A 115,343-nucleotide genomic window follows, 5' to 3' on the forward strand; every position below is an offset into this window, starting at 1 on the left:
TGCAGCTCGCCAAGGAAGCGATCCAGGAATTCGCGGAAGCACTGCCTGAAGATGCGAGAATCTCGTTGCGCGTGTATGGTCATAAGGGGAGCAATGCTGATGAACATAAGCAGCTTTCCTGTGGCAGCAGTGAGATGGTCTATCCATTGCAAGCCTACGATGCGAAAAGACTTGAGCAAGCACTCGACATGTTTGAGCCGACGGGCTGGACATCCATTGCGCACTCCTTGCGTCTCGCCCAGGAGGATTTGGCGGGATTCGAAGCGGATAAAAACACGAATGTCATCTACCTGGTCAGTGATGGTATCGAGACTTGTGATGGCAATCCAGTGGCAGTAGCCAAGGAATTGTCCCAATCCAAAATAATGCCGTTGTTGAACGTCATTGGCTTTGACGTGAATGCAGAAGGGCAGAAGCAATTGAAAGAGATTGCCCACGCGTCAGAAGGTCTGTATGCAAATGTGACGAACCGTGAGCAGTTCAAGCAAGAGTTGGAACGTGCGAAAGAAATCGCCCAGAAGTGGGAGCAGTGGAAACGGGATGCATTGACAGAAGCTGACGCTGTCTTGATCGACCGCAAGAAATGGGTGGATGCTTATGACCAGGACTGGTACGAGAAAAACTGGCGGGAGAGCCTGAACATCGGAATGGCGATCGAGTATTTATCTGCGAGCGGCAAGATTGGCAATGAGGCGAGGGAGTACCTTACTGGGAAAAGGCAAGAAAGAGAAGCGTTGGCTACACAGTCCAAGGAGGAGCTTACCAATTACTTGGTGAGTCTCACAACCGAGACCTATCAGGAAATGAGAGAGGAAATTGAGGATAAATACAGCGGAAACTAACAGCAATGGGTTCTCGCAACGGAGAACCCACTGTAAATGGAAAGGGTAAGGTTTAGGGTGCGTCAATCATACGTGAACGTAACGACCTGTTTCAGGCCTGGGTCCACTCCGATTGCCACGTCATTTAGGCCATCTGTGTAATAAAAGTAACGCTTGGCGTCATTGGAATGAGCGTCAGAAGCTTTCACCAATTGGAAGCTGTTTGCCACAAGCAGGTTTTTCGAGCGAATGAAATCAGATGCCGTCTTTTCCAAATCTGCTTCTGTCATCGTTTTTGTCGCTATTTCTCCGTTTATTCCAATAACGTCAATCGACAGGGAAAGGATTTGCTTTGACCTCGGTTCGATTATCGCGTGAAAGCCATGGACATCGCCGTTCACAGGCTCGCGTTTTAGTATGGCGTGAACAGGTACACCTCTGTATACCGAATTGGCTGGGTCCTCCAGCGTGATTTCCCGATCAGTCGTATTAACATCCACCTGGTAATATTGTCTAACAGCGGCGGCAGCGATCTGCCCCGCTTCTTCTTTTCCGAGCCCTTGCACTGTATCTGGTGAGCTGGAGGAGCATCCCACTAACAGAAAGACGAGAAGCACCGTGCCCAGCCATGCCAACTTTTTCATTGTGAACCCTCCAGCCATCCCAAGTAATACGTGTGTCTTCTTTTATCCTAACAGGGATCGTTTCGACTCCCTATCGATAAACCTTTCCATTACCTTACGATGTTGTAAGCTTGGAAAAAATGCAGGGAGTGACAGGACTTTGGGTGAAAAAGACGAAAGATTCCGAGTATAAGCGGTGAATGTTAAAAACGAGGGGGAGAATGGAATGAACGCCATCGAGCTGAATCAAGCGCTTCAAATGTATGTGAGGACCGAGACCTTTCCTGTGGGAGTTAGCATCCAAAAAGAAGAAGCCGCCCTGCCGTCAAAGGCAAAGCGACCTGTCCGTGATCTGGGTTATCCGATTACTATTTGCCAAGCTGTCGGTTTTTCCCGGCGTTATGGCTGGAGTATCGCGATGAATGGAGCCGATCTGTCCTGTCCGATCGCGCAGGTGGCTTTTGGGTATGAAGAGCAGCCGGCGTTTTATACAGAGGGTCATCTCGCCTGTGGGATGTATACAGATTCATTGGAAAATGGGGCGAAAAGCGAGCTGGATGTCCCGAAATTTTCAGCAGAAGAAAGCGGCTACTACGTATCGTTTCCGCTGGAGCGGGCACAGATTGAGCCAGATGTCGTCGTGATTTACGGCAATGCGGCACAGGTCATGCGATTGGTGGCGGGGATGCTGTACAAGCGCGGTGGATCGATTCCTTCTACCTTTTCCAGTCGGGCCGACTGTGCGGATATTGCGATCAAGCCGATCCAGACGGGACAGCCGCAAGTGATCGTACCGTGTTATGGCGACAGATTGTTTGCCCAGACACAGGATCATGAGATGGCCTTCAGCTTTCATTTTCGTGATGCCGCCGAGCTGGTGGAGGGATTAGTGGGAACGCAAAAAGGCGGAATCCGCTATCCGATCCCGTCCTTCTTGCGCTATCAAGCAGAGTTTCCGACGACCTATCAAAAGCTTGCGGGGATGTTTGGAGAAAAAAACTAACCCTTCAGTCGGTTGAGCTGGAGCAGGTGATGGCGATAGTGCATTTCTACCACGGCAAACCATTCCTTTGCGGTAAGCGAACCGAAGGCTGGGTGAGCCACCGTGTGATGCACAGGAATTTCGTCCAGAGTTGGTTCCAGTTCCTTCATTTGTGCGAGCACGCTGATGAGTCCATCACGCAATTGCTCCTTACTCTCTGGTTGTGCAGGTGTGTACTCAGGAGAGGCAGGGACTTTCACGCGAACAGGAAGAAAGGAACCTTGAGCAAATATCGTCTGGCCGATCTCGGATTTTTGGGCACCTGCTTCTGTGACAGCAGGACCTCCTTGTCTACACTTCTCGACATTTCCCAGATGAAAATACCGCGCAGATTGGATCAAGTGAAGGTACATTTGACCGATCGACCATTCCTCTTCACTTGGCTTTTGCAAGAGTTGTTCCATGGTGAAGCCCTCTAATTCATGCAGATAGTGGTTTGTCACGTCTTCGAATTTGGTTACGATTTCTTTTGTATTCATGGGCGAATCAGCTCCTCTTGGTTTCTTGCTCTTATCATATTCGAACGCTACTGACAGCAGTATGTCAGTAGCGTTCGAATAATTTTTGGGCATCCTCGCGTATTCGGCTACGCAAGGATTCAGGCGTAAGAACAACCGCATCTGCCCCTAACCCAAGTACCCAAGACAATATTTCTTCGATTTGTCTGACGCGCAATCTAACGAGAAAGCCGTCCGGATGCTCCGTAATCTCTTCGATAAAAAAATTGCCCGATTCTTTTACCCGATCAGCGATAGTTGGGCTGATGACGATCTGCACCTCCAAGTACCGATCGTCGAGAGGCTTGTAATCAGCAAAATGGAAATCGTCAGGGAGGATAAAGCGCTCTTCCAAAACGATCAGGCCGCTCATGCGGGACAGGCGGAATCGACGAATATCCTGTCGCAGATCGCAATGAGCGAGCAGTGTCCAAGAACCACGAACCAGCACGAGACCATATGGAGCAACATCACGAACTGTTTCACGATCGTCCCCCTCCCCAGGCGTGCCCCTCCGATAGCGGAACCGCACCTTCCGCTCACTAATGATCGCATCGTGGAGGAGTTGCGCATGCGCTTTTTCCTGTTCGCGCAGATTGTTTGCTCTGGGGCTTACGAGGCGAAAGGTTGAACGGATACGTCTGGCTTGTTCGCCTACATCCGCAGACAGGATCGCTTCGACTTTGCGTTGTACGGCTCTTGCGCTATTTCCAAAGTTTTGGTCAAATGCTTGCTCGACCAAGTCTGCTCCGATCAAAAGTGCAACGGCTTCTTCTACCGAAAAGCTGACGGGTGGAAGAAAATACCCTTCCATTAACGAGTAGCCCTGACCCGGTGCCCCAACGATGGGGACGCCTGCTTCGCTCAATGCCTGCATATCACGATAAATCGTCCGGACGCTCGTCTCGAAAGTCGCGGCCAAATCTTCTGCGCGCAACGTTCCTTTTCGCTGTAGCTCCAGAACGATTGCCAACAGACGGTCTGTTTTGTTCATACTAGGCTACTGACCTCCTCTCTATCCAGCTAAGCAACTTTATAAAAATGATTGGACATCTTTAAAATTATTTTAGATTTACCCTACTTTTTATTTTAACAGTTTTCCCTATCCTAGTTGTGTAAGTGAAGGAGGAAGCTGTGAATGAAAAAGAGGGTTTTTTGGCTTGTCATTTTATCGCTGTTTGGATATATTGTTTTCCAAAAAATAACAGAAGGCCCACCTAATGTTGGAGGACATATGGAAACAGTGAGCGAGGCTACCGGTGTGGAGTACCAATCGATACAAATAACAAAAGATCAAATTTATCAGGGAGACCTTCTCTTGGTCAATAAAGACTATCCGGTTCATGAGGCAGGGGTAAAAAACGATGTGATTCGGTTGTCTAAGCATGAAGAGCTGTTACAAGGCTATACTTTGCTCGATCATAGACTCGAAGTGTCGGAGCGTGTAGCCAAAGTATTCTTGGAGATGGTCAAAGCTGCACAACAAGATAACGTGAGCCACTTTATCCTGAACAGCGGTTATCGAGGGAAGGAAGAACAAGAGAAGCTGTATGAAGAAATGGGGCCAGCGATCGCGATGCCAAGCGGTTATAGCGAACACAATGTAGGTTCCGCGCTGGATATTGGATCGACGCAAATGAAAATGGAGCACGCCCCTGAAGGTAAGTGGCTGGAAGATCATTCGTGGAAATACGGTTTTATTTTGCGCTACCCGAAAGACAAGGTAGCCATTACAGGAACGGTATTTGAGCCTTGGCATTTCCGATATGTCGGCTTGCCGCATAGCGCGGTCATGAAGGAGAATAACTTTTCGCTGGAAGAATACTTGGACTATCTAAAAGACAAAAGAAGTATCTCCGTAACAAACGAAGGGAAGATCTACGAAATTAACTACTACCCTGTCGATGAAGAGATGATGATCAAAGTACCGATTTCGAGCAACTACGAGATTTCGGGTGACAACATAGGCGGCGTGATTGTAACAAGCTACGTGAACTAAAGAAAAGAAGGAGTGAATCTAATGAAGAAATTGACTGTCGCGATATTGTTTGGGGGATGTTCCTCTGAGTATGAAGTATCGCTAAAATCTACGAGTTCTGTGCTGGAGAGCTTGTGTCTGGAAAAGTACGAGGTGATTTTGCTAGGAATTACGAGAGAAGGGCAATGGCTGCGATATACCGGCAACATCGAAAGCATTCGGAATGACAGTTGGCATCAAAGTGAGAAGTGTGTGCCTGCCTTTCTCTCTCCTTGCAGACAGGTGCGGGGAATTGTTACACAGGAGAACGGTGCCATGACGGTCACGAAGGTTGATGTGGTATTCCCGATTTTGCATGGCAAAAACGGAGAGGATGGAACAGTGCAAGGGCTATTGGAGCTCGCCGGAATTCCTTTTGTCGGTTGTCACACGCTATCCTCTGCGATTTGTATGGATAAGGATATCGCCCACACGTTGGCGGAGGGCTCCGGTATCAAAACGCCAAGATCCGTTGCCGTTTATCCAAATACGGATCTGGCAACTGTTCAAGCTGCCACCGAACCACTGGGATTTCCTTTGTATGTCAAACCGGCAAAGGCAGGGTCCTCCATTGGGATTACGAAAGCATACAGCCTATCAGAATTGTTTTTCGGGATAGAAAACGCCCTCCAGCATGATGACAAGGTAGTCATCGAGGAAAACATCACAGGATTTGAGGTGGGCTGCGCGGTACTGGGAAATCGTGAGGTCATTGTGGGGGAAGTGGATGAGATCGAATTGCTCCAAGGTTTCTTCGATTATACTGAAAAGTATTCATTGGAGACTGCCCATATCCATGTCCCAGCAAGAATTGACGAAGAGCTCGCTCATAAAATCAAGCAAACAGCGACCCATCTTTATCAGGTTTTTGGCTGTCGTGGATTCGCTCGCGTGGATATGTTTGTCACACCAGACGGGGATATCGTGTTTAACGAAGTGAATACAATCCCCGGCTTTACCTCGAAGAGCAGGTATCCAAGCATGCTGCGTGCTGCGGGGATTTCCTATAAGGAGCTTCTTGATACGTTGATCATGCTAGCGTTGGAGGAGGACTAACCGATGACACAACCTCACGTCTTTACGGTTACGTTGAACAGCGACAATCTGCATCACGGTCATCTGATCTTGGTGAATCGCCAGTACCCAATCCGCTGGCAAACAGACGACGGTATTCTGCTGAACCGCATGCGGCTGATTGACGGAGCACACAACAATATGATGCTGGAAAACACGGCTGCGAAGATGTTTGCCAAGCTGCTGAAAGCCTGCAACGCAGAGAATGCAATCGTGCCTGTCAGTGGATTTCGCAGTAAGGCGGAACAAACGGATATTTATGATCAATCCTTTCTCGAAAATGGACAGGTGTTTACCAGTAAATTTGTAGCGCGTCCGAATGAAAGCGAGCATCAGACAGGGCTTGCGATAGATGTAGGGGAGAAAAAGGAAGTAATCGATTTTATTTGCCCTTCTTTTCCCGATCACGGCGTATGCCGAATGTTTCGACAGCGCGCTAGTCAATATGGGTTTATCAAACGCTACGACAAAGACAAAGAACAGCTAACAGGGATTTCGGATGAGCCCTGGCATTTTCGGTATGTGGGCTATCCGCATGCTGTGTTGATGGAAAAGCTTCAGCTTTGTCTGGAAGAGTATATCGAGTATGTGAAAAACTACGAATTCCATCAGGAGCATTTGCTAGTAGATGAGGAGAACATGGAAATCTACTATGTAAAAGCTACCGATACAGTTACGCACATCCCGGTTGTAGCTGGTGAGCGCTACGAAATATCGGGCAACAACGTGGATGGATTTATCATTACGGTATTTCATCAGGAGGCACGTAATGAACGTGGGTAGTGAAAAGCAGTATGGCGGGCTGGATCGATTCGGAATCATTGCAGCGATTCTTGTTATCGCCATCCATACTTTTCCACTGCTATCCATAAGTGAATGGGCGGACTTCACACTGAGACAAACAATAGCCAGGGTGGCAGTTCCGTTTTTCTTTATGTGCACAGGATTTTTCTTCATGCAAAAGCTTGGTTCAGATCGCAACAGAAATGCGTCTATGCTAAAGCAGCTTTTATGGAAAGTAGGAAAGCTATATTTGCTTTCGATCCTTCTCTATTTTCCTGTGAATGTGTATGAGGGGTATTTTACGGATGGATTTACTTTATTAACAGCAGTGAAAGACCTCTTGTTTAACGGGACCTTGTATCATCTATGGTATTTCCCTGGCATCATGCTGGGGGTGTGTATCAATACTTTTTTATATACGAGACTATCGACATGGAATGCGTTTTGGGTGACTTTGCTGCTGTATGGCATCGGGTTATTGGGAGACAGCTACTTTGGCTTGGTGCATTTTACGCTGGTCACAGTGCTGTCGTTTGTTCTTTCAGTGCTGGCGATGAAGGCGATCCAGCGCTTTCGAGGTGGGAAACCGGATCAAACTGGGCGAGCATGGGCTGATATCCATCTCCCGCATCTCCAACATAATGTCAGGGAAATCCAGCAGGTTCTCCCCAAGGATTGTGCGATGATGGCAGTCGTTAAGGCGCAGGCATATGGCCACGGCGGATGGCAAATTGCGAGGTTCTTAAACAAGCTCGGGATTGATCACTTCGCCGTTGCCACAATCGATGAAGGAATCGAGCTAAGGAAGAAGGGCGTAAAAGGGGAGATTCTGGTGCTTGGCTATACCGATGAGCGTCGGATACGCCAGATCGCCCGTTTCAAACTGACACAAACCGTAGTAGATGACGAATATGCCCAGACACTGAATGGCTACAACGTGAAAATCCCTGTTCATATCAAGATCGACACGGGGATGGGGAGACTCGGGGAGTCTTGGGAATACACGGAAAAAATCGCGGCTATGTATCGATATAAGCATTTGCAGGTTTGCGGTACCTTTACGCATCTGAGTGTGGCTGACAGTTTGGAAGCTTCGGATATCGCATACACGAAAAATCAAATCGACCGTTTCCAAAACGTGATCGAACAGCTGAAAGAAAAGGGGATCAATCCACAGAAGCTGCACGTTCAAAGCAGTTACGGCGTACTGAATTACGGGGAGCTGCAATACGATTATGCTCGAATGGGGATCGCTCTCTACGGGATGTTGAGCAAGCAGGGAGACAAGGTAAAAACAAGCATCGACCTACGACCTGTGTTATCACTAAAGGCAAGAGTTGTGCAGGTGAAACAGGTGGAAAAGGGAGCACCCGTGGGCTATGGACGCGCCCACACAGCGCAGAAGGACAGTAAGATTGCCATCGTATCCATCGGATATGCAGATGGGGTTCCGCGCATGCTGTCACAAGTGGGGGCTACCTGCTTGATTAGAGGAAAAAGGCGACCGATTATTGGCTTTGTCTGCATGGATCAGCTCATTGTAGATATTTCAGATATAGAAGAGGTGCAAAGAGGGGAGGTTGTGACCTTTATTGGTAGAGATCAAGAGGAGGAGATCACTGCCGAGGAAATGGCCCAATCGTGTAAAACCATTACGAACGAGCTGGTAAGCCGTTTGGGAGAACGGGTTAAAAGAGTCTATCATGATTGATCGTTGGACGAAAACGAGTATAGGGAGTGATTCATTTTTTCCATGGCGAAGGGGAGACATAGCTTTCGTTTCAAAATGCTTGGGCTTCTTGGGTTTGGCATGCTTCTGGCTGGTATCGTAACCTATCTGCTCTATAAAGTGCTCCAGTTTTACTATCGGGTGGGGGTTAAGTACGAAGATCCAATCACCCAGGTGCGCTATTTCATCAGGGAGATGGGGGATATCAATTTCTTTTTGATTGTCTTTGCTCCCATTGCGATCTTGTTTTTCTATCTCCTGACCAAACGGTATGCTGGCTACTTTCGGGAGATTTCTACGGGCATTCATTATCTCGCGAGTGGAGACTTTACACGGCATGTCCATATCCCATCTAATGATGAGTTTGCAGAAATCGCCAAGGATATCAATCTAGCAAGCGAAATGCTACAAAAGGCGGTAGAAAGAGGGGATTTTGCCGAAAGCAGCAAGGATCAGCTTGTTTTGAACCTGGCGCATGATTTGCGTACACCACTGACATCTGTTCTGGGTTATCTGGATCTCATTTTGCAAGATGAGCAGATGACACAAGAACAAATGCGGCATTATGCGACGATTGCTCTTACCAAGTCGCATCGATTGGAAAAACTGATTGATGAGCTATTCGAAATTACGAGAATGAATTACGGCATGGTTACCATCGAGCAAAAGGTCATTGATTTGAGCGAATTGCTTGTTCAGTTAAATGAGGAGATGTATCCTTCCTTTGAGAAAAATGAGCTCGTCGCGCGGTGTACGGTTGCTGCCCAATTAGTGATCGTGGGAGATGGGGAGCTGCTGGCACGCGTATTTGAGAATATCCTGACCAACGCGATACGCTACGGGGGCGATGGCCAGTTTATCGATTTGAACGCTTATCGCGAGGGCGATGAAGTAGTTGTGCAAATCATGAATTACGGCGACCAGATACCTGAGGAGGCGCTGCCGCATATTTTTGAAATGTTTTTTACAGGCGACAAAGCGCGAACGCATCAAGGGGGAGGAACAGGACTTGGCCTGTTTATTGCCAAAAATATCGTCGAGAAGCATCGGGGAACGATTTCTGTCCAAAGTGATTTGATTCGTACGTGTTTTGAGGTCAGGCTGCCGTATGGATGAAATGATGGCAAAATAAAAAATGGAGACGCTTCAATGTCTTCATTTTTTTATTGCATAATTCATAGGGATTTCAAAATATGGTAGAATATTCCTATATCGAAGTGAATTAACTTTGGGGGAGTTATGAATAAATACACATGGACATTGATAGGTGCGCTAATTGTTGCTGGAATATCATCAGCTACTTGGGCTGAGGCTATTAACCAAGGGGATAAGGAAGCACTACAGGCATATAAAAAGATGGAACAGGCACGTAACCAAGAGAACCAACCCTTAAGCAAATCGAGTAGGAATGCAACCCTGTCAGACTTTTCAATTCAGGGAGCTGTTTTACCAGAAGCGGATAAAATACGTAACTACAACGATACGAATATGCAAGGACTGCTATCTTCAACAGACGAAAAACTTTCGTTCATTATGGAAGAGGATGAAGTAAAAGGTATCGTTATAGCAACAGATACAGAGCCAATCATGGCTGGTGGTGAAAAAACTGGCCCTGAATTGTTTGACCTTTACGAGAACATGAAAAATACACTCGGGGAAGATGTAAACATTACGTACTTTAGTTATTCAGGTGGGTTTATCTTCGTTGCAACTGATAGGGAAGGTGAGGAAAGCTTGTGGCTCGATCGACGTGCTTCTACATTTTTAGATCTCCCTTCGCACAAGCAACTCAAATCTGAAGAAGTTGTAGAAAAAGTTCGAGAAAGTGCGGAATCGGTGGATGAAGAAAAGACATGACAATATCTGTGAAAAAATAAGAAAGCCGGGTCCCCGCTAGAGGACTCGGCATTTATATCTAATTTCATTATCCGATGAATTCTTGTACCCAGTATCCATTCACAAAGCCTACACCGATTTTGGTGAAGGAAGGATTCATGATGTTTTGACGGTGTCCTTCACTGTTCATCCATTGGTTCATGACTTCCTCAGCGGTGCGTTGACCCATGGCGATGTTCTCACCCGCGGTCATAGAAGATACACCGAATTGTTTCATCATGTCAAATGGAGAGCCATACGTAGGGCTTGTATGGTCAAAGTAGTTGTTTTTGGACATATCAGCAGCTTTTGCTTGTGCAACTTTGTTCAGGGAAGCATCCAGTTCCACTGGCTTCAGACCTGCTTTTGCACGCTCTTGGTTTACCAAATCAGTTACTTGCTTCCCAACCGAGGAAGAATCCATTTGTTGGTTAGCTTGTTTTACTGGCTGTTGAGCTGGCTGCTGTTGATTCGCTGGTGCTGCGTAAGGTGCTTGCATTTGCGGTTGGACAGGTTGCATATATGGTTGATACCCGTATTGCGGACATGTGGTAGCGGCAGAAGCTGTGTTAGAAAAGCCGGAAAGAACAAATCCCAATCCCAATGTCGCGATTGCAATAGTACCAAGGCGTTTCATATTCACATCGTCTCCTTTTTTTGGCCTACGAGGTTAGTTGACGGATTCGGATTGAGGAAACAACCCTACGCACTTTGGCGATTCACCCCATGCAGATCTCTCATCTGCAAGTAAAAAAGCTCCCCCGCACTTCCATTCGAGAGGAAGTTTCGGCTGTTTTGTTTGGCATGACCTAGAATAACAGAGATTCACCGGTGAAAGAAACCCGTAAAATTTGGTAGGATTAATAAGAATATCTCTTGTTTTATTGAGAGGGTGGAGTCCGACACTCACCAATCCCGCTTACAGTGTCGCCTGTAAAATAGGCCAGTCTAACGCTTTATTTTCTCTGAACAATAGAAAATGGGCTAGGGAACTCATTCCCTAACCCATTTTTTCATTCATTTCGTTTAAATCAAATTCTCCGGATTCAAGCCTTCCAGCTCTGGCAACACAAAGCGCCCATCTTTTCTGATCAGCACATCGTCAAACCAGATTTCGCCGCCGCCGTATTCAGGGCGTTGGATTTGGACCAAGTCCCAGTGAACGGAGGAGCGGTTGCCGTTGTCTGCTACTGTGTAAGCATTCCCTGGCGTGAAGTGGAAGCTGCCCGCGATTTTTTCGTCAAACAGGATGTCCAGCATCGGGTGGAGGATGTGCGGGTTGAAGCCGATCGCGAATTCTCCGATATAACGTGCGCCCTCGTCCGTGTCGAGGATGTCGTTCAATGCTTTAGTATTGGAGCTGGTCGCTTCCACGATTTTGCCTTCTTTGAAAGTGAACTGAACATCATTGAAGGTAATGCCGTTGTAGATCGATGCCGCGTTGTAGAAAATCGTCCCTTCCACGGAATCGCGTACAGGAGCGGTGTATACTTCGCCATCCGGGATATTGCGTTTGCCGTCACACTTGATGGCATTGATTCCTTTAATGGAGAAGCGCAGGTCCGTTTTTGGACCGACGATGCGTACACGATCAGTGCGCTCCATCAGCTCTTTCAACGGAGTCATGGCAGCGGACATTTTCGCGTAGTCCAGATTGCAGACGGAGAAGTAGAAGTCCTCAAAGCTCTCGAGACTCATTTTGGATAGCTGTGCCATCGACTTGTTTGGGTAGCGCAGTACAACCCAGCGTTTGTTCGGAACGCGCTCGTTCGTATGTACAGGTTGATACAGGACACGAGCGTAAATGCCCATTTTGTCGTCCGGTACGTCGGCATACTCGTTGATGTTGTCGTAGGCGCGGATGGCGATGTAAGCATCCATGTCCTTCATCCTGTCATACTCGTATTTTGCCATCAGAGCCATATGTTCTTCGCTCGTGCCTTGATAGAGTGCACGCATGACTTCCTGGTCTTTTAAGGTGACCAAAGGCAGAGCCCCAACTGCAAATGACTCACGCACAAGTGCACGAACGAGTTCAGGTTGCAGGCCTGTATTTTCGATCAGAACTTTTTCGCCTTTTTGCAAATGGAGTGAGTAACGGACGAGACGGCTTGCCAGTTCATTAATGCGTGGATCTGCCATGGTGGTAACCTCCGTAGTAAAATAATTTTGATTAATGATTAATTTGTATTATTACATAACTGAGCGTAGGCTCGCCAGTGTGTTTGATGCTTCCATTACAGGCAAGCCTCGTAGATCGCGATTACATCGGATTCATTCAATTTTCGTGAGCTAGGCAGATACCCGATTCCGCGTCCGCCGATGCGTACCGCTTCCTCAGCCATTTGGACCAGTGATTGTTTGGTCACACCGAAGTCAGACAGACGTTCTGTGATTCCCATACGCTCATACCAACGGCGAACGGCATCAATCGTTGCTCGTGCTGCTTCGCTCTCATTCTCCACCGTAACGCCAAAACAATGACGTCCCATACGGGCTAGTCTCTCGGGACGGTCTTGCAATATCATCTGTTCGAAATAAGGAAGGGACAGGATCGCCAGTCCACGACCGTGAGCCATATCGTAGATTCCGCTCAGCGGATGTTCAATTCCGTGCAAAGGCATGCCAGCACCGCGACCGCCAGCAGTGAAGGGACTGATGCCCAGCGTGCTCGCCCATAAAAGGGTAGATCGTGCTTCAGCGTTGTCTGGTTGCTGGATCGCTGTGATGGAGTGCTCGACGACGAGGCGAATGAGTGTTTCGGAAATCCCGTCCTGAACGTAGGTCCCTTCCGCGCTGATCAAATAGTTTTCAAACAGATGGGAAAAGATATCGGCGCAAGACTCTGCTGTGACGCGAGCCGGAACGGTAAAGGTGACAGACGGATCAAGAATGGCAATCTTCGGGTAAAGTGCTGGACCGTTGATCGAAGATTTTTCATGCGTGTCCCAATGAGTCAGGACGCTGATATGGTTTGCTTCCGAACCAGTAGCGGCTACTGTCGGGACGGTCATGATCGGGAGTGCTTCCTGAACGGGTACCAGTAATTGACCAGAACCGCTCGGATTTCCCCGCATGTAATCGTAAATCGGGCGTCCGGAAACGGCTGCTGCCGCAATCGCTTTGGAGGCATCCATTACGGAGCCGCCACCGATAGCCAGAATGAAGTCACACTGATGCTCACGCGCAAGCGCAGCTCCGGCATCAACCGTTGCCGTACGCGGATTCGGTTCGATTTTGTCAAAAACAAGATACGCCACTTGAGCTTCCTGCAACAGAGCCTTGGCGCGATCCAAAAGTCCTGTACGCTTGGCAGCATTGCCGCCTGTAACGAGCAATGCTTTTTGGCCTAATGATTTTGCTTCTTGGCCCAAACGTTCCAGTTCGCCTATGCCAAAGTAAATTTTGGTAGGAAAAGACACTTCAAATGGAAACATCTGAAATTCCTTCTTTCACGTATTGGTTATACCACTGACAAGTTTATCTTGAACACTCCCTCCACCTACGCTACTGCTTGGAGGTGGGGGATTCTTGGGTAGTCACTTCTACCGAAGTGAAATGCGCCAAGCTATCCCTGTCGTCCCGACAGTTAAGTTGTGAGACACAACAAACGAAGTCCTTCTCGCTCAATATTGATCGCGGCATTCTCGTCACGGTCATGCCGTGTCCCGCAGTTCGAACATGTCCATTCTCGCAAGTTCAGATTCTTGACATCTTTACTGCGGTTGCCGCAGTTTGGTGTGGAGCAAAGTTGGCTGGAAGGAAATTGTTTACCGACAAAGGAGAGTGTTCGTCCATACCATTCGGCTTTGTATGTCAGCATGGCGCGAAAAGTGGACCATGACGCATCGGCAATACTTTTGGCCAGCTTTTGATTTTTGATCAGGTGGTTTACTTGCAAATCCTCCAAACAGATCACTTTGTTTTCGTGAATCAGCCGGGTGGACAGTTTATGCAGGAAGTCGTTTCGGGTGTTGGCTACTTTTTCATGCAAGATGGCTACTTTCCTTCTCGCTTTTTCGTAATTTTTCCCGCCTTTTTGCCTATGTGAAAGCTTCCTTTGCCATTGGTTCAGTTTCTTTTCATACAGAAGAAGGTACTTGGGATTCCTGATCTTTTCCACAGTGGAAAACGTAGCAAAATCTTTGAGACCCAGGTCAATACCAATGGTTTTCTCTTTTCCAACAGGAATATACGGAGAGTAAGGTACCTCACAAAGCACCGAAACAGAATATTTCCCGCTTGGATTCCGTCTAACCGTTGCATTTAGAATCCGCCCTTCTACCTCTCTGGATTTTGCAAATGTCACCCAGCCAAGCTTCGGCAGTTTGATTTGATTACCGTCGATTCTGATGTTTCCATTCGTATGTTTCGTAGTATATGACTGGACTCTATTCTTCTTACTTTTAAAACGTGGGACCTCATTTTGTTTCTTGAAAAATCGTGAGAAAGCATCTGCGAGGTTGTCGAGGGAAGATTGAAGGGCTGTGCTGTCTACTTCTTGGAGCCAAGGCTGTTCCTTTTTTAACTGCGGTAGTTGAGCAGAACAAGAATGGTAGGTTAACCCCTTGCCTGTTTGTTTGTAGGTTTCGTTCCAACGTGCCAGAAATCGATTGAACACAAACCGACTGCAACCCAATGTTTTCTCGATGAGTACTGCTTGTTCATGATTGGGAAAAATGCGAAACTGAAACGATTTTTTACGTAGCATCATGATTCACCTCCTCCCATGAAAAGTTTACCACAAAAGGAACGTACGTTCTACGAGAGATTGGGGAACAACCGAAAAAGCAGAGGTCCTTCCTTCGCAGCGCCGATTCATCCCCTACTTTCGCCAAGCTATGCAAGGCTTAGAAGTGGGAGTCTTCTCGACTGTTATAATAAAGCTAGTATGAAGGGCATGTAAACGAATGTTAAAGAGTGTAGGTGTGAAAATATAATGTAAATCCCGAACATTTGTCGAAGTCTATTCCAGCATTTTTCGTTGATAAATGCGTATGTTTGTGTTTTAATGTAGTTGAAACGTTCGTGAATTAACCAAAACTCAACCTTTTTGACTGGGAAGGTGACTCCTACGGTGGAAAAACAGGAACAACTCTACGAAGGTAAGGCGAAACGTATTTATCGGACATCTTTGCCTGATCAGTACTGGGTAGAGTACAAAGACGACGCAACAGCATTTAATGGAGAGAAACGGGCGCAAATCACCGGAAAAGGTGAGCTGAACAACCGCATTACGGCAATCTTTTTCACCATGCTGAAGGAGCGGGGCATCGACAACCATTTTGTCCGTCTGCTGTCCGCCACAGAGCAAGTTGTTCGCAAAGTAGAGATTATCCCTTTGGAGGTAGTCGTTCGCAATATCGCAGCAGGCTCATTGGCCAAGCGTCTTGGCATGGAAGAAGGAACTGTGCTTCCGCAGCCCGTTGTCGAGTTTTACTACAAGGATGACGCACTGGGAGATCCATTGGTGAATGCCTCCCATATCAAAGTGTTGGGGATTGCAAGCGAGAGTGACCAGGCGACATTGGAGCGCATGGGTCTTGCTGTAAACGAGGTCCTCGTGCCTTACCTGCGCGAGCGCAACATTACCTTGGTCGATTTCAAACTGGAATTCGGAAAAACAGCGGACGGGGAGATTCTCCTCGCCGATGAAATATCCCCGGATACATGCCGTTTCTGGGATTCAGTAACGAATGAAAAGCTCGACAAAGACCGCTTCCGCCGCGATTTGGGTAATGTGGAGGAAGCTTACAAAGAAATGCTTACGAGACTAGGAGGAGACGTACATGTTTAAAGCTGTTGTTTATGTAACATTGCGCGAGAGTGTTTTGGACCCGCAAGGACACGCTGTAAAAGGTGCTCTGCACACCTTGGGTTTTGATGAAGTAAACAATGCACGCATCGGGAAGTACATGGAGCTGGAATTGAACACTCCTGACCGTGCGCAAGCCGAAGAGCGTGTACGTGAAATGTGCGAAAAGCTGTTGGCCAATACGGTGGTAGAAGACTACCGCTTTGATATCGTGGAGGGCTAAGGATATGCGAGTAGCCGTTATCGTCTTTCCAGGCTCGAACGCCGACGTTGATTTGTTTAACGCAGTTGAAGACGTAATGGGAGTGCCTGTGGATTACGTATGGCATTCCGATACGGATCTTTCTAAATATGATGCGATTCTCTTGCCAGGCGGATTCTCTTATGGAGATTATCTGCGCTGTGGTGCGGTCGCTCGTTTTTCACCCGTGATGGAGCAAGTGGTGAAGGCAGCAGATGAAGGCAAGCTGATCATGGGAATCTGCAACGGATTCCAGATCCTTACCGAAGTGGGACTGTTACCAGGAGCACTCTTGCGTAACCGTTCACTGAAATTCCGTTGCAAGCTGTCCGAATTACGTGTGGAAAACAACGATACCTCCTTTACCCGTGATTTCGCGGCAGGGGAAGTTATCCAAATTCCGATTGCGCACGGCGAAGGAAACTACTACTGTGATGAGGAAACACTGGCGAAGCTGAAAGCGAACAAACAGATCGTTTTCCGCTATCATGGCGAGAATCCGAATGGTTCTCTGGAAGACATCGCGGGCATTTGCAACGAACGTGGAAACGTACTTGGCATGATGCCTCACCCGGAGCGTGCCGTCCACTCTTGGATGACTTCCGATGACGGACGCCGCATGTTTACCTCGATCTTGAAGACTTGGAGGGAGCAGAACAGTGTCACAACTCACGCATAAAGAACCGACAGCCGAACAAATTGCCGATCAAAAACTATATAAAGAAATCGGTCTGACTGACGAAGAATATCAGCGTGTCGTAGAAATTCTCGGCCGCAAGCCGAACTGGACGGAGACAGGTCTGTACAGCGTTATGTGGTCGGAGCACTGCTCCTACAAAAACTCCAAGCCTGTCCTGCGTCGTTTCCCGACAAAAGGACCTCGCGTTTTGCAAGGACCTGGGGAAGGTGCGGGTATTGTCGACATCGGAGACAATCAGGCGGTTGTTTTCAAAATCGAAAGCCATAACCACCCATCAGCGATCGAGCCTTATCAAGGGGCTGCGACTGGCGTCGGCGGTATCATCCGTGACGTATTCTCGATGGGCGCACGTCCGATTGCGCTGCTCAACTCGCTTCGATTCGGTGAGCTCAAGTCTCCTCGTGTCAAATATTTGTTCGAAAACGTCGTTGCAGGTATTGCAGGCTACGGGAACTGCATCGGGATTCCGACTGTGGGTGGCGAAGTGAATTTCGACCCTACGTATGAAGGTAATCCGCTTGTCAACGCCATGTGTGTCGGCTTGATCGACCACGAGAAGATTCAAAAAGGGGTAGCGTCCGGTATCGGTAACCCTGTTATCTACGTTGGTGCAAGCACGGGGCGCGACGGTATTCACGGGGCGACCTTTGCATCCGAGGAGCTCACAGAAGAGTCGGAGAAAAAACGCCCGGCCGTACAAGTCGGCGATCCATTCATGGAAAAGCTCCTGCTGGAAGCGTGCCTGGAGCTGATCGACACGGGTATCGTCGTCGGGATTCAGGACATGGGGGCGGCTGGCTTGACGAGCTCCAGCTCCGAGATGGCATCCAAGGCGGGTAATGGTATCGAAATGAATCTGGACCTCGTGCCACAGCGCGAAGCTGGAATGTCTGCATACGAAATGATGCTGTCTGAATCTCAGGAGCGTATGCTCGTTGTCGTGGAAAAAGGCAAAGAGGCAGAAGCGATTGCGATTTTTGACAAATGGGGTTTGGCGTCCGCTGTCGTGGGCAAAGTAACCGAAGACAGCAAGCTGCGCTTGTTGCACCAAGGTGAGGTAGTAGCAGAGGTACCAGTAGACAGCTTGGCTAACGACGCGCCTGTGTACCATCGTCCATCCGCGGTGCCTGCTTACTACGAAGCAAACGCGAATGTAGATGTGTTGGCAGCCATCCAAGAACCGAAAGATCTGAATGGTACGCTGAAAAGCTTGCTGGCTCAACCAACAGTGGCGAATAAAGCGTGGGTATATGAGCAATACGATCACATCGTGCGTGCAAACACAGCTGTAAAGCCTGGTTCTGACGCTGCTGTTGTCATGGTGCGCGGCACTCGCAAGGCCCTTGCTATGAGTACAGATTGCAACGGTCGCTATGTGTACCTCGATCCAAAAGTGGGCGGTGCCATTGCGGTTGCAGAATCTGCGCGCAACGTCGTCTGCTCCGGTGCAGAGCCGCTGGCGATTACGGACTGCCTGAACTTCGGAAGTCCGGAAAAGCCTGAGGTGTTCTGGCAATTTGAAAAATCGTGCGAGGGCATGAGCGAAGCGTGCGTAGCACTCGATGCTCCGGTCATCGGCGGAAACGTATCTTTTTACAATGAACGCAGCGGTGACGCGATCTATCCAACCCCAACGGTGGGAATGGTCGGCTTGATCACTGATGTTGACCATATTACGACCCAGGATTTCAAAAACGAAGGCGACGCGATCATCTTGTTGGGCGAGACCTTTGCTGAGCTTGGCGGTAGTGAGTATCAAAAGATGGCTACGGGCAGCATTTCCGGACGTCCTCCACAAATCGATCTGACTAAGGAAGCGGCAGTACAAAAGCTGGTTCTCACAGCGATTCGCCAGGGTCTGGTGAACTCCGCACACGATCTGTCCGAAGGTGGTCTCGGTGTCGCACTGGCTGAATCTTGCTTCGGCAAAGGCGTCGGTGCACAGGTGACTCTTACGTCTGAGATGCGTATTGATGCGCTCTTGTTCAGTGAATCTCAATCTCGCATCTTGCTCAGTGCTTCTGGGGAGCAAGCGGCGGCGATTCTCGCATTGGCAGGTGAACTTGGCGTACCTGCTGAAAACATCGGTACGGTCGGTGGCGATCATCTGGTAGTGAACGTGAACGGTACAGAAGCGATCAACGCTTCGACTCAAGAGGTGAAAGCAGCCTGGAAGGATGCGATTCCATGTTTGATCGGTTAATCTGGGACAAATTGAATGAGGAATGCGGCGTTTTTGGCATCTACAACCACAAAGAAGCATCCCAATTGACCTATCTGGGTCTGCACGCCCTTCAGCATCGCGGTCAGGAGAGCGCAGGTATCTGCGCCTCCGACGGTGAGAAATGGTATAAGCACCGCGGAATGGGTCTCGTGTCCGAGGCTTTTGGCAAGGGCGATCTGGAGAAGTTCAGTGGTCATATCGCAATTGGTCATACCCGTTATACGACTGCTGGTTCGAGTAAGATTGAAAACGCCCAACCGCTCTTTTTCCGCTATGCACAAGGCAGCATGGCAGTTGCCCACAACGGGAATCTCGTAAATGCCGCTGTGCTTAGAAAAGAACTGGAAGCAAAGGGCTCCATTTTTCAGACGACCAGCGACACCGAGGTGATCGCACACCTGATCGCCCGCTCTGAGTGCAAGGATTTGCCAGGAGCGGTAAAGGACGCTCTGCAATACATCAAGGGAGCGTATGCGCTTCTCGTCATGAACGAAAACCAGCTCGTGATCGCCCTCGATCCGAATGGCTTGCGTCCGCTGTCACTGGGACGTCTCGGAGATGCGATCACTGTCGCGTCCGAGACTTGTGCGTTCGATATCATTGGTGCGCAATATTGGCGTGATGTACAACCGGGTGAGCTGATCGTCGTCGACAAGAATGGCATTACCGAGAGCAAGCATACAGAAACGACACAGCGTTCAATTTGTACGTTTGAATACATTTATTTTGCCCGACCAGATAGCGACATCGACGGAATCAACGTCCACATGGCGCGCAAACGTCTGGGCAAGCAGTTGGCATTGGAATCCGCGATTGATGCGGATGTCGTCACAGGTGTACCGGATTCGAGTATTTCTGCTGCTATCGGATTTGCGGAAGCGACAGGAATTCCGTACGAAATCGGCTTGATCAAAAACCGCTATGTGGGACGTACCTTCATTCAGCCGAGTCAGGAGCTGCGTGAGCGCGCTGTCTATCTCAAGTTGTCTGCGGTTCGCAAAGTAGTGGAAGGCAAGCGCGTCGTGATGATTGACGACTCCATTGTTCGTGGTACGACGAGCAATCGGATCGTCCGCATGCTGCGTGAGGCTGGCGCCAAAGAAGTGCATGTGCGCATCAGCTCTCCGCCTGTTATGAATTCTTGCTTTTACGGCATAGACACCTCGTCGCGTGAGGAACTGATTGCGTCGACCAAATCCGTAGAGGAAATTCGTCAAATCATTGAGGCTGATTCGCTGTCGTTCTTGTCTATTGAAGGAATGATCGATGCAATTGGCCGCACCGATTCGGCTCCTAATAGAGGACACTGCCTCGCATGCTTTAACGGAGAATATCCGACAGAGATTGAGTTCGAAGAAGCGCTACCTGCGCTCAAATGCTAACCGTGCTACTTATGAACAACCGCTAATACAAGCACCTCTTGCTAGGGGGAGAAACGATGAGTGAAGCATATAAACAAGCTGGCGTAGACATCGATGCGGGCAACGAAGCCGTCGAGCGCATGAAAAAGCACGTTAAAAGAACATTCCGCCCCGAAGTTATGACTGATTTGGGCGGGTTCGGAGCGCTGTTTCGCCTGGATACCAAAAAATACGAGAAACCGATTCTCGTTTCTGGCACAGATGGGGTAGGAACCAAGCTGAAGCTCGCTTTTGCCATGGACAAACACGATACAATCGGCATCGATGCTGTCGCTATGTGCGTCAATGACGTAGTGGTTCAAGGCGCAGAGCCGCTCTTTTTCCTCGATTATCTGGCAGTAGACAAGGTCATTCCGGAAAAAATCGAAGCGATTGTCAAAGGGATCGCGGAAGGCTGCTCCCAGTCCGGCTGCTCGCTGATTGGCGGGGAGACTGCCGAGATGCCTGGCATGTACGCAGAAGGCGAATACGACATCGCAGGCTTTACCGTAGGTGTCGTGGACGAGAGCAAAATGATTACGGGAGCTTCCGTGGCGGCAGGCGATGTACTGATCGGTCTGGCTTCCAGCGGCGTGCACAGCAATGGCTTCTCGCTCGTTCGCAAGGTTCTTTTGGCAGACAAAGGCATGTCCCTGCATGATCATGTTGACGTATTGGGCAAAAAGCTCGGCGAAGAGCTGCTGACACCGACCCGCATTTATGTGAAGCAAGTGCTATCCGTTCTCGAGTCACATGAAGTGAAAGCGCTGGTACACATCACAGGCGGCGGCTTTACTGAAAACATTCCACGCGTGCTTCCAGAAGGAATGCAGGCTGTGATCAACGTTGGTTCCTGGCCTGTGCTGCCCATTTTCGAGCTGGTACAAGGGGCGGGGAACATCTCTTACCCGGATATGTACAAAACGTTCAACATGGGCATTGGCATGATGCTTGTCGTGAAGCCGGAAGATGCAGTAAGTGTGATGGAAAAGCTGCAAGAGCTGGGAGAACAGGCGTATTTGATCGGAAATATTCAAGCGGGAGAGCGCAAAGTCGTATACAACGGGGTGGAATGGTGAGAAAGCTGGCCATTTTCGCCTCAGGCAGCGGCTCCAACTTTGAAGCGATCGTGCAGGCTGTACAGGACGGCAAGCTCGCAGGTGTAGAAGTTGCCTTACTCGTGTGCGACAAGCCCGGCGCCAAGGTTTTGGAACGGGCAGAGCGTTTAGGAATCGACGCCTTCGTATTTCAACCGAAGGAGTATGCAGACAAGGCTTCTTTTGAACAGGAAATAGTGGCACAGCTTCAAAAACGCGAGATATCGCTGGTTGTGCTGGCAGGCTACATGCGGTTGGTGGGCGACACTCTTTTGTCATCCTACGAAGGAAAAATCATCAATCTGCATCCGTCACTTTTGCCTGCTTTCCCTGGAAAAGACGCGGTTGGTCAGGCACTCGCATACGGGGTAAAGATAACGGGGGTAACGGTACATTTGGTTGATGCCGGTCTGGATACAGGGCCGATCATTGCCCAGATTCCCGTAGCGGTGCAAGAAGCAGATACGGCTGAGACCTTGGCGGCTCGCATCCATGCTGTGGAGCATGAGCTTTTGGTGAAGGTCATTGGCTACTTAGCAGAAGAGAGAGTGAAGCTGGAAGGAAGACTTGTCCAGCTGACGTAAATCGAGAGAGAAAGTAGTAACCGACATCCTTTTACGATGTCGGTTTTTTGGTCATCCGTTTTAAAAATACTTCTTTCTCCAAAACAGGAGGGCTGTTACGGACGTAATGGCAGTGGACATGATCATAATGATCGTGAATGCGTGCGGATGATCTTGAAAAGGAAGCCCGACGTTCATCCCGTAAAAGGTGCCAATCACCATAGGTAACGTGATGACAATAGTAATGGAGGTCAACAGCTTCACTACGCGATTCAGATTATTGGAGATGACGGAGCCAAAGCCATTCATGATGTTCCCTAAAATAGCGGTATAGATTTCCGTCATTTTGATGGCCTGCTTGGTTTCGATTTTTACTTCTTCCAGCAGCGCCTTATCTTCCTCGTACATTTTCAAATAACTGCCGCTCCGAAGCAGGGAGATCAACAGACTGTTCGTTTCCAGGGACGTCGAAAAATAGACGAGACTTTTCTGCAATTCAAGCAAGGTAAGCAGTTCATTGTTTTTCGTCGATTGTCGCAACGATTTTTCCAGCGTTTCTGTCTGCTTGTTGATTTTTTTTAAGTAATGCAAATAATCATGCGACGTATTTGACAAAATTTGCAGGACGAACCGGTTTCGCATGTGCGTGTGAAAGCTTTTCACTTTTCCTTGGACGAACTCATTCATGACAGCCGTTTCTACCAGACAAACCGTTAAGATATAATCTTCCGTCACCATGATTCCCAATGGAACCGTCGTATAGTTGTCTTTCGTCGCTTCTTTCGTGGAGACCGGGATGTCCACGTAGAGCTTCACGCGGTTCCCTTCCTTGTCGATCCGTCCGATTTCTTCGTCATCAAGGGCATCCTGTAAAAAATGAAGGTCAATCGACAACTCCCTGACGACTTGTTGCTTTTCTTGCTCAGAAGGATTGGTCAGATGAATCCAGCAGCCTTTTTCAAATTGTTGCAGTTCTTCTATTTTTCCGAGGGTATTCGTTTTGTAAATGTTCAACATGGTTTTCTCATCCTTTCGCAAAGAAGGATCGGAGGGATACGACCATGTTGCGCAAGCATGCCTACATAGAGATACTTACATACACTCGTCCCATAAAAAGGGAGAATGATAAATAAGGTATGGGGAACATGCCGCAGCGCCACAAGGCCGGAAAATTCTCCGTACACAATCTTGATTGCAGTTATTCATTCCGCAACTTGGACTACTGTCCATTAAAACGTTCCCCCCCTTTCGAAAATAAAAACCATCTTGCTTTCTCGTCCTTCATACATGTTATTCATGTCCTTTCAGACGGTGTCGGCTTCTAACATGACCGACTCACCCTATTTTGCTGCTATTCATCCTCCGCAAATCATGACAAACCAAATCAACTCTTGTGACATACAGTAATAAAGAAGGATATTCCCACAAAGGGAGGGGCCGACTTGAGCGGAGATTTTGTTTCGAACTTGCTCGATAAGCTAAGCCAAAAAACAGGGCGGCAATGGACGCTTAACGATATTATGAAGCTCGCGGAAAAAATGCCGAAGGGCGGAGCCAATGTAGATGCGCTGCTCGATGAGCTGGGAAACATGGGATTCGAAGTGCCAGAGGAGACGAAAGAGCGCGTCAGGGATCGTGTAAAGGACGGCAATTCCATTTCCATGGAAGAGCTAGGGAACATAATGCCCAAAGAAGTAAAGGCGAAGAGCCGCAAGTCGAAGAAGCCAATCAAGCCAATCAGGGCGACTGCCAAAGGCAAATCAGTCTCTCTGTCAGATCGCATCAAAAGGTTATCAGGCAAAGGCAAGAAAAAACGATAATTTCATCAAAGCAAATACAGGTGATGCAGTCGCAAGTGCCGAACAGGCATGGGCGGCTGTGTTTGTTTTCCTGACGAAGTTATTGATAATAGCGTACAATTATTTTATAATATATAAGTATTGTTCGTGTTTTGGTCGATAGTTACTCATGTTTTCACTAAAATTCAGGAGGTTCTATCCGTGAGTGTGAAAAAAGCGTTGATCAGCGTTTCTGACAAGACAGGATTGATTCCGTTTGCCCGTCGATTGGTAGCCGCCGGGGTACAGATCATATCTACCGGGGGTACGGCTTCTCTTTTAAAAGCAGAGGGAGTTCCCGTCATTGGCATTTCTGAAGTGACTGGATTTCCAGAAATTTTGGACGGTCGCGTCAAAACGTTGCATCCCAATATCCACAGCGGCCTCTTGGCTGTAAGGGACAGTGAAGCACATGTGCAGCAACTAAAAGACCTTGGGATTGAGACCATTGATCTGGTTGTCGTGAACCTTTATCCTTTCAAGGAAACAATCGCGAAGCCAGACGTGACATATGAAGATGCCATTGAGAATATTGATATTGGTGGACCAACAATGCTGCGTTCTGCTGCGAAAAATCACGCGTTTGTCAGTGTCGTGGTCGATGCAGCCGATTATGAAAAAGTAGCAGAAGAAATTGAAGCAAATGGCGATACTACGCTAGAAACCCGTCGTAAGCTGGCAGCAAAAGTTTTCCGTCATACAGCTGCCTATGATGCCTTGATCTCTCGCTATTTGAGTGAGCAGGTGGGCGAACTGCTGCCTGAGAGCTACACCGTGACTTACGAGAAAGCACAGGATTTACGCTATGGGGAAAATCCACACCAACGTGCGGCATTTTACCGTGAGCCGTTATCGGATCAGTTGAGCATCGGGAATGCGAGCCAACTGCAAGGAAAAGAGCTTTCCTATAACAACATCAATGACGCAGACGCAGCGTTGGCGATTGTACGCGAATTCGCTGAACCTGCTGTCGTTGCAATCAAGCACTCCAACCCTTGTGGAGTAGGGATTGGCGCTGATATTCGCTCCGCTTACCAAAAAGCGTACGAAGCAGACCCTGTCTCTATTTTCGGTGGGATTGTGGCAGCAAACCGCCCGATTGACCGTGATACCGCACTCGCGATGAAAGAGATTTTCTTGGAAATTATCATTGCACCAGACTTCACCGAAGAGGCGTTGGCTGTTCTGGCTGAGAAAAAGAACCTGCGTCTCTTGCGTATTTCTGCGCTGAATGAACCAGCCAAAAAAGTGGACAATCTGTTCCGTGTGGCTCCTGTTGCAGGCGGGGCACTCATTCAAGACTTCGACTACAAGCAGCTCGAAGAAAACGAGATTCAAGTGGTTACAGACCGCAAGCCTTCGGAAGAGGAAATGGCACAGCTGAAATTCGCGTGGAAGGTCGTCAAGCACGTCAAATCGAACGCGATTCTCTTGGCAAAAGACAATATGACGATCGGCGTGGGTGCAGGCCAGATGAACCGCGTTGGGGCAGCGAAAATCGCCATCGAGCAAGCAGGTGCATTGGCAAGTGGCGCGGTTATGGCCTCAGATGCGTTTTTCCCGATGGGAGATACCGTGGAAGCGGCAGCCAAAGCAGGGATTACCGCTATCATCCAGCCAGGCGGCTCCATTCGCGACCAAGAATCGATTGATGCTTGCAACCGAGCAGGCATTGCGATGATCTTTACCGGCACGCGTCATTTCAAGCACTAAAAGAGGCTATTCGGGAGTAACTTTCGCTTTTTTAACACGTATGAAAGAGTGGATTACCTCTCACACAGGAGGAAATACAATGAAAATATTAGTGGTCGGTGGCGGCGGTCGAGAACACACGATTGCCTGGAAGCTGTTACAGAGTTCTAAAGTGACAAAGGTATACTGTGCGCCAGGAAATGGGGGCACCGCCCAAATCGCTCAAAACGTACCGATTGGTGTCCATGATTTTGCTGCACTGGTTCAATTCGTCAAGGATGAGGGAATCGATCTGACTGTCGTTGGCCCAGAAGATCCTTTGCTGGCAGGGATTGTAGACTTTTTCCAGGAGCGCAATCTGCCGATTTATGGCCCGAACCAAAAAGCGGCAATGATCGAGGGAAGCAAGTCTTTTGCGAAAAGTTTAATGAAACGCTACGAGATTCCGACGTCTGCCTATGAATCATTTCTGGATTACGAATCGGCGAGTGCGTATGTGAGAGAGCAGGGCGCTCCTATCGTTGTCAAAGCGGATGGCTTGGCAGCGGGGAAAGGGGTCGTTGTCGCAGAAACGGTGGAGGAAGCGGAAGAGGCACTTCGTCAGATTATGCAGGAAAGCGTCTTTGGTGAAGCGGGAGCGCGCGTGGTCATTGAGGAGTGCATGTTCGGCGAAGAGCTGTCGCTGTTATCTTTCGTCGATGGAGAGACGGTTAAGCCGATGATTACTTCTCAGGATCATAAGCGAATCTTCAATGAGGACCGCGGCCCGAATACAGGCGGCATGGGAACATACGCCCCGGTACCGCAAATGTCTGCTGAGCTGGTGGACGAGATCGTCAAAACGATTGTCCAGCCGATGGCGTCAGGGATGGCCAAGGATGGCATTCCGTTCAAAGGCATTCTCTACACAGGTCTGATGATTACGGAGCAAGGCCCGAAAGTCGTGGAGTTCAATGCGCGTTTTGGCGATCCAGAGACACAAGTGCTCTTGCCGTTGCTCGAAACAGATTTGCTCGATATTTTTGTCGGAACGATCAATGGAGAACTCGATGCAGTCGATGTTACATGGCAAAAAGGAAGTGCTGTCTGTGTCGTCATGGCAGCGCCGGGTTATCCGGGAGAATATCCAAAGGGTGCGCTGATTCACGGACTGGGTCAGGCAAACGAGGGAGCTACGGTGTTTCACGCAGGTACGAAGGAAACCGAGGAAGGTATCGTTACGAGCGGTGGCCGTGTGCTTGGCGTCGTGGCAACCGGAGCGGATTTGGCGCAAGCGCGTGAGACGGCGTACGCGAAGGTGCAGGGGATCTCGTTTGATGGGGCACAGTATCGCACGGATATTGCGGCACGAGCGATGAAGTATCAGCAAAAGGGATAAAAAAAGAACAAGCTGTTCCTTCTGTAGAGATTTCTACTTGGGGAACAGCTTTTTTTAGTTATCACATACCCACGTTTTCACCCGCGATGGCCGCTTTTTTCGCTTTAGCCGCAGCCACCTGTGAGAGGAAATAAACGATGAGGAACAGCAACAAGCAAGCCGCCGACCAGCGGTACATGACAGAGTAGCTCGAATGTGTCGCGATGACGCCGAGAAGCATAGAGCCGACCGCGATCCCCAGATCGATGGAATTAAAGAACAGTCCATTCGCCATGCCACGTTGCTCAGGTGTGACGACCTTCACCATCCACGCCTGGATAGATGGCTGAATCATGCCATAGCCAAGGCCATAGAAGGCAGCAGAGACGAGAAGCAAGGACTCTGTCGTTGTCAGGGACAGGAGCAAGAGGCTGATCCCGACGAAAATCGCACCGGGAGGCAGGACGGCAATATGCCCTTTGCGATCATAAAGCTTGCCGGAAAACGGACGAATCAACACCATCGCCAGTGCATTCGTAAGGAAAAACCAGCCGACATTCTCAATGTGGGCTTCTTTTCCATACAAGGCCAAAAAGCTGAGAATCCCGCCATACGTAATGGATAAACAAAAGTTCAGTCCAGCTGGAAGCAGCAGCTTTTTATCATAAAATCGACGAATGCCTGTGACCGTTTGTGTGTTCCCAGACGACACAGGAAGCTGATTGTAGGCACGGATAAAATGCATTAACGGAAAAATAATAGCAACTAACAATACGAGAACCATGAGCATCGATCCGAATCCAAACCCATTTAACACTCCAAGTCCAATCAACGGGCCGAGTGCCATAGCCAAGCTGGTCGATAAGCCGAAATAACCCATGCCTTCGCCGATTCTTCTGGCAGGAATCACATTGGAGACAATCGTCGGAAAGGTCGTGCTGCCCATCCCAAAGCCGATTCCGACCAGGATTCGCAACAGAAGAAAGAACACAATGCTTCCCGCCCAGTAATAACCTGCGCTGAAAATCGCGACAAATCCAAGTGCTACGATTGCCAAGAGCTTACTGCTTTTCGTTTTCAAAGCTTCCCCGGTAAATACCCTTGCGATCACTGCTGCAAGTGAAAACAAGCTAATAACCAAGCTGACAACAAAATCATTGGCCTGATAAGTTTCCTTCACATAGGCAGGGAATGTTGGGGTCTGCATTTGAACGGTGAGAAACAACAACAAATTGCATACAGTTAACAGGACGAAATCTCTCGTCCACAGTCTCTCTCTACTCTCTCCCAATGCTGTCACTCCTAGTCTGTCGTTTTTCTATTGATGTTCTCGTTAATCTCCAGCAAGATTTCCCGTAAGAAGGCCAGCTTTTCAGGAGAGATCCCTTCCAATATGTCCGCAACGGCCTGAGCCTCTACAGGAATCGCCTGCTCAAGCCATTCCCGTCCTTTCGGGGAAAGGGTAATGATGTAAGCGCGGCGGTCTTGTTCGCTCAATGTCTTTTCGATAAAGCCTTTTTTGGCGAGTGTGTCTAAAATGCGTGTCATGGAAGGCTGATCCTTCGCAGAGCGCTGAGCCAGCTCTTTTTGATTGATACCCTCTTCCTCTCGTAGCCGATAAAGGACGGCAAACTGCTCCGTGGTCAAATCAAACTCCTTTAAAAAAAGGGAAACATAATGAATCATTCTCCGGTATGTATTTCCAATAAGAAATCCAACCGGTTCTTTTTGCCAATGATCGATCAGGGGAATAACCCTCTTTCGTTCAAAAATACTTGCAATGACAATTATATGTATAACAATTAATTTTGTAAATGGAAAAAACCGCCCAATGACAGGCGGTTGGTTGCTTCTTCTTTACTGACGATATCTCCCTCTCTTTCGCGAGGTGCGAAAGAAGTAATAGCCCATTACGCCGATGACGCCAATGATCGTGGCAATAACAAAGAAGTTATGGGACATCCATTCATACATCTGGGAGCCGACAAGCATATGCAGTGCCTCCTCTCCTTATGTGTACGTGGGGTAACGAGTGCTGCTGTTGTTATTTTCTTGAGAGCGAAATGAAATGATCTCTCTTGCCGCTTTTTCGAGAAGTTGATCCTCGGGAGTAAGCTTCGTGTTTTGCTGAATGTTGATGGAGTGTTTTTCCTGGTTCTTCGATAATTGTGGGCTTGTGGAATACTGTATGTTTGCCTTATTCGTTGTCGCTGGCGTGTTGCTCTCATCATCTTGGCTGGTGTTCGAGTCTTTAATGGGCGCGATATTCATGGAGCGGGTAAACTGGTTGACTGCCATCTGCACGCCTTTTTTCTTGAGCTGATCCATCATGCCTTGCATGCCATTCCCTTTTTTCGTATTGATGCCCATCGCTGCGTACATCGGACAAAAGCGAGTAGCTCCTTCTGCTACTTTCATAGCTGAAAAAGCCATGAGCAGCCATGGAGTTTTGGATGGGCGACGACTCATTTTTCCGATGCCGTACGCCAAGCCCAACAGACCGCCAGTTATACGAATCATGGCATCAGTTCTACCTACGTTTTTATGCATGAGAGTTGTCCTCCTGTCGCAATTACGTCTATTCCCTAGTGTGTAATAAAGGGCGACAAGACACCCGTGGGAATTGTTACTACCATTTCCAAGCTTGCAGGGGAATGAATGATGGGCGGAGAAGCTGTAGTGGCGATGAACGATCGTTCATTTTGTAAAACATCGGGAGACCAGCGAGGAGAGAAGAAATGATGCGCGTACGAGCCATATCAGATCGTGATTACTTGAACATGATTCGCGTGAGCAGACGTCAGGCACCGGCAAGCCTCTGGATAAAAGGCGCAAGCGTTCTGAATGTGTACACAAAAGAATGGCAAGAGCATCACGTCGCAGTGGCAGGAGAACGTATTGCTTATGTAGGAGAAAAAGAGCCGTTGGTCGATGACCAGACCGTGATCATAGAGGCGGCTGGACAATATCTCGTGCCGGGTTACATGGAGCCTCACGCGCATCCGTTTCAATGGTATAACCCTTATACGTTGGCTGACTTTGCTTTGCAAACGGGTACGACTGGTATGGTGTCGGACACGTTAATGCTCATGCAACTGCCTTTTTCGCAAACGGCAGCGATCATGGATTCTTTGGCAGCACATCCCGTGAAGCAATTTTTCTGGGGCAGACTCGATCCGCAGACAGGGAAAGCTCATCCGTCGTTCACGAAGGAAAATTTGGCGCGAATGCTGGAACATCCACGCGTGATCCAGGGCGGGGAGTTGACGAATTGGGGCGGTGTTTTACAAGAGGATGAGACGCTGCTTTTTGGTCTGAAGCATACGAGGGACTTGGGCAAAAGGATGGAGGGGCATCATCCGGGGGCGTCATACGAGACATTGAACATTGCCGCAGCAGCCGGCATAACAGCTTGTCATGAGGCTATCCATGCTGCTGATTTGCTCTCGCGCATCCGTTTAGGGATGTATGCGACACTGCGCCATTCCTCTATTCGCCCCGATCTACCTGAGCTGGTGAAGGGCTGGCTGGAGTTGGGGGTGCCGTGGTCTTCACGGATGATGCTGACATCGGATGGAAGCACGCCGCCGATGCATCGTGACGGGTTCATGGATAGTACGCTCCGTGTTGCTATGGAAGCGGGAATGCCGCCAGAAGAAGCGTATGTCATGGCGACGCTGAACCCGGCTGTCTATTATGGGCTGGACGCGGAGATCGGAGGAATTGCGCCGGGCCGAATCGCCGATATACTGCTGTTGACGGCAAAGGATCAACCGACTCCATCCATCGTGATTGCGAATGGACAACGGGTGGCAGAAAAAGGAACCCTGCTCGTTCCAACCGTTCAGCCACAATGGGAGGAAGCTTCGTTACGATTGGCAGATCCATTGAAAAAACAGGCACATTCTGATTGGTTCCGCCTGCGGCCAGATGCGGACGGCAAGACCCCTGTGCTACAAATGCTGAATGCCGTTATCACGCGGCTGTCGCTAGAGGACATGCCTGTTGATCAGGATGGGTACGTATCCTTGCAGCATGATCCGCAGTTGGCATTGATCGCCATTATTGATGTAACTGGAGGCAACCGAACAATGGCAGTGCTTCACGGCTTCGGTGAGCATCTCGAAGGGCTAGCCAGCACTTATTCAGCTTCTGGCGATTGGATCGTAATCGGACGCGATCCCCAAGCGATGGCGCAAGCACTGGAGCGTATTCGGGAAATAAAAGGTGGAGTCGTCCTAATCGATCAAGGAAAAATCATTTGCGAATGCCCATTGCCTCTTGCTGGAAAATTCGCGTCGGCACCGATGGAGGAAGTGATCAGCATGGGTGAAAATTTGGTAAATCAGCTCCGTTCCAAAGGACATGTCCATCTCGATCCGATTTATTCGCTTTTGTTTTTTACGGCTACCCACTTGCCATATGCACGTCTAACGGCAACAGGCATTGTCGACGTGAAGAGTGGGCAAATCGTCGTTCCGGCACTTCCTCTACCTTGAGGGAGTGTTTTTTTACGGTCACACAAACGCCCGTGATCGTTTGTGAATCAATGATATATGAATATAAAATATATTTTACTTCTTGTAAATTATCAGATTTATTTTAAAATAAAAACAACCAAGCCTATCTATCTTTATCCCCGAAGAGTATCGTTTTTGAAAGTCGCAACCTGGCTAACATGGTGGATGGATTGGGTAACAAGAACAAAGAATGATAGAAGGGGGATTCATTCTGAATGAAAAAGCGTTCTTATGTGGGGGTTTTATCTGCGGTATTGGCTGCGAGTATGGCATTAACAGGTTGCGCAGGCAATTCAAGCGGAGGAAGTAACGCAAGCGGCGGGCAAAGTCAGCCAGCTCCGGGCAACAGTGGTGGAGGAACAACCGAGGGTGGTCTCATCAAAATTGCCACACAATCTCCTCTGTCCGGGAGCAATTCTGCTATCGGAGATGCGATTAAGACAGGGGCTGGTTACGCTCTCGAAAAGCGCAAGGAAGAATTTAAAGCACTTGGATTTGATCTCCAGCTTTTCCCTCAGGATGATCAAGGCGACCCGAAAATTGGGGTATCAAATGCGGAGATGCTCATCTCTGATCCCGATGTGTACGGTGTAGTCGGGCATTATAACACAGGGGTTGCCATTCCATCGTCTGTAAAGTACGACGAAGGCAAGCTGGTCATGGTATCCCCGGCAAATACAGGGGTGAAGCTCACGGAGGAAGGCAAGAAAACCGTCCATCGAATCTGTGCTCGCGATGACGCACAAGGACCAAAGGCTGCTCTTTATGCGAAAACTACACTTGGTGTAAAAACGGCCTATATTATCCATGATAAGACAGCATACGGCCAAGGTCTGAGCGATCAAGTGAAGATGCAATTCGAAAAGGACGGGGTCCAAATCCTTGGCTTCGAGGGAATCACCCAGGGCGAAAAGGACTACAGCGCGGTACTTAACCAGGTAACGGTGAAAAACCCGGACATCATCTTTTTCGGGGGCCTGTATCCAGAAGGTGGAATTTTGATCAAGCAAGCTCGTGAAAAAGGATTTAAGGGTTATTTTATGGGTGGCGACGGCTTGGATTCTTCTGATATGATAAAAATAGCCGGTAATGCCGTCGAAGGGGTAGTCTTTACGTCAGTAGCAGGGGACGTAACGCAAACCGAAGAGGGCAAAAAATGGGCTGAAGAGTACAAGAAAGCCACAAACAAGCCTCTGGAAACCTATTCCGTCTATGGTTTCGACTCCATGAACGTCATCCTTAATGGTGTCTTGGAAGCTGCCAAAGCGAACGGAGGCAAAAAACCAACCCGCGAGCAAGTCCTCGATGCAGTCCACAAAACCAAAGATTTTCAGGGTCAATTTACCAAGGTTACCTTTGATGAAAAAGGTGACAACACAAATGCAGACGTATTCATTTACAAGTTTGCCAAGGACAAATCTATTTTCGTAGGCAAGGCCGAGTAATCACACCACACAACGCGCACACACTCCCATGCCTCATACCAGGATAGGGGGCTGCACGCCAGTGTTGGCCCCTTTTTTACGAGAAAACACGTCCAGTCAACGAAGTGAATGCAGAAAATTTGTACAAGTCTACAAGGGAAATGAGGGATGGGAAAGCATGATCAATATTTTGCCTCAGGTGTTGGTTGACGGATTGACACTTGGATTTATGTACGCAGTCGTGGCTTTAGGCTACACAATGGTTTACGGGATTTTGGAAATTATCAACTTTGCCCATGGAGACATTTTCATGGTCGGAGCCTTTATCGGTACAGAGGTATTGTTGATCTCTGATGCGCTAGGGGCACTTGAAGGTATGAATCCATTTGTCGCACTTTTCATAACACTCATAATTGCCATGGTATTAACTGGTGCCTTGGGGGTAGGAATTGAGAGGATTGCCTATCGACCATTGCGTGGAGCACCTCGTCTTGTGCCGTTGATTTCGGCGATAGGTGTATCGTTTTTGCTGCAAGACCTCGTACGTTTTACAGAAGCACTGGCTCGCAATGAGTTTTATCTAAACAGTCCCGCTCTTTTTACGGGCTCGATTCCATTAGGAAGTATCGCTACGATTCCAACAAAAGGTTTGATCGTAATTGTAATTGCGATCATCATGATGATTGCCTTGACGTTGTTTGTGAATAAAACAAAGTGGGGAATCGCCATGCGCGCCGTCGCACAGGACCAGAGTACGGCTTCGCTGATGACCATAAATGTAAACAAAGTAATCATGCTTACGTTCTTGATTGGCTCCAGCCTGGGTGGCGCGACAGGCGTTCTGTTTGCGCAAAACTACGGGACGATCGATCCTTATATCGGTTTTATTCTCGGTCTAAAAGCATTTACAGCTGCCGTACTCGGCGGGATTGGGAACCTGCGTGGTGCGATGATCGGTGGCGTACTCCTCGGTCTTCTGGAATCCTTGTCCGGAGCCTTTATGGGGCCGTTGACCAACGGAGCCTTTGGTGCAGAGTACAAAGACGTATTCGCGTTCAGTATTTTAATTCTCGTGCTTCTCTTCAAGCCAGAAGGACTGTTTGGCGAAGCTGTAAAAGAGAAAGTGTAGGTGAAATAAATGGCAAATCTCGCTTGGAAATCGTTCAAAGGCATTCCGCTCGTATTCACGTTGATCTGGATTGTAGGCTTTTCTTCCGCATTGTACCTGATGGATAAATCAGTGATCGCGTTTCTCGGCATTCTTTCATCCATTGTGCTTGTCTATTACACGAATACCACCAAGTCGATCAAAATGGCGATTGGCGCTATTGTTCTCCTCCTGATCATTCCATTGGTAGCCGGCGAAAACCGTTACTACATGGAGGTAGCCTCACAGGTAGGCATTTACGTAGCGATGGCTTTGGGCTTGAATATCGTAGTAGGCTTTGCTGGTTTGCTTGACTTGGGTTATGTCGCGTTTTTTGCTGCTGGGGCGTATGCGTACGCGATTTTCTCGACCTCGCAAGCGAATGAGTTTATTGCAGGGAATCTGTTCCCGCTCTCCGGTGAGTGGTTTTGGCCATTTCTCATAGTCGGCTTGATTGTGGCTGCTGTTTTCGGAATATTGCTAGGATTGCCAGTTCTCAGAGTAAAAGGCGATTATCTCGCGATCGTGACCTTGGGCTTCGGTGAAATCATTCGCATTGTCTTCAACAACCTGGACAAGCCCATCAACATCACCAACGGTCCGCAGGGAATCACGCCGATTCCGTCTCCTGAGCTGTTTGGGATCAAAATGGGGACGCCGTTTTACTTTTACTTCATCGTATTGTTTGTGATTGCCTTTATCGTATTGGCGAATATACGCTTTGAGCATTCCCGTTTGGGACGTGCATGGATTGCGGTACGTGAGGATGAGCTGGCTGCCCAGTCGATGGGGATTTCCTTGTTGAATACCAAGCTGGCTGCATTTGCATTGGGTGCTTCCTTCGCAGGTGTCGTGGGAGTTATCTTTGCGGCCAAGCAGACGTTTATCGATCCGACTTCCTTTACGCTGATGGAATCCATCGGGATATTGGTGATGGTTATTCTGGGGGGTAGCGGTAGCATTCCAGGCGTTGTGCTTGGAGCCGCATTTGTGACAATCTTGCAGGTACAGCTGTTAAAAGAATTCTCCAACTTCCTGCACAGTCTGCAAAACTCGGGGATCATCAGTTTGCCGAACCAGCTGGACCCATCCAAGTTCCAGCGCCTCATTTTCGGAATCATGCTCATTCTCGTAGCCTTGTATCGCCCTAACGGATTGATTCCGGCCAAACGGAAGAAAAACGATCTCGATGCAATCAAAAAGAGCGAGTTTGGCAAAGAAAAGCTGGGGATTCTCGGCAGACTGTCCCAATTGACTTCTGGAAAACAGTCATAGCGGACGAGGAGGGAAATGAGCATGGCATTGTTAGAGGCAAAAAATTTGACGAAGCGCTTTGGTGGCTTGGTAGCCAATCAAGACGTCTCGATTGACATCGAAAAAGGAACCATTACGGCGGTAATCGGGCCGAATGGAGCCGGAAAAACGACTTTTTTCAATATGATTACCGGATTTTACGAGCCAGACGAGGGAGAAATTCTGCTGAATGGCAAAAGCATCAAGAAGCTTCGTCCCGATCAGATCGCGAGTCGCGGTATCACCCGTACCTTTCAAAACATTCGTCTGTTCAAAGAAATGACGGCTTTGGAAAATGTCATGGTGGGTGTGCATAGCCGCTTATCGGCTGGAATTCTTGGAATCTTGTTCAACTCCAAACGTGTACGCCAGGAGGAAGAGCGGACGCGCGTCGAGGCTTATCAGCTCATGGAGTATGTCGGGATCTCGCATATTGCCAATGAAGCGGCAGGGAGTCTGCCTTACGGGTTGCAACGACGCTTGGAAATCGCCCGGGCGATGGCGACCAATCCGCAAATTATTTTGCTCGATGAACCAGCGGCAGGGATGAACCCTCGCGAAACGGTCGAGATGACGGATTTTATTCGTCGGCTGAAAAAAGAGCTGGATTTGACGATTATCTTGATTGAGCATGACATGAAGCTGGTCATGGGACTTAGCGAATACATTCACGTGTTGGATTACGGGAGAAAAATTGCAGAAGGAACACCTGAACAAATCCGAAACAACCCTAACGTCATTGAGGCCTATCTCGGAAAAAGTGCGTCGGACGTGTCGTAGAAGGAGGAAAATCGATGGCATTGCTAGAGCTGACTAACGTTCATACGTATTACGGCGGCATCCACGCATTAAAAGGATTGAGCATAACGGTAAACGAAGGCGAAGTGGTGACGCTGATCGGTTCCAACGGGGCAGGTAAATCGACCACGCTGAAAACGATCTGTGCACAGACCCGTGCCAAAGAAGGAAAAGTCATCTTTAATGGCAAGGACATTACGCAGATGCGTACACATGATATTGCCTTAGCAGGAATCGCCCACGTTCCGGAAGGCCGCCGTATTTTTCCAAAGCTGACCGTACGCGAAAATTTGGAGATGGGTGCCTTCAGTGTATCCGACAAAAAGGTGATTGAAGAAGGCATCGAGCGTGCCTTTGCTTACTTTCCGCGACTGAAGGAACGGGTTAGTCAAAAAGGCGGTACGATGTCCGGTGGCGAGCAGCAAATGCTGGCGATTGCTCGTGGACTCATGATGAAGCCAAAAATTCTCATGCTAGATGAACCGTCGATGGGATTGGCGCCGATTCTGGTGGAGCAGATTTTTGACATCGTTACGGAGCTGAACAAGGAAGGCATGACGATTCTCTTGGTCGAGCAAAATGCGAATCAGGCGTTGTCTGTCGCCCATCGCGGTTATGTGATTCAGACAGGCGAAATTATTTTGCAAGACGATGCCCAGACATTATTGATGAATCCGCAGGTAAGAGAGGCGTATTTGGCGTAATAGTGGTGTAATAGAAACGTGAGTACCGATGGGGATTTTTGCTCCCGTCGGTTTTTCATTTATTCAGCGAGGAGGATGTGGCTTGCTAGATATTAGTCCCCGCTTTGTAGAAGGGAGCGAGCCTCTCTATCTACAGCTTTATCGCTATTTTTGTACAGAAATCCAAGGGAGGCGCTTAATCTCTGGGACGCGTCTGCCTTCTGTTCGGGCCTTGAGCGGATTTTTGCAAGTGAGTAAAACGACTGTCGAGAGTGCCTATCACCAGCTCATGGCAGAAGGCTACATCGAGAGTCGGGAGCGCAGCGGATTTTATGTGGTCGATGTGGATTGGGATGGGCCAGTGCCTGTGCCTACAGGGAAAGGGCAGCAACCAGCTAAAACGGCTTACGTCCAAATAACTCCATCTACACCCTCAGCAGTTCCGATCCAATATGATTTTCACCAAGCGCGCGTAGATGCCGAGCATTTTCCTTTTGACCGTTGGCGCAAGTACACCAACCAATGCATGCAGGAAGAGAACAAGCACGTGCTCTACTACGGCGACCGACAAGGAGAGCCGCAGCTGCGGGAGGAGCTCGCACGCTATCTCGGACGAGCTCGGGGTGTGCAAGCTACGCCGGAACAAATTGTGATCGGTGCGGGGACGCAGGTGATCATCAGCTTATTGGGGTTCCTATTCGGGACACGGGGACAGGCTGTAGCGATGGAGGAGCCGGGCTATCACGGTGTTCGTACCGTATTTTCCCATTTGGGCTATGATGTGCGCCCGATCAGACTGACAGAGGATGGGATTGATGTGGAAGCGCTCAGTGAGAGTGGAGCGCGGCTGGTTTATATCACCCCCTCTCATCAGGACCCTTCCGGAATAGTCATGCCGTATGCCAAACGGCTAAAGCTGCTCCACTGGGCGAATCAGACGGGAAGCTACATCATAGAGGACGACTACGATGGGGAGTTTCGCTATCATGGCAAGCCAATTCCTTCCCTTCAGGGGCTAGATACGCAAGGACGCGTTATCTATTTGGGGACGTTTTCCAAGGCGTTGCTGCCGTCGATTCGGATGAGCTATATGGTTTTGCCGCAAGCGTTATTGGCGGTGTTTCAAGAGAAATTGGCGGATTTTGACCAGTCGGCATCGCGTATTCATCAGGAGACGCTGGCCCTGTTCATGAAAAATGGCGATTGGGAGCGGCATATTCGCAAGATGCGGACGCTTTACCGCAAAAAGCATGGGGTGTTGCTTCAGTGCTTGCAGGAACAGCTGGGGGCGTACATCCGGATCAAGGGTCAGGATGCCGGACTGTCTGTGACGGTAGAAGTGAAAAGTGAGAGTACTCCGCAACAGTTGACCCAATTTGCGGCTGCATCAGGTGTACGTGTTTATCCAACCGCACATAAATGGATTCATCCACAGGAAAATGGACTGCCGGCTTTCCAGTTCGGCTTTGGGGGGCAGACCATCAAGGAGATTGAGGATGGCATTCGTCTGTTGAAACGTGCATGGGAGCCTTATTTGCACAAAGATATGGGCCAGGTATTTTAAAATCCACAACGGCACTCAGTATGATTTGAGTGCCGTTTTTTATAGTCCTTTAGCGTTTGGCTGGCGGAATACTCTTTGGAAAATTGAAGGGGTCGTAACGAGCCTTCACCTGCGTTAATCGATCGAAATTTTCTCCGAAGTATGCCTTCTGCCAGTTCTTAATAAAAAGGTCGGGGGTATTAAGGTTTGCGAAACCGCAATCCTTGTTTTGACAGCTTCCAAAAACCTAGCATGACCTTATAAACAACCAAGAGGATCACTGTATTACAAAGGATGTTAGACCAATGCAAAGTGTGTGGGTGAATGACGGGTTCCATTCGTCTAATTCTGTTTTTGGATGGAATGAATGTGGTTGTTTTGCCTATTCACATGTCGATACGGGCGAACATACCATTTATTAGTCTTATGCCATCGGTGAAGCTTTTTACGTGTGTTGCATGGCCATCATGATTCATTCGGAGGTGGGAGGAATGGGAGGAGAAAAGCGATCAAGCCGCAAAGCAAGTACGCATAGTAGTGTTAGGAAAAAAGCATCCCCCAAGCTGACAGGGCGAATCGTTTTGCCAGGGAATGCGCCGTACCATGGCAGGCGAGGATGTTTCAACAGCTTTCCCAAGGTGATCGTCTATGCTCAGAAGAAACAGGACATCGTCAATGCTGTCCGTTGGGCACGCCACCATCATGTCCCTGTACGGTATAGGCGTCCCGGCCATCCATATGACAAAAGGGTGCCAAATTACAAGGGAGCTATGGTGATTGATATAAGTGAAATGCATCGGAGAGAGATGGTAAACAAGGGGAGTCGAAGGATCCTTACTCAACCAATTGGTCCAAGTCCTGACCGCCTGATCGGTCAAAAAAGAAGCATACTGGAGGGAGGACTTACAGACGTTCCCGGCATCCTTGTAGGACATGCAGAGGACGAAAGCGGACGAACCGGTTGCACAGTGATTTTGTGCCCCAGTGGGGCTGTCCCCGGCGTTGATGTAAGAGGAGGTTTTCCAGGAACGATACAAACGGATGCCATCCGACCAGGCACAGCAACGGATGTGGTACAGGGTGTCCTTCTTACGGGTGGCAGTAACTTCGGTCTGGCAGCAGCATCTGGAGTCATGAACTGGCTGGCCCAAAATGGAATTGGTGCGCCAACGGAGGCAGGACCTCTTCCAACTGTTCCCGGAGCAGTCATCTTTGATCTGATCTACGCGAAAGGCGCCCGTAGGCCCGATGCAGAGATGGGCTATATCGCCAGTGAAGAAGCGAATTCCGGGCCAGTTGAGGAAGGAAGTGTAGGAGCCGGCGCGGGTGCGACCGTCGGCAAGATCTATGGCACCCCGATGAAGGGCGGGGTAGGAACTGCCTCTTGGAAAATCCCCGGTGGGCCTGTTGTAGCGGCATTGGCGGTGGTAAACGCCGTTGGAGACATTTGGGATCAAGATCACATCATTGCTGGGGCGCTGCGGCCAAATGGTACGTTCGTGAACCAGACCCGGGCGATTCTTGAAGGGATACCCCCAGGAACCAGTGGGAGCAGGAACACGACCATTGCTGTGGTAGCGACCACAGGGCGGCTAACCAAGGCAGAGGCGGGCCGTGTAGCGACACTCGCCCATGATGGAATGGCAAGAGCCATCTCGCCCGTTCACATCCAATCCGACGGGGACACTGTCTTTTGCCTTGCTACTGGTACAGATACGAGCGGTTTGACAGGGGATAGCGCTGTGACGGCAATTGGCACTACAGCGGCCGTAGTATTAGAAGAGGCTATTATTAGAGGGGTTAAGGCAGCTAATAGTATACGTCCTCGGCATGGTGGAAAGTGAATGATTTTGCAGGGGCCTTATTGCCAGTTTCCTCGGGTTTCTCTCCTCGTCTTATCACTTAAAAAAGGATGTGCGGCAGTTGTGATAGAAGTGGTGAACGGTGGCGGAGAGGGAAAATGATATAAAAAGTTTTGAAAATCCTGATTGTGTTAGCAGCAATTTTAAACTAGGACGAAGAATGGAAAAAGTCCTTTCATTTTGAAGGGCTTTTTCCGAATCACAAAATAGGGAACGCCTTTCCTAAACCTCAGTTTCTTACCGATTCTGCTACTTTCATCAAATCATCTTTCCCTAAATCGCCTTTGGACAAAATATAATGACTTACTCCATCCTTATGCCAGCTTAAAACAATTACTTTTTGATCCGGAATTTCTAAAATTTCGCCTTCCACTCCTTGGATCTCAATGGGTTTTACCCCTTCGTCACCAATAGAAATCCGACCTTTTTTAACCGTATGTTCAAACCAGTCTTCGTTATTATTTTCATTTACATATTTCAAAACAATTTCTTTTTGCTTCTCAACATTTGGAGCTACACCATTGCCAAACTTTTTGGGTGGTTCATTATAAATAGCTTCACTTAATTTATAGCCATCTGGCAGCTCAAGAGGAGCATCAGCATCTAAACTAGCTGCGAAACCATGTTTACTTAAATTTTGTAGTGGAATAACTTCTGGCTTCGAAACAGTATGATGATCTGACACTTCAGTATGCTGTCCCCCACTAAACATAGCGCAAGCAGATGGAATTATTGTCATCAAAGCAAATACACTCGTAATAATTACACCTTTTTTCATTTTTCATCCTCCCGCTCAACTTATTTAAAAAAATCTTATGGCTTATAAGATAATCTGTCATAAATCATGGGAATCTACCTTTCCATAACGGCTTCATCGAAGATTTTTCTGTAATGGTGCAAATCAAATTGAGAGGCTAATGCGTCGACTCTAGCCCAAAATTCATCTTCATTGAAGCCAACAAAATCTATAACGATAAACTCTGTGAGAGTATGGAAAGCATGGACTATACGGAAATTTCTATAAAAGGTAGCCTCGTCAAAAGTACCACTGTTTTTTAGGTCTAGGAAAGCCTGATGAATTAATTTCTTATAAGCGATCTTCTTTACCTCGGTCATTAGATCAACTCCTTTAAACAAGCGAATACTACAGTTTATTGGAAAATCCTGCAAAAGGATGAACAGTTGATTTAACAAACCACACGTTGAACCAAGCTGAAACATGGGAAGAATTAGCGGCAATGCTTAGACCATATTTTAGATGGGAGTATGAAAATACTACTTATTTAACTGAGCAAGAATTATTCGAAATGATAAGGAAAGAAAAGAATCGTGAATAGTGTCCCAATTGATTATAAAATGGCGATTGAACTATCCCAGTTAAACAAAAGAGAAAAAATGAAAAGCAGCATCCCAAAAAGGGAGTGCTGCTAATAATTAAGGGACGTACTGTTCTGTAACTTTTGTGATGATGCCATTCTTTACTTCAACGTGGAATGGTATCTGATAAGGAATTCCCTTAGAAAGCACGAACTTTTTAAAAGTATCGGTGTTTACTGCTTCATTCCAATGGAAATTCCCATCTTTTTGTGTAGAGTTGGTTTGAAGAGTAAAGGAAGCCTTTGGAGAAACTTCAAACGTTCTAATTTTAGGACTGCTATTACGAATGTAATATGGCATCGGATAGTCCTCTTTTTCCGATGGATGATCTTGACGATAAGCTTTTACTGCTGCCTCACCAAAAAACCATTGAACATAGTCAAGTGAGACGAGGAGCTTTCCATTTTTTACTTGTAACGTTTTCACATAGGCCATTGATTTTTCAAGGGTATTTCCTTGTTTATCCTTGCTACTTGTTGGAACAATTACTTGGGGAGGAACAGGCGCAACCGTTCCTTGCTGTGAAGCTGCATGAGCGTCAGTAACAAACAATGAACAGAATAACAAAGAAGAAAGCAGCAAATATGTTTTTCTCATAGGGTGTCATTTCCTTTCTGTACACGAAATACTATTCACAAGTAGTAGACGAAAAAATAACAAAACCGTTTCGCCTCAAGAAGAAAAATTTAACATAACTATATCGAGTGAAATAAAAGTGAACGAATTGAGCCGTTATCATTAGCAAAACAAGTGAGTCAGCATGAAGAGTAGCCTCCTGTCATCAGAGCAGACTGATGAACAGGAGGTTTTTTCATGGCATCTTAAACGGATTTCAAGACATTCGGTACCCTAACTGAGCTGACATCGCACGTACCGTCGCTAGCGTTTCTTGTAAAATCTCTTCTTGTTTCGGCATCACGCGGTCGGAGGGACCGATCACACTGACAGATGCAGTTACGTGCCCAGTTGAATCAAAAATCGGGGCAGCGATTCCGGTCACGCCTGTATTGCGTCGATTCGAGCTGATTTCATAGCCTCGCCGGCGGATCGTCACCAAGTCCTCTTTAATTTGCTCAACAGACGTGTACGAATGAGGTGTGTAGCTTTTCAGCGGATGTTCCTGCAAAATCTCATCCTGAAACTCCTCTGGCTGATAGGCCAGCAAAACCCTTGCAGCAGAGGTAGAGTAAAGAGGAAAACGCCGAAAGGATTCTACGGTAAAGCGAACAGGATGAAGCGAATCCTCTTTTGCTACATAGATCGCGTCCTTAGAATCTTGTACACATAAGACCGCCAATTCGTTTGTCCGTGAGACAAGCTGGTCTAAGAACGGTTTGGAAAAATCAACGATATCGTGATTCGTGAGTACCTTAGTGCCCAGCTCCAAAAGCGTGTAGCCAAGCGTATACTGCTTGGTTTTTTCATTTTGGCGGATAAAGCCTTCAGACTCCAGTGTGGACAGGAGCTTGTGAACGGCTCCCTTGGACAGCTGGAGTTTTTTGCTGAGCTCCGTTACCCCGAGTTCCTTTGGCGAATCGAGAAATATTTTTAACAGCCGACAGCCATTTCGAACAGAAGACAATACTTGGTCCATACAAACGTCTCCTTTAACGTACAGTAGCTCTTCTATCAAAGAAGAGTCTCGATTGAAGTAATTTTACCATTAGAAAGAATGCTGACAAGCCTGTAATTGGAGCAATGGTGCTTCTAGTACGACTACCTTGAATAGTCAGTATCTTTATGCTAGTATAGCATTATCGTTCTCGAATAGGAAACGTCGTTCTCTATTCGTGAACAATATAGACAATCGGGGGTCGAACTTACATGAAGAAAAAGGCATTATCCGTCCTGTCCATTTTCGCTTTGACTGGTTCCTTGCTGGCTGGATGTGGCTCCTCCACGCCGCAAACATCTGCTCCTGCACCGGCTGCTGGCAACAATAGCGGCACCGAAGCACAAGCTCAGCTGGAAGACACACTGGTAGTAGCAGGAAACGGCGCGACCGTTGAAAAGATGATGAAGGATGAAGTCTTCAAGAAGTTTAACGAGAAGTATCCGAATGTAAAGCTGACCTATGTTTCTGGTGTTTCCACGGAGATTGTAGCGAAGGTTAAGGCTCAGAAAAATGCACCGCAAATCGACCTGACAATCGTTGAAGGCGGCGAACAAGAGAAGGGACGTCAAGAAGGCTTGTGGGAAACTGTATCCGCAACAGATATCCCGAACATGAAAAACGTACCGGAAGATTTGCGTGTGACAGAGGATAGCGGTGTAGTTGTAAACTTCACGCCGATGGGGATTTCCTATAATGCGGATCTGGTAAAAGAAAAAGGCTTGCCTGTACCGAAGTCCTGGAATGACCTGGCGAAGCCTGAAGTGAAAGGCTACATCACGATGACAGACGTAGCGAGCAACTTTGGACGCTCAACGATGATCATGCTGGCGTACGCAAATGGCGGGTCTGAGAAAGACATCGAACAAGGCTTTAAGAAAATGGAAACGATTGCAGGATACATGCCGACCTTTGCGAAGAGTGCTGCACAGCTTCAGCAAAATCTGCAAAACAAAAGCTCAGCGTACACCACTTGGACAATGGCGCGTAGCTTGACACAAAAAGAAGCAGGCGTACCATTGGAGTTCGTTTTCCCTGAAGAGGGCGGAAACATCGTACCGAACGTAGCTACGCTGGTAAAAGGTTCGAAGAGTCCAAAAGCGGCAAAAGCATTCGTCGATTTCCTTTTGACAGATGAAATTCAAACGATGTACGCAACGAAGCTGTACTACAATCCGGCAACCTCTGTGAAGCTGCCAGACGATGTAGCAAAAACATTGGAATTCGATCGTACAAAGGTTGTCAACTTCGACTATAGCGTAGTGAGCAAGGAAACATCTGCTTGGCTGGATCGCTTTAACAAAGAAATCGCACCTAAAACAGGAAAGTAGGTATTCACGTGACCAAGGTGATTGATGTTGAACTGCGCGGCATCATGAAAAAATTTCAAAGCAATGTCGTGGTTCAAAACTTCAACCTGCAGGTGGAGCAAGGCGAATTCATTTCATTCCTCGGCCCATCTGGTTGCGGTAAGACCACGACCTTGAATATGATTGCCGGTTTTTTGGACCCGGATGGCGGGGACCTTTTGATCAAAGGGCAGAGAATGAATGGCGTGCCTCCGTACAAACGGGAGCTGGGCATGGTTTTTCAGACGTACTCGTTGTTTCCCCATATGACTGTGGCGGAAAACATCGCCTACGGCTTGAAATTGCGCAAAGTGAACAAGCAAGAAATGCAAGAGCGTGTGAATCGTGTACTCGGGCTGGTCAAGCTGCCAAACGTAGCAGACCGCTATCCGAAACAACTCTCCGGCGGACAACGCCAGCGGATTGCGATTGCACGGGCGCTTGTTATTGAGCCGTCGCTCCTGCTGTTGGATGAGCCGCTCAGTAACTTGGATGCCAAACTTCGGGAAGAGCTTCGCGATGAGTTAAAGCGCTTACATCACGAAATCGGCGTTACGACTATTTTCGTTACCCATGATCAAGAAGAGGCGCTAGCGCTTTCTGATCGCATCGTGGTCATGAATCACGGATTCGTGGAGCAAATCGGTACACCGCTGGAGATTTACAATCAGCCCGCTTCTGAATTCGTACATACCTTCATCGGTAAGACGAACCGTTTGGAAGGGGAAGTCATTGGAATGGACGGGGATGTACTCACGCTGCGGACGACTGGTGGAATGCTCGTGAAGGCGGCAAAGCAACAGCGAACCGTGGCACTCCATGAAAAAGTGATCATTTTTATCCGACCAGAGAAAATCAAGCTGACCGATACAGCAGTCAGTGAGGAAGCGAATCGGGTAAAAGGATATTTGCAGCTTGCCTCCTTCCTGGGCTCGTACACAGAATGTGAGGTCAAGGTCGGGGAGCATACGCTCTCGGCAAAAGTCCAAATGACCGATAGTTCGGTGGACCGCCAAGAAGGTCAAACGGTTTACTGTCAATGGAACGCGGACGACGTACTGGTCATGCCCGCAGGAAGGGGATGACGGATGAGCAAGCGTCTCTCGGTTACATTGTTGACAGCACCTGCGATGATTTTGCTGCTTGGCGTATTCATCCTCCCGATGCTGATGATGCTTTTGCTCAGCTTTCAGGATGAGAATCAGGCGTTCTCTTTGCACAATTATTCATTATTTATACAAGATCCGTACTACTTGGAGATTCTTTGGCGGACGATTCGCGTGAGTCTCTGGACGGTACTGGTAAGTCTCTTGCTCGGATTTCCTGTAGCGATGTACATGGCGCAGGCTACAGGGAAAATGCGTGGAATCGTCACGATGCTGATCCTGGCCCCTCACCTCATCAGTGTTGTTATTCGCAACTTCGGTTGGGTAGTGGTTTTGGGGGAAAAAGGGTGGATCAATGAGACGTTGATCAGTCTGGGGCTGATCGATCAACCGTTGCGGCTGTTGTACAACGAGCTCGGTATTGTGATCGGTCTGACGGATTCCTTCGTTGCCTACATGGTTCTGGCGATTGCAACCAGCTTGTATGCCATCGATCCGTCCCTGAATAAGGCGGCATCGATTTTGGGGGCTTCCCGCGTACGCACGTTTTTCAGTGTGACATTGCCCTTGTGTTTGCCGGGGATTATTGCTGGTACGACACTGGTGTTCAGCTTGTCGATGAGTGCTTTTGTGACACCAGCCTTAATGGGCGGCACTTCCGTGAAGGTCTTGCCTGTCATTGCCTATGAGCAAATCATGGCGACATTGAACTGGCCTTTGGGCGCGGCACTTGCCTTCCTGCTTTTGGGAAGCACGATTCTATTGGTGACTTTGTATACAAAGCTGATTGAAACCAAGCGGTATAAAGAGGTGTTTGCGTCATGAAAAAAATAAACGTACTCGGACTCATCACGTTCTTTGTGCTTGTTTTGGTCAATCTGCCGTTTCTGGTCATTATCCCGAGCTCCTTTACGGCAGCCGGATACCTCGCTTTTCCGCCCGAAGGATTTTCGTGGCAGTGGTATGAAATGATTTTGGATCGGCCCGAATTCATCGATTCGCTGTGGATCAGTCTAAAGCTAGCTACGGTAACGGCGATTTTGGCGACTTTCTTAGGGACATTGGCTGCATTCGCGCTGTCCAAATACAAGTTTCGTGGGAGCGGCATCATCAACGCACTAATGCTTTCACCGCTTACCGTTCCTTCACTCATTATCGGGATTTCCGCGCTGCTGTTTTTCACGAGAATTGGTATCGCGGGGACGTTTACAGGACTTTTGCTGGCGCACATGCTGATCTCGATTCCGTATGTCGTTAGGCTGGTGCTCACAGGGCTTAGCTCGTTCGATTATACGCTGGAAAAAGCGGGATACATGCTGGGGGCCCATCCGTTTCGGGTGTTCTGGGATATTACGTTGCCACTGTTGCGTCCGGCCATCGTGTCGGGGATGATCTTTTCGTTCTTGACGTCGTTTGACAATGTCACGGTTTCCTTATTCTTGGTGGCACCGGATACGACGACGCTGCCACTCGCGATTTTCACCTATATGCAGGAGACACTTGACCCGTTGGTGGCTTCGATATCCTCCGTGGTCATCCTGCTGAGTCTGGTGTTCATCGTCTTGTTGGAAAAAGTGTACGGACTAGAGCGCCTGTTCGGACTCAATTCACAATCTCATTAAGGAAGAGGCACTATGTCAATCCACACTTATGTACAAGAGAATATGCCCCACTATCTTCAGTTACTCGAAGAGTCAGTTAACATGGACTCGCCTTCTCGTGACAAACAGTTGGGTGACCGCATGGCGGGCTGGTTCGCCCTGCAGTTTCAAAGGCTGACAGGAGGAGTAGCAGAGCTGATCCCGAATAAGACGTATGGCGATCAGGTGCGTTGTACGCTGGGCAACGGGGAAAAACAAATCCTCATCATCGGCCATTACGATACCGTATGGCTAGAAGGAGAGGCGGCTCGCCGACCGTTTGCGATCCGGGATGAGAAAGCGTACGGGCCGGGCGTATACGATATGAAAGCGGGCGTTTTGCAAGCAATGTTTGCCATGCGGGCATTGGTAAAGCTGGATCGCCTGCCAGCAGATAAAAAAATCGTGCTCCTATTAAACAGTGACGAGGAGATCGGCAGCCCGACTTCTCGCCGACTGGTAGAAGAAGAAGCCGCGCGTTCGGTGGCGAGCTTTGTGTTGGAGCCGCCAACCGAACCGAGCGGCGCACTCAAAACATGGCGGAAGGGAAGCGCCCATTTTACCTTGGCAGTCAGCGGAATTTCCTCACACGCGGGCGTCGATCATCAAAAAGGCGTCTCTGCTATTGAAGAGCTGGCGAGACAGGTGCAATTTCTGCATGCCTTGACCGATTACGAGAAAGGGACAACCGTCAATGTGGGCGTCATCAAGGGCGGGATTGGCTCCAATGTCGTAGCGGATTCGGCAGAAGCTGAAATTGACGTGAGATTTATCTCGATGGAAGAGGCCCTACGCATTGAGAAGGTAATGAGCGAACTCACGCCAGTGCTCGCCGGTACAAACATCAGCGTAACGGGAGGCATTCGCCGACCGCCGATGGAGCGAACCGAAGAGACAGGCAAATTATTTTCCCTTGCACAATCGATTAGCATCAATGAACTAGGGATGGCTTTGGAAGAGTCGGGTACAGGTGGAGTCAGCGATGGCAATTTCGCGGCAGCTTGCGGAGTCCCGACGCTGGATGGACTTGGTGTAAAAGGTGGTTACGCCCACTCGCCGGATGAATGGATCGAACTGGGAGAAATATCGACGCGTGCTACCTTGTTGGCGCGGTTGATAGAGGAAGTATAGAGAGAAGCAAGAGAAAAAGAGAAGAAGCACCTGCCTGATGCGTAAGATGGTTGCATCAGGGCAGGTGCCTTTTTGTGTGGAAAAAGAGAGGCTATTGTTTCGAGGATGTATTTAGCTTTTTCACAAAGCTATTAAGGTAGTTCGCTCCGCGGCTGGTGAGGATACCAGCTAGCACGGCAGAAACGTAGTAGCCGCTGCCCTCAAGACCAAAGGGGTTGACTTGAAAAGCGAGGGAGAGCGAAATGCCAATGAGGATAGAGAGGATATAAGTGAAGCGGTCTTTTAGTACGGGGAAAGCATTCTTTAAAATTTCGGTAACGGCTTCAATCAAGATTGCCATAAAAGTAAGCAGACTTAGACTGTGAATGAATGGGTCCATGTCAATCAAAGGTTGTTCCTCCTTTTGCTAGTAGAGCGGGGCGTACTTCGGGGAAAACATCCAGTCGTTATTCATTTGGAAGGGAATTCATTCGCGAGGCGAGATTTCGCCCCAAGGCAGGTAGGTGTCACCTTTGTGGATGACTTCTTGTGGAGGAGGTCGGCAGGATCGGCAACATCTAGGAAATCCTCGCTTGCATGTACGTTTTGAGTTCGGTCTCCAGCTCTTTGACACGGTACTCCAGCTGTTGTCTTTCTACGACCAGCGTCGTGTATTTATCTCGCCACTCCTGCACGATGGTTTCAAGCTCCATGCAACGGTTGCGCCAAACATGGAGTTCTTCTCGAAGCTTGTCCATTTCCTGACGAAGCTCCTGGCGAATTTGCTGGTTTTCTTGTGAGATTTGCTGCCTGTCTGTTATCATCAACTCTTTCTTGTTGTTGTGGCGAGCAACCAGATAAGTGACGATTGCCGTCAGTGCACTGGATACTACCAAGGGGAGAGTGGAAGAGTTGAGTAGTGTTTGGATCATCCGTTTATTCACCTGCTTTCTCTTGTGAGGTCTATATATAGAGTAGACAGTTTGGGGAAATTCTCACGGTGGTTTGGGTGGTTGTACTTTACCACAATTCAATGAATCAAATGCTTGTACGAGCTAATTTGTCTTATTCATAGTAGTAACCCCACGCATTGAGCTCTGCATTCCCAGTGATGATTGCTTTTACGACGAGTTGTGTTCCGACCGGTTGGCTTGAAATATCCGTAAGAGTTTGTGCAGGAACGTCTGACCAAGTATTTCCACCATCTCGAGATGCCTGGTATTTGATGCTTCCACCATTAACCGTTTCATCTCCGACAATCACGATTTTATTTGGCGGCGTAGTGGTGTTCTCGGGTTTTGATTGTAGATGATTTTGGTCTACGGCCTTTTGTAATCGTAATTCCTGTATTTGGGTTACGCCAGACCCGTATTGGGAGGAGGTAGAGTAAAATCGATAGTATTGATAAGGTTTGATGTTTTCAGTAGGAATGGTAAATTCATTACCTTCATACTGATTCCAAACATAACCGGAAACGGAATGGAGTGTATCCCAAGTCGTATTATTATTGGAGCCCTGCAATTGCCAGCTAGTAGGAGCGTATTTTGCGCCTCCAGATAAAAGATATCGATCGACTATCTGAGCGGGATTATCCAGAAAGATTTTGATCCAATGATGTCCACCGGCAGTTGTGCTCCAGCCACTTGCAAAGTTGCGGTCAAACATGTGAAACACAGCTCCACCAGTAACACTGTCTGCACTCACAATAAAAGGGGCCGGAGCATCGTTAGCAGTCATGGGCGGTACGATATCTACGATTCCAGTAGTGAATTTTTTTTGAGTATGATCATAGACAGCTTGGCTATTCGGGATATCTACACCAGATAGATCTGTGAAAGTATCGATAACCATGTTTTTTAATCCATATTTTGTTGCATTCATGTAAGTGATTAGCTGGAAATTTGTTTTTAGTAGATTCGTTTCAAGATCGATGACTCGTTGAGGGAGGTTGGAGTCTGCTATGGAGGGGTTCAATAATAAATTGGCGCTTGTTACAGTAAAATCTCGAATAGACGGGGTGCTTGATTCACTAGCTGGAGAATGGAGAGTCGCACGAACTCGAAGATCGCTGTTGATGGGATTGGCAAATTCGATCTCTTGACCCAACTCAGCAGATTGCCAAGACCCGCCACCATTGTTGCTTACTTCCCATAGGATTTCTCCGCCATCGAGAATTTGATTGGCAGTTAGTGTAACACGAGAAATGGGGGTAACCGATGGTAAGGTGGATGAAGTATATACTTGTGTGATTTCCCCTGCCGCACCACCTAATGAAATACGATAACTTCTAATTGTGGGGGAAATCCCGTAATTTGGTGACTGCATCTTTATCTTCATGATTAACTGGTCTGTTTTAGTAGGAAGGGTGAGCTCCTCACCGAGGGATAGGGGGAACCACGATGCACCGTCAGGGGAAATCTGGAAAGTTACAGAGGTAGGTACAGTATCGTAACGTAACATTTTTATCAGGCTATAGTTGCTTGAAGAATACTCGGTGGTATTTATGACAATAGTTAATCGACCTTTTCCGTCAATACAGCCAGATATTCGTGTTGTATTGGTCCCGCTTTGAATGAGGGTATCCGGTTCCACAACTGATAAAGTAGCGACATCAATAGAGATAAGACGGGTAGAGCCAACCGTTTGTTGATGATAAAAAACCCGCATAATTTTGTCTTGTAACACAAACCCAATCGGTAAAGAATGATCAATGGCCATGAATCCGGTCAAAGGAAAAGTGGTGGATGCTCCCGTTGACAAGTTTAGGCGGTGTACAATCGGAGCATTGTTATCAACGCATAAGATAGTCGTAATCCCTGTTGATTCATCGTGGGTTGCGTTTAACCATTTACTTGAGGCTTTACCGATCGAAGAGAAATGAGTTGGGTTTGTTCCATCGTAATTTAATCGAAGAGCTCTTACCGTGTTAATGCTGAAACCTCGCGTAATGAAACAAACATAGCCTTTTGTACGGTCTTCAACCATTACAACATTGTCAACTACCATAGACGGGGTGAAAGCTAGTGAAGTAGTTGGGATGAAAAAGGTACCATCTGAATTAACGCATCCGTAATAGAGATTAGTGGAATACCCCCACGAGTACCAGATCCGGTTGTTTTTATCGACATGGAGTTTTAAAAATGGAGTGGAGGTGTTAATGCTGGTGTTTCCTTTTACTGAAATGGGAGTTAAAAAGGCTTGAAAATCAGGCGTAATTGAAATGAGTAACCCAGGCATGCTTGTTAAGGCCGCTGCTATCCATACATTGTTGTTATGATCAACTACTGCATTCGTAATGCTAGAGGCCACATAGTAACCAGTTCCACTGTACGAATACAAATACCCTTCAAAGGCAAGAGAATCATCTGGATTGGTTACAACCGCATAAATTCCTTCACGGTCGACAAAACTGATAACCCAGGTCCTGTTTAACCGATCAACTAAAATAGTGGGTTCTAGGTGCGGAAATTTTGACACCTTCTCCCCAGTTACTTTTTTGGTAGCGGTGACACCTAATGCTTTAGGAAGCATATAGTCTGATTGAACAGTTAGCTTATCTACTCCTACTACTGGTAGAGCAGAAGACACAACGACTCCTTCTAGGGTGTTACTCAGTCTTACCAATGCGTTTTCAGTGTCGAAGGTAACGCCGTAGGAATTAATTTGATCAACCGCACTCAAATCTGTGAAATTCTCTGTAATGGAGGGAATTTTAGAGGTACGTACACCGTTGGTAGAATACCATGCAGTTGTTTTCTCAATGTCAACTTTTGGTGAAGTAAATGTTTCCGTATAGGTCCGAGATACGGAACTGCGATATTTCTCCAGTTTCCCCACTCTTTCTGCCAGAGTTGGATCGGTTCCAATAGCTGAGATCCCATCACCTGTACCGATAAATAATTCTTTTGTATCTGTGGTGAAAAGGGGCTCCCCCGCTGAAGCAGCGGAGGGGAGATTCGCTTTTAAACCGCGTTTTAGTTTGATTGGTAGTGTCATTAGAATGTACCTCCATCTACTTCAGTGATCGTGGAGCCACTGCTACCGCCAAAGCCGACGTTTATTTTGTAATCTCCATCTGAAAGTAAGAGGACTCGCAGATTGGAATTTCGGTTATACCCGTATTTGTAATCGACTCCGGGCATCGCCATGTCCCAAGAATCTAGTAAGTCTACATCCATGGTAAGGGAGTCTAGGCTTGTTTCATCTGTGGATGATGACTGTTCGAAGTAGAATGCGCATCGCAAGTTTCTAGCTTGGCCAATCTTCTCATCCCATTCAGAGATGCTATTGAAATTGTCTATTGTCATTGCTCCTGCTTTGAAATCACTGAGGTTAGTAACATCAACTTTTGTCCACGAGCCATTCTTTTGTTTTGCTTCCCATGTTGTTCCACTGTCCGTACTTATTGCTACTCTTAAAACGCCTTTCTCTGTTCCTGATAAGGTTAAAGAGTTGATTTTTGCAACGCCGAGAAAGCTAGTATCATTCTTCATTTTCACGATCTTTGGTACAGGAACTCCAGTAAGATGAGCAACCGTGGGCTCTCTTTTAGGTTTCGAAACAAGGATTTTGAGGTTGGATTTGTCTGTTAAATCTTTCAAGTATGGGGCGCATGTAGAGAGGCCGAGCATGCCTTTATTTAGAAACATTTCGTCTGTGGGGGGAGCAGTACCAACGGTTTCCCAGCCGGAAGAAGTGTATGTTTTTACGTCTGTCCCGTCTAGTATGAGGAATCTATTATTGTTTATTGACTCAATCAGAAGAACAGGACGGAAGCCTCGGCCTGGAGTTGTTAGATCTGTTGAACCAGATGTCCAGTTTTGAAGACCGTTATAACCTCGAATCACGCGGGCCTTTGAATTGGATTGATCGGTCGTACTGGTCCATGAACCGTGATTTACATTATTCCAGATCTGGTCATCGGTCATGTACTTATCCCATTCGTTGTCTTTATCCGATGCATTTACTCCGCCTGTCGGCAGTCGCAATGTTATTTCTCTATCAGAGGATGTGAACAACTGGGCGGTATAAAAGCCGACATAATAAAGTCCGTTCCATACGTAACGTTCTGATACTCTGATGCGATATTGTGTATAAGCTTTATCATTTTTGAATGAGAAGGTCTTTTTAAGACCGTGCCAGCTTGATACTTCATTTCCGTTATGCAAGATATCCCAAGAAGTTCCGTCGTTAGAAGCTTCGAAGAACCATTTTTTCGGACTATATATGGTATATAGATAATACGAAGTAATTCTTGTTGGTGTTGAATACTCAATCTTTAAAATCTCTTCTGTTGTTTCAGTAGCAGCAGTACTTGTCCAGTACGTAGACTCTGATCCGTCAAAAGCCTTCCATGCATGATAACTTGCTGTGTCATACTCTGTTGAAGCAGAAACTTTGCACACAGCAGAAGAATACCCAGACAATCCTGGAATGGTGTGCAGGTTTTTTATTGGCAGTCCGCTTCCGCTTGCAATTCCCGCTGTATTTAAGGAATCCCATGAAATGGTTTGGATATTGCGGTCAGCCATCAGTAACTTATCACCTTTGTGATTTGTACCGTACATGATGAAATACCCATCACCATTTGCACTTGTTGCAGGAACATTGGGAAGAAGTCCTGCCATTTCTTTTCCGATAGATATGCTTCCAAACGCACCAGCAGGTGCCAAGTAGTTAAAACGAATACGTTTTCCAACAGTTAAATCTTTTACATCTACTACTTCATCAGGGTGGAGAATCCTACCATCAGCATCAATATCAATGGCATCAATCTGTATGTTCTTCACGTTCATGTTATTTGGGTCAAAACCAATACTTCCTGAATATGAAGGAAGTGTAATCTCTACAGTGTGCTTTTTATTGTCTAACCCTTTTTTTTCGTACAGTAAAGCCTGAAACTTTAAATCGCCATACTGACTGAATGCTTCAGTGGTACCATCAATCGTTATTGGAACGTTAGTGAATTTGTTCTGGTACATGTTACCTATTATTCTGATTTTAGTGCCAATAAAATTAAATTTTATCTTAAAATCTGCACTTGTTGCATAGTTGGAGGCTCCACCATAAAAGCTTTGATTTGATTCTCTTACGAAAGTTCCCAAGTACTTTATAGATGGATCACCGTCGTCATACCTTTTCCAACCTTGAGCTGGTGCTGTTAATTGAACGCCGATAGGAAATTCAATAGATCCTGTATCATCAATATCAATGGCATCAATTCCAAGATAATCTGTCCCAGAATTCAATTTCAGCTCAACACGGTGCTTGCCTTCAGACAATCCTATTTTTTCAAAAACAATGACTTGTGGAGTATTTGCAGCACTTCTTTCACTAAATGTATGAGCAACCCCATCAATCGTGATCTTCGCATATGCCGTGAAGTTGTTCCAGAAAAAAGATATGATACGGATTTTTGTTCCTACAAAGTCAAACGTTGCCGTGTCTCCTGCTGTTGAAGTGTAGGTATCTGTTAATTCATAACTACCTGCATATCCTGTTCTTTTCGTCCATGTTCCGTTATAGGCAATAGACGGATAAGTGTTATCATATCGCTTCCATCCTGACTCTGGTGCAGCTAATTGATCTCCAACTGTAGCCATGTATTACACCTCCTTATATTCAAATACTGGACGAAAACCTGTACTCGCATATGCAATTGATGTTTTACCCATCCCTAAACCTTTCCATATTGGGAAATTATCCTCACTTCCCCTTCCAACTCGCCAAGTATTGTCTTGAACTTCAATAGTTCCTGTACTTGATATACGAGAACCTGTCATAGTGGTATCTTGCGTAGTTGTAAAACGTACTTTGTAATGAAATACATCATCTACTGTATATCCATTTTTTATCATACTTTGAGGAAATCCCATTAAGTACTTATCATATTCGTTATTCACAGGAAAGCATGTTCCATTGCTCAATCTGGCATCTAAGGTTTTATTTTCATTTGCATCTGCATAAGCTACTCCACCTGTGAGAGATCGGAGTGTACCTGAAATATTTTCACTCGAAGCATAGCCTTGTGAGATGTTCGAGCTTGTACTAAACGAATAGGGATTCCCTTGTATCACCTTCCCTGCATTCAGGGCATCCCAAGAGATGGAGTGTTGACACACCCTATCAGCGATCAGCAATCCTTTGGCAACTTTCACAAAATAAAATAATTTGGAGTTGTTAGTAGTGGACTCTCCTGCTAATGGCTTTTCTTCAGCCGTAGAGAATGTATCTGTCCCTAACCCAACTAATATCCCTGCTGGACTATCAGACAGGCTCCCACTAGTCCCATGGAAGGAGTACCAACACTTTACATAGTCACCGATCTGCATATCTGAAACTTTTGATCGTAACTGTCCGTTTGTTGCTGGAAGGGGCATTTTTTTCACCTCAACAATTCATTGAACTTTTCGTAATACTAAATTGATCTCTCATCCATATTCAATTCACCTTGATTTGCTCTATACGAGAAAAATGATTCACATCAAGGGATAATGAGTACACTCTATTACCAGACGGAAGCACTACGTCTTCTATCAATTCAATTGAGTAGTCAGTTTTAAGCCGTAGCGTACCATCCAGCTCCATATAATTGTCATGGTCAAAGTTAGTGGCCTCGTTACTAGAAAAGGCTGCAATTTCTTCAGTGCAATTTTGTTCACCAGGAGTAAATTTCAAAACCTCAATAGGGGGTAATTTATAGTCAGAAGTGTAGGGGATGGTGATATTTACTTCGGAGGGAGAAGCAGGTGAGGCGGTAACTCCATACTTTTCTACTTGCATCATTGAATTACCGTTGCCAGGTACGTTACCCCCTGAACTACCGCCTACCGTATCTGTATAGGTGGGGAGAGTGTCTTTGTCATACCAAATGCAGCCAATGCTGTTGAGGACTGCTTTTTCACTAAGGTTGGCTCGAATGACAAGAGAATTACCTGGTAAGAAAGTACTTAAATCAACTAGCTGATTCAAAGGAACACCAGCTGTGAACGTGGTTCCTCCATCGAGTGACAAATCAATGCTGATATTGCCCTCGTACTCTGCATCCAGCACAAGATGGGTCGGAGCTTTTGCCAATGGAATTGGCTTGGAAACCATGACAGGATTTTTAGCAGATGCTTGCAGTATTTGTATTTCAGTAATAGTCATGTAGGTGCTTTTATTCCATACCGTTACTTTGACCTCATTAATGAGATAATCCAGGATTACGGGGTAGTGCCATGAACCGTCGCCATGTACTCCTTTATCTGTCTTGGAAGCGAGATTAATCCTTGGGGTAACAGTCTCCCAATTACCTGTTGAAGGATTTTTTACGAAAATTTGATGATCGCAATAGTTGTGATCCACTCCATAATTGCCGTTCATCCAAAGAATAATTTTGGATACTTCTACGGGTGTTACCCATTTCATGAATAAGTCAGCACTTGTACCACTCTGAAGCCAGTAATCAGAATATCCGCCTGGAGATACAGCGGCATTATCATCTGCGATTTTTTCAACAGAATAGTTTGATGTGGTGCCATTTGCTTTGAATGGTCGGTAGGTAGTATTTTTATTGTTGTAATCTCCAACAGAAGAAGCAGTCTGTACACCTAGTGTTTGCCAGCTATAAACGGCGCCAGCTGATTTGATGAATTTTCCGTTTCCAATTTGATAGGATTCGGACTTTGAGGCATCAATTCCAGACGTATCTACAAATGTATCAGCATACAAATTATGCCGAACTGATGCTCCCTGATTCGCACCTTCCAAAGTGCGATAAGCATTACGCAAAATATTCGTAGCGGCAACAACGTCTACTAACGGTTTGGTACTGCTACGATCCCCGCCTCCGCCTTCTTTACCTGGCATCTCAACAAGCATACTATCGTCATACCAAGTAAATCCTAAAGATTTTAAACTGCCTGTAGCTGGAATGTTAGCTCGTAATTGGAGGTTTGTACCTTTTAGTGAAGAGGTATCGAGTAGCTTGTTTAAATCGATGTTGTGTACCCAAGTTGTTCCATCCAGGGTCAGGTCAAAGGTGACTGTGTCAGTATACTCCGCAGTTGTAATAAGCTTCTTTGGAGAGCGGTCAACATTAACTGCCTTAGTCACGAGAGTAACAGCGTCAATAATTTCATAGAATTTAATCTCGTGCCAACCGGTATAAATTATCGTGTTTGCACTGCGATAACTCCGAAGCTTGGCCAGGCGGTAATAGCGGTATGCAGAGGTATTCGTAAAGCTGTGTTCTAACTCTGAACCTGTGTTTGCATGAGATCCTACGTATAAATCTGTCCAATTCGTATTGTCTTGTGAACCTTGCAGAGTAAACGTGGCAAGACCGTACTGTCCAGCTGAGATTCCAATAGCTCGTATTGCGACCTTAGTAATAATTTTGGGGACGAAAAAGTCAATTTGCCACCAATGACCTTCTGCCGGAGGAATCGCTCCATCTGTATAAAAGGAATCCGTTACATTTCCGTTGATTCCCATCCATCCAGGGTAACCAGATGTTTCACTAGACGAGGTTACGTGATAAGGGGCAGGTTCAGTTGGACTGGACATGATGATGTTTGTATCGTAAAGCCCGGGTGAGACAATACCATCTTTAATCGCAAAAGAAGATGACTTTTCGATATCAATTCCTGAGGAATCGCTAAATACATCTACATACATGTTGTTTTGACGATAGGCGGGTCTGTTATGTGTTTCCGCATCACGGAAGGTATTCAGCAAAATATTGATAGGAGTCTGTAAATCAAAGGAGCTGCTCGAGGCTCCCCCATTATTTCCCCCGCCCCCCCCAGAACCAATCTTCCCCTGCATATCATCCAACCGAGCTTTCAGACTGGGAAAGGTCTTCCCATCCCGATCCCGGCGTGCAGCGACCACCTCGGCGTTCGGGTTAGAGGATACATCGCTTTGCAGCTTTAAAATGGCTTGGTCTTGCTGTGCGTTTTTTTGTTCGACTTGTGACAGACGGAGATCTTGCGTCTGATTTTTCGCTTCTGCCGCACTGACCGCTGACGATAACGTATTCAGCCCCGTTTGAAAGGTAGAAACAGCACCTTTCACGGCATCAAGCTGACGATCCTGTTCAGCGTCTTTGTCTTTTAGCTCACGGAATTTATCCTGTAAGCTCGGTTTATTTTCTCTGGCATCATCCAGCTCCTGGAGGTAGGAGTCGATTTCGGCGTGGGTACGTTTTCCCTTGTTGGCCAACTCATTATGATCCAGGACGACTTCGGTGCCTGTTCGGGTGATTCTGACCGACATATGTTCAGCTCCTTTTCGATTTATTTGGTATAAACGGCGGACAAATTGAGCCCAAAATGGACATGCGTCGTTTTATCTACGAGGGATGGATCAGTCTCACGGGAAATCCGTGTCCAGAAAACTTGTTCATTTCCTGCGGCAGTATCTGGCAGGGTGAAGGCGTCGCCCCACGTACCAGGCACGCCGTTTTTGTCTGTAGCGACATCTACTAGCCGCTTGTACTGATCGGTACCTGCATAGGAGGTGAGAACCCCTTGGATACCTGTAAAAGTCCCATGATGCATCGTATTTCGGGCGATCATTTTCACTTCCCTATATTGGCCTTGAAGCATATGACCGAGAAACTCCTCCGTGTTGTCTTGCAGGTGGACTTCCTTTCCTTCGCCATCGATAAAAAAGAGGGTGAGCGAGGGAGAAAAGTCGTATTCGTCCCCGCCCCACATTTCCATCTGGTCGCTGGAGCTAATGATTGTTTTTCCGTCTGCTTCCGCAAAACGGAGGGAGCCAGTGAAAGGAATAGGATGCTGAGTCATATCAAAGTGAATGGATGTTTGGCTTGTCCGACACGTTTTAGAGTCGACAGCGGCTCCTGTGGAATCGAGCAGCTCCACGCGGATGCCGGGGGAGAGGTTTGAGACTGTGAGAGTGGGGAGGGAGAAAACGCGGACGTGTTCTATGTCCAGATAGTCGTCTGTAGCGCTGCTGTTGAGAAAGATACCGATTTTGGGAGCAAGGCGGTTGAATTCCTCAGAACCGATGATGTGCCAGATGGCTCCGTCCTCGGACCAATACGCGGTATAGGTATTGTAGTCGCGTATTAATCGAAGCCAGGGGAAGGTTTTCGCAGTGCCTTGCGATGCATCGTAATACTCTTCGACGTGGAAAAAGTCATTGTGGTTTATGAAAACAGTCAATCCGCCTGTGCTTCCGGAAGCTTTCGGATTGTATGAATTTTTCATATCGAGGACGAATTGTTTCACGGGGGTAAGTGTGTCTAAAAAGAGTTGAAGCGGCTCGGCTCCGCCTTTTAAACGGAGCGAGCCTGGTGCGTCAGATAGCGACCACCTTGAAGAGTCATTTGGTGTCATGTTCCACTTGGAATCGAGGGTAAGAGTATCGAAAGAATCCTCGAAGAGAAACCCCGATTTACGCCGAGAAACTACACTCATAGAAGTACCTCCTTACGTAAATAGCCATATTCGTTTGCCAATCACACATGCCTCAGGGCGTTGTTTCCAGATCGCGAGCAAGCATTTGATCAGTGCTTCGACGCATTTGTCTCCGCTGCCGGGATCGCAGTAGGGGGTGACAAGGACCTTGTCGCAGATCCAGTTGGTTAGTTTGATGTAGTCGATATTACAATAATCCCAGACCTCTGTTGTACCTTTTGCTGTAAATACCCAGGTGAAAGTATGTCTTCCTCTATCTACTTGAAACACAGGAGTTCCACCGGCATTTGTATAGCTACCTCGAAGAACGCCATCAATGAAAAAGTCCAATTGGCTATTAAAAGGAGAGGGGACAATTGTCCAGTTTTCCGTTGCTTTGAAATTTCGTAGCTTGAACGTAGTCAAATAGCTTTTGCCAGTCCACTCGCTTATTTCGCCTTTTTGCTCTGTAGTAATTTCAACACGTACTTTGGTAACGTTAGGATTGGATAGGTTTTCGAGGGTAAAGTCGTAGTTTCCGGAGAGATTAACGGTAGTGTTTTGAAGTTTGTTGCCTGTTTGATCATAGATGTTTACCTGAATATTGCTGCCGTTGCATCCGCCCATCCATATTGGGACGTTGGCTGTTGTTTTGAAATTGTAGACAAACGCTGATGATTTAGGGAGGGGGAGCTTGTCGTGGAAGGTATACTCTCCATTGCTCAATCTCGCTTCGGCATCGCAATCGGTATAGAACTTGATTCGGATAGAATAATTTTTCCCTTCGTCAGAATCATTGGTAATGGCAGCTTTGATTGTTTGTACATCATCAAAATCCGAGTATTTCTCTTCTGATATGATGGTGCCGTTGTCTTCGTCGTAAACTCTTACGCGGACATAGGCATCACGGCATGGTTTTGATCTTTTACTTTGTCTGATTTCGATTGTATCGATCCAACACCAGGAGTCGTCGGGTATGATTACTTTAGTGGGAGGGGGGAGATTAGGTTCATATGGTGAGTTGTCTTTTGGATAAATAGAACCAAGTTTATCTTTACAATAACTTTTCCAAATTTCTTGAACGGTTCCATTTTTTAATAGAAAGCAACCACCGTTGTCATCCTTTCCTCCTCTATGACTTAATCCTTTTAATAACGTGTAATCAATTCGATAGTGTGAGTTTAGAGGAAGTTCATACTTTATTGATTTTTCTACCCATCCTTTACCTTCTGTAGTTAGGAGCGCGCTATCAATAATTGTACGATTGGATAAATCAGTTACTGTTAATTGGACTTGTGTGTTATCAAAGTCATTACTAAATTTACGCTGTTTATTGGATTGGAGTTTGAGATTACGGATTGCGATATAATATGGAATTTTATCTTTGCCAACCTTTGAACTCTTTCCTAAAAAAGATTGAAATTCAAAGGCGATGCAGTAGGTGCCTGGTTTGTTACAGTAAAATTCTTGGGAGCTGTGGGGTTTTGAACTGCTCCAATCTCTTATTTTATAGGGATTCTGTAGTTTCCCTACATTCATCATTATATTACCTGTGCGAGGGATTGATGGGGTACTCCATCTAATACCTCTACGTGTTGCGTATATGTGAGAATTGGTTTCACGCTTGTATTCTGCCACTGCTGCGTTACTAGCAATTCTTAGTGTAGAGACTTGTCTCCCATTTTTATTTCCTTGTCGATTATCTATTTCATAACAATAGTATTGATAGTCGAACCCAACTGTTAAACGTTCATTACCTACACTATCAAAGACAGCATACCAATAAACAGATGGATAGCTGTTATTTGTAACCTGTTCAGACGTTAAAACATAGGTATTTTCATAGTGTATCGGTGTCTTGTTAGAAGCGTCAGGAATAGGGCGGAATATCCATTCAACAGGCACATCGAATGCATTAGGAACATCGAAGCCTTTACCGGAATATATCTCCAATTGTTCTGAATATATCGCTTTTGTGATGGATGAATTATCTATAAATCGTCTAATTGTAAAATCATCTCTATAAGTGCCATGAGCAATGGGGACAGAACCGGAAGCATCATAGTATACTTTAACAGGTTCTGAAAGATCATATTGATAGCCCCAGTCAAATTTCAGATGTGACTTATGAGGTGGCTTAGATCCAGGTCCGTATATAGCTGGATGAGTGTATGTTCCAGCCGGATAGCATTGCTCCCCACCTGTAGAAGGAGCGGGTTTCGTTGGAGGCTTGTAACCAGAATTAGGGTCTTCAACTTCAACTTCATCGTAATCCTCAAAGACCCACTTTAACGTTTGTTTTCCTCGGTTAAGTGGAACTACTACCGTATGACCAAGAGGATCACTGGTGCTTTTGTTTTCAGACCAAATTAACCGATTGTTACTATATAGGCTGAGATTCTCATATTTTGAAAAGGAACCGCCATATTCAAACTTTACGAACCCAGGTTCATGCAAAGCTATATTCTCAACATAAAGGCGGTTCTTGGTACCGTCTTTATTCTCAACCTTGAGTACACCGTCTCCTCCGTGACCTTCCCCATGATAACGAGTAACGATATCTTCCCATTCCCAATTGTCATCAACACGAATTTCACGTGCGTATTTATCTCGATCATTGAAGTTTTCAGAGAATATCACTTCATACTCGTCTTCCTTCGATTCATCAACGAGACTTTTTAGTTCCAGTTCTTCCGAAAATTCAAAGGAGGAACCAGGATTCAGGAAGATGTCGTAAATATTCTCTGCACGATCCTCTTTTGTGTAACTAGAGTTTTTGTCTGTTTTCCATTCTCGGTCTACATCAATGTAGCTGCCCATTGGTGTTTTATGTTTGCCGCTTGACGAGCGATAAGAGAATTCGCCAGGATAGGTTTCTTCAAGGGGCTCTTCAGTCAGGTCATCTTGAATTCGAAAAATAACAGTATTACGGCCTTTTACTAATGGTAGCTGTACGTTTTTCTCCCATTCATCTCCTGTTGCTTCTAGTTCCTGTACATCATTGATGATGACGAGGAGTCTTTCTGTATCACGTAAACCAGTGGTAAAGCTAAACTCAATCCACCCATCAGCCTCCAGGTCAAAAGTATAGGTGGCATCTCCATTTCCTGAAACGATCGGGTCCTTCATATAAATTCCGCTGCCAAGTCCACGGATCGTCTCCCATTCCCAGCGATTTTCTCCTGTGAAGGAAAAGTTTATCGGATCAGTAACATTGGTAATTCGTTCTTCGTAGTGATCAATCTCGAGCGGAGGACAGATAAGTTGGACATCCCCCGTTAAATTAACGGAACAGTTGTCACCAATTTCAACATCATAAGAAATGACTGCTGAATTTTCTTGTGTGGTAGATGATCGTCCATCCAATAACCACTGCCATCCATGGTGAGAGACTGCGGTACTTCCTCGTACCCCTTCTCCGGACTGAGTACGAGAATCAAATTCTTCATCGAAAAATAATGAAGATTCATCCGTATATGGCGGATTATCCACACCCATTTCGTATTGAAAACTAAAGTCTCCAGCGCACTCTGCATCGATGACTCTTTGGACTTTCCTTGAAAGCGTATCGTTAATTCCTGAAAAATAGGTGGTCATAATACTCTTATCTGAAAACGTAATCCATTCCCACCCAGGAATGTGATAAGCCGCATCCCCCAACGTATCCACATCCGGCGGCGTCTGCTCATCCAAGCTCTGCACCACTTCAACGCACTCCACATCTTTAACATAAACGGCATTCTGCCCAAACCGCCGATCACTCATCCGCCGCACAAACCAATCAAACTTGTACGTCTGCCCCGGCTTGACGTGAAACTTTGCTTCCTGCCAGCTGTTGTTCTGATTCCATTCCCCGCCAACCTGATTGTTGTTAATAAAAAACAGCAACCCATCGCCAGGAGCAGTGCTAGCCATGTACTTAAAACGAATAAAACCTTGCTTTTTAAAGCGCCACTGAAAAGTCACTTTGCTGGAATTACCATGCTTGAGCGTAGTCACATCCAGCTTCATGATATTTTCGTTCCCCGCCATCTCATTGGAGCCGACAGAGTGAACCATCTTCCATTCCTGATCCTCGGTAGAGGAGACATAGCGGAACAAGCCGTGAAACTTATCTGACAGCGGGAGAGTCCGCATATCAAAGGTCGGGACTTCTTTATCGATGGCATCGTAATGATTGAGATAGTAACCGCTGAAGTGATGATAATAAGGAGCTGGACAAACTGGCAGCGAAACATTTTGATGGGTTCCATCCGGCTGCTCGGCGTTTTTCAGGATTTTGTAAATGCAATCGCGTACCATGAGCAAGGTACGCTGGTAGTCGTTTTTTTGCGGATCGATTTGCTGGTTGACCCACCATTCCAGGCGACGATACATGTTCCACAGCGCTTCGCGGCAGCGAACCTTGGCGTACCAAATTTTGTCCCGGACGAATTGCTCAATCATCTGATCGATCACGCTTTCGAGAGAGTCGAGATTGACCGTCTGCCAACGACCGATCTGACCTTTGCCTGGATCACCTAGTAGCGGATTCTGATACCCGGCATAGCGGTCCTCTGCACGAGGACGATTGGGGCTGTCCGGATTGTCCGGATGATTCGGGTGGAATGCGCCCTCTACCAATGAGGAGCGCATTTTTCCGAATGTGACGTTGCCCACTGATTTAGAAAAAATGCCAAACGTATGACCCAAAATGATCACCTCTAATCCGTAAAATCGTATTGCAGGTTATGATCTACCCAGACGCGGATGCGGTTACCCGTAACCCAAACACGCAGCGTGTACCATTTCTCTTTTTCCCAGGCAAACGGGTTCATCGGGGTAGAGTACATGGTTGATCTGCCATTCTCTACCTTAAAAAGCTGCATGGGTCGCGGCATACCGCTTGCGCTTCCGTCACTGACGACGAACATCCAGTAGTTCTGGTCGTTGTGATATTTGAACACGATACCAGCGCTGTCTCCATCTGCGGGTTCATCTACTTTGAAATCGACCTCAAACTGATAGTCTGTATAGGTGAAGTCATTTCGAATGAAGCCACTCATGCCACTGGAGCCTTTTGGGTGGGTAAAAGTGCCTTGGTCGCGATTATGCTCCCAAGTGCCCGAGCCAAAACGGGTCCAGTTATCTTGCCCCATCGCGAGTGCATTCATATCCGTCGTCCATGGATAGTATGCATTGAATGGATCGTGGGGATCGTATGCTTCTGGAACAGAAAAACCACCTGACCAATGCTCGGGATCATGCTCAGCTTCGAGAACATCGTTGGAGTAGTCGTAGACCAAACCTTGTCCTATTTCTTCTATACGATCTGCCCATGCTTTCTTGTAGTCGCGAACAGAAAGTAATGGTTTCTCGATATGACCTTTTCTATGATCCAATTGGCCAGCCAAGTATTCCAGGATGACAGCATCTGCGAGTTCTTTTTTACCCATGACTTGGGTGAGCAGCGAGGTAGCACGCTCTTGGTTGGAGGCGACCCAATCTGCGTTGATAACAGCTTGATCTGGTAGCTTGTAACTGAGGATGGATTCGATTAAATGAGCTGCTGCTTCCGGCTGATAGGCAATCAGTTGCTCATGCAATACCGTTTGTTCCAGTGCGAGCTTGGCATACTTTCGCCATTCGTCGTCTTGCAGTTCTCCATCACGCGCGCCTTTTTCTGCCACATCGTATAAATCGACGAGGTAACTGGCTCGTTCATGCGGGGAGGTAGCGAAGAGATAGCCGCTGCACAATTCCGTGATTCTGCTGCGCAACAGTGCGGTGACCGGCAACTCGTCAAGGTCGCTGGCGTGAGCGGATTTGCGGGCTGTATGCTCGTCGAACAAAAAGGACGGATCGGGTTCCATGTAACCAAAAGGATTCTCAATTTGCAGCTCGGCTGGACGGAATACATCTTCGCCGACCAGTGCTTCTGTAAGGGATGAAGGGGCTGCCTCCATTTGACTGGTGATTTCGACCCCTTCAACCGTGGAAGAGAGCAATACTTCCCGTTTTCCTACAACCCCATCTTCCTCCAGATGCGAGAGAATCTCATTCTGGCGGGTGGACTCCCATGTCTCAAAGGAAAGAATGCCGGCCCTGTCTTGCAACGCTTTACTGAAAATGACCTCAGATTCGATCAATGCCTGAACCCGTGTCCGCACACCCTCTAAAAATTCTTCATCCACGTAAGCATCGAAAGTTTTGTTGGTCAGCGCCCATTCCATGAGTGCTTCCAGAATGCTTTGGCCGTCTGTCAGGCGCGAGGCAAAAATCATGTCGTCCATCAGGTGGGAAGGAAATTCTTTGGAACCAAGGATGTCTTCCAAAAGATGAGCGGGCAGTAAGCGCAAGATGGTTGCGAAGACCATTTCTTCTGTCAGGAGACTTGGGCGTACATTTTCCAGATTGGCGAAAATGTCATCCTCATCCTGATAAAAGGATGGCTTAGGTGCTTTGCCCCCACTAAGATCGATGGCGCGTTCCTTTTCCCAAAGATGAGCAGCATGTACGAGCTTGCGATCTGCGCGAAGGTCATCCTTGATGATTGAAGTGGGACGAGAAAGATCTTTCTTTCCGAGTTCGAAGTGCTGGGGAATCCAGAGCGGATTGGTTTTCTCTCGAAGAGAATCATTGATGGGATTGGGAACAAACAAGAGGTGACTGTTGTGTCGGGAGCTTTGTTCCAGATAGGTCATGAGCGATGCATCTGTTTGAATCGTTCGGGTTCCCGTAATCTGTGATAGGAAAATAGCGAGCTCTGAAACTACGTCCCGATTACCAAGAGCATATTCCGTGATGAGTGTGCCTGAGGATTGATAGGGACGAGTAGCATGGAGTCGAGAGCGATTGATGAATAAGTCATTTTGGTATGGTCGGAAGGCTGTTGGTGAAAAGGAATCGAGGGAGAGAAGACGCGTGAAATCTCGATAGCCCCAGTCGCGATTCTGTAAAAGGGAAACATCTTGGAGCATGGTTCGAAAACCTGTAGAAGCCCAATGGATCGTTAAATCTTGCGTAGCGATCCTGCTTGCACGTTGAAGGAAGTGCAGCAAGGCGTCATACTGACGGGCTTTGAGGTAAGCCCAGTCCATGTCGCGAAGCACTTTCGTCGGCTTTGTTTTCATTCTGTGGAAGGCTTGCACGAAGTGTCGGGTCATTTGGAAGGAAGTATGTCGCTCGCCAATGGAGTAAGACCAATCCGTAAACATGGTATGTCTGTTGTTGCGGTTGGAAAGAGGTAGGCGGTTCTCAATAGATAGGTGATGAGTGATCGATCTGGTTGCGTATTCTCCTTCCATCTGTACAAAGAGAGAAGCCCAAAACTTTCGCTCAGCCAAGCTTCTTTCGGTGTTGACGAATAAATTGAACGTGGAAGCACGCTCTCCCGTGAACCACTCGTCTATCTTTTTTCCGGCGAAACGCTCGGTTCGTATTGCTCCAGGTTGTTCTTTCCTGACGACAGCTTCTGACGATATGGAACGACTTGCCGATGCTGGCGGTAAATCAATATGCAGCTCATCCTTATTCACGCGTACGGACATTTGGGCAGGGTTGAGCTTTGCCATTCCTGCTGCTTTAATCCGATCTGAGAAATGAACACGACGAATGACTTGTAGCGGTTGCTTAATGGTTCGGTCAGCATCCAAGGTCTCGTCTTGGAGCAAGCTCTCTTTCAGCGGCGAGCGATCGGATACCACGACCAGCTCCATGGGATTGGCCATGCTAGTATCATTCCGGATCATATCCTGCAAGGAGTCTTGAAGGTCAGCGGCAAACGATTTCCGATTCGCGAGCAAATAATCCAGCATGACCATACTGGCACTTTGTCCGTAGGGAATATAGACGAAGGAATACTTACGGGAGGGCGAAGTCGTGAAAGTTACTTTTCCGATATAGTTGCGAATAGAAGCGTAGTGATCTGCAAGTCTGAATTGATAGGCTGCTAGAGAAGAAATCCCGGTCAAATGGTTCACCTCCCAAAAAGAAGGGGGAACACCAGAGATGCGTTCTAGTTTTCCCCCTTTTGCTAGCTATACGGTTTTAGAGGGACTTCTTTTAGTAGCGAACTTCCTTCAGGAAAGCGACCCCCATTTTTACGTTGGCGGAGTAGTTCATGAAATTCTGTTCGGTATTGTGGTCGAAATAGCGGTACACTTCCTGCTTGTGTTTCTTGGTCGTGTCGCTTGGATCGACATCAATGATCAATTCATCCAAGTGGAGAATGTTGTTTTTCGAAACAGCAATGCATGCATCCAAGCTGCCGCGGTATCCATCATATCCGTGTACGACATAAATCGGGCTCAAATGGTAACGGCGTGTCCAAGCAGATGCGTTAAAGCCTTGGGGCTCTAGAAGAAGACCGGTATCGCCGAGCTTGCTATCGGAATATGCTTTGCCCGGCTGTGGAGCTTGGGTAATGAAGGCAGGGTAGTGTTTTTGGAAGCGAATGCCCGATTTTGTCGCCAGCATTTGCAAGGTGTTGTTACCAAAAGAGGTGTATTGACCATAATCGTGTGGGGCGATTGGAGCAGTAGGCTCTGTAGAGACAGCTCCAGCCGTCAGCATGATGTTTCCAACCACATCATCCATGTTGTACTTGAACGGCTTAAGTGCTCCTACGTACAGGAAGCTCTTGCGATAATCTTCAAAGTGAACAGCCGGATCGCCAACGGCAACCAGAGAAAGGCGGTTGTTCATCACGTTCATGTACAGGTAGACAGGTTTATCAATCGTACGATCTGTCGGTTTGCCATTCACGACGAATTTCTCGTCGGCCCATTCGAAATTGACTGGATGTCCTTCTGTTGCGAAGGTTTTGGCTGTGGCATTGTAGTCTGTCAATACTTGTACCGTCAAGGAGCTATGTTCCTTCGGGTTTGTGAAGCCTGGATTGACGAATTTTACATAAAACTCTTTGGTCTCAGTGTTAATTTTGGAGATGCCCTTCAGGACAAGCTCGGAGGTTTTGCCAGAAGCGGAATCTTTTTTGGTGAGATCTGTCATAACTGTCCAGGTTGATTTTTCTTGTGTCTCTCCGGCAGCTGGGTTAAAGGTATAGTTAGTAAGTTGTTCGATTTCAGATTTAATCGTATCCAGGAGCTCTTTAGAAGTGGTGATTTTTTCAATGTATTTAAAATTGGCCATGTGAAAATCCTCCTTTAATATACTTCTTTTAAGATGGCGATGGTGCAATCGGTAGGGTTAGGGGAGTACTTGAAGAAATTAACAGGGGTATTGATTCGGAAGAACTTGTATACCTCTGTCCAAGTTCCGGCAGCAGGGTTCTTCGGATCTTTTGGTTCCTCGGTATCGACGACGAGCTCGTCCTTGTTGATCAGATTATGGTCCTCGATTGCTACGACACTGTCGAGGTAGCCGCGATAGCCTTCGAACTGGTGTACCAGATAGATCGGTGATGCATGATATTTCTTCGTCCATTTCGAGCTTTGGAAGCCGTTTGCTTCGAGTACCATTTTGGAGAGCTCAGGAGGGAGAGTGCCCACTCCATCGTATTTGGGGAGCTGGGTAATGAAGGCAGGGTAGTACGCCTGGAAGTAGACGGAGCTTCGGGTTTGCAGCATGGAGAAGGAGTACATGCCGTTGGAGGTATAGCGTCCCCAGCCCGAATAGTTAGGATTGGTGTCCTGCTTGATGTCGGCAGGAAGGAAGCTTGATTTTTCTTTTGTCAAATCACCCATGCCGACTGTGATGCCAAAATTGCCTTTGTGGTCATAGTCAGCAAAAGGAATCGTTTTTCCGATATAAGCAAAGCTGCTGTAGTAGGCATCCATATCAGGCGAAGGGTCGCCCTCAATTACGATTGCTACACGATCATTACTGACGGATAGGTTGTATTCAACCCAATAATCTGGGCGACGCTTCTTGTTCGGTACCCAAGAGACGATAGAGTCGGCGCCGTAGAAAAAGTGGGAGGAAGGGCTTTTGATTTCGACCTTGTCGTCGTAATCGAGTGCCCATGCTTCGTGAGGCGGAGTGTATTTCTCGGTGTCGTCAGGATTGTTCCATTTGTTGTATTGAAGCTCGGCTTGTTTTTGGTCGAGGACGACAGGTACTTTACCGGGAATAACTGTGCTCATATCGCAGGCAAGCAGGTACGTATCGGCAGAGTTTCCAACCGGATTTTTGCCTGTGAAGCCTTTGCCGTAGGACACATCCAAGTAGTTGTATTGCTGGATGGGATGTTTTAGCATGACAAAGTAGTCGTTAGGCGTTTGGCCTGTAGGTACGTCTGGAACGGCTTTTAGGACGACAGTGCGGTCGTAGTGATGGACGGGGTTGGCAATGTATTTGACCATTCCGAATTTGTATAGTTGGGCACTAACGTAAGTGGTGTAACCTCCCGAATAATAGGTAGTCCATTTAGCTTTTGAAAGTAGGTCATTCCAATCGGAAGGCATTTGTGTAATGATCTTGTACTCGTTCCATTCGACACCGGGTGTAAAAGTAACCCCATCAAGCTCGTATTTACCTTGAAGTAGTACATAGGCTTTCTTACCGACGGTGTTTGAAGGATCAAGATCATCGATATTAACCACCGGTAGCCCTGGTACAGAAAGGGTAATATCGTTACCTTCAGTATCTTTGTAGACAAATTCTTTTACCTGAATTTTTTTACCAGATTTCGTGTTGCTAGTGCCGAGAGTTTCATAGACATATCCGTCTTCATCAACGAGCGGAATATCATTGTACGAGGATCTCAATTCCCGCAAATCTGGTAACTTATAAACCGGATAAGTCTTCCCATCCGTATGCTTGTAAGTCCCTTGCGTATCGGCAACAATCGTCTTCTTAAACGTAACCCACTTATCTTCATTAACCTCGAACACCTTTTCCCAGCGGTTCTTCGTATCCGGGATTTTGGCATTGACGATTTCATCAGCCAGCTTGTTGATGAGCAAATCGGCTGTGACCTCGCCCTCGATCCAAGCTACTTGTTTACTAGGCATCCATACGCCTCCTTTACAGTTTCTTGCGTAAAAATTTCACATTGTACCAAACTTTCTTTTCCGTACCTGAAATGTTGTGGAAGTCAAAGCGGATCTGCGCATTTGGCTTTAGCGGATAGACGATCCCAAAGCTGTTACCCATCGAGACGGACTCCGGTAGCTCTTTGGTATAAATCGTTTCACAGACCTTCACGCCGTCCAGACTCAGCTCCCAGTAATCGCCGACGCAGTAATTATTGGTGGCAAACGCCACGGATAAAAATTCTGTCGGGTAGGGAAGGGCATAGGTATCGGAAAAGACTTGCTTGGACGCAGTCACATCAATCATGCGTCCGCGAATGAAGGGCTCAGTAAATTTGGAAAAGTGCGGGTAGGGGAGCTCTCGTACCTTGTCGATCACGCCCCCGCCCGAATAAACAACGGAGAAGCCCACTTGTACTCACCTCTCTTTCTCTATACGAAGGACATCGGTGCCAGTTAAGAGGCCCCTCGTATCATAGAGTAGACGGATCAGATAAGATCCTACCGTTTTTCCATCAGGTGCGTAGCCCGCAGCGGTAACCGAGGTTAATCGCCATAGAGAATAGTACTCCCAGTCTGGATGGAGCTGATCGACCTCAAGCGGGAAGGTGGTCGTGTCTGCAGAGCCAAATGTGAGGGAAATATCCAGCATATAGCCAGACTCGTAGAATAGCTTTGCACCCGTGACCTTTTCCGGATCGAGGGGATGCTCCCGGATTAGACGTACGGAGGGTTCCTCGACGAACGGGTCTGCTGTTACTGTCTTGGTACGGTGGACTTCATCGCGGATCAGATCGAGGATTGGATAAATCAAATAATCATTCGCAATCCCGGCCATTACACAATCGCCCCCTCGTTGTTGCTCCAAAATAAATCGAGGATTTGCATATAGCCGTTCTGCGCATCGAACATCGAGCGGATTCCTTTGATGGTATACGCTTCGCGGGTGGTTGTATTGGAGTCGATAATGTAAATACGATCGAGGACATCCAAGGCAGGGTTACCGGGGATGGAAATTTGCAGCGTACGGCACAAGCGTTTTATATCAAAAAATGTTCGTCGCGCGGCCAGTCGCTTCAATTCGTCTGTCTTCGCAGAAGGAACGTGCCTAACGCCTGTGCGGACCTCGCCTTTTAGCTCCATCAAAATCTCGGTATCTACGAAATGACCAGCCTTATTTTCTTCGTCCAAAATGACAAGATGGCTCCTGCCACGGGAGAAATCGATCGTCTTATGAATCGTGATCAAATTGTCGTGCTCCGTATAAGTAGCTACAATCGGCCGATTCATATCAATCTCTTCCAAGCGATACGTACCGTAACGGTCACAATAGGAACGGAATTCTGTATCTTTCATGATTTCCGCGATGGCTTCTCCCACTTTGTATTGATACGATTCGAATTTGCGTCCTGGCGGCTCAATAAAAGGATTTTTCCAACCTTTTGGGGTCAAAATGGATTCGGCATCGACTTCTACGAATTCGCCTTCTTTATCCGGTACAGCCTTGAAAACCTTGCCTGTCGCTTGCGTCGCGTGGGTATAGCTCGTCTCTTGTACAATGGCATAGGGGTAGTAAATGTCTTGCGGATTGCTGCGCCAACTATACATTCCTGCATGGGCGATCAAGTCTTGTACGATAGCGGATTTGAGGTAGGCGGCTTTAGCGGTTGGTTCGGTTGGGACAGGTGCAGTACCCTCCCACTCGGGGATTTGATCAAACTCCGTGCTGGAACGGAACTTTTGATAGATTTGCCACACACTGTTATACCAATTCGTATCGCTTGCCCATTGGTAAGCTCCTTTGTCTCCTCCTTGCCAAAAATATTTGACGTCGTCGACAGATTGGAAGCGCCAGCCTTTGCTCGCCATGGCTTCCCGATAGCGAACGGCTCCGCGATAGAGCTGTCGTTCGATTCCTTGGTATTGCGGATCGCATTTTTCACCGGTGTAGCATCCATATCCGAGAATGAAGTCTCCTGGAGGCAGCCCTTTCCCGAGCGTCCCCATTTTTGTCTCATGCTCGGCGATGGCTAGCAGAAATTTATAATCGAGCTCTGGGCCCTGCTGTTTGGCCTGCTTTTTGGCCATCGAGATGATTTTGTCCCGACGAGTCATCGAGGAAAAAACATTGGTATCATGTGCAGCAGAATGTCCGACATCTGGGGGATATTGCTTGTCCTCGGTAATGACCTTGTTCATGATCTTCTTGTACATATCGCGGCAGTAAATGGTCATGGTCGATTCCTCGCCATTCAAATCGAGCTTGTCGATCAGACCAGTAAACACCCGCATCAAATTCAGACCATAACCCATGTAGATCCGGACAGGAGTATTTTCGGAGAGAACGCCAACATGGAATCCATTCACAAAATAAGACCAAGGGGTTTCCTTGTAGGTTTCGGGAAAGTAAAACGGATTATAGTCCGGGCTGTAGTAGCCGCCCGGGTTTGAAATCGTGATCCGTGCCTCACGTGAATCCATTTCAAACTGGTCGTCCATTTCGATGTGGTTAATATTGTCCAGAGTAAGGGTGTCCATATAGACGAACTTTCCGACCTGGAGCGATACTTTTCGCGGCTGACCAGGCATGAAGGTGCTCGTAATTTCCCGTTCCTCAAAAAACTCCTGCTGTATCGTCGGATCGACTTTGTCTTTGTTCCCGTACAGATCGGGTCGCCCTTGCAATTCCTTGATCTGAATGTACTGGAGGGAAAAGCGATTGACTTGTTTTCCATTCCAAAACAGCTCGATACGGATTTCCATTTCGCCATTGGGAAAGGGGATATCACGAATCTCTACGTTTTCTGTCCCAGAGAATTTGTTGACCTTGATTTGCATTTTTCCATTGAAAAAAACGCGCAGCTCGCCGGCACCTTCACCGAAGTTGGTGGAGAACCCCATGCTGAAAATGCCGGGGTGAGCGGAGGTCAGCTTGAGATTCATACCTGTCGTAACGGTAGGGGAGGGGAAGAGAGTCTTGTACCCTTTGGGATCAAAAGTAAAGGTGAGGTTGCTATGCTCCGTCGAGCTTCTCTCGATCATGGATAGCTTTTTGGCCAGCTCGTCTACTTTGTAGACAGATTTTGTGTGCCACGTATTATTGGTAAAGCGTTCGTCAAAAAGAGTTGCTCCTGGCGTTCCAACAAAGGTGACATCGGTTGTGACTCCTGCGCCGTTATTCGAAGAGGCAGCGAACAGATACTTCGAGCCATTCATATAAGGAAAAGGATCAATGACGGCTTGTCCGTTCCAGACTTCAAAGTGCAGATGAGCGCCTCTTCCTTTTGAGCGGGGGGAATTGGGATCGTCATAGGTGCCCATGTTCGTAACGCCGGCAGAGCGGACGTCTCCTGTATTGCCGCTTTTTCCGATAATAGTGCCTTGCGTGACATAATCCCCGGTTTTGACGTGGATTTCGCTCATATGGGCGTAACGGGTCCAGATGCCATCCGCATGCTGAATTTCTACGCGAAAGCCAAAGCTCGTATATTTTTCAGACACGGTCACTTTTTTTACTTTGCCAGCCCAGGCAGCTTTGATGGGCGTACCGACCGGACAAGCGATATCAATCCCTTTGTGGTTGCGGTTGTCGCCCATATAGGCTGTAATATCTCGGGTGCTTTTGCCCTCGACAGGAAAGACAAAAGAAATCTTGGATAGAGCAGTTCCGCCCTCTTTTGAACTATCTTGAATGATGGTGCGGGTCAATGTTTTCTCTTCCCGCCGATCACTCATAATGAAATCGAGTTCTTCGGTACGGCCCGGCACGAAGATGAGTCGATCTATCTCGACGCGGCACGCGGGCTTCGATAATTCTCCGAGTTTGAGTCTTTCGGAGAGAATTCTGCGCAGCTCATTGGACATCGTTTGCATGAAAGCACCTCCTATTTAAACCGTTCCAGGGACCATTTTCGAAAGCGATTCAAAAAAGAGACGGCCTGTGCCCGGGTGAGCAGCGAGTAAGGCATAAACCATTTTTCTTTCTCTTCCGCGTTGGATGACGATACCTCGTACATATGGTTAACGACAGCGGCTCCATCGGCGAAATTGTTGATCGCAATCCCTTCGACCAGGTAATCACCGTTGCCAAATCGCTCGTCTTCCATAGAAAGGACGGATGGTGCCCACCATGAAGGCTTGCTGCCTGTCATCCCGCCGTTTAGCGCAATTTTTTCCCCGGTGTTGCTGTTGTACATATATTTTTCGCGCCCGACATCTTCAAAGCGGGTGCTCGTCTCTTTGACATAGAGGAAATGAAGGTTTTTTCCCGCCTCAAGCGGCATGTTAAACAGTACCGTATGATCATCAAATTCTTGATAATCGGAACTGTTGACCACTTTTCCATCCACTTTGACGACAAGCAGCTTTTTACCCGCAGGATAGGTACCGTTTAGACGAAAAACACGTTGCCCCTCGTATGCCGTATGGGATTCATCCAGCCGCTGAGTGGGAGGTTGTGAATCCGTAAAGCGTTGGTAAAAAGAGCGCCGAAGCCGGTCAATGAGCAGAAAAGCCTCTGCCCGATTGATGTAGGCATTGGGAAAGAAGCGATCGTTTCGCCATACGCCAGGACTTTTTACCGAAAAATACCCGCCTCGCATAAACAGAGCGCCGTTTTCGTAGCTGTTGTAGATGAAGCGCACCTGTACGCCGTTTAGATTGTAGGGAAGATAAATCGTTGCACCCGGAGCAGGACTGACCATGTAGACGTCTTGCTTGAGTCCGATATATTTTTTGGCGAGTTCTTGGGCAGGTGTCGATTTCCATTCCTCTTCTGGCACATCCATTCGCTTCAAGGAGCGACCATATGCGTACAAATACTCGTTGAATTGGCGGCTAAACGGATTGTAGAAATACGTGCCTCCGTTATCGAGGCGTTTGTTCGGGTAAGCAAAGGAAGAGGAGTTGGGGGGAATCGGTTTGCCAAAACGGTCCAAGGCAGGCTTGCCGAAGCTGGAAAAAGCGACAACCGAGTTGGCAGATGGTGCGTAATACAGCTCGACGTCCGTTTTGTTCGGGTCTGTTTGATTCGGCCGAATTTCTTTGAAAAGGGTTTGCGTGCCGTCAATATAGACAAAGAGGGGGTTGTCTGCACCCGGTGTCAATTTGGCTGCGAGCGTAAATACTTTTTGTCCGGTGGAGCCCTTGTACTCCTCATGCAAGTAAGGAGCATTGCTTTCAAAGGAGCCATAAGCAATTCCTTGAATAAACGGTTCTCCGTCAGCCATCAAATAATTGCTGGCCTCCATTACTTCATTAAAAAACCAGTCTTTTTCATTCACATCAGCCCAGCTGATCATTTTCATCACCTCCTATATAGAGTAGACAGAAACCCGGAACAGCCTCAGCTATTCCCGAATCATCCGTTCTACCAGCCGCCTTGTCCGATTCAAAAAAGCAATAAATTCGGCGCGTGTCACGAAATCATTGGGGCGGAAGTAAATGATGGGCTTCCCGTCTCGGGTAATGACCGTGATTAGCCCGAGATCGGCCATTTCCTCAATGTTTTTCTGTGCCCAATGCCCTTCAATATCTTGAAACTGAAAGCGTGATTCGCGTTCAATTGAGTCTTTTTTGATGAGAATCAGATCGACGTTTACGCTGTAGCGCCGTCCTGCCTCAAGGACTTGGGGGGTAATAGATTCTGCGCTTCCGAGAAAAATGCTTCCCTTTTCATCGTAAAACTTGTGGGTCCAGCCTGCGTAGCTCAAGTACTCGTTATACGATTCCTTGTCTGGAAAAAGCAAGGTCAATGAACACTGGTAGCTGCTAAAACCGGAGTGGTGGATGTGCGAGGGTGCGTTGATGATTTTGATTTCGCGCAAGGAAGGCTGGGGGCTTGGCGGAGAATACGGCTCGATGAGACGGGCGTTTACTTCGATAAACTCAAAGCCAGTATCAAGGAACAGCTTTTTTTTGTAGCGCTGATTGGCAGTGCCAAAGGCGTATTGTTGGGTCATTTCTGTACCTCCTTACAATCTCGTGTAGCTCGTGGCGATTCCAGAGCGGACTTGTTGGCTTAATTCGGTGGAAAGGCTTGCTTGTGTATTGCGAACGGCTTCGCTGACGGTCGAGCCGAGGCGTTGGAGGTCAGCTTCCGTTCCGCTCATGTTGGCGATGGTAATGTTCACATTGCTGTCGCCGCCATAGGTAAAGTCGTAGGTGCTATGTGTTCCATTGGCCGTTTGCATGCCCCAGTAGGTCAGTGGCTGCAAGCCGTCGGGCATGTTGAAGGTTCCTTTGGTGGGCTGCTTGGACATGTGCAGAGATACGAGATTGTCGTATTTGGCTTTTTCGAGGCCTTTTTTAAAGTCCTCGATGATTTTCTTTAATGTTTCGTTGTTTTGGTACTCAGCCAAAAGAGAATCCATGTCAGAATTCCCTGCATCTAACGAATCAATCGTACTGCGTAAATATTTTTCCTCGAGATTCTTCATGAATTCAGAATTGGAACTGTGACCAGCTAAGACTGCTTCGCTTCGGTCAATGTAATACTGATGCTCTTTATTTTCCAGGTCAGAGCTCACTTTGCTCATCGCAGATTTAATTTTTGTGCCGGAGGTATGGTTGTTTTTATCGAGGTTATTTTGGGCGATAGAAGCCTTTATATCAGCGATTACTGAGTCTACTACGTCAGAGGCATCTGAACCCTTAGGGATTTTAGCGAATACCTCTTCGAAAAAGGCTAAGTGTTCATTCTGTTTCGTATTAATGCCACTGTAGTAATCATCATAGGCTTTCAGTATTTCTGGAGAATCTTCGGATTTACCTTGATTTCTAAGAGTAGCCTGCGTTCTCTTTAATTCGGATCTTAACTTGCCTTCCTCTAGAGAGAGGCTTTCCAGGTGATGACCAACCACTTCTTTGCCAAGGTCGAGTGTTTTGACCTCTTCCCATGAAGTAATTGGGGTATTGTCCAGCTTGGAGCCGCTGTCATCGATATCGATAAGCAATGAGTTCTTGTCTTTTTCCTCACGTTTTTTGTTCGCAGCTTTGTATTTATCGAATTCGAGTTGAGCTTCCTTCTTGTCTAACTGGAAGGTATTATCTAACTCATTTGTGAGGTCTTTGTCATCATATTTGGAAGCAGCTTCGAAAGCGTTATAGTAATCGCTAAATGAAGGAGTAGTGCCACCCAGTAAGTTGATCAAACTATCTTTAATACCTGTAATGGCGGTATCTACAAAAAAAAGATGCTTTAAACCAGGAGGCATTTTGTCAATACTCGTGATTTTGTCCACGAGGCCTTTTTGATTTTCCAACACTCTGCTTTGCCGCTGGGTATCGGACATAAACATAGGTTGCACCCAATCTGTGTTTAAGCCATCCAAAAATTCTGCCGCTGTCATGGCAACGCGTGCGAGAGCAACACCTTTTAACAAGTTCCCGGCGGCTTTTAATCCTTTTCGCCATAGTGGTTCGTTTGGAGGGGGAGGGGGAGGGGGTGGGGGTGGGGGTGGGGGTGGATTTCTGTCTGCGCTCCCTCTCGGTGGGGTATCCTGCGTGGAGCTTGACTCATTCGTATCGTCCTCCGTATCGTCCGATTCTTTCTTGTCATCCTTCTTTTTGAGCTTTTCCTGTATCTTCGTCTTGAGATCACCTGAGAACTCCTCAAAAAGGAGAGCAGCAGCAACTGGGGGGAGTTTGCTTGCGGTAGAGGATGAACTGCTGGCGGCTGGAGCTGAGGGAGCAGCCTGAGGACCCGCTGCGGCACTCGGAGGTTTGGGTACAGCCGTGGACAGTGCTTCTGTCAATTCCCTCAAGGCTTCCCGTGTTTTCTGGAGCTGTTTTTCCTGCTGCTTTAAGTCACTGGTCATGTTCTTGATTTGCTCATCAGTAGCAACAGACGTATCAGAGAGAGCACGCAGTCTCTCGTCCAGCGAGGTGACGGCAGGAATCAAGGTGGTAATCGTGTTTTGCAAACCACCGAATGCCCGCTGGGTCAAATGAATTCGGCTGGCGAGCAAATGTGCCTGACGCTCTACATCGCGCATCTTCAGCCGGAGCAGATGCAACTGTTTCAGCAGCTTTTTCTCTTCTGCAATCAGTGCTTTTAACAATTTGCCATTGTGCGGATACAGCTCTTGGACCTTTTTCTGTTCGAGCCTGTTGCGAATCAATCGAGTGCGGGCTGCCTGATAGGAAGACAGATTTTGCAATTGCCAGGACTGGATCTCCAGCGCTTCTTGTGTAAAGGGAGAAGAGGATTGACCAAGCAGTGCGGTAACACGCTCTTGTCTTCGCTGCTCACTTCCTTCATGAAGATTGCGCCGGGCTTTGACGTAGGCGGCTTTTCCTCCGTATTGATCCGCAGCATTTTTTAACAGACGAACAGCTAGCGATAATTGGCTCTGACTTTCCCTCATGCGCTGAAGCAGGTGCAACAAAAGCGCGGGAAAGCTACGGGGCTGATTTTTAAAAATATCGAATGCTTCAAGGGAGGCTGCCTGCCAGATGGTTTGCATCCGGGTTTGGGGAGCAAGAGGGTCATTTGGTAACATGGCTGCCTTCTCCCGAATATTGGCTACCGCTACATGCGGGTCATTTGATCGGCGAGAAGACGTATAGTAGGCTCTGGTTACTTCTTCAAGGCTGACGGCATGTGTTAGCGCGATATCCCGCAGGTCTTGCTTGACTCCTGATCGCAAGTATTCGCGCAAGCCATGTGCTTCTTCTTCCACTTGTTTCTGATTCGACGTTCGTCCTGAAACGCGTGCCTGAGCCAAGTCCATCATGTTTGTATCCTTGAACAAAAAATTGCGCTCTGCTTTTTTTATCAGGCGGTTCAAAGATTTCGCTGACTCCCAATTTTCGATATCCATCGAGGCGATAAGCGTATGAAGGCCGTTGCTCATCATGTTTTGCAACACATCTACGGCAACCTCTTCCCATGCTTGTGGGTAAAGGGTGCTTCTTTTGCCGTAGGACTTTTCCGTTCTTTTAACGGGAGCATTAGGGACAGTAGCAAACCGGAACGGGGAAATGGCTCCTGTACTAACGGACAGCCGGGAAGCAGGAGCAGCCTGGGAAACTGGCTGAGACTCGTACTTACGGGAAAAGCTGAGTGGCTTCGACTCGATGTCTCGTATCATCTGGCGTAATTCATACAGTTGCTGATTCATTGCTTGAAAAAATGGGATAGCTTGCTCGGCTCGAAATGGGGATGCCGACTGCTCTACAGAACTCCGTGCAGCATTCGTTATAGAGCGGAGGGCATCGGTCAAACGTTGAGTTTCCATGAATATCACCTTCCTCAAAAGAAAAATCCCGTTCTGGTCTTAGAATAGACAGAAACGGGTTATAGACCACCTAACACTTTGCCAAGTACGGCAATATCGTCTTCGGAAATCTCCTGATAGTCTTGCGAACTAGATGCATGGGGAGAACTGGCAGCAGAATTCGTACCCTTTCTTCTCATAAAAGGAAAACCCATGCGTGTCTCTACCTCAAATTGAATGTATTTGTTCACTCTCTTCATTAATTCTGCTACTTGGGGAAGGGTGTACTCCCAAATATCCCATTTCTTCAAACCACAATCCTTGTGGAGATGAAAAAATAGATCGCCCCAATCAAGTGGCTCACCAGATTCCGTATCGCGAATGGTGGAACTGTCACCCTCGCCACTCTCTACTTTTTTAAGCCGTTTAGACCAATGAGAATGTTAATAAGCTTTTTGGCCGTCTCCAAATCACAATGTTCATCCAAGTACTCCCGAGTAACAGTAGGGTAGTTGCGAAAGCCCAGAAGCAGGATATCGAACAAGTCTTCTTCCTTGTTTTCGTACGGGAGAAAATTAAGGATAATCGCGTCGATATGAACGGTTCCTAGCTTTTTCATCAGGATGCGGGCGTCTTTTAAGGTCACAGGCGGAATCCGGTAGGTTTTGCCGTCACGCAGCCTGATTTCACTATCATCTTCAAAGAAAATAGCCTCTATCAGATCAGCCTCCTGCTGTTTTTTGATCCGCTCTACAGCTTCCTGGTTCATCATCTCTGCGTGTTTTTTTTCCAAATCTTCTTGGTGGTTTAGCACGGAAGAATCCCTCCTAGAACAATGCTAGATTGTATTTGTTAAATATATCTACTTGCTAAAATGCGTTGTCGTTCGCTATGATTCGTTGTAAGTTATTCCCTTTGAAAAAATACAAGGCAAGAGCGAAGAGCACGGAGCTCTCCACTCAGCCTGATCACCCTCGAAAGAGTTACACTTTTTTGTTAGACACGAAGCGTTTCACACTGCCTAGCTTGCCATCTGCTCGCTCTGGATCAATAACGGACAAGGAAATAGCGGAAGTGCTGGCTGTGGAGCGTGCTGCATCGATCGAGAAGCTGCCTTTTGCCATGCAGGAGAACAGCTCTGTTTCAATGCCTGCATAGGTTCCGTCCTTTTGCAGGAAGGAGCCGTGATGGACGACATGAACCGGGAATGGCACTTCATCCATCAAAATGTCGACCACGTCTACGGTTTCGATTCGCTGATAGTTGAAGACCACATCTTCATTGAGCAGGGCAGGAGAGAAGATCAAACGAGTTTTGGTATCGCTGCCGTCATTGAAAGTATCCACCATGAACTCATCAGCTTGTGGCGCAGCAGACGTGCTCAACTTCACTTGTTTCAAAAGGCGATTACTATTTTTTAGACGAACAGCAAATCCGCCACCGTTGAAGAGCTTGTCGCCAAACTCGACTTCACAAACACCAGCGCCACCAGTGGATCCTGTGCGATCCAGGCTGCCAGTAGTGACTGCTTTTTGCTCACCCAGTACATATACATAGTCGCTCTTTTGCTCTTGCAGCTTGGAGCCCATCATCAGCTCGAGAGCCGCCAAATCAAATTTGGCATCCGTTGCGGTAATCTCAATGCTTTTCGATTTGACGAGAGTGTCAATGGCGAAGAGTCCATCGCCGCCAAAGATATCCTCCATTTCAACATTCATGTCAATTTTCAGGTCCTGCATATTACCAAGCGTAATGACTTCGACGCCATTTCCATCCTTGGAAGCGCGTTTGGCAAGAAATTGACCGACACCTTTGATAATCATTTTTTTAGACAATGAAAGTCACTCCTTCTAGATAGGGGATTTGTGTGCTGTTGCTGAATCGTGTGAAAAGGGAATCGCGATCAGCTTGTCATAGGATAGACGGGGTTTTGAAATGTCTAACAAACTTGCAAAGTAAACTTCGTGACCAGTGTGAAGCAGTACGTAGAGGAATGACCCGTATCGGATTCCTGCTGCGAGACAACGTACATGTCCAAACCTTCTATTCCATTCATCGATAAGCTTTTGCCGTCTAATAGATGGAAAAGGTGGTTCGCGATTTGATGCGCTAGCTCGATATTGCCAGGCGTGATTACATCTAATCGGAAAAAGCTGGTGAGAAGGAGCGGATTATGGGTGTCGCGCTTTCCAGAGGTTGCGTAGAAGGAAAGGAGCGGCTTCGCAACATCAGATAGCGGAGCTAGTTTTCTTCGCTTGATAATCTGCTTGGATAGGGAGTCCTTGTCTTCTGGAGCAATTCCGAGTAATGCGAGCAACTGACTATCCGTAGAAAGTAGTTCATAGAGATGGTGGTAGAGGTCGACAACCATGAATGATTCACCTCCTTTTCTAGGGATTTTTGAAACAAGATGTGCTCCTTCCACGTTCATAGATTAGACAGATAGGGAGGATGTCTCCCTTGAAATACATAATTGGTTCGTATAGAAGCCAGGAGGTCATAACATTGCGAAGTGATCAGATACAAATCATCATTAAACAAACAAAGGAAAAAGTTTCTGCGAAGGCGCTCGAAGATCATGAAGCCGTTGTTGGGATTATGGCGATGGCTAAGAACTTCATGCTGAATGAAGAAAGTGTGCGTCACATTATCCACGAGGTTTTTGATGGAGATAAGGAGCGAATGGCAAAGGCATTGACAGTAGCCAGCCATTTGATTGATGAAAGTTTGATTCAAAAAATCATTGCAGATGTAAAGTAAGCCCGTCCACAGCGGGCTTTTTCTTTTGAAAGGGAGATAACTCATTCCAAACTGTCTATTCTATTTCCAACGAATAAGAATGGAGGGATAAGAATGAGAGATTCCAAAAAAGCCGTATTGTATGTCGTCATTGTTGCTGCATTAGCTGAATTTCTACTAGGAGAGGATATCGATCGCGAAGGCTGGGAGGAGCTCAGTGACGCGCTTGGCATGTTGGGAATGGATCTGAACGAGATTTTCACAGAAAATACTTCCTTGTTGCTTGGACTGCAAAAAGTTTGTCAGGAATTTGGGAAGATGAATATCACAGAGGAAATGATAGAGGAATTATATGTAGAGGACCAGCTGGAATAAACGGCTGGTTTTTTTATTTCCAAAATCCGCTTAATTCATCCCAAAGCGCTTCGTATAGATTCAACAAGAAGCAAAAGGAGGGGAGAAACCATGTACTATCAGATTAGTTTTTCGGCAGATGGAGAGCAGGTCCAGGTCATGAAATATACGTCGACCCAAGACACCCCCATAGCCGTTTTGGAAGAGTTCTTTCGCGAGCATGTTCAAGTGAATCCTGCGTCCCTAAAAGGAATTGGGATTGTCAGGATCGGTGAGTAACATGGCCTGTCAGGGATGTGATTATGAAAAAGCCTGCCAAAAGAAAATGACAGTCAATGACATCTTGATGTCAGCAAAGGAACAGGATGTCGTGCCCATGACTTGTCGCTGTGTGGTTCATGACATTTGCCGCGATTGCCAATGGTACTTCAAGCGTCAGTGTGCTTCTTGGAAGATTTTGAATGGAAAAGTATTCACGGCTGGTACCTTGCAAACTTGCCCGAAAAAAATTTTGAAAGCTGGTTGCTAAAACCCTCCTCCCATTACCTAGTGTGATAGAGCAACTATGAATAGGAGCATGAGGAGGGGATGAAGTTCATGACAGATCAACTTCACCAAATGGATGAGTTATTTTTCGCAGGGAAAGTCGATGATTTTTTGCAGAAGGCCAAGGAAAACTGTGAAGCCAAGCTGACAGGGATGACGTTTGCTGGAATGACTCATGATGATGTCGTCCAGGAGGTTCTCTTAAAGGTGTATCGGACGATGAAGGATTACGATCAGGAAAAAGCCAGAGTGACTACCTTTGTCGATCATGTGATTACGAATAAAATTCGCGACTGCTTGCGAAAAGCCGGCACGCAAAAAAACCTGACAAACAGTAATGCAGTTCTAGTCTCTAGCGGAGATGAGAATGAAGAGGAAACGATGATCAGCCGTATTGCCGCTCCGAGTGAGGAGTTTCGATATGAGGAAGTAGAAATGATGCTCGACATCATGGAGTATATGAAGCTGTCCACGCGAGACAAGCTGATTCTCCAGATGAGAAGCGAAGGCTATTACCATGAGGAAATTGGCCAGAGATTCAATATCAGCAAGGAAAGAGTGTGTCAAATCATCAAGGCAATTTTGAAGCAGTACGGTGAGCTGTAGACATACACAAATAATCGATGAAAAGGAATGATCCAGCATGGCAGTTTTGTTGAAAAAGATGAATGAGGAATTAACTGAGGAGTTCTCCCATCAGGTCATTGGAAAATATGTACACGTTCCGACCAATATGCATACAACACCTACAGCCGAAGGTGGAGAAGAAGAGGTAAATATCTGGTTCGGCGGTTGCGTAGCGGGCATTGAAAAAGCAGTCATTGCTTTCGATTACGAAAAGCAGGAGTTTCGTGAGGAGCCGTTGACCTACACAAACTTTTTACTGACCGACGGTATGGGATACACGGTAAACCCACTCGACTCCGAGATTTTTGAGATTACAAAGGAAGAATTCGAGCAAATGCTAGCAGATCATCTGGCAACTCAGGCTGCTGAGCTTGAAGCAGAGAAAAAGCTTCGTGAAGCAGCAGAGGAAATCTCGACAAATGAGGAGACGGAGTAGTGCCATGAGACAGCCCACGATTGTCGCTTTCGAAGGAATTGATGCCAATGCGAAGGAAGCCCAAGCGGCGTTGCTGGAAGAAAATTTGAGATGCCTCGGATATAAAGTGAAAAGAGTATCATTTCCGCGTTTAGATACCCCGATCGGAGCGGTCATTGGCATGTGGCTTCGCTGCGAAATTGAGCTGGATGAGAAAGCGGTAGGAAAGCTTTTTGAAGCGGACTTTCTGGACTATCAGCGAGAAATGGCGAGGCTTTCGAAGGAGAACGTTGATTTTATCATCATGGATCATTATGAACTGTCCAATTACTACTACTTCTATATAAAAGATACTCCCCTTTCCTGGTATGCCACGATGAGTGATTTGACGAAGCGACCTGATGCAACCTTTTTTCTGCGAACCGAAGTAGATGCGAATCATGCCATGCTGCTAAAGGTGCAGGAAGCCTATCTTTCCCTTGCCCATGCTTCGCGCCGATCGGTACATACACTGGATACGGCAATCGGCGTGGAGAGAATGCAGAAAAACATTCTGCAAGTGGTCCATCAGCTACATCTGAAAAAGCGAGTTACGTGCTAACAAAGCTTATCGGCATTGTTGCCGCAGTGTTCATTCCCGCAAATGCTGTACTGCCAGCCGTAGAAAAGGGACTGTCGGAAGTTCATCCTGTGGTGAAGCTGGCCGGGGACATAGATAGGCAGTGGCATAGAAAAAAGGAGCTTTCCAACGTAATCACACAGGTTGCACCAAGACTTGATAAAGCTACAGTCGAGCTTTATACAGAAACGATTTTTAGATTATCTGAGCAATACGAAATAGATCCGCTTTTGATCATGGCGATGATCTGGCAGGAAAGCCGTTTTCAGCACGACGCGATCTCCGGCAAGGGGGCAAGAGGATTATTACAAATCATGCCACGTACAGGAAGCTGGCTGGGAGTTCACCCTGATGACCTATTTGATCCCGTGATCAATTTACAAACGGGTATCAAGTATGTAGATCTCTTGCAAAAGAAATATGGAAACCTTCGTTTAAGTATCATCGCCTATAACCAAGGCGAGGGAAATGTCGGCCGAAATCGTTATCACGATGGCTACTATACAAAAGTCATGGCCCACTACAAAAAAATGAGCGGCTTATTAAGAGAATCATAAAGATAGGCTGGGAGGAGGTATTATGAGTGAGCATGCTGTGTTCGTAAATCAGAGATTGGGCAAGAAAAAAGAACAATACTCCTTGTATAACATGGAGAATATTCGCCGCTGCAAGGAAGACAGTGAGTATCTAGGTGAAGTTATACTCGCAAATGAAGAGCTCATTTGGCATTCTGTGCACAAATATATCGGAAAGCCGGAGACATTAGTGAAGCAATATTGTTTGGAAAAAGCGGATATTTTGCAATTGGGGAGAATGGGAATCATCAAGGCTATCAAAGCCTTTGATATAGCAAGAGGCGTGAAGTTTTCGTCCTTTGCAGTCATAACGATTGTGAGGGAGATCAACTGCTTTTTGCGAGATAGCGGAAATATTGTACGGCCGACTAGAACGGCAACAACGATTCTCCATCACATCAGTAAAATAGAAGCAGACCTAGGATATCTTCCTACCATAGAAGAATTGTCCCTACTGTTGGGTGAAAATGTGGAACAGATCAAAAAAGCGCTGGATGTCGGGAGACCTGTGAAGTATTTACAAGAGCCATTTTTGAAGGCATCCGCTTCTAGCCATGAAGCTGCCACCGCTATGGATGTCTTGAAGGACGAAGGACGAGACGTGGAAGAGTACGTGCTGGACAAGCTATATGTTACTGCTTTGCTTGCGCAACTGCAAAATCAAATTTCATTAAAAGAGTGGCAAGTCCTACAACTAAGGATGGCAGGCTACAATCAGACACAAACAGCAGAATTTTTAAATGTATCCCAAATGTGTGTATCAAGGACTATGAAAAAAATACAGAATATTTCGAAAAATACACTTTCCTAATCTTATTTTTCAATCCCCACTCAAATAGGAGATAATAGAGGAGCACTCCTATTATGAAAAGAGGTCGATCACAATATGAAATACTACCGACTCGGTGGCAGTGGATTGAAGGTATCGGCATTGGGATTAGGTACGAACTCATTCGGAGGGCGTGCGGATGAGCAAACGTCTGTAAACATCATTCATACCGCAATCGAAAACGGGATGACCTTTATTGATACGGCAAATATTTACACGCAAACAGAATCGGAGCGAATCATTGGGCTGGCTCTTGAAGGGAAAAGGCACGAGGTCGTTTTGGCGACGAAGGCTGGTTTGGTAAAAGGCGAAGGACCAAATCAGAGAGGCTCATCGCGATACCACCTGATGCTGGAGCTGGAGAACAGCTTGAAGCGTTTGCGCACCGACTATGTGGACTTATATCAAATTCATACGTTTGATCCAGAGACACCTTTGGAAGAAACACTCCGCGCACTAGATGACATGGTTCGATCCGGGAAAGTGCGTTACATCGGGGCTTCCAACTATGCGGCCTGGGAATTGATGAAGGCAATTGGCATCAGTCAGCGGGAAGGGCTGAATCGATACATATCGACACAGGTGAGCTACTCATTGGCAGATCGGACACCGGAGCGTGAACTCGTACCGCTTTGTCTTGATCAAGGGGTGGGAATCATTCCGTACTTCCCGCTTGCTGGCGGAATTTTGACAGGCAAATATACCTCCGCAGAACAGGCTCCGGCTGGTTCGCGGGCGGACAAGGAGCCGCGTTTCGTCCGGTTGTTAAGTGAAGACAAGCTGGAGTTTGGACGTAAAATCAGTCGGATAGCGGCGGAGCTAGGTGTATCCTCCAGTGTGCTGTCTCTGGCTTGGCTTATGCACAAGCCGGCTGTCTCTTCGGTGATCGTGGGTGTGACCAGTGTAGGGCAGCTTACGGATAATTTGCAAAGTACAGCGTTGGCGTTGGATGAAGCGACCTTGGCAGAGCTAGACCGATTGAGCGATACGTATCGAAATGGGGAACCATTTGCCGTATATCGTTTGCCGTAACAATGATGACTAACATGTTCAGTCCCAAAGCCTCCTTGAACAGGGGGCTTTTTTGCGTTCAGCATAGACCCCACAGCCATGAGGGATAGTAAACATATCCCGAACTGGAAAAAGAGTGATTCGAAATGATGGATACAAAAAAACAATCCGCGCCTTTTCATTGCTCGTTGGACGAAAATCTGGAAAAGGTGAAAAAAGAGCTGGGTAACAGCACGGATCTCGTGACGAGGCAAGTACGTCTGGAAGCAGTTGATCAGATTGTGGTAGGGATTTTGTACACCGAGGGTCTGGTCGATAAAAATATGATTAGCAGCCTCATGGAGTCTCTGATGCTCCATGCAAAAAAAGCGCACATCCCGGCGGAAGCCGAGTGCGAAGAAAGATCATTGATACTAATGAAGGATTTCCTGCTGACGATTGGTGGAGTGGAAGAGGTCTATGACTTTGACCATTTGTATGATGCGCTATTGACGGGGGATACCGTTATTTTGGTAGATGGATATTCCAACGGATTTATCGCAAATACGAAGCAGTGGGAAGATCGTGGTGTTCAGGAGACTTCCGTGCAAACGGTGGTTCGGGGTTCCAGAGAAGCGTTTTCGGAAAACCTCCGAACCAATACGGCTTTGGTGCGCAGGCGGATCAATAATCGCAATCTTTGGTTGGAGACCGTGCAGATCGGGGACATGACACAGACCAAAGTCGCCATGATGTATATAAAAGGAGTCGTGCAGGACAGCGTAGTGGCAGAAGTAAAAGAGCGGCTGGGAAAGATTGAGATCGACGGAATTTTGGAGAGCGGGAACATTGAAGAAATGATTCAGGACCATACCTTCACGCCGTTTCCGACCATCTACAATACAGAGCGTCCAGACTCAGTGGCAGCCGGGCTGCTGGAAGGGCGCGTCGCCATTCTGGTGGACGGTACACCGATTGTTTTGTTGGTACCAGCCGTCTTTGTCCAATTCTTCCAGTCTCCAGAGGACTATTACATGCGTGCAGATTTTGGGATCCTACGTATTTTGCGGTTTATTTCTTTTTTTATCGCTTTGCTTGGTCCATCCATTTATGTTGCTATTACCACCTTTCATCAGGAAATGTTGCAAACGAACCTGCTCATGAGCATAGCAGCCCAGCGTGAAGGAGTGCCATTCCCTGCTGCAGTCGAGGCACTGTTGATGGAGTTTACCTTTGAAATGCTGCGAGAGGCAGGAGTGCGCATGCCGAGGGCGGTTGGATCAGCAATATCCATCGTGGGAGCACTTGTGCTGGGGGAAGCGGCTGTGCAGGCAGGATTGGTTTCACCCGCTACGGTCATCGTCGTTTCCATTACGGCAATTACCAGCTTTGTCTTCCCTTCCTTTTCCATGTCCATTCCAATTCGACTGTTGCGGTTTGGCTTGATAGCACTTGCCGCCAGCTTTGGTTTTATCGGCATATTTGTGGGGATGATCGCCTTGTGCATTCACCTATGCACCTTGCGCTCGTTTGGTGTCCCGTATATGGCTCCGCTGGCCCCTGTGAATCTGGCCGATCAAAAGGATACGCTGCTTCGGATTCCTATCTGGATGATGCATACGCGTCCCCATTTTTTGCGCCAGAAAAACAGCGTCAGAGAACGAAAAAGTAAAATATAGCGCAAGTATCGTGCCGAGGTGATGAAAAATGATGAACCGAGGTGGAGACGGCATGAAACGAAAAGGGGTGTTCCTACTGACCCTGGCTCTTCTTGTTTTGTTGACAGGCTGCTGGAACCGTAGAGAATTGAATGATTTGGCGATCGTCATGGGAACAGGTATCGACAAGATTGACGGAGAGTACGTGATATCCACCCAAATCGTCAATCCGGGAGGGGTAGCGTCAAAGGAGGGCGGGGGGATGAACCAATCATCTGTTGCGACTTACAGCATGCGGGCATCCAGCATTTTTGAGGGAATCCGGAAAATGACAACGGTAACCCCGAGAAGGCTTTACTTTTCCCATATCCAGGTGCTGGTTTTGGGGGAGCAGATAGCAAAAGAAGGGGCTAAGGAAGTGCTGGATTTGTTATTTCGCGATCATGAGGTACGGCCTGATTTTTATGTCATTCTAGCCAAGGACGCGACAGCACTACAAATTCTCAGTATGATCGATCCACTGGAAAAAATCCCGGCGACGAAGCTCTATAAAAGCTTGGAAACAGCAGAGAGTGCCTGGGGATCGATTGTCTCCATTCAATTGGATGAATTTATTGCGGATTTGCTACGGGATGGGATCGAGCCAGTGTTGGTAGGCGTTAATTCGAAAGGGAAGGTACATATGGGGACTTCTGGGGGGAATTCCCAAAAGGAAAGCCAGTCATCGCTGTTGAGGTACCACGAAATCGGTGTCTTCAAAGGAGACAAGCTACGTGGATGGTTTAACGAAGAGGAAAGCATCGGATTCAGCTACATCACAGACAGGGTGGACAGTACAGTAGAAGAAATTCCTTGTGATAAAAACAATAAAATTGTCATTGAGATCATCCGAAGCAAAACAACTGTCAATGGCAAGGTGGAAAAAGGCAAACCACAAGTGGAAGTGAGCATTTTCGCAGAAGGCAATGTGGGCGAGGTAGCATGCAGCAACGATTTGTCCGATCCCAAAACGATCTACAAATTGGAAGCTGACGTAGAAAAGCAGATCCGAGGCAAAATCGTAAGCGCCATCCATAAAGCGCAAAAGCAATACCGATCGGATGTTTTTGGATTTGGCCAGTCGATCTACAAAAATGACCCCAAAGGGTGGGAAAAGGTAAAAGAGGATTGGGATTCTCAATTCCCCAACCTGAAAGTGAAAATCAAAACAGACGTGAAGCTCAGGCGGACAGGAAAAGTGGGCAATTCGTTTATTCCTTTCATGAAAAAGGAGTAGAGCATAACTTTTTCCATCCATGGAAATGGTAAAGGTAATCCTGCAAAAAAAGTAGGTGCACGGCACAGCATGTGGACCATCATATTGATTTTTCTGATCAGTCTACTCATTGCCCTCTTTGAGGTGCCTTATTTGAGAAGGAACGCGATGAAAAAGGAAATGCTGGTTTTCTTCATTTTGCTTGTAGTTGGGACGGGACTTGGGATAGCCGAATCGCTTAAGGTGAATATTCCCAACCCGTTAGACTGGATCACATTTGTCTATAAACCATTCAGCGACTTCATTTTGGGAACTGTGGAATGAAGCAGTAGCCAGCAGCGAGGCGGGGGAGCGAGAGGAATTGATAGACAACGGTCATATTAGCGCAAGGCAATTCATGATACTCGTGGCGCTCTTCGGGATTGGTGATGCGATTTTGTACGTACCATCCCTTACTGCTACCGCTGCCAAACAGGACGCCTGGATCTCCGCCTTCATGGGGTGGGGGGAAGGCTTTCTTTTAACCTACCTGTATGTTTCGCTGAGTATGCGGTATCCGAACAAGTCTATCTTTCAGTTCAGCGAGGAAATATTGGGAAAGTGGATGGGGAAAGCGGTGGCTGTTTTGTTCATCACCTACTTCTTCATCGACGCTTCGCTCATGCTGATGGAGATTGGCGATTTTGTCACGACGCAGATTATGCAGGAGACCCCCATTGAAATTATTCTTGTCCTTTTTTTGGTGATCATCGTTATGGGGGTCCGCAGTGGACCAGAAGCCTTTTCTCGAGTGGGTGAGCTGTTGTTTCCGTATTTTCTGTTGCTTTTTTTTGTCTTGATCGCATTTATCTCCCCCCAGATCAAAATAGAAAATCTGAAGCCTGTGGTTGCGCATGGAATCGCTCCGGTTATCGGGGGGAACTTCCGATACGTGGGTTATTTGCTGGAAACGGTCATTCTGATCGTGATGTTTCCCTTGGTACAAAGACCAGCGCGTGCTGCCAAAGCTTATATCTGGGGCATTCTTTTCGCGAATTTTTGCCTGACGATGATTACTTCTGTGGCAATCCTAGTTTTAGGCGCCGATATTACTGTGCTACTCGCCTACCCAAGCTACACACTTGCACAAAAAATCAGTATCGGTAATTTTTTGGAGCGAATAGAAGTGTTGATGGCCGTCATCTGGTTTATCACGCTTTTTGTCAAAATTACTATTTGCTATTATGCGACGAGCTGTGGAATCGCGTATACAATGGGGTTGCGAGATTACCGCCAATTGACACTGCCACTGGGGATGATCATGATTGTGGTGGCATTGGCGACGATGCCTAACCGCCCGTATTTTGATACTTTCGTTTCAGAAATTTGGATGCCTTATTCCTTGACGTACGGTTTGTTCTTGCCCGTTCTCTTGCTGAGTGTAGGGGCCTTAAGAAAAAAACCAGTCTGCTAGCACTGTGAGCTGCAGACTGGTTTTTTGTGATTACGCGCCGATTGTATTACTCAGCAGCCATGCTGCTTTCTTTCAAGATAACGTCATGTGCGCCGCCTTCTACCAAGCTGGTAGCAGAGATGACGGTGATTCGCGCTTTTTGCTGAAGCTCTGAGATGGAGAGCGACCCGCAATTGCACATGGTCGATTTGATTTTGCTCAAGGTACGGTCTATGTTCTCGCGCAGGCTTCCTGCGTATGGTACGTAGGAGTCTACGCCTTCTTCAAAGACGAGACTGCTTTTGCCGCCAGTGTCATAGCGTTGCCAGTTGCGAGCGCGGTTGGAGCCTTCTCCCCAGTATTCTTTCACGAAGTTGTTGCCGATCTTCACTTTTTTGGTCGGGCTTTCGTCGAAGCGAGCGAAGTAACGTCCCAGCATGACAAAGTCTGCACCCATAGCCAAAGCCAGTGTCACGTGGTAGTCGTGTACGATTCCGCCGTCGGAGCAGAGCGGAACGTAAATGCCTGTTTCCTTGAAGTACTCGTCGCGAGCTGCTGCCACTTCAATGAGGGAAGAGGCTTGACCGCGTCCGATTCCTTTTTGCTCACGGGTGATGCAGATGGAACCGCCGCCGATCCCTACTTTAATGAAATCTGCGCCCGATTCCACGAGATAGCGGAAGCCTTCCTTATCGACGACGTTACCTGCACCGATCGGAACATTGAAGTTTTCTTTTACAAATTGAACCGTCTCGCGCTGCCATTCGCTGAAGCCATCGGAGGAGTCGATGACCAGGATATCAACGCCTGCTTCCACCAACGCAGGAACGCGCTCCTTGTAGTCCTTTGTATTGATACCGGCACCAACGATATAGCTCTTGTTCGCGTCCAAAAGGGACAGCGGATTGTTTTTGCGGGAATCGTAGTCCTTGCGGAAAACGAGGAAGTCGAGATTTTGATTTTCATCTACGATTGGCAAGCAGTTGAGCTTGTGCTCCCAGATCAGGTCGTTGGCTTCGGAGAGCGTGATGCCGGATTTGCCATAGATCAGCTTCGAGAATGGTGTCATGATGTCGCTGACGAGTTTGTCCTGAGAGTCGCGACTGATGCGATAATCGCGACCGGTTACGATTCCGAGCAGCTTGCCTTTTGCCGTACCATCTTCCGTAATGGCAACGGTGGAGTGGCCTGTCGCCTCTTTCAATTCCAAAATGTCTTTCAGCGTATGGCTTGGCGTCAGATTGGAACGGCTCACGACGAAACCAGCCTTGTAGCCTTTTGCTTTGCGAACCATGGTTGCTTGGCTCTCGATGGACTGGGAGCCAAAAATAAACGAAATACCGCCACATCTAGCCAATGCGACCGCCATATGATGGTCGGAAACTGCTTGCATGACTGCTGATGAGAACGGTATGTTTAGTGAGATGGCAGGCTTTTCACCTTTTTTATACTTGGTAATCGGAGTGGATAAGTCCACATTGTTCGGTGTGCATTCTTTTGTGGTGAGATTTGGCAACAGCAAAAACTCATTAAACGTCCGAGATGGTTCTGTGTAATAAAAAGCCACGATTCTCTCCTCCTAGGTGAAATTGATTTTTGAACTGCTTCTTTAATAGAGAAATTTTTACCATGTTAACCGTGAAGTACGACAACGTCAATAGGGAATCGTTAGAAGGAGTGATTTCTTTCCTGAAATTGCGAACAGGTCATGAACACGTGTGTATGAGAAGCTCGGATTTGTCACGGTATCTTTCTCCTTTAGAATAGAAACAGAGAGGACAAGTGTCCCCTCTATCAACTTAATCGGCCTTTGAATTCAATGGGTACGATCATCGTAAAGCAAGGTCCATCTGCATCGTTGCGGGCATCGATCGTCCCTTTATGTGCTTCCAAGACAGCACGGGCAATCGCGAGTCCGAGCCCATGCTTGCCGGACTTTCCTTTGCGGAAACGCTGGAACAAATGCGGCAGTAGCGCTTCCTCAATGGGGGGACCATCATTGGAAATCGTGACGACGACGCTTTTGCCCGCTTGTCTCCCTGAGATCGTAAGTCGGCTGTTGGCGTAGCGCAGTTGATTCTCCATGATATTGACGAATGCAGTGCTCAATTGCTCGCCGTCTCCCTCCACGATCAAGTCGTCTGCCAGATTTAACTCCCACTCGATTTGCGGATTGAGCACGGAGAGCCGCTGTTTTAACAGGTGCATCATCTCTGACAGGTCGACACGGTCGACTTGCATCATTTGAGAGACAGACTCGATCTTCGTGATATACAAGAGCTGACCGACGACCTTTTCGAGGCGCTTGCTCTCCTCCATGATGATGGAAAGCCCTTTTTCAGCCTGGGGACCCTGGAAGACGCCTTCTATGAGTCCTTGCGTGTATCCTTGAATCGCCATGATCGGTGTTTTGAGCTCATGGGAAATATTTTGGACAAAATGCTGCTGCGACTCGTCGTATTCCTTCAGTTGGTTTTTCATCATATCGAATGAGCGGGCGAGCTGCCCGATCTCATCCCCGCGATCCATCGCTAGCGGGATATCGAACTGACGACGAGCGATCTTTTTGCACAGCTCTTCAAGGGTGCGGAGCGGTCTGCTCAAATACCCGCTAAACCACACGGCCAAAAGCCAGCTTACGAGCAGCAGCAGACCAAAAACGAGTAAAAACTGACGAGTCAAAATCGAATTGATCTGGTTGAGCTCCTGTTCCTTGGAGAACAACACCATGTAGTAAGGGAAGCCGTGGTAGTCCATTTTTTTGCTGACGAACAAATAGCTCTCGTCTCCACGGTCCAGTGAACCATGCTGCAGCTTTTGACTTGGGTATGTGGCTGCTTTTAGGAACAGCTCCTTGGAATCCTCATACGGTATGCGGCCGTTGCTATTGCTTCGGCTGCCCAGCTCTTGACCGTTCTCGGCATAGACAATCATATCAAAGGAGTACTCATAGCGTTGGAGCAAGAGCTGTAAAAAGTATGGGGCAGCAGCCGGAACAGGCAGGAGCTCATTATGCTCATTGAAGGAGATATGCTGAGATAATGTGTAAAACTCTTCTTCCAAGAGCGAGTAAGTGTTGGATACCAGATACTGTTTGACAGCCAGTGGATACCCGATGCCAAGGCCAACCCCGAGGACGCTTGTCAGGATCATGAACAAAATGAGGATTTGCCTGGAAATCGGCAGGTTTTTCAGCCGGAATTTGCTCATATACGCGTCATTCGGTAGCCGAAGCCATAGACCGTCTCCAATGGAAACTTGGGCATTTTTTTGCGGATGCGCTTCACCAAGTCATCGACAGCTCTATCTGAGCCGATGTAGTCTTCCCCCCAGATGGAGGTTAGAATCTGCTCACGATTCAAGGCCAGACCTTGATTGTGCAAAAGGTAGACAATGAGTTCGAATTCTTTGGTGGTTAAATCAATAAGCTCGTCGCCTTCTTTTACTTGTCTGCCTTTTTCTGAGATGATATAAGGATCGATCGTTACCCAATCTTGGAAAGTCTGGGTAGAGGAAGCAGCGGCACCAGGCTTCTCATAGGTGCGCTGGAGCAGCTTCTTCGCACGGATGACCAGTTCCCGAGGGAGAAATGGCTTCGCCAAGTAGTCGTCGCTGCCTAGTTCCAGTCCGATGATTTTATCGACATCCTGATCACGAGCGGAGATGAAGATGATGGGGACATTCGACTTTTCGCGGATAAGACGCAAAAGCTCATAGCCGTCGATGTCGGGCATCATGATGTCCAAAATCCACAAATGTGGTTGTGTTTCTTCATCAAGTAACGGCAAGACGTCCTTGCCGCTAGAAAACGCTTTCACTTGCAATCCGGCATTTTGCAAATACGATTGTAGCAAGTCCAACAGGTTCGTTTCATCGTCCACCAGATAGACGAGGTAGGGGGTATTCATAGATTTCGGCCTCGCTTTGCATCTGTTTTATATCCGTATTGTAGCATAGCCCAAAACCAGATGTGTGGCACGGACGTATGAGAATCGTGGAAAACGTGTGGAAGCAGGATTCCCCTCTATCCTTCTGGAAAAAGAAACAGGGAAAAAAAGACAACGAGAGATGGAAAGGAGCGATTCATTATGAAACGAACAGTCAAATCGTCTCTCATGGTACTAGCCTTCATGCTCTTAACGACGGCTTGCGGTCAAAAGCCAGTGGACACCCAACCTAGTCCGCAGGTACCTGATCCGCTTGTGCAAACGCCACCGGAAACGAATCAGCCCATCGAATATGCGTATAAGGCACCGATGACAGGAATTGGAAGTCAAGAAAACCTGGGGAGCAAACGCCCGATCATGGTGATGATCAACAACGCTCCGCCAGCACGGCCACAAACAGGCATCAACAAAGCGGACATGATTTATGAGGTATTGTCAGAAGGGGAAATGACCCGTTTTCTTGCGATATTCCAAAGCCAAAAGCCGGAAGTAATTGGACCTGTCCGCAGTATCCGCCCTTATTTTATCCAGATCGGGACTGGTTTTGATGCAGTCCTCGTCCACGCGGGAGGCAGTCCAGATGCGCTGGAAACCTTGGCGCGAAAAGACCTCAGTCATCTGGATGAAATCCCGAACGGTAAATACTTTTGGCGCGAAAAATTCCGCAAAATGCCACATAACCTGTACACCAAGCCAGAGCTTTTGGAAAAAGCGATGCAGGATAAAGGGATGCGTCAAACGGCAGAGGTGCCTCGCTTCACGTTCCTGCCGGAGGATACCGAGATCAAGGAAGGCGAGCCTGCTACACAGGTAGATTTGACGTTCCACTCATTGAATAAAGCGGCTTTTACATATGATGCTGAGCAAAAGAAATACATGCGCTTTACGGCCGGCAAGCCACATTTGGACTTGAGCGACAAGAAACAGTTGTCCACGACCAATCTATTGGTCATCTCTGCCAAACACCGCGTGCTGGATAAAGAAGGGCGTCTATCGGTCGATGTAATCGGTCCGGGGGACGGTTATTTGTTCCAGCAAGGAAAAGCGCGCAAGATCAAATGGAAGCGCAGCAATGGTGTCATCCGTGCCTATGAGGACGCGGCTTTGACGCAAGAAGCACCACTTTTACCTGGAAATACCTGGATTTCTATATTGCCGAACTCACCGGGTCTGTCGAAGTCCCTCAAGTTCCAGTAAGGATTAGGGGTTGCGGATGAAGGCGGTTTCTTCTAAGATAATTGGTGAAGCTTTAGTGCTTAAAAATTGTACAGTGAGAAATCGCTCGATAGACGGATATATAACAGAGGTGACAGACATGCAATTGGAAAAATTAAAAGGAAAAGGGCTCGAACAGTTGTTTGAAGCTGTTCTTTCCCTGGAAACGATGGAAGAGTGCTATCAATTTTTTGACGATCTGTGCACAGTGAACGAAATGCAGTCACTCGCACAGCGCCTGGAAGTGGCGAGAATGCTCCGCAAAGGCTTTACTTACAATCAGATTGAAGCAGAGACCGGGGCAAGTACGGCGACGATTTCCCGCGTCAAACGCTGTTTGAACTATGGAAATGACGGATACCAGATGGCACTTGAGCGGATTGGAAAATAGCTAGGAGGCAGGCAACGTTGATTGACTATCGTGGCTGGCGCCATACATTTAAACTAGACCCGGATAAAACAATCGATGACGAGGCCTTGGAGGCGATTTGCGAGTCCGGAACAGATGCGATCATTGTGGGCGGCACGTACGGTGTGACCTATGACAATACACTCGAATTGATGTCGCGACTGCGTCGTTACGCAGTACCGGCTGTCCTGGAGATTTCCTCGCTGGATGCAGTTGTGCCGGGATTTGATTCGTACTTAATCCCGCTCGTCTTGAACGCTGGCGATCCAGACTGGATTTTTGCTCCGCATGTATCGGGGCTTCAAGCGTTTGGTGCTTATATTCATTGGGATGAGATCATTACAGAAGGATATATCATCGCCAATCCAGAAGCGGGCGTAGCACAGCTGACAAAAGCACGGCCGATTGCGGATGCCACGCAGGCCAAAGCGTACGCGCAGGTAGCGACGAACATTTGTCGTTTGCCGATTGTCTACATGGAGTACAGCGGTACATACGGCGATCCGACAATCGTAAAGGCTGCCAAGACAGGCGCGGGCGAAGCCCACCTCTTTTATGGCGGCGGGATTCGTAACCCGGAGCAAGCGGCAGAAATGGCTGCGATTGCTGATACGGTTGTTGTAGGGAATGTCATTTATGATGATCTCGATGCTGCGCTCGCTACTGTGAAGGCTGTAAAAGGAACCCAATACTAAAAAAAGACCACCACTCCCATGAGCTGTTACAGTCTCGTTGGGAGTGGTGGTTTTATTTTTGCGCTAGTTCTTCAGTGGAAGTGCTACGCTCCAATCCATATCTTTTGCTTTGTTCACTTGTTCCTCGATCGTAAGCGTCAGCTCTTTCGGGATAACGTCCATCTCATCTACGAGTGTACCTTTCATGATAAAATTTCCTTTTTCATCTTTTGTTGTGGAGCCCATGAAATTAAAATCGTATTCTTTTCCCTTGTCATCAGCACCCTGCCAGGAGTCTAAAAAGATCACACCCGGTGCCAAAGTTGCCTCTAGCTGTAATGTATTACGCAGCCTTTTGATTTTTTCAGAAGTGATTGGGTTTGTTTTCGTTATCTCTTCTGAAGCAAAGTTTGAGAAGGTTAGTGTGCTTCCTTCATGCTTTATCGTTACAGGAGTGGTTTTTAGTGTCTCAATGGACAGCTTTTGCTTAAAATTCGAAGGAACCTGATCGTAATTATCACCGACTCTAAAGGTTAGATTTTTATCCGTTGGCAAGGAATGAAAGCTGATGAAGTGAATATTTTTGTCATCGGTTGCACGAACGAAATATTCTCTGCTTACATTTTTGAAAAATGGATTCGGATCTTCCCCAAATTCACTCACTAGGTCCAGAGTGCTCCAAGCTGCGAGTACAGCCCCCTTGTCGTCCACTACTTCATAAGTTAAGGATGGGGAACTACCGCTTCCTTCCGTATTCTCGATAACGAATTCAGTTTGGCCAGGTGTCACCATCACTTGCTTTAGATTAATCACTTCGCCATTGGGAGCGGTAAAATGCTCGTTAATGGGAACAATTCTCGTTTCCTTTTTGGCTTTGGAAATATCAACAGGGATGGTTACGCTCCAATTTCCGTCAACTTTGTCCAGCTTCTTGATGCGAAGCTCGATGTTTAGTTTGTCAGGAATCTTGCTGACATCTGTAAAATATCGGCTAATCGGTCGGCTGACCATCAAGTACTCCTCTTTTTCGCCGATGCTTTCCTTCTTGTTATATTTAAGATGGTACTTATCAATTGTTTCAAGAACGTTTCCGTCCTCGTCTGTGATTTTTATTTCATAGGTTTCGTTCAGTTTATCTTCATCCCCCACTGGAAAATTCCGGAACAACTTTTCAAGCTGCTTGCCATTCTTATCCTTGAAGCCGAAAATAATCCGGACATCCCTCGTATCTGCCATAACTTCTTTTACTTCCAGCGTCATTCCGTTGTCGACGGCTTTCAAATCAAGCTTCTTGTTATATCCTCTTTCAAGTCCACGCTGGATGAGGGCGTCCTCGGGCGCTTCTGCTGCAAACAAGCTACTCTCTGTCTGCTGCGGATCTGATTTTATGGTAGAGGCATACAAGTTATTTACATAAGTCGCAAAGGATGGTGAAGTCAGTGTTCCAAAATAGACTACTGCTGCCATTCCTGCTACGGCGATGGTTGCTTTTTTCACGATATCCAGGCTCCTTTTTTTCCAATCGATTTTCTTCTGTATCTTTTGTCTTTCTGATCGTTTCAGGACGTGAATGGGGTAAGGGGGGAGATTCGCCATAATGTCATGGATGACAGCATCGGATGGCTCATCTGTCGCTAGTGATTCTTCCAGGTCTTCCAGCTCGTCCAGCTCCTGCTTCAACTTCATCTGGCAATGACGGCACTCTTCCAAATGGGCTGCTATGACCTCGGCTTCCTCTGGCTCAAGAAGGTCGTATAGATACAAAGCAATTTGTCCTTTATCTAAACATTTCATAGATGAAAGTCCCCCCCTTGCCCTGCATGTCCGATAGCTTCCCTTAGCTTGTCTTTTCCACGAGACAGGCGCGTCCGCACAGTACTCGATGGAATCGACAGTCGATGGCTGATTTCCTCACAACTCAATGATTCGAAGTAGCGCATTTCGAGGACGATCCGATACTTTTCTTCGACGGACATCATCCTTTGACGCAACAAGCGCTGCCCCTCCTTATTCAAAAAGGCAACCTCCGGCGTGTGGCTATCCACTGGCTCTATTTCTTCATTCGAGCTGAGCGTAAGCTTGCGTTTACGTTTACGCAGCTCGTCCAGACAATGGTTGGCAGCAATCCGGTACAACCATGCAGAAAAATCGTAGTTTGCCTTATATTCTGGTAAATGGTAGTACGTCTTAATGAAAATTTCCTGCACGATATCCTGTGCATCCGGTGTATGTCCCAACATCTTGCGAAGAATGGAACTTACTTTTCCGTGGTATCTGGCAATGATCTCGGAGTAGGCGTCTTTGTTCCCTTGCAAGACCCGCCCGATGATCACTCGATCTTCCTCCATTTGTGCTCCCCCTAGGCAAAAAAGGCTCGCTGCGCAGCTTTTCCTTTTTTGATCAAACAAAAGTGATCTTGGTGAAATTTTCTCGTTACATCCTAGTACTACGAATCCTAAAAGGAAAGCGTCCCAAAATAAGAGGTATTTTCCAAAGAGGATCAAAAGTTTTTTCCTAAAAGAAGGAGTTCTGAGATTTTTAATAGAAAATGGAAGGAAAATACTATTGCATACGAAATAAATAGTCGAATATTACCAAAATATATAAAACTTTGCTAATATTTGTAGATTTCTGTAAATTTATGAAATATAATCAACTTGTCTTTATCTTTGAATCAAAGAGAGGAGGAACTATCCATGAAAATCCAAGCGAAAAAAGTTGAAAGCGTTCGCACTACTGCAGTAGCAGCTTAATTCTCTTAAGGAGAGGGGGGAATAGCACAAGAGCTATTCCCTTTTTTCATCTAAATTGAGCCGGGTTAGCGAACCTACTATTGGGAGGTGTTTTTATGGAACGTCGTCCTCTATTTAAACCAGTGCATCCCGTCTATGAAGTGACAGAGCAGATGCTCCGCTTGGGAGAGGCTCCTGGCTATACATTCGAATTGGAAGACGAGAATGGGTCCATCCGCAAGATGATCAAACTGATGGATGGCACTCGTACTATCGGTGAAATACATACATTATTGGTTGTCGATTACCCCGAAATTACGTATGAAGAAATAGTGGAAGCAGTGGAATCATTGAGTGGTTTGGGTTTCCTAATGGATCAGGCGAAGGAAGAGGCTTCCGTTTTGACTTCGGAACAAAAGGAAAGGTATAAAGCGAATATTCGCTACTTCTCCTTGTTTACCGATCTCAATCAAAGTCCAAGCGAGCTACAGGAACAGGTAAGTAGAAAAAAAGTGACGATCTTAGGGATGGGTGCCTTTGGCTCTACGCTACTGGTCAATCTGGTAGGAGCGGGTATTCAGCATATCAAGCTCGTGGATTTTGATAGAGTAGAGCTTAGCAATTTGAACAGACAAATGGTCTTTAACGAGCAAGATATTGGTCGCCTGAAGGTAGAAGCGGCAAGTGATTTCATCGGAAGGCTTCATTCTGAGGTCTTGATTGAAACGGAGACGATGCAAATCAAGTCCAGCGAAGACGTGGAGCGGGTTATTGCGGGAAGTGACCTCGTGATGCTCGCAGCCGATCAGCCCTTTTTCTTTTTGCAGAGATGGGTGAATCATGCTTGCACCAAACTGCAAATCCCGTTCATTGCCGGGGGATTCAACCTTATCGAAGGACAGTTCTTCATGGTAGAACCGGGCAAGACAGGCTGTATCGACTGCATGCATTTGCATCGTTCTGCACAGATCGAGGACTATCCGCAGCTGATCCAAAGGCTGCTCGATACCAACTTTATTCTGCCTACTGCCACCATTGCACCCAACACCATGATGATTACAGGAATGATGGCTTCCGATGCAATCAGGTATTTGACAGGAATTGCTCCTGTGCAATCGGCGGGCAAATTTATCATTTTCGATTTCAACACGTTGGAAAAGAGCGTGTTTTTTGAGTGGGAGCGAAATGAAGCCGAATGCCCGACTTGTGGAAGAGGCAGCGGAACGGAGCCGATTTTTCATATCAAAAGAAATGAAGTGCTCGCAAAGTAAGGAATCGTTCCTGTAAGAGAGGAAGGTGTTTGACAAGTGAATATCTCGGGAGATAGCATTCTCAAGATGCACCCGCTTGCGCGTCGGGCGGAAAACGAGGAAGAGATCCTCATTGGACGAACGGATATCAGCAATTTCATTGTGCTTCCGGCCATTGGTGTCGAGATCATCGATATGCTGGATGAAGGGAAGAGCATTCATGAAGTCGCGACGATCATGGAAGAACGGTTGGGCGAACCGGTAGATGTGCTTGACTTTGCGCAGGATTTAATTGCTTCCTATCAATTTGTCTACATGGTAGATGGAGAAGTTGTCAACGAGCCAGTGCCGGTTGTAGATCATTTCTCTTGGATCAAGCAGGGGACGGGGCAGTTTTTCTTTAATCGCGTTGCCTTTGGATTATACGGTATCTTGTTTTTCACGGGTCTTTTCATTTGTTTGTTTACGGGCAAGTATATCCCGGTCTATTCCGATATTTTTGTTTCTTCTTCCGTGACGGTTTCGGTAGTGGTTTCATTTGTGGCCACTTGGGTTTTTCTGTTTTTCCATGAGATGGCCCACTTGATGGCGGCCCGCTCATTGGGGATCGGCAGTCGTATCGGTCTGGGGCATCGACTTGTTTTTGCCGTAGCAGAGACGAATATGTCCAATATTGTTCTTGTTGAGCCACAGCGCAGATACAGGGCGTTTTTGGCGGGAATGTCCTGGGATGCGATGTTTATGGGAATCGGTGTGATTTTGTTGTTTGCCAATGATCAAGGCTGGCTGACGCTTTTGCCCTTCATGGAAGCATTCATTCGCATGCTGAATGTCATTCTTCTCATGGCTTTGGCCTTTCAGTTCATGGTTTTCATGCAGACCGACTTATACTACGTGTTAGCAACCAAGTTCCAATGCTCCAATCTGATGGTGAATACACGTATGTTTTTGAAAGGGAAATTCCGTTCCTTGACGCAGGAGGAGCAGGAGGAATGGGAGTACGTAGCTGACCACGAGAAGAGAGTCATCCGCTGGTATAGCTGGGTCTATTTGATTGGATCAGTGTGGGGAATTTGGTTCTTTGTCCAGTATCAGCTGCGCATGGCGGTTGATTTCATCTGGATCATCGCTGACGACATGAAAAACGCTCCGCTTCACTCGTGGGAGTTTTGGGACGGCATCCTATTGATCCTGTTGGTGCTAGTTCCGTTTCTCATTTTGGGCTGGTCGTGGATGAGAGCCTATCGACAACGGAGAAGCGAAAGAGAGCGGACGAAATCCTTGCAGGGCACATAACTAATTTGTGTCTTCACCTTGCCAAGCTACCCTGTTACGCTAAGGGGAAGAGAGATACCCAGGCAAAGGAAGTGCTCACATGAACCCGATGATCCAAAAAATCATTCATCTGCGAAAAGAAGGGCATCTGGACGAAGCGATCCAGCTTGCCCTTCAGCTCGTCAGTCAATCTCCGACTGATCCTGTCGCCCATTATCAGTGTGCGTGGTGCCACGACGCAGCCGGATTGGAGAGGGAAGCTGTTCCCTTTTACGAAAAAGCGATTGAGCTCGGACTGTCTGTCGAAGACGACCTGCAAGGGGCATTACTCGGTTTGGGCAGTACGTATCGCACGCTGGGACAATACGAGCAGGCAGCAGCTACGCTCGAGATGGGGATGCAACAGTTCCCCAGCGACCGTTCCTTTCCGATTTTTCTTTCCATGGCGTATTACAATCTCGGGAAGCATCACGAAGCCATGAATCTCCTCCTGAAAAACCTCGCAGAAACCTCAAGCGATCCTACGATTTTGGCCTATCGAAAAGCGATTCTGTTCTATGCAGATGATCTGAATAAGACATGGTAGCGTCATACTAATTCCATTTGCAGGAAAACAATCGCCTCCCGTTGTACAAGTACAACAGCGGGAGGTGCCTATGTATAAGCTGATATTGGTAGATGACGAAGAAGATGTAAGAGAAGGGGTTAGTCAAGAAATTGACTGGCATAGTCACGGGTACGAGGTGGTTGCCAAAGCAGAAAACGGCAGAGAGGCATTGGAGCTGGTAGAGAGGCTGCGACCGGACGTCGTCGTAACCGACATCAAGATGCCCTTTATGAACGGACTTCAGCTGGCGGAGTCCATTGGGCGCGATTACCCTGCCATCCGCATCATTATCTTGACTGGGTTTGATGAGTTCGAGTACGCGCAAAAGGCCGTGAAGCTGCAAATTGATGAATATGTGCTCAAGCCGTTTTCCGCGAGTGAGCTGATGGAAGCGCTGGACAAGGTAAAGCGACGGATGGACGAAGAGGCGGCCCATCGGGAAAACGTTCAGCTGTTGCGCGATAGCTATCGAAAAAGCTTGCCGGTGCTGCGGGAGGTTTTTTTATCATCTTTGCTGAGTCGTCAACTCGTACAGCACGATGTTTTTTCAAAGGCCTGCGAATACGGGATTGAGCTCAGGAGTCCCGAATATCTCGTGGCGGTCATCTGTGTAGACCAGCCCAAGCAGGAGGAGCAGCAGCTGTTTCTTTTTGCTGTGAAAAATATCGCAGAAGAGCAGCTGAACGCAAGCAAACAGGCGGGTATTGTTTTTCTCCATGAAGATCAGGTTGTGCTGCTCATGCGAACAAAAGCAGACGACACGCAGCGAATCGAAGTGCGAGCACAACATATTGCAGAAGAAATCAGGCGAACGATTGAAAAATATATGAGCATTACGGTAACGATCGGAATCGGCAACGCTGTGGCAGATATAGCAGCACTCCCTTATTCGTATGAAGACGCCATGCAGGCACTTGATTACAAAAGCATCCTTGGCTGCAACAGGATGATTGTGATCAATGACGTGGAAAAGCAAGCGAGTGAGCAGATACGCCTCGATGAGAGAAGGGAGCATGAATTGGTTCGGTGTATCAAAATGGGGACGAGTACGGAGCTTCGGGCCGTGATTGATGAATTGTTTGATCAGGTGGCGGGTGTTCCCGTATCGATTGAGGACTACCGAATTTATTTGTTGGAAATTATGACGACCATTTTGAAGACTGCCCATCGTGCCGAAGTTGACATGGATCAACTATTTGGCGGGCAACGTTATCTGTTGCAGGTCATGACGACTTTTACCGGTATGGAGGATGCCCGAGAACAGATCACAGATATTTGTGAGCGCCTCATGGCGAGTATCGCAAGCGGACGGCAAACGACGTACAGGCGATTGATCACACAGGCATTGGACTACACCCACGCACATTATCATTCTCCCGACATATCCATCCACAAGGTGTGCGAGCAACTGCACATCAGCCTCGGTTATTTTAGCGGTATTTTCAAGAAAGAGACGAAAACCACCTTTGTGTCCTATCTCCTATCATTGCGCATGGAAAAGGCCAAGGAGCTTTTGCGGACGACCGATTTGAAGTCCTTTGAAATCGCGGAGAAAGTAGGATATACCGATCCCAATTACTTTAGCTTCAGCTTTCGCAAGTATACAGGCATGTCCGCTAAAGAGTACCGAAGTCAGAGCGAGCAGGAAGGTTAACCGATGAAACGATTGCTTACGGTGATCAAGGTCAAAGGCATTCAATTTATCATCACCACTTCCTTTACACTCGTGACGGTACTTGTCATGCTGTTTGTCGGGGTGATGCTGTACGGAAAATTTGCGCAGACAGCAGAGCAAAACGCCTATCTGCACACACAGCAAATCCTGGAACAGGTGAAATACAATCTGGACAGCTATTTGAATGGGATGACGCAAATTTTCGAGCTCGTCGATGACAAGATCAGAAGAAGCAAGGGACTCACGGCTGACAAGCTGAGCGAACAGCTGGAGACAATCGTAGAAACGAGAAAGGACATCGTCTCCATCGCGGTTTTTACACGAGAGGGAACGTTATTGGCCACAACTCCTTCCAAAGTACTGAGGCAAAACACTCGTTTGACGGAACAGAGCTGGTTCCAAAAGGCGATTGAGGACCCGACGAACATGAACTTTTCGCTCCCGCATATCCAGAACTTGTTTAAAGGAGAGTACACCTGGGTCGTCTCGATGAGTCGGGAAATTCTTCTCCACGGACCTGATGGAGAAATACCTACCGTACTTTTAGTCGATGTGAATTTCAAAGAGATCGATGACCTATGCCAGAGAGTGGGCTTGGGGAAAAAGGGGTACGTCTACATCATCGATTTGGTAGGGAACATCGTCTACCATCCGCAGCAGCAGTTGATTTACGCGGGATTGAAAAATGAAAACCGTTCCTTGCCGCTGAAGCATTCCTACGGTAGCTATGTTGAAGAGACAGAGGACGAAGCGCGTTTGATCACTATCAAGACCATCGATCAGCTAGGCTGGAAAATCATTGGGGTTTCCTACATGGACGAGATTGTGACGACCAAAAAAGAAATTAGTCGCTTCATTTTTTGGTTGCTCATCTTTGTGATTGTCATTGTGTTGTTCGTGCTGCACTATCTCTCTGCAAAAATATCTCGACCGATCAAGCTGCTGGAGCGGTCCATGGAAAAGGTGGAGCAGGGAGATTTTTCAGAGAGTGAACCGATCCGGGGAAGCCATGAGGTCGAACAGCTTTCCTTGCGTTTTCATCTGATGGTCGCGAAGGTCAGGGAATTGATGCACCAGATCATTCGGGAACAGGAAGCCAAACGAAAAAGCGAGCTGGAGGTGCTACAGGCACAGATCAATCCGCATTTTCTGTACAATACGCTGAACTCTGTGGTCAGAATGGTCGGCAACGGAAAAAACGAGGATGTCATCACCACGATTACTTCGTTGTCAAAGCTGTTTCGGATTAGCCTGAGTAGAGGCAAAAACATTATCACGGTGCGCGAAGAGCTGGATCATGCGAGACATTATCTCATTATTCAAAAAATGAGGTACAAGCAAAAATTTGAGTACGAGATCGTCGTTGAGAATGAGGATGAGGTGCTCAACTGTCTGACACTGAAGTTACTGCTCCAGCCAATTGTGGAAAACGCTATCTACCACGGGATCGAGCATTTGGCTGATCCGGGCCGGATTCGCATATTTGCAGCGATCATCGACGGTAAGGTGTTACTTCAGGTAAGTGACAATGGCTTGGGCATGTCCCCAGATGTTCTTGCACAAGTAAAGGCTGGCTTTTACAAAAGCGAGGAAGGCTCGGGCGTTGGAATTCAAAACGTGCAAGAGCGCATCCGACTGACCTTTGGCGAACAGTACGGATTGGAAATCGCAAGCGAACAGGAAGAGGGGACCGTTGTGCGTGTATGGATTCCGCGGCAGGTTGCAGAGGAGCGAGATCGTTTATGAGGACAGCAGCGGGGAAACGTTTTACCGTATACGGACTGGTCTTTTTGGTAGCGGTGACGCTTTTTTACTCGTGCAGTGCTTCGCTAACGGATGTGGTAGTAGACAAGAAAAAAACAGTAGCGCTAATCGTCCGTATGAAGCACGGCGATTATTGGCGAACGGTCAAGCTCGGTGCGGAGATGGCTGCCAAGGAATATGAGCGAAACTTGAATTTTTACGCACCGGACTATGAGGAGGATGCTCAGAGGCAAATGGAGCTGGTGCAGCAAGCAATCGCAGATGGCTCCGAGACAATCGTGGTGGCACCTAGTGACGAACGAGTTTTGCGAGAAGCCATCAAGCTAACAAGGGAGCGGGCCATCCCGATCCTTGTACTCGACACAGTCGGAAATGATTCAGCCGTCAAGAGCTACATTGGGACGGATAACTACGATATGGGCAGGAAGGCCTTCGAAAAAATGGTGTATCTAATTGAAAAAAAGGGACAAATCGTATTGCTTGGTACAGATCGGATAAAGGCAAATGCCAAACGAAGAGAACAGGGCGTCCTCGATTTGCTCCCACGGGAAATGCAGGTTGAACTGGTTGCCAACGAAAATGCTCCCTCGGATAAAAAGCAGATTGGTGAGTGGACGCGCGAACTGATCCGCAAACATCCGCAGTTGAAAGGAGTAATTGCACTCGATTCCAGTACAGCGATTGGTGTGGCCGAGGAACTGGAAAGCAGTGGACTGCGGGACAAAGTCAAAATCGTAGCAATCGACAGTCCGCCGGAAGTGCTGGAGTATTTGCAGGAAGGAATCATTTCCGCGACGATCATCCAAAAGCCGCTATCGATGGGATATCTCGGCGTCAAGTACGCGGTCGAAGCGAGCAATGGAGAAGCAGTGCCCAGTCTGGTCGACACCGGAACAAAAGTAATCGATCGGGAGAATATGTTCTGGTCGGAGAATCAAAAGCTCCTCTTCCCCTTCGTTAAATAGGCCACCGAAAAACAGATGAGAATTTTGATAGAAATGCGCAGGATTTTCGATGGAACACATTCTGGAAAACGCTTACATTTGGTGTATATCAGATGTAAATATAGGGGATAAAGGGGGATTATCGAATGAGAAAGCTGATTGCCACTACACTGGTGGCCGCTGTTACGCTCTCGGTGGTTGGATGCTCACAGTCAGGTGGATCGCAGCCAGCAGCGTCGGGGGGTGGATCGGCTCCTGCGGGGAATCCCAAAATCGGGGTCGCCATTTACAAGTTCGATGATACGTTCATGACGGGAGTACGCAATGCGATTTCAAAAGCAGCAGAGGGCAAGGCGGAGGTGGACATTGTAGACAGCCAAAATGCCCAGCCTACGCAAAATGACAAAGTAGATTTGTTCATTAACAAAAAGGTAAATGCCCTCGCCATCAATCCGGTGGATCGCACAGCGGCTGGCGTCCTTATCGACAAGGCGAAGCAGGCCAATATCCCTGTCGTCTTCTTCAACCGTGAGCCGATGCCAGAGGATATGCAGAAGTGGGATAAGGTCTACTACGTGGGAGCAAAAGCGGAGGAATCCGGCACGATCTCGGGGCAGTTGATCGTCGATTACTGGAAGGCAAACCCGGAAGCAGATAAAAACAAGGATGGTGTCCTCCAATACGTCATGTTAAAAGGCGAGCCAGGGCATCAGGATGCTGAGCTGCGGACGAAGTTTTCGGTGAAGGCGATTGAAGACGCAGGGATTAAAGTAGAGAAGGTCGCGGAAGATACGGCCATGTGGGATCGCGTAAAAGGGCAGGAAAAAATGGCAGCCTTCCTCGCAGCTTCCGGTGACAAGATCGAAGCCGTTCTTGCCAACAACGACGATATGGCACTGGGGGCAATTGAAGCGCTGAAGGCATCTGGCTATTTCGCGAATGGTAAGTACATGCCCGTTGTTGGCGTGGATGCCACAGCGCCTGCATTGAAGGAGCTGGAAGCGGGAACCTTGCTCGGAACGGTTCTCAACGATGCGAACAACCAAGGAAAGGCAACGCTTAGCATCGCGGCGTCTTTGGCGAAAGGTGAAACGCCAACGAAAGATTCCACAGGCTTTGACATTACGGACGGCAAGTACGTGTGGGTGCCCTACAAAAAAATCACCAAGGAGAACATGAACGACGCCAAATAAAAAGCAGGAGAGTCGGTGAAGAGACGAATCCGACTCTCCTGTTTCGGTGATGGGGATGATTTTGCAAAGAGGAGGGCATTCCATGGCCCAGCAGGTGTTTTTGTTGGAAATGAACCACATTCATAAAGAATTTCCAGGGGTCAAGGCACTCGATGATGTCACGCTAAAAGTCCGGCCCGGAACAGTCCATGCACTGATGGGAGAGAATGGAGCAGGCAAATCGACTCTGATGAAGTGTCTCTTCGGAATTTATCGGCCAGATGCGGGAGAAATCGTCTTAAACAATGAGCAGGTGACGATGAGCAGCTCAAAGGACGCGCTGGCACACGGCATCTCCATGATTCATCAAGAGCTGCATCCGGTGCCCTTTCGCAATGTCATGGAAAACATATGGCTAGGACGCTTTCCGGTCAAAAGAATTGGTCCTTTTTCGTTTGTGGATGAGAAAAAAATGCTTTCGGATACGGAGAAGCTGTTTGCTGATCTAGGAATGGACCTGAATCCGCACGCTGTAGTCCGTGACTTGTCTGTATCCAAGGTACAGTCGCTTGAAATTGCGAAAGCGGTCTCCTACCGATCCAAAGTGATTATTATGGACGAACCGACGTCGTCACTGACGGGAAACGAGGTGGAGCAGCTATTTGCGATCATCCGTGAACTGAAGAGCAGAGGTGTCGCCATCATCTATATTTCACACAAGATGGAAGAAATTTTACGGATTGCGGATGACGTGACGATCATGCGCGACGGCAAGCTCATCGGTACATGGCGGGCAGCTGAGCTAACGACAGACCTGATCATCTCCAAAATGGTCGGACGGGATCTGACGCAGCGTTTCCCGAGTCGCTCCAATACACCCGGGGAACCCATTTTGAAGGTAGAGGGATTGACCTCCCCGTTTTCCCAGTCTTTTCAGCACGTGTCGTTTGAATTGCGCAAAGGCGAAATCTTAGGCGTAGGCGGTCTCGTGGGTGCACAACGAACAGAGCTGATTGAGGCATTGTTTGGACTGCGTGCAGTGTCGTCAGGAAAGGTGTCGATCAACGGTCAGGAGGTACGGATCAAATCACCGAAGGATGCGAAGAGGTACAAAATGGCGCTCTTGACGGAGGAGCGACGAGTCACCGGCATCATTCCTGTCTTATCGATTCTGGAAAATACGGTCATCGCGAATTTGGCCAGTTACCAAACACCTTTTCTGCTCCTCAATGAGCGCAAGCGTAGGGCAGATGTCAGCCGAAGCATCGAGATGCTCCGCGTCAAGACTCCCTCTATGAAAGCAATGATCAAAAACCTGTCAGGAGGCAATCAGCAAAAAGTTCTGCTAGCGCGGTGGCTTTTGACTGATCCGGATATTTTATTGCTGGACGAACCTACGCGTGGAGTCGATGTCGGCGCCAAATACGAAATCTACACCATCATCACGGAGCTGGCGAGTCAGGGAAAAGGCATCATCATGATTTCTTCGGAAATGCCGGAGTTGCTTGGCATGTCAGATCGAATCATGGTCATGTGCGAGGGGAAGCTCTCCGGTTTTTTGTCAGGGACAACGGCAACCGAAGAAGAGATCATGCGGCTAGCTACCAAGCATCTAGCATGAGAAAGGAGGGGAACAGGCATGTCTTCGTTGTCTGCTAAACAGGTGCAAGGCTTTGTGACGCAAAATGCCATCTATATCGTTCTGGTTTTGTTGATAGCTGGAATTGCGATTTACGATCCCAATTTTCTTTCCATTACAACGCTTCGGGATATTTTGATGCAATCCTCCACCCGCGCCATTATTGCCTTGGGTGCTGCGTTTGTTCTTATTACAGGCGGAACGGATCTATCTGCGGGGCGAGTGGTCGGATTGACGGCTGTCATCTCCGCCTCGATGCTGCAAACTCAAGACTATCCGCGGAGGTTTTTCCCGGATTTACCCGATTTGCCGTTGCTTATCCCCATTCTCATTGCAATCGCTGCGGGCTTGCTGGTTGGCCTGATCAACGGCATCATTGTGTCTCGTTTTAGTGTTCCTCCTTTTATCGCCACGCTGGGCATGATGGTCATTGTATACGGGTTCAACTCCATCTATTTTGACAGGGAGCCCAATCAATCTCAGCCAATAGCTGGACTGCGGAGTGACTTCAATCAGCTTGGGACGGGGTACATTGGCCCGAGTGGCCCGTATTCGATCCCGTATATCGTCATCATTGCGATCGTGGTTGCGTTCATCGTCTGGGTGATTTTCAACAAAACACGGCTGGGTAAAAACATGTACGCCATCGGAGGCAACATGCAGGCCGCCACTGTTTCCGGGATCAACGTCGCTTTCAACCTCATGATGATCTATGCTATTGCAGGTGCCCTGTATGGACTCGGTGGTGTTTTGGAGGCAGCTCGGACAGGGGGGGCGACGAACAACTACGGTAACATGTACGAGCTGGACGCTATTGCCGCCTGTGTGGTAGGGGGAGTCTCCACGTCTGGGGGAATTGGTACCGTTCCAGGTGTGCTTGCGGGTGTCCTTATTTTTGGCGTCATCAACTACGGTCTTACGTTTATTGGAGTCAGCCCGTATTGGCAGCTCATTATCAAAGGACTCATCATTGTGGCAGCCGTTGCTTTTGACATTCGTAAATACTTGGCGAAAAAGTAAAACGAGACCCCGGATCAGCTGTCAACCAAGGCAGCTTTTTCTGGGGTCTCTGATTGTTTATTTTCGCAACGGTGTGATTTTCATATACGTAAATAATCGCCATACCCACTCAAGTGGCCCCATGCGGAAGACAGACAGCCAGAGTACGCTTACTACCATTTGCACCACGTAGATACCGAGGCAGATCAGTGTCGTTTGCAGATAGCCGAGATTGCCAAACCAATCGAACACATAGCCTCCCACAAGGATTAATACGGTTTGTCCGACGTAGTTTGTCAATGCCATGCGCCCATAGCTGGTCAGCGGAGAGAGGATGGTCTGGACGGTTTTATTTTGCAGCAGCCGAATCAGGGTCGTCGTGTAAAAGGCAGCCATGACAAGACCAGTGGAGGTCAAGGCAATCGTGTAGTTCATCAACTGCTGGAGGGTTTCTTCTGACACGGTATCGTCTACAACCAGATTCGCGCCACTCATTGCCAGATCAGCTGGAGTCAGTCGGTATTGGATAAACAAGCCGATTAACGAAAGGACGAAGGTCACGCCCTGCACTTTTTTAATCACGGGCAAAAATTTCGGGATATCTTGAAAGACCCCGTATTGCCCGACAGCGAGTCCCAAAATAAATAAGGGAAGCACCAAAAGCGCTTTAAAGCCAAGAGAGCAGACAAGGATAGACAGAATAAGGCCGATGATCAGATTGGTTCGCGCCTTCAATCGATAAAAGGGCAGTAAGATGAAGCCGAAAATAGCGTAGATGAAAAGTGCTTCACCAGGGTGAAACATTTTATGCACAAAGCCAAGAGCGAGTAGTGCAATCAGACGCCGAATGAACAAAACGGTGCTATTGGCCCCTTTTTCTTTTGCTCGACTGATGAAAATATAGAAGCCTACGCCAAACAAGAAGGAGAAGATCACGAAGAAGCGAGATTCCACAAAGAAATTGAAAAACTGGAACAGCCAGTGGTCTACACTTCCTATCTCAGGTGTTTGCGCATACAGTAATGCCACGATGTTGACGAGGAGAATGCCCATTAAGGCGAAGCCCCGTACAGTATCTAATGTATCAATTCGTTGGTTCAACGTAGGTGCGTTTTCTTTCAATCCCATCACTTCCTTCTCTTGTTGTTCGTCGCCCGATCGCGCACTTCTCCTATCCTAGCTCAACCGGGGATGGAGGGACATGGCATTTGCTTACGTCTCGCTTACAAAAGTGTAAGAAGTGAGGGGGGCTCCCGTATTCGACCGCAACTTCATCTCAAATTCCTGCGTCTATTGTAATAATCAGGAAGTTGGGGTGCGCAATGAAACCAATCGCACGGGGAAAGTGGCGTCTGGCAGCGGGCATGGCCTATTTTCGGTGGAAAAGGTATGTACAATGGACATTTGGTCGAACGAGGTTCGCTCATGAGAAAAGAAGCGAATGGTTGCGCTATGTCCATTATTCTCATCAAACGATTTTGTTACGCCCATTGCAGAACGTGGAAATGTGGATGCAGCATAACAAAGTGATCAATTTGCGGCTGGCCATTGCACGACTGGACGGATTGATCATCCATCCGGGGGAAACCTTTTCGTATTGGAAGCAGATTGGTAAGCCGACCCGAAGCAAAGGCTATGTAGAGGGGATGCTGCTCTCGCAGGGACGCGTCACGGCCGGAGTTGGTGGAGGGCTTTGTCAGCTCTCGAATCTGCTGTACTGGATGACCCTGCATACACCGTTGACAGTGACGGAACGACATCGTCATAGCTTCGATGTTTTTCCTGATTCGCATCGGACACAGCCGTTCGGGAGTGGAGCGACTTGTTTCTATAACTATCTGGATTTGCAAATCGCCAACCAGACGCAACAGCCCTTTCAACTGCATGTCTACCTGACCGATACACATTTGGTAGGGGAATGGCGTTCCGACATGCCACCGACACGGACGTATGTCATTATCGAGAAAGAACATGAGATCCTTCCTTCGATTTGGGGAGGGTATGAACGGAAAAATGAATTGTATCGAGATGTCTACACGCTGGAAGGAGAACGGGTGGAGCAAGAATGGCTGACGGAGAATCGGGCTTATTTGATGTACGAGCCATTGCTACCGAAAGGATGATGTTTCCTGTTCGGGATACGAACTGGAACTCCACTGCGATCTGTGCGAAAATAGGAACATATGCTTTCGTCTAGGGAACGTGGAAAGGTGGATTTATACATATGTCTTTTGCAGATCGTATCACAGCTGGACTAAACCCCGAGCAGCGGGAAGCAGTCCTTACAACAGAAGGTCCCGTCTTGATTTTGGCCGGTGCGGGTAGCGGCAAGACTAAGGTACTGACACAGCGTATCGCATACCTGATCAGTGCCAAGCAGGTAGCGCCTTGGAGCATTTTGGCGATCACCTTCACCAACAAAGCAGCGCGGGAGATGCAAAACCGTGTGGCTGCCATTATTGGCGGAGCGGCAGCACAGGATGCATGGCTGTCGACGTTTCACTCCTTGTGTGTGCGAATTTTGCGCAGAGATATCGACCGACTCGGC

Annotated in this window: 102 protein-coding genes, 1 pseudogene and 1 riboswitch (2 of these 104 running past the window's edge); of the genes and pseudogenes, 59 read left to right on the forward strand and 44 right to left on the reverse strand. The window is 47.4% G+C overall.

The window, feature by feature from the left end:
* A protein-coding gene (locus BBR47_RS03305; RefSeq protein ID WP_231850550.1) for a VWA domain-containing protein crosses the window boundary here: on the forward strand, nucleotides 1-842 show its 3' portion. The gene continues 733 nt to the left of window position 1, outside the view; 842 of the gene's 1,575 nt are visible here — the last part of the coding sequence; the start codon falls outside the window, past its left edge; it ends in the stop codon at nucleotides 840-842.
* A 62-nt stretch (nucleotides 843-904) separates the two neighbouring features.
* Here BBR47_RS03305 and BBR47_RS03310 read toward each other — a convergent pair whose 3' ends face one another.
* Nucleotides 905-1,465 (reverse strand): hypothetical protein, encoded by a 561-nt coding sequence (locus BBR47_RS03310; protein ID WP_012684325.1) that lies wholly within the window; start codon nucleotides 1,463-1,465, stop codon nucleotides 905-907.
* Nucleotides 1,466-1,670: 205 nt separating this feature from the next.
* On the opposite strand from BBR47_RS03310, the gene BBR47_RS03315 reads away from it, so the two are divergent.
* Nucleotides 1,671-2,447 (forward strand): DUF169 domain-containing protein, encoded by a 777-nt coding sequence (locus BBR47_RS03315; protein WP_012684326.1) that lies wholly within the window; start codon nucleotides 1,671-1,673, stop codon nucleotides 2,445-2,447.
* On the opposite strand, the gene BBR47_RS03320 is transcribed toward BBR47_RS03315, so the two are convergent.
* Entirely contained in the window at nucleotides 2,444-2,965 is a 522-nt protein-coding gene (locus BBR47_RS03320) for a DinB family protein (protein WP_012684327.1), read from the reverse strand. The genes BBR47_RS03315 and BBR47_RS03320 overlap by 4 nt on opposite strands.
* A 64-nt stretch (nucleotides 2,966-3,029) precedes the next feature.
* Nucleotides 3,030-3,977, reverse strand: a complete 948-nt coding sequence (locus tag BBR47_RS03325; RefSeq protein WP_012684328.1) for a helix-turn-helix transcriptional regulator — start codon at nucleotides 3,975-3,977, stop codon at nucleotides 3,030-3,032.
* Nucleotides 3,978-4,121: 144 nt separating this feature from the next.
* Here BBR47_RS03325 and BBR47_RS03330 point away from each other — a divergent pair, with 144 nt between their 5' ends.
* The 6 genes from BBR47_RS03330 to BBR47_RS03355 all read left to right on the forward strand — a co-directional run bounded on the left by BBR47_RS03330 (nucleotide 4,122) and on the right by BBR47_RS03355 (nucleotide 10,443).
* Nucleotides 4,122-4,982, forward strand: a complete 861-nt coding sequence (locus tag BBR47_RS03330) for a D-Ala-D-Ala carboxypeptidase VanY (RefSeq protein WP_012684329.1) — start codon at nucleotides 4,122-4,124, stop codon at nucleotides 4,980-4,982.
* Between the two features lie 21 nt (nucleotides 4,983-5,003).
* Complete coding sequence (gene vanG, locus BBR47_RS03335) at nucleotides 5,004-6,056, forward strand: D-alanine--D-serine ligase VanG (protein ID WP_012684330.1); 1,053 nt, start codon at nucleotides 5,004-5,006, stop codon at nucleotides 6,054-6,056.
* A 3-nt stretch (nucleotides 6,057-6,059) separates the two neighbouring features.
* Nucleotides 6,060-6,857, forward strand: a complete 798-nt coding sequence (locus BBR47_RS03340; RefSeq protein WP_012684331.1) for a M15 family metallopeptidase — start codon at nucleotides 6,060-6,062, stop codon at nucleotides 6,855-6,857.
* Nucleotides 6,844-8,568, forward strand: a complete 1,725-nt coding sequence (gene vanT, locus BBR47_RS03345) for a serine racemase VanT catalytic subunit (protein ID WP_012684332.1) — start codon at nucleotides 6,844-6,846, stop codon at nucleotides 8,566-8,568. The genes BBR47_RS03340 and vanT overlap by 14 nt, the downstream gene beginning before the upstream one ends.
* Before the next feature lie 42 nt (nucleotides 8,569-8,610).
* Nucleotides 8,611-9,702: a sensor histidine kinase gene (locus BBR47_RS03350; protein WP_012684333.1), complete on the forward strand. Its 1,092-nt coding sequence runs from the start codon at nucleotides 8,611-8,613 to the stop codon at nucleotides 9,700-9,702.
* A 123-nt stretch (nucleotides 9,703-9,825) separates the two neighbouring features.
* Nucleotides 9,826-10,443 carry a hypothetical protein gene (locus BBR47_RS03355; RefSeq protein ID WP_012684334.1) on the forward strand — a complete coding sequence of 206 codons (618 nt, stop codon included), beginning with the start codon at nucleotides 9,826-9,828 and terminating at the stop codon, nucleotides 10,441-10,443.
* Nucleotides 10,444-10,510: 67 nt separating this feature from the next.
* On the opposite strand, the gene BBR47_RS03360 is transcribed toward BBR47_RS03355, so the two are convergent.
* The 4 genes from BBR47_RS03360 to tnpB form a co-directional block, all read right to left on the reverse strand.
* Entirely contained in the window at nucleotides 10,511-11,098 is a 588-nt protein-coding gene (locus BBR47_RS03360; RefSeq protein WP_012684335.1) for a CAP domain-containing protein, read from the reverse strand.
* Between the two features lie 7 nt (nucleotides 11,099-11,105).
* Nucleotides 11,106-11,263, reverse strand: a riboswitch (cyclic di-AMP (ydaO/yuaA leader).
* Nucleotides 11,264-11,487: 224 nt separating this feature from the next.
* Nucleotides 11,488-12,603: an aminopeptidase gene (locus BBR47_RS03365; RefSeq protein ID WP_012684337.1), complete on the reverse strand. Its 1,116-nt coding sequence runs from the start codon at nucleotides 12,601-12,603 to the stop codon at nucleotides 11,488-11,490.
* Between the two features lie 95 nt (nucleotides 12,604-12,698).
* On the reverse strand, nucleotides 12,699-13,898 hold the full coding sequence (locus BBR47_RS03370; protein WP_012684338.1) for an iron-containing alcohol dehydrogenase: 1,200 nt from the start codon (nucleotides 13,896-13,898) through the stop codon (nucleotides 12,699-12,701).
* A gap of 152 nt (nucleotides 13,899-14,050) precedes the next feature.
* The gene (tnpB, locus tag BBR47_RS03375) at nucleotides 14,051-15,175 is read right to left on the reverse strand and encodes an IS200/IS605 family element RNA-guided endonuclease TnpB (protein ID WP_012684339.1); all 1,125 of its coding nucleotides are present in this window, start codon (nucleotides 15,173-15,175) and stop codon (nucleotides 14,051-14,053) included.
* A 363-nt stretch (nucleotides 15,176-15,538) separates the two neighbouring features.
* Here tnpB and purC point away from each other — a divergent pair, with 363 nt between their 5' ends.
* Genes purC through purN form a run of 7 tightly spaced genes read left to right on the forward strand, consistent with a single transcriptional unit; the run spans nucleotide 15,539 to nucleotide 22,522 of the window.
* Nucleotides 15,539-16,258, forward strand: a complete 720-nt coding sequence (purC, locus tag BBR47_RS03380) for a phosphoribosylaminoimidazolesuccinocarboxamide synthase (protein WP_012684340.1) — start codon at nucleotides 15,539-15,541, stop codon at nucleotides 16,256-16,258.
* Nucleotides 16,251-16,499, forward strand: coding sequence for a phosphoribosylformylglycinamidine synthase subunit PurS (purS, locus tag BBR47_RS03385; RefSeq protein WP_012684341.1), 249 nt, complete (start codon nucleotides 16,251-16,253; stop codon nucleotides 16,497-16,499). Before purC ends, purS begins: the two co-directional genes overlap by 8 nt.
* A 4-nt stretch (nucleotides 16,500-16,503) precedes the next feature.
* Entirely contained in the window at nucleotides 16,504-17,196 is a 693-nt protein-coding gene (gene purQ, locus BBR47_RS03390) for a phosphoribosylformylglycinamidine synthase subunit PurQ (protein ID WP_012684342.1), read from the forward strand.
* Nucleotides 17,177-19,420 (forward strand): phosphoribosylformylglycinamidine synthase subunit PurL, encoded by a 2,244-nt coding sequence (gene purL, locus BBR47_RS03395; RefSeq protein WP_012684343.1) that lies wholly within the window; start codon nucleotides 17,177-17,179, stop codon nucleotides 19,418-19,420. The genes purQ and purL overlap by 20 nt, the downstream gene beginning before the upstream one ends.
* Complete coding sequence (gene purF, locus BBR47_RS03400) at nucleotides 19,405-20,823, forward strand: amidophosphoribosyltransferase (RefSeq protein ID WP_012684344.1); 1,419 nt, start codon at nucleotides 19,405-19,407, stop codon at nucleotides 20,821-20,823. The genes purL and purF overlap by 16 nt, the downstream gene beginning before the upstream one ends.
* Before the next feature lie 56 nt (nucleotides 20,824-20,879).
* Nucleotides 20,880-21,920: a phosphoribosylformylglycinamidine cyclo-ligase gene (purM, locus tag BBR47_RS03405; RefSeq protein ID WP_012684345.1), complete on the forward strand. Its 1,041-nt coding sequence runs from the start codon at nucleotides 20,880-20,882 to the stop codon at nucleotides 21,918-21,920.
* Nucleotides 21,914-22,522 carry a phosphoribosylglycinamide formyltransferase gene (purN, locus tag BBR47_RS03410; RefSeq protein ID WP_041749222.1) on the forward strand — a complete coding sequence of 203 codons (609 nt, stop codon included), beginning with the start codon at nucleotides 21,914-21,916 and terminating at the stop codon, nucleotides 22,520-22,522. The genes purM and purN overlap by 7 nt, the downstream gene beginning before the upstream one ends.
* Before the next feature lie 60 nt (nucleotides 22,523-22,582).
* Here purN and BBR47_RS03415 read toward each other — a convergent pair whose 3' ends face one another.
* On the reverse strand, nucleotides 22,583-23,518 hold the full coding sequence (locus BBR47_RS03415; RefSeq protein ID WP_012684347.1) for a magnesium transporter CorA family protein: 936 nt from the start codon (nucleotides 23,516-23,518) through the stop codon (nucleotides 22,583-22,585).
* Nucleotides 23,519-23,943: 425 nt separating this feature from the next.
* On the opposite strand from BBR47_RS03415, the gene BBR47_RS03420 reads away from it, so the two are divergent.
* From BBR47_RS03420 to purD, 3 genes are all read left to right on the forward strand, one after another.
* A complete protein-coding gene (locus BBR47_RS03420; RefSeq protein WP_012684348.1) occupies nucleotides 23,944-24,321 on the forward strand; it encodes a hypothetical protein in 378 nt (125 codons plus the stop codon).
* Nucleotides 24,322-24,501: 180 nt separating this feature from the next.
* The gene (gene purH, locus BBR47_RS03425) at nucleotides 24,502-26,052 is read left to right on the forward strand and encodes a bifunctional phosphoribosylaminoimidazolecarboxamide formyltransferase/IMP cyclohydrolase (protein WP_012684349.1); all 1,551 of its coding nucleotides are present in this window, start codon (nucleotides 24,502-24,504) and stop codon (nucleotides 26,050-26,052) included.
* Nucleotides 26,053-26,131: 79 nt separating this feature from the next.
* Nucleotides 26,132-27,409 (forward strand): phosphoribosylamine--glycine ligase, encoded by a 1,278-nt coding sequence (purD, locus tag BBR47_RS03430; protein ID WP_012684350.1) that lies wholly within the window; start codon nucleotides 26,132-26,134, stop codon nucleotides 27,407-27,409.
* A gap of 61 nt (nucleotides 27,410-27,470) precedes the next feature.
* Here the strand turns inward: purD and BBR47_RS03435 are convergent, their stop codons facing one another.
* The 4 genes from BBR47_RS03435 to BBR47_RS03445 form a co-directional block, all read right to left on the reverse strand.
* The gene (locus BBR47_RS03435) at nucleotides 27,471-28,679 is read right to left on the reverse strand and encodes an MFS transporter (protein ID WP_012684351.1); all 1,209 of its coding nucleotides are present in this window, start codon (nucleotides 28,677-28,679) and stop codon (nucleotides 27,471-27,473) included.
* A gap of 11 nt (nucleotides 28,680-28,690) precedes the next feature.
* A complete protein-coding gene (locus tag BBR47_RS03440; protein WP_012684352.1) occupies nucleotides 28,691-29,074 on the reverse strand; it encodes a MarR family winged helix-turn-helix transcriptional regulator in 384 nt (127 codons plus the stop codon).
* 171 nt (nucleotides 29,075-29,245) lie between these two features.
* Nucleotides 29,246-29,380, reverse strand: coding sequence for an EYxxD motif small membrane protein (locus BBR47_RS31765; RefSeq protein ID WP_012684353.1), 135 nt, complete (start codon nucleotides 29,378-29,380; stop codon nucleotides 29,246-29,248).
* Between the two features lie 18 nt (nucleotides 29,381-29,398).
* On the reverse strand, nucleotides 29,399-29,938 hold the full coding sequence (locus tag BBR47_RS03445; RefSeq protein ID WP_012684354.1) for a YgaP family membrane protein: 540 nt from the start codon (nucleotides 29,936-29,938) through the stop codon (nucleotides 29,399-29,401).
* A 191-nt stretch (nucleotides 29,939-30,129) separates the two neighbouring features.
* On the opposite strand from BBR47_RS03445, the gene BBR47_RS03450 reads away from it, so the two are divergent.
* The 7 genes from BBR47_RS03450 (at nucleotide 30,130) to BBR47_RS03480 (ending at nucleotide 38,817) form a co-directional block, all read left to right on the forward strand.
* Entirely contained in the window at nucleotides 30,130-31,887 is a 1,758-nt protein-coding gene (locus tag BBR47_RS03450) for an adenine deaminase C-terminal domain-containing protein (protein WP_012684355.1), read from the forward strand.
* 236 nt (nucleotides 31,888-32,123) lie between these two features.
* The gene (locus tag BBR47_RS03455) at nucleotides 32,124-33,353 is read left to right on the forward strand and encodes a branched-chain amino acid ABC transporter substrate-binding protein (RefSeq protein ID WP_012684356.1); all 1,230 of its coding nucleotides are present in this window, start codon (nucleotides 32,124-32,126) and stop codon (nucleotides 33,351-33,353) included.
* Nucleotides 33,354-33,414: 61 nt separating this feature from the next.
* Complete coding sequence (locus tag BBR47_RS03460; protein WP_012684357.1) at nucleotides 33,415-34,461, forward strand: branched-chain amino acid ABC transporter permease; 1,047 nt, start codon at nucleotides 33,415-33,417, stop codon at nucleotides 34,459-34,461.
* A gap of 9 nt (nucleotides 34,462-34,470) precedes the next feature.
* Nucleotides 34,471-35,754 carry a branched-chain amino acid ABC transporter permease gene (locus tag BBR47_RS03465; protein WP_012684358.1) on the forward strand — a complete coding sequence of 428 codons (1,284 nt, stop codon included), beginning with the start codon at nucleotides 34,471-34,473 and terminating at the stop codon, nucleotides 35,752-35,754.
* Nucleotides 35,755-35,775: 21 nt separating this feature from the next.
* Entirely contained in the window at nucleotides 35,776-36,552 is a 777-nt protein-coding gene (locus BBR47_RS03470; RefSeq protein ID WP_012684359.1) for an ABC transporter ATP-binding protein, read from the forward strand.
* A gap of 14 nt (nucleotides 36,553-36,566) precedes the next feature.
* Nucleotides 36,567-37,274, forward strand: a complete 708-nt coding sequence (locus tag BBR47_RS03475) for an ABC transporter ATP-binding protein (protein WP_007717358.1) — start codon at nucleotides 36,567-36,569, stop codon at nucleotides 37,272-37,274.
* Nucleotides 37,275-37,356: 82 nt separating this feature from the next.
* A complete protein-coding gene (locus tag BBR47_RS03480; protein WP_012684360.1) occupies nucleotides 37,357-38,817 on the forward strand; it encodes a PLP-dependent aminotransferase family protein in 1,461 nt (486 codons plus the stop codon).
* 49 nt (nucleotides 38,818-38,866) lie between these two features.
* On the opposite strand, the pseudogene BBR47_RS30020 reads toward BBR47_RS03480, so the two are convergent.
* A pseudogene (locus BBR47_RS30020) lies at nucleotides 38,867-39,001 on the reverse strand (BBE domain-containing protein); the annotation flags it as partial.
* A 286-nt stretch (nucleotides 39,002-39,287) separates the two neighbouring features.
* On the opposite strand from BBR47_RS30020, the gene BBR47_RS03485 reads away from it, so the two are divergent.
* On the forward strand, nucleotides 39,288-40,640 hold the full coding sequence (locus tag BBR47_RS03485; RefSeq protein WP_012684361.1) for a P1 family peptidase: 1,353 nt from the start codon (nucleotides 39,288-39,290) through the stop codon (nucleotides 40,638-40,640).
* A 247-nt stretch (nucleotides 40,641-40,887) separates the two neighbouring features.
* On the opposite strand, the gene BBR47_RS03490 is transcribed toward BBR47_RS03485, so the two are convergent.
* The 4 genes from BBR47_RS03490 to BBR47_RS03505 form a co-directional block, all read right to left on the reverse strand.
* Entirely contained in the window at nucleotides 40,888-41,436 is a 549-nt protein-coding gene (locus BBR47_RS03490) for a DUF4367 domain-containing protein (protein ID WP_012684362.1), read from the reverse strand.
* A gap of 74 nt (nucleotides 41,437-41,510) precedes the next feature.
* A complete protein-coding gene (locus BBR47_RS03495; RefSeq protein ID WP_012684363.1) occupies nucleotides 41,511-41,774 on the reverse strand; it encodes a hypothetical protein in 264 nt (87 codons plus the stop codon).
* A gap of 318 nt (nucleotides 41,775-42,092) precedes the next feature.
* A complete protein-coding gene (locus BBR47_RS03500; protein ID WP_012684364.1) occupies nucleotides 42,093-42,632 on the reverse strand; it encodes a hypothetical protein in 540 nt (179 codons plus the stop codon).
* A 235-nt stretch (nucleotides 42,633-42,867) separates the two neighbouring features.
* Nucleotides 42,868-43,629: an IclR family transcriptional regulator gene (locus tag BBR47_RS03505; RefSeq protein ID WP_012684365.1), complete on the reverse strand. Its 762-nt coding sequence runs from the start codon at nucleotides 43,627-43,629 to the stop codon at nucleotides 42,868-42,870.
* Between the two features lie 230 nt (nucleotides 43,630-43,859).
* Between BBR47_RS03505 and BBR47_RS03510 the strand changes: the two genes are divergently transcribed.
* Genes BBR47_RS03510 through BBR47_RS03530 form a run of 5 tightly spaced genes read left to right on the forward strand, consistent with a single transcriptional unit; the run spans nucleotide 43,860 to nucleotide 48,873 of the window.
* On the forward strand, nucleotides 43,860-44,978 hold the full coding sequence (locus BBR47_RS03510) for an ABC transporter substrate-binding protein (RefSeq protein ID WP_012684366.1): 1,119 nt from the start codon (nucleotides 43,860-43,862) through the stop codon (nucleotides 44,976-44,978).
* 8 nt (nucleotides 44,979-44,986) lie between these two features.
* Nucleotides 44,987-46,081: an ABC transporter ATP-binding protein gene (locus BBR47_RS03515; RefSeq protein WP_041749223.1), complete on the forward strand. Its 1,095-nt coding sequence runs from the start codon at nucleotides 44,987-44,989 to the stop codon at nucleotides 46,079-46,081.
* Nucleotides 46,082-46,084: 3 nt separating this feature from the next.
* Nucleotides 46,085-46,927 carry an ABC transporter permease gene (locus BBR47_RS03520; RefSeq protein WP_012684368.1) on the forward strand — a complete coding sequence of 281 codons (843 nt, stop codon included), beginning with the start codon at nucleotides 46,085-46,087 and terminating at the stop codon, nucleotides 46,925-46,927.
* Nucleotides 46,924-47,724 carry an ABC transporter permease gene (locus BBR47_RS03525; protein ID WP_012684369.1) on the forward strand — a complete coding sequence of 267 codons (801 nt, stop codon included), beginning with the start codon at nucleotides 46,924-46,926 and terminating at the stop codon, nucleotides 47,722-47,724. The genes BBR47_RS03520 and BBR47_RS03525 overlap by 4 nt, the downstream gene beginning before the upstream one ends.
* Nucleotides 47,725-47,736: 12 nt before the next feature.
* Complete coding sequence (locus BBR47_RS03530) at nucleotides 47,737-48,873, forward strand: M20 family metallopeptidase (protein ID WP_012684370.1); 1,137 nt, start codon at nucleotides 47,737-47,739, stop codon at nucleotides 48,871-48,873.
* A gap of 91 nt (nucleotides 48,874-48,964) precedes the next feature.
* Here the strand turns inward: BBR47_RS03530 and BBR47_RS03535 are convergent, their stop codons facing one another.
* The 21 genes from BBR47_RS03535 to BBR47_RS03635 all read right to left on the reverse strand — a co-directional run bounded on the left by BBR47_RS03535 (nucleotide 48,965) and on the right by BBR47_RS03635 (nucleotide 82,825).
* Nucleotides 48,965-49,252 (reverse strand): hypothetical protein, encoded by a 288-nt coding sequence (locus BBR47_RS03535; protein WP_012684371.1) that lies wholly within the window; start codon nucleotides 49,250-49,252, stop codon nucleotides 48,965-48,967.
* Between the two features lie 178 nt (nucleotides 49,253-49,430).
* Nucleotides 49,431-49,784, reverse strand: coding sequence for a hypothetical protein (locus BBR47_RS03540; protein ID WP_012684372.1), 354 nt, complete (start codon nucleotides 49,782-49,784; stop codon nucleotides 49,431-49,433).
* A gap of 133 nt (nucleotides 49,785-49,917) precedes the next feature.
* Nucleotides 49,918-52,848 carry a carbohydrate-binding protein gene (locus BBR47_RS03545; protein WP_012684373.1) on the reverse strand — a complete coding sequence of 977 codons (2,931 nt, stop codon included), beginning with the start codon at nucleotides 52,846-52,848 and terminating at the stop codon, nucleotides 49,918-49,920.
* On the reverse strand, nucleotides 52,848-55,454 hold the full coding sequence (locus BBR47_RS03550) for a hypothetical protein (protein ID WP_012684374.1): 2,607 nt from the start codon (nucleotides 55,452-55,454) through the stop codon (nucleotides 52,848-52,850). Before BBR47_RS03550 ends, BBR47_RS03545 begins: the two co-directional genes overlap by 1 nt.
* A gap of 3 nt (nucleotides 55,455-55,457) precedes the next feature.
* Nucleotides 55,458-56,231: a hypothetical protein gene (locus BBR47_RS03555; RefSeq protein WP_041749225.1), complete on the reverse strand. Its 774-nt coding sequence runs from the start codon at nucleotides 56,229-56,231 to the stop codon at nucleotides 55,458-55,460.
* 61 nt (nucleotides 56,232-56,292) lie between these two features.
* Complete coding sequence (locus BBR47_RS03560; protein WP_012684376.1) at nucleotides 56,293-59,112, reverse strand: discoidin domain-containing protein; 2,820 nt, start codon at nucleotides 59,110-59,112, stop codon at nucleotides 56,293-56,295.
* Between the two features lie 20 nt (nucleotides 59,113-59,132).
* Nucleotides 59,133-60,281, reverse strand: coding sequence for a hypothetical protein (locus BBR47_RS03565; protein WP_012684377.1), 1,149 nt, complete (start codon nucleotides 60,279-60,281; stop codon nucleotides 59,133-59,135).
* A gap of 12 nt (nucleotides 60,282-60,293) precedes the next feature.
* Nucleotides 60,294-64,952 (reverse strand): hypothetical protein, encoded by a 4,659-nt coding sequence (locus tag BBR47_RS03570; RefSeq protein ID WP_155801069.1) that lies wholly within the window; start codon nucleotides 64,950-64,952, stop codon nucleotides 60,294-60,296.
* A gap of 11 nt (nucleotides 64,953-64,963) precedes the next feature.
* Complete coding sequence (locus BBR47_RS03575; RefSeq protein ID WP_012684379.1) at nucleotides 64,964-68,221, reverse strand: family 16 glycoside hydrolase; 3,258 nt, start codon at nucleotides 68,219-68,221, stop codon at nucleotides 64,964-64,966.
* Between the two features lie 82 nt (nucleotides 68,222-68,303).
* Nucleotides 68,304-69,392 (reverse strand): hypothetical protein, encoded by a 1,089-nt coding sequence (locus BBR47_RS03580; RefSeq protein WP_012684380.1) that lies wholly within the window; start codon nucleotides 69,390-69,392, stop codon nucleotides 68,304-68,306.
* A 14-nt stretch (nucleotides 69,393-69,406) separates the two neighbouring features.
* Nucleotides 69,407-71,215, reverse strand: a complete 1,809-nt coding sequence (locus BBR47_RS03585; protein ID WP_012684381.1) for a hypothetical protein — start codon at nucleotides 71,213-71,215, stop codon at nucleotides 69,407-69,409.
* A gap of 13 nt (nucleotides 71,216-71,228) precedes the next feature.
* Nucleotides 71,229-71,648: a hypothetical protein gene (locus BBR47_RS03590; RefSeq protein WP_012684382.1), complete on the reverse strand. Its 420-nt coding sequence runs from the start codon at nucleotides 71,646-71,648 to the stop codon at nucleotides 71,229-71,231.
* Nucleotides 71,649-71,654: 6 nt separating this feature from the next.
* A complete protein-coding gene (locus BBR47_RS03595; RefSeq protein ID WP_012684383.1) occupies nucleotides 71,655-72,074 on the reverse strand; it encodes a hypothetical protein in 420 nt (139 codons plus the stop codon).
* Nucleotides 72,074-75,109, reverse strand: a complete 3,036-nt coding sequence (locus tag BBR47_RS03600) for a M23 family metallopeptidase (RefSeq protein WP_012684384.1) — start codon at nucleotides 75,107-75,109, stop codon at nucleotides 72,074-72,076. Before BBR47_RS03600 ends, BBR47_RS03595 begins: the two co-directional genes overlap by 1 nt.
* 11 nt (nucleotides 75,110-75,120) lie before the next feature.
* On the reverse strand, nucleotides 75,121-76,536 hold the full coding sequence (locus tag BBR47_RS03605) for a hypothetical protein (RefSeq protein ID WP_012684385.1): 1,416 nt from the start codon (nucleotides 76,534-76,536) through the stop codon (nucleotides 75,121-75,123).
* A 48-nt stretch (nucleotides 76,537-76,584) separates the two neighbouring features.
* Complete coding sequence (locus BBR47_RS03610) at nucleotides 76,585-77,196, reverse strand: S-layer homology domain-containing protein (RefSeq protein ID WP_012684386.1); 612 nt, start codon at nucleotides 77,194-77,196, stop codon at nucleotides 76,585-76,587.
* 12 nt (nucleotides 77,197-77,208) lie between these two features.
* Nucleotides 77,209-80,475, reverse strand: a complete 3,267-nt coding sequence (locus BBR47_RS03615; protein ID WP_041749227.1) for a hypothetical protein — start codon at nucleotides 80,473-80,475, stop codon at nucleotides 77,209-77,211.
* A 59-nt stretch (nucleotides 80,476-80,534) separates the two neighbouring features.
* Nucleotides 80,535-80,765: a hypothetical protein gene (locus BBR47_RS03620; protein WP_012684389.1), complete on the reverse strand. Its 231-nt coding sequence runs from the start codon at nucleotides 80,763-80,765 to the stop codon at nucleotides 80,535-80,537.
* Between the two features lie 98 nt (nucleotides 80,766-80,863).
* Nucleotides 80,864-81,268 (reverse strand): hypothetical protein, encoded by a 405-nt coding sequence (locus tag BBR47_RS03625; RefSeq protein WP_012684390.1) that lies wholly within the window; start codon nucleotides 81,266-81,268, stop codon nucleotides 80,864-80,866.
* A gap of 169 nt (nucleotides 81,269-81,437) precedes the next feature.
* Complete coding sequence (locus BBR47_RS03630; protein WP_041749229.1) at nucleotides 81,438-82,289, reverse strand: hypothetical protein; 852 nt, start codon at nucleotides 82,287-82,289, stop codon at nucleotides 81,438-81,440.
* Between the two features lie 104 nt (nucleotides 82,290-82,393).
* Nucleotides 82,394-82,825: a hypothetical protein gene (locus BBR47_RS03635; RefSeq protein ID WP_012684392.1), complete on the reverse strand. Its 432-nt coding sequence runs from the start codon at nucleotides 82,823-82,825 to the stop codon at nucleotides 82,394-82,396.
* Nucleotides 82,826-82,959: 134 nt separating this feature from the next.
* Between BBR47_RS03635 and BBR47_RS03640 the strand changes: the two genes are divergently transcribed.
* From BBR47_RS03640 to BBR47_RS03700, 14 genes are all read left to right on the forward strand, one after another.
* Nucleotides 82,960-83,214 carry a hypothetical protein gene (locus tag BBR47_RS03640; RefSeq protein WP_041749230.1) on the forward strand — a complete coding sequence of 85 codons (255 nt, stop codon included), beginning with the start codon at nucleotides 82,960-82,962 and terminating at the stop codon, nucleotides 83,212-83,214.
* A 93-nt stretch (nucleotides 83,215-83,307) separates the two neighbouring features.
* Nucleotides 83,308-83,568 carry a hypothetical protein gene (locus tag BBR47_RS03645; protein WP_012684394.1) on the forward strand — a complete coding sequence of 87 codons (261 nt, stop codon included), beginning with the start codon at nucleotides 83,308-83,310 and terminating at the stop codon, nucleotides 83,566-83,568.
* A 90-nt stretch (nucleotides 83,569-83,658) separates the two neighbouring features.
* Nucleotides 83,659-83,826 carry a hypothetical protein gene (locus BBR47_RS31130; protein WP_012684395.1) on the forward strand — a complete coding sequence of 56 codons (168 nt, stop codon included), beginning with the start codon at nucleotides 83,659-83,661 and terminating at the stop codon, nucleotides 83,824-83,826.
* 1 nt (nucleotide 83,827) lies between these two features.
* A complete protein-coding gene (locus BBR47_RS03650; RefSeq protein ID WP_041749231.1) occupies nucleotides 83,828-84,076 on the forward strand; it encodes a hypothetical protein in 249 nt (82 codons plus the stop codon).
* Nucleotides 84,077-84,144: 68 nt separating this feature from the next.
* Nucleotides 84,145-84,699 carry a sigma-70 family RNA polymerase sigma factor gene (locus BBR47_RS03655; protein WP_012684397.1) on the forward strand — a complete coding sequence of 185 codons (555 nt, stop codon included), beginning with the start codon at nucleotides 84,145-84,147 and terminating at the stop codon, nucleotides 84,697-84,699.
* A 37-nt stretch (nucleotides 84,700-84,736) separates the two neighbouring features.
* Nucleotides 84,737-85,156, forward strand: coding sequence for a hypothetical protein (locus BBR47_RS03660; protein ID WP_041749232.1), 420 nt, complete (start codon nucleotides 84,737-84,739; stop codon nucleotides 85,154-85,156).
* A gap of 4 nt (nucleotides 85,157-85,160) precedes the next feature.
* Nucleotides 85,161-85,736: a dTMP kinase gene (locus BBR47_RS03665; protein ID WP_012684399.1), complete on the forward strand. Its 576-nt coding sequence runs from the start codon at nucleotides 85,161-85,163 to the stop codon at nucleotides 85,734-85,736.
* A complete protein-coding gene (locus BBR47_RS03670) occupies nucleotides 85,730-86,311 on the forward strand; it encodes a lytic transglycosylase domain-containing protein (protein WP_012684400.1) in 582 nt (193 codons plus the stop codon). Before BBR47_RS03665 ends, BBR47_RS03670 begins: the two co-directional genes overlap by 7 nt.
* Nucleotides 86,312-86,333: 22 nt before the next feature.
* A complete protein-coding gene (locus tag BBR47_RS03675; RefSeq protein ID WP_012684401.1) occupies nucleotides 86,334-87,140 on the forward strand; it encodes a sigma-70 family RNA polymerase sigma factor in 807 nt (268 codons plus the stop codon).
* A gap of 75 nt (nucleotides 87,141-87,215) precedes the next feature.
* A complete protein-coding gene (locus BBR47_RS03680; protein WP_012684402.1) occupies nucleotides 87,216-88,190 on the forward strand; it encodes an aldo/keto reductase in 975 nt (324 codons plus the stop codon).
* 125 nt (nucleotides 88,191-88,315) lie between these two features.
* Entirely contained in the window at nucleotides 88,316-89,827 is a 1,512-nt protein-coding gene (locus BBR47_RS03685; RefSeq protein ID WP_012684403.1) for a spore germination protein, read from the forward strand.
* 52 nt (nucleotides 89,828-89,879) lie between these two features.
* Nucleotides 89,880-91,082 (forward strand): Ger(x)C family spore germination protein, encoded by a 1,203-nt coding sequence (locus BBR47_RS03690; RefSeq protein ID WP_012684404.1) that lies wholly within the window; start codon nucleotides 89,880-89,882, stop codon nucleotides 91,080-91,082.
* Nucleotides 91,083-91,151: 69 nt separating this feature from the next.
* Nucleotides 91,152-91,385 carry a hypothetical protein gene (locus BBR47_RS03695; protein ID WP_012684405.1) on the forward strand — a complete coding sequence of 78 codons (234 nt, stop codon included), beginning with the start codon at nucleotides 91,152-91,154 and terminating at the stop codon, nucleotides 91,383-91,385.
* A gap of 37 nt (nucleotides 91,386-91,422) precedes the next feature.
* Nucleotides 91,423-92,514: a GerAB/ArcD/ProY family transporter gene (locus BBR47_RS03700; RefSeq protein WP_012684406.1), complete on the forward strand. Its 1,092-nt coding sequence runs from the start codon at nucleotides 91,423-91,425 to the stop codon at nucleotides 92,512-92,514.
* 46 nt (nucleotides 92,515-92,560) lie between these two features.
* On the opposite strand, the gene BBR47_RS03705 is transcribed toward BBR47_RS03700, so the two are convergent.
* The 3 genes from BBR47_RS03705 to BBR47_RS03715 form a co-directional block, all read right to left on the reverse strand.
* Nucleotides 92,561-94,060 carry an IMP dehydrogenase gene (locus BBR47_RS03705; RefSeq protein WP_012684407.1) on the reverse strand — a complete coding sequence of 500 codons (1,500 nt, stop codon included), beginning with the start codon at nucleotides 94,058-94,060 and terminating at the stop codon, nucleotides 92,561-92,563.
* Nucleotides 94,061-94,287: 227 nt separating this feature from the next.
* Nucleotides 94,288-95,703 carry a HAMP domain-containing sensor histidine kinase gene (locus tag BBR47_RS03710; RefSeq protein WP_012684408.1) on the reverse strand — a complete coding sequence of 472 codons (1,416 nt, stop codon included), beginning with the start codon at nucleotides 95,701-95,703 and terminating at the stop codon, nucleotides 94,288-94,290.
* Nucleotides 95,700-96,401, reverse strand: a complete 702-nt coding sequence (locus BBR47_RS03715) for a response regulator transcription factor (protein ID WP_012684409.1) — start codon at nucleotides 96,399-96,401, stop codon at nucleotides 95,700-95,702. Before BBR47_RS03715 ends, BBR47_RS03710 begins: the two co-directional genes overlap by 4 nt.
* Nucleotides 96,402-96,581: 180 nt before the next feature.
* Between BBR47_RS03715 and BBR47_RS03720 the strand changes: the two genes are divergently transcribed.
* From BBR47_RS03720 to BBR47_RS03730, 3 genes are all read left to right on the forward strand, one after another.
* Nucleotides 96,582-97,637: a DUF3048 domain-containing protein gene (locus BBR47_RS03720; protein WP_012684410.1), complete on the forward strand. Its 1,056-nt coding sequence runs from the start codon at nucleotides 96,582-96,584 to the stop codon at nucleotides 97,635-97,637.
* Nucleotides 97,638-97,755: 118 nt separating this feature from the next.
* Nucleotides 97,756-98,046, forward strand: coding sequence for a YerC/YecD family TrpR-related protein (locus BBR47_RS03725; RefSeq protein WP_007717484.1), 291 nt, complete (start codon nucleotides 97,756-97,758; stop codon nucleotides 98,044-98,046).
* A 17-nt stretch (nucleotides 98,047-98,063) separates the two neighbouring features.
* Nucleotides 98,064-98,759, forward strand: a complete 696-nt coding sequence (locus tag BBR47_RS03730; protein ID WP_012684411.1) for a heptaprenylglyceryl phosphate synthase — start codon at nucleotides 98,064-98,066, stop codon at nucleotides 98,757-98,759.
* A gap of 63 nt (nucleotides 98,760-98,822) precedes the next feature.
* On the opposite strand, the gene BBR47_RS03735 is transcribed toward BBR47_RS03730, so the two are convergent.
* Both BBR47_RS03735 and BBR47_RS03740 read right to left on the reverse strand, forming a co-directional pair.
* Nucleotides 98,823-100,532 carry a DUF4179 domain-containing protein gene (locus BBR47_RS03735; protein WP_012684412.1) on the reverse strand — a complete coding sequence of 570 codons (1,710 nt, stop codon included), beginning with the start codon at nucleotides 100,530-100,532 and terminating at the stop codon, nucleotides 98,823-98,825.
* The gene (locus BBR47_RS03740; RefSeq protein WP_012684413.1) at nucleotides 100,529-101,086 is read right to left on the reverse strand and encodes an RNA polymerase sigma factor; all 558 of its coding nucleotides are present in this window, start codon (nucleotides 101,084-101,086) and stop codon (nucleotides 100,529-100,531) included. The genes BBR47_RS03735 and BBR47_RS03740 overlap by 4 nt, the downstream gene beginning before the upstream one ends.
* A gap of 500 nt (nucleotides 101,087-101,586) precedes the next feature.
* Here BBR47_RS03740 and BBR47_RS03745 point away from each other — a divergent pair, with 500 nt between their 5' ends.
* The 9 genes from BBR47_RS03745 (at nucleotide 101,587) to mglC (ending at nucleotide 112,816) form a co-directional block, all read left to right on the forward strand.
* On the forward strand, nucleotides 101,587-102,741 hold the full coding sequence (locus BBR47_RS03745; RefSeq protein WP_012684415.1) for a HesA/MoeB/ThiF family protein: 1,155 nt from the start codon (nucleotides 101,587-101,589) through the stop codon (nucleotides 102,739-102,741).
* A gap of 36 nt (nucleotides 102,742-102,777) precedes the next feature.
* Entirely contained in the window at nucleotides 102,778-104,016 is a 1,239-nt protein-coding gene (locus BBR47_RS03750) for a membrane protein (protein WP_041749233.1), read from the forward strand.
* A 79-nt stretch (nucleotides 104,017-104,095) separates the two neighbouring features.
* Nucleotides 104,096-104,581: a tetratricopeptide repeat protein gene (locus tag BBR47_RS03755; RefSeq protein ID WP_012684417.1), complete on the forward strand. Its 486-nt coding sequence runs from the start codon at nucleotides 104,096-104,098 to the stop codon at nucleotides 104,579-104,581.
* Between the two features lie 70 nt (nucleotides 104,582-104,651).
* A complete protein-coding gene (locus BBR47_RS03760; protein ID WP_012684418.1) occupies nucleotides 104,652-106,256 on the forward strand; it encodes a response regulator in 1,605 nt (534 codons plus the stop codon).
* 3 nt (nucleotides 106,257-106,259) lie between these two features.
* Complete coding sequence (locus tag BBR47_RS03765; protein ID WP_012684419.1) at nucleotides 106,260-108,023, forward strand: cache domain-containing sensor histidine kinase; 1,764 nt, start codon at nucleotides 106,260-106,262, stop codon at nucleotides 108,021-108,023.
* Complete coding sequence (locus BBR47_RS03770; RefSeq protein WP_012684420.1) at nucleotides 108,020-109,006, forward strand: substrate-binding domain-containing protein; 987 nt, start codon at nucleotides 108,020-108,022, stop codon at nucleotides 109,004-109,006. Before BBR47_RS03765 ends, BBR47_RS03770 begins: the two co-directional genes overlap by 4 nt.
* Nucleotides 109,007-109,131: 125 nt before the next feature.
* A complete protein-coding gene (locus BBR47_RS03775) occupies nucleotides 109,132-110,178 on the forward strand; it encodes a galactose ABC transporter substrate-binding protein (RefSeq protein ID WP_012684421.1) in 1,047 nt (348 codons plus the stop codon).
* An 82-nt stretch (nucleotides 110,179-110,260) separates the two neighbouring features.
* Complete coding sequence (locus tag BBR47_RS03780; RefSeq protein WP_012684422.1) at nucleotides 110,261-111,778, forward strand: sugar ABC transporter ATP-binding protein; 1,518 nt, start codon at nucleotides 110,261-110,263, stop codon at nucleotides 111,776-111,778.
* Nucleotides 111,779-111,796: 18 nt separating this feature from the next.
* A complete protein-coding gene (mglC, locus tag BBR47_RS03785; protein WP_012684423.1) occupies nucleotides 111,797-112,816 on the forward strand; it encodes a galactose/methyl galactoside ABC transporter permease MglC in 1,020 nt (339 codons plus the stop codon).
* 57 nt (nucleotides 112,817-112,873) lie between these two features.
* Here mglC and BBR47_RS03790 read toward each other — a convergent pair whose 3' ends face one another.
* A complete protein-coding gene (locus BBR47_RS03790; protein WP_012684424.1) occupies nucleotides 112,874-113,923 on the reverse strand; it encodes a DUF418 domain-containing protein in 1,050 nt (349 codons plus the stop codon).
* 194 nt (nucleotides 113,924-114,117) lie between these two features.
* Between BBR47_RS03790 and BBR47_RS03795 the strand changes: the two genes are divergently transcribed.
* Together BBR47_RS03795 and pcrA are read left to right on the forward strand one after the other, a co-directional pair.
* The gene (locus tag BBR47_RS03795; protein WP_012684425.1) at nucleotides 114,118-114,918 is read left to right on the forward strand and encodes a VanW family protein; all 801 of its coding nucleotides are present in this window, start codon (nucleotides 114,118-114,120) and stop codon (nucleotides 114,916-114,918) included.
* Between the two features lie 101 nt (nucleotides 114,919-115,019).
* A protein-coding gene (pcrA, locus tag BBR47_RS03800; protein ID WP_012684426.1) for a DNA helicase PcrA crosses the window boundary here: on the forward strand, nucleotides 115,020-115,343 show its beginning. It continues 2,025 nt past the right edge of the window; the window shows 324 of its 2,349 coding nt (coding positions 1-324); it begins with the start codon at nucleotides 115,020-115,022; the stop codon falls past the right edge of the window.

Source organism: Brevibacillus brevis NBRC 100599, from assembly GCF_000010165.1.
Lineage (GTDB): Bacteria > Bacillota > Bacilli > Brevibacillales > Brevibacillaceae > Brevibacillus > Brevibacillus brevis_D.

What these genes read in the sequence shown, in the direction of transcription:
- BBR47_RS31130 (WP_012684395.1), top strand. Translation starts at nt 83,659, where the DNA reads ATGTACTATCAGATTAGTTTTTCGGCAGATGGAGAGCAGGTCCAGGTC.
- BBR47_RS03555 (WP_041749225.1), bottom strand. Translation starts at nt 56,231, where the DNA reads ATGCCCCTTCCAGCAACAAACGGACAGTTACGATCAAAAGTTTCAGAT.
- BBR47_RS03475 (WP_007717358.1), top strand. Translation starts at nt 36,567, where the DNA reads ATGGCATTGCTAGAGCTGACTAACGTTCATACGTATTACGGCGGCATC.
- BBR47_RS03780 (WP_012684422.1), top strand. Translation starts at nt 110,261, where the DNA reads ATGGCCCAGCAGGTGTTTTTGTTGGAAATGAACCACATTCATAAAGAA.
- BBR47_RS03735 (WP_012684412.1), bottom strand. Translation starts at nt 100,532, where the DNA reads ATGAAATGTTTAGATAAAGGACAAATTGCTTTGTATCTATACGACCTT.
- BBR47_RS03760 (WP_012684418.1), top strand. Translation starts at nt 104,652, where the DNA reads ATGTATAAGCTGATATTGGTAGATGACGAAGAAGATGTAAGAGAAGGG.
- purF (WP_012684344.1), top strand. Translation starts at nt 19,405, where the DNA reads ATGTTTGATCGGTTAATCTGGGACAAATTGAATGAGGAATGCGGCGTT.
- vanG (WP_012684330.1), top strand. Translation starts at nt 5,004, where the DNA reads ATGAAGAAATTGACTGTCGCGATATTGTTTGGGGGATGTTCCTCTGAG.
- BBR47_RS03585 (WP_012684381.1), bottom strand. Translation starts at nt 71,215, where the DNA reads ATGCCTAGTAAACAAGTAGCTTGGATCGAGGGCGAGGTCACAGCCGAT.
- BBR47_RS03655 (WP_012684397.1), top strand. Translation starts at nt 84,145, where the DNA reads ATGACAGATCAACTTCACCAAATGGATGAGTTATTTTTCGCAGGGAAA.
- BBR47_RS03645 (WP_012684394.1), top strand. Translation starts at nt 83,308, where the DNA reads ATGAGAGATTCCAAAAAAGCCGTATTGTATGTCGTCATTGTTGCTGCA.
- mglC (WP_012684423.1), top strand. Translation starts at nt 111,797, where the DNA reads ATGTCTTCGTTGTCTGCTAAACAGGTGCAAGGCTTTGTGACGCAAAAT.
- BBR47_RS03355 (WP_012684334.1), top strand. Translation starts at nt 9,826, where the DNA reads ATGAATAAATACACATGGACATTGATAGGTGCGCTAATTGTTGCTGGA.
- BBR47_RS03650 (WP_041749231.1), top strand. Translation starts at nt 83,828, where the DNA reads ATGGCCTGTCAGGGATGTGATTATGAAAAAGCCTGCCAAAAGAAAATG.
- BBR47_RS03530 (WP_012684370.1), top strand. Translation starts at nt 47,737, where the DNA reads ATGTCAATCCACACTTATGTACAAGAGAATATGCCCCACTATCTTCAG.
- BBR47_RS03520 (WP_012684368.1), top strand. Translation starts at nt 46,085, where the DNA reads ATGAGCAAGCGTCTCTCGGTTACATTGTTGACAGCACCTGCGATGATT.
- BBR47_RS03680 (WP_012684402.1), top strand. Translation starts at nt 87,216, where the DNA reads ATGAAATACTACCGACTCGGTGGCAGTGGATTGAAGGTATCGGCATTG.
- BBR47_RS03685 (WP_012684403.1), top strand. Translation starts at nt 88,316, where the DNA reads ATGATGGATACAAAAAAACAATCCGCGCCTTTTCATTGCTCGTTGGAC.
- BBR47_RS03600 (WP_012684384.1), bottom strand. Translation starts at nt 75,109, where the DNA reads ATGCAAACGATGTCCAATGAGCTGCGCAGAATTCTCTCCGAAAGACTC.
- BBR47_RS03690 (WP_012684404.1), top strand. Translation starts at nt 89,880, where the DNA reads ATGAAACGAAAAGGGGTGTTCCTACTGACCCTGGCTCTTCTTGTTTTG.
- BBR47_RS03720 (WP_012684410.1), top strand. Translation starts at nt 96,582, where the DNA reads ATGAAACGAACAGTCAAATCGTCTCTCATGGTACTAGCCTTCATGCTC.
- BBR47_RS03565 (WP_012684377.1), bottom strand. Translation starts at nt 60,281, where the DNA reads ATGAGTGTAGTTTCTCGGCGTAAATCGGGGTTTCTCTTCGAGGATTCT.
- vanT (WP_012684332.1), top strand. Translation starts at nt 6,844, where the DNA reads ATGAACGTGGGTAGTGAAAAGCAGTATGGCGGGCTGGATCGATTCGGA.
- BBR47_RS03660 (WP_041749232.1), top strand. Translation starts at nt 84,737, where the DNA reads ATGGCAGTTTTGTTGAAAAAGATGAATGAGGAATTAACTGAGGAGTTC.
- BBR47_RS03710 (WP_012684408.1), bottom strand. Translation starts at nt 95,703, where the DNA reads ATGAGCAAATTCCGGCTGAAAAACCTGCCGATTTCCAGGCAAATCCTC.
- BBR47_RS03470 (WP_012684359.1), top strand. Translation starts at nt 35,776, where the DNA reads ATGGCATTGTTAGAGGCAAAAAATTTGACGAAGCGCTTTGGTGGCTTG.
- BBR47_RS31765 (WP_012684353.1), bottom strand. Translation starts at nt 29,380, where the DNA reads ATGCTTGTCGGCTCCCAGATGTATGAATGGATGTCCCATAACTTCTTT.
- BBR47_RS03755 (WP_012684417.1), top strand. Translation starts at nt 104,096, where the DNA reads ATGAACCCGATGATCCAAAAAATCATTCATCTGCGAAAAGAAGGGCAT.
- BBR47_RS03545 (WP_012684373.1), bottom strand. Translation starts at nt 52,848, where the DNA reads ATGACACTACCAATCAAACTAAAACGCGGTTTAAAAGCGAATCTCCCC.
- BBR47_RS03340 (WP_012684331.1), top strand. Translation starts at nt 6,060, where the DNA reads ATGACACAACCTCACGTCTTTACGGTTACGTTGAACAGCGACAATCTG.
- BBR47_RS03725 (WP_007717484.1), top strand. Translation starts at nt 97,756, where the DNA reads ATGCAATTGGAAAAATTAAAAGGAAAAGGGCTCGAACAGTTGTTTGAA.
- purM (WP_012684345.1), top strand. Translation starts at nt 20,880, where the DNA reads ATGAGTGAAGCATATAAACAAGCTGGCGTAGACATCGATGCGGGCAAC.
- BBR47_RS03550 (WP_012684374.1), bottom strand. Translation starts at nt 55,454, where the DNA reads ATGGCTACAGTTGGAGATCAATTAGCTGCACCAGAGTCAGGATGGAAG.
- BBR47_RS03455 (WP_012684356.1), top strand. Translation starts at nt 32,124, where the DNA reads ATGAAAAAGCGTTCTTATGTGGGGGTTTTATCTGCGGTATTGGCTGCG.
- BBR47_RS03415 (WP_012684347.1), bottom strand. Translation starts at nt 23,518, where the DNA reads ATGTTGAACATTTACAAAACGAATACCCTCGGAAAAATAGAAGAACTG.
- BBR47_RS03745 (WP_012684415.1), top strand. Translation starts at nt 101,587, where the DNA reads ATGGAACGTCGTCCTCTATTTAAACCAGTGCATCCCGTCTATGAAGTG.
- BBR47_RS03715 (WP_012684409.1), bottom strand. Translation starts at nt 96,401, where the DNA reads ATGAATACCCCCTACCTCGTCTATCTGGTGGACGATGAAACGAACCTG.
- BBR47_RS03765 (WP_012684419.1), top strand. Translation starts at nt 106,260, where the DNA reads ATGAAACGATTGCTTACGGTGATCAAGGTCAAAGGCATTCAATTTATC.
- BBR47_RS03320 (WP_012684327.1), bottom strand. Translation starts at nt 2,965, where the DNA reads ATGAATACAAAAGAAATCGTAACCAAATTCGAAGACGTGACAAACCAC.
- BBR47_RS03790 (WP_012684424.1), bottom strand. Translation starts at nt 113,923, where the DNA reads ATGGGATTGAAAGAAAACGCACCTACGTTGAACCAACGAATTGATACA.
- BBR47_RS03795 (WP_012684425.1), top strand. Translation starts at nt 114,118, where the DNA reads ATGAAACCAATCGCACGGGGAAAGTGGCGTCTGGCAGCGGGCATGGCC.
- BBR47_RS03580 (WP_012684380.1), bottom strand. Translation starts at nt 69,392, where the DNA reads ATGGCCAATTTTAAATACATTGAAAAAATCACCACTTCTAAAGAGCTC.
- purS (WP_012684341.1), top strand. Translation starts at nt 16,251, where the DNA reads ATGTTTAAAGCTGTTGTTTATGTAACATTGCGCGAGAGTGTTTTGGAC.
- BBR47_RS03535 (WP_012684371.1), bottom strand. Translation starts at nt 49,252, where the DNA reads ATGGACCCATTCATTCACAGTCTAAGTCTGCTTACTTTTATGGCAATC.
- BBR47_RS03740 (WP_012684413.1), bottom strand. Translation starts at nt 101,086, where the DNA reads ATGGAGGAAGATCGAGTGATCATCGGGCGGGTCTTGCAAGGGAACAAA.
- BBR47_RS03465 (WP_012684358.1), top strand. Translation starts at nt 34,471, where the DNA reads ATGGCAAATCTCGCTTGGAAATCGTTCAAAGGCATTCCGCTCGTATTC.
- BBR47_RS03775 (WP_012684421.1), top strand. Translation starts at nt 109,132, where the DNA reads ATGAGAAAGCTGATTGCCACTACACTGGTGGCCGCTGTTACGCTCTCG.
- BBR47_RS03360 (WP_012684335.1), bottom strand. Translation starts at nt 11,098, where the DNA reads ATGAAACGCCTTGGTACTATTGCAATCGCGACATTGGGATTGGGATTT.
- BBR47_RS03635 (WP_012684392.1), bottom strand. Translation starts at nt 82,825, where the DNA reads ATGGTTGTCGACCTCTACCACCATCTCTATGAACTACTTTCTACGGAT.
- BBR47_RS03365 (WP_012684337.1), bottom strand. Translation starts at nt 12,603, where the DNA reads ATGGCAGATCCACGCATTAATGAACTGGCAAGCCGTCTCGTCCGTTAC.
- purD (WP_012684350.1), top strand. Translation starts at nt 26,132, where the DNA reads ATGAAAATATTAGTGGTCGGTGGCGGCGGTCGAGAACACACGATTGCC.
- BBR47_RS03540 (WP_012684372.1), bottom strand. Translation starts at nt 49,784, where the DNA reads ATGATCCAAACACTACTCAACTCTTCCACTCTCCCCTTGGTAGTATCC.
- purN (WP_041749222.1), top strand. Translation starts at nt 21,914, where the DNA reads ATGGTGAGAAAGCTGGCCATTTTCGCCTCAGGCAGCGGCTCCAACTTT.
- BBR47_RS03505 (WP_012684365.1), bottom strand. Translation starts at nt 43,629, where the DNA reads ATGGACCAAGTATTGTCTTCTGTTCGAAATGGCTGTCGGCTGTTAAAA.
- BBR47_RS03325 (WP_012684328.1), bottom strand. Translation starts at nt 3,977, where the DNA reads ATGAACAAAACAGACCGTCTGTTGGCAATCGTTCTGGAGCTACAGCGA.
- BBR47_RS03610 (WP_012684386.1), bottom strand. Translation starts at nt 77,196, where the DNA reads ATGACCCAACAATACGCCTTTGGCACTGCCAATCAGCGCTACAAAAAA.
- BBR47_RS03595 (WP_012684383.1), bottom strand. Translation starts at nt 72,074, where the DNA reads ATGGCCGGGATTGCGAATGATTATTTGATTTATCCAATCCTCGATCTG.
- BBR47_RS03440 (WP_012684352.1), bottom strand. Translation starts at nt 29,074, where the DNA reads ATGATTCATTATGTTTCCCTTTTTTTAAAGGAGTTTGATTTGACCACG.
- BBR47_RS03370 (WP_012684338.1), bottom strand. Translation starts at nt 13,898, where the DNA reads ATGTTTCCATTTGAAGTGTCTTTTCCTACCAAAATTTACTTTGGCATA.
- purQ (WP_012684342.1), top strand. Translation starts at nt 16,504, where the DNA reads ATGCGAGTAGCCGTTATCGTCTTTCCAGGCTCGAACGCCGACGTTGAT.
- BBR47_RS03695 (WP_012684405.1), top strand. Translation starts at nt 91,152, where the DNA reads ATGTGGACCATCATATTGATTTTTCTGATCAGTCTACTCATTGCCCTC.
- BBR47_RS03310 (WP_012684325.1), bottom strand. Translation starts at nt 1,465, where the DNA reads ATGAAAAAGTTGGCATGGCTGGGCACGGTGCTTCTCGTCTTTCTGTTA.
- BBR47_RS03490 (WP_012684362.1), bottom strand. Translation starts at nt 41,436, where the DNA reads ATGAAAAAAGGTGTAATTATTACGAGTGTATTTGCTTTGATGACAATA.
- BBR47_RS03330 (WP_012684329.1), top strand. Translation starts at nt 4,122, where the DNA reads ATGAAAAAGAGGGTTTTTTGGCTTGTCATTTTATCGCTGTTTGGATAT.
- BBR47_RS03510 (WP_012684366.1), top strand. Translation starts at nt 43,860, where the DNA reads ATGAAGAAAAAGGCATTATCCGTCCTGTCCATTTTCGCTTTGACTGGT.
- BBR47_RS03605 (WP_012684385.1), bottom strand. Translation starts at nt 76,536, where the DNA reads ATGATCAGCTGGGCTGATGTGAATGAAAAAGACTGGTTTTTTAATGAA.
- BBR47_RS03665 (WP_012684399.1), top strand. Translation starts at nt 85,161, where the DNA reads ATGAGACAGCCCACGATTGTCGCTTTCGAAGGAATTGATGCCAATGCG.
- BBR47_RS03675 (WP_012684401.1), top strand. Translation starts at nt 86,334, where the DNA reads ATGAGTGAGCATGCTGTGTTCGTAAATCAGAGATTGGGCAAGAAAAAA.
- BBR47_RS03500 (WP_012684364.1), bottom strand. Translation starts at nt 42,632, where the DNA reads ATGAGAAAAACATATTTGCTGCTTTCTTCTTTGTTATTCTGTTCATTG.
- BBR47_RS03350 (WP_012684333.1), top strand. Translation starts at nt 8,611, where the DNA reads ATGGCGAAGGGGAGACATAGCTTTCGTTTCAAAATGCTTGGGCTTCTT.
- BBR47_RS03315 (WP_012684326.1), top strand. Translation starts at nt 1,671, where the DNA reads ATGAACGCCATCGAGCTGAATCAAGCGCTTCAAATGTATGTGAGGACC.
- BBR47_RS03525 (WP_012684369.1), top strand. Translation starts at nt 46,924, where the DNA reads ATGAAAAAAATAAACGTACTCGGACTCATCACGTTCTTTGTGCTTGTT.
- BBR47_RS03770 (WP_012684420.1), top strand. Translation starts at nt 108,020, where the DNA reads ATGAGGACAGCAGCGGGGAAACGTTTTACCGTATACGGACTGGTCTTT.
- BBR47_RS03615 (WP_041749227.1), bottom strand. Translation starts at nt 80,475, where the DNA reads ATGGAAACTCAACGTTTGACCGATGCCCTCCGCTCTATAACGAATGCT.
- BBR47_RS03450 (WP_012684355.1), top strand. Translation starts at nt 30,130, where the DNA reads ATGCGCGTACGAGCCATATCAGATCGTGATTACTTGAACATGATTCGC.
- tnpB (WP_012684339.1), bottom strand. Translation starts at nt 15,175, where the DNA reads ATGATGCTACGTAAAAAATCGTTTCAGTTTCGCATTTTTCCCAATCAT.
- BBR47_RS03560 (WP_012684376.1), bottom strand. Translation starts at nt 59,112, where the DNA reads ATGTCGGTCAGAATCACCCGAACAGGCACCGAAGTCGTCCTGGATCAT.
- BBR47_RS03495 (WP_012684363.1), bottom strand. Translation starts at nt 41,774, where the DNA reads ATGACCGAGGTAAAGAAGATCGCTTATAAGAAATTAATTCATCAGGCT.
- BBR47_RS03445 (WP_012684354.1), bottom strand. Translation starts at nt 29,938, where the DNA reads ATGCATAAAAACGTAGGTAGAACTGATGCCATGATTCGTATAACTGGC.
- BBR47_RS03485 (WP_012684361.1), top strand. Translation starts at nt 39,288, where the DNA reads ATGGGAGGAGAAAAGCGATCAAGCCGCAAAGCAAGTACGCATAGTAGT.